Below are 87,893 nucleotides of genomic sequence, written 5' to 3'. Positions count from 1 at the left end.
CGGTCGTACAGCGCGGTCGTACAGCGCGGTCGTACAGCGCGGTCGTACAGCGCGGGCGCCGACTCGGTCACCCAGACGCGCCCGCGGATCGGTCACACAAGAGCCGGAAAACCCGGCGACGGCGGCGGCCGTCGCCGGGATACTGAGCATCCATGGACGAGGTCGAGGTGGTCGTCGCCCACTCGGAGCGTACGACGCTGCGGGTCGGTGACGTGTTCGTGAAGGTGGACGCCGACCAGGCGCGCCTCGAGGTCGAGGTCGAGGCGATGGGCGCCGCCCCCGTCCCGACCCCGGAGGTGCTGTGGCACCACCCGCCCGCGCTCGCGATCGCCGCCGTACCCGGGGAGACGCTCGGAGTGCTCGGCGGTCCGGCGACCGGTTCGCCGGCGGGGTGGGCCGCGGCCGGTGCCGCGATCCGGAAGCTGCACGACGCACCGCTGCCGACCCGTGTCGGGGCGGCCGGCAAGAGTGCTGACACGTTGCGCGCCGACCTGGAGCGCGAGTGCGAGCTGTTGGTGAAGAACGACGTACTGCCGGCCGATCTGGTCGCCCGCAACCGCGAGGTCGCGGAGGCCGCGCTCCGGCCGTGGACGCCGAAGTTCACCCACGGCGACCTGCAGATCGCGCACATCTTCCTGGTGAACGACGAGGTCACCGGCATCATCGACTGGTCCGAGGCGGGTCAGGGCGACCCGATGAACGACCTGGCCGTGTTCACCCTCGGCCACGAGGCCCACCTCGACGAACTCCTGGTCGGCTACGGCACCGACGTCGACGTGGACGCGATCCGCGGCTGGTGGTCGATCCGCAGCCTGCTCGCCACGCGCTGGCTGGCCGAGCACGGCTTCGACCCGTTCGCCCCCGGCTGCGAGGTCGACGTACTCAAGGCGCGGATGTGACCGCCGGGATGATGTCCTTGCCGTACGCCGCCAGCGTCTCCTCCTTGGCGTCGTGCTGCAGGTACAGCGCGAACTGGTCGATGCCGAGCTCCTTCAGCTCGGCCAGCCGGCTCAGGTGGTTCTCCACCGGGCCGAGGATGCAGAAGCGGTCGACCACCTCGTCGGGCACGAAGTCGGTGTGGGTGTTCCCGGCCCGCCCGTGCTCGGCGTAGTCGTACCCCTTCCGGCCCTCGATGTAGTCGGTCAGCGCACGCGGTACGACGCCCGACGTGCCGTATCGCGCGACGATGTCCGCGACATGGTTGCCGACCATCCCGCCGAACCAGCGCGTCTGCTCACGCTGATGCGGTAGGTCGTCACCCACGTACGCCGGGGCGGCCACACAGAACTTGATCGCCATCGGGTCACGGCCGGCCTGCTCGGCGGAACGCCGTACGGCGCCGATCATCCAGGCCGCGATGTCCGGATCGGCCAGCTGCAGGATGTACCCGTCGCCGACCTCGCCGGTCGCGGCCAGCGCCTTCGGGCCGTACGCCGCCACCCACACGTCGAGCGCGCCGTCCTCCACCCACGCGAACTTGAGCTCCCGGCCGCGATACGTCACGGTCTCGCCGCGGGCGAGTGAGCGCACCACCTGGACGCACTGCTTCATCTCGTCGATCGTTCCGGGTCGCGCGCCGAGGGTGCGCAACGCCGAGTCGCCGCGCCCGATCCCGCAGATCGTGCGGTTGCCGAACATCTCGTTCAGCGTGGCGAACTGGGACGCGATCACGGTCCAGTCCCGAGTCCCGGGGTTCGTCACCATCGGCCCGACGACCACCCGCCGCGTCGACGCGAGGATCTGGCTGTAGATCACGAACGGCTCCTGCCAGAGCAGATGCGAGTCGAACGTCCACACGTACCCGAACCCGGCGTCCTCGGCCTTCCGCGCCAGCTCCACGACCGTGGACGCGGGCGGATCACACTGGAACACCACACCGAAGTCCACGCTTCCCCCTTTACATCAGGTACGACGACAGGCCGCGCTTGAGGAACTTCCCGCGACCTTTGCGACCGTGGTAGTTGCCATCGGCCACGACCACTTCGCCGCGCGAGAGCACCGTGGCCACGCGACCCTTGATCTCGACGCCTTCGTACGCCGAGTAGTCCATGTTCATGTGGTGGGTCTCGACACCGATCCGCGTCGTACCGTTCGGGTCGTAGATCACCAGGTCGGCATCCGATCCCGGCTGCACGATGCCCTTCTGCGGGTACAGCCCGAACATCCGGGCCGGCGTCGTCGCGATCGTCTCCACCCAGCGCTCCAGCGAAAGCTTGCCGTCGGCAACACCTTGGTAGATCAGGTCGACGCGGTGTTCGACGCCGCCGATCCCGTTCGGGATCTTGGAGAAGTCGCCGAGGCCGAGCTCCTTCTGATCCTTCAGGCAGAACGGGCAGTGGTCGGTCGACACGATCGCCAGGTCGTTGTTGCGCAAGCCCTTCCACAGGTCACGCTGGTGTGATTCGTGCTTGCTGCGCAGGGGTGTCGAGCAGACCCACTTCGCGCCCTCGAACCCGGGGGCGCCGAGTTGGTCCTCGAGCGTCAGATACAGGTACTGCGGGCAGGTCTCGGCGAACACGTTCCGCCCGTTGTCGCGCGCGGCCGCTACGTGTTCGAGCGCCTGACTTGCCGACAGGTGCACGATGTACAGCGGGCAGTCCTGAGCGACCTCGGCGAGCGCGATCGCGCGGTTGGTCGCCTCCGCCTCGAGCGCGGCCGGGCGGGTGATGCCGTGGTGGATCGGGTCGGTTTCGCCGCGTTCCAGCGCCTGCTGGATCAGCACGTCGATCGCGATCCCGTTCTCGGCGTGCATCATGATCATCGCGCCGTTCTCCCGCGCGGTCTGCATCGCGCGCAGGATCTGCCCGTCGTCGGAGTAGAAGACACCCGGGTAGGCCATGAACAGCTTGAAACTCGTGATCCCCTCGTCGGTGACGAGCTGGTCCATGGCCTTCAGCGCGTCGGCGTCGACCCCGCCGAGGATCATGTGGAACGCGTAGTCGATGTGGCATTCGCCGTCGGCCTTCGCGTGCCACGCCGCGAGCCCGTCCTGCACGACCTCGCCGGTACGCTGCACGGCGAAATCGATGATCGTCGTGGTCCCGCCGTACGCCGCCGCGCGGGTGCCGGTGTCGAACGTGTCGCTGGCCGCCGTTCCGCCGAACGGCAGTTCCATGTGCGTGTGCGCGTCGATCCCGCCCGGGATCACGTACTTGCCCGAGGCATCGACCACCTCGTCGACGGTGATCGTCGGGCTGAACGCCGGATCCAGCACCGCAACGATCTTCTCGCCCTCGACCAGCACGTCCGCGGCCCGGGTCCCGGTCGGTCCGACGACGGTTCCACCTTTGACGAGCATCGACATCCGCGGTCCCCTCTACGGTTTCGTCAGGTCTCCGTACGCATCGGGGCGGCGGTCGCGGTAGAACTGCCAGCGGTCGCGCACCGTGTCCAGCAGGCTCAGGTCCAGATCGCGGACGATCAGTTCCGGATCGTGATCATGCCCGACGTCCCCGACGAACTTCCCCTCCGGGTCGACGAAGTACGACGTCCCGTAGAAGTCGTTGTCGCCGAACTCGGACTCGATCCCGACCCGGTTGATCGCGCCGACGAAGTACTCGTTCGCGACCGCGGACGCGGGCTGCTCCAGCTTCCACAGGTACGCCGACAGGCCACGGCTGGTCGCGGACGGGTTGAAGACGATCTTCGCGCCGGCCAGCCCGAGCGCCCGCCAGCCCTCCGGGAAGTGCCGGTCGTAGCAGATGTACACGCCGATCCGGCCGACCGCGGTGTCGAAGATCGGGTACCCGAGGTTGCCCGGGCGGAAGTAGAACTTCTCCCAGAACCCCTTCACCTGTGGGATGTGCGTCTTCCGGTACTTCCCGAGATAGGTGCCGTCGGCATCGATGACCGCCGCGGTGTTGTACAGCACGCCCGGCTGCTCCTGCTCGTACACCGGCAGCACCATCACCATGCCGAGTTCCTTGGCCAGTGCCGCGAAACGCTCGGTGGTCGGGCCCGGGACGGACTCGGCGTACTCGTAGTACTCGGCGTCCTGTTTCTGGCAGAAGTACGGCCCGTAGAACAGCTCCTGGAAGCAGATCACCTTCGCTCCCTGCCCAGCGGCCTGCCGCGCGTACTCCTCGTGCGCCTTGATCATGGACTCCTTGTCACCCGTCCACGAGGTCTGAACGAGCGCAGCCCTGACAACCTCCGCCACAGCAACCTCCCCAAGTAGCTGAGCCCCCATGCTCCATCCGCCCAGCCCCACCCGTCAACGGATACGAGCCGCCGATCAGATCTCGACGGCGCGTGAAGGCGCAGGAAACACGTACCCGCCAACGGTGGCTTCGGTTGGGGGGTGCCAGGTGGTGTGGAGGTGGGAGCCGGCGCCTTGGACGACCAGGAGGTCGCGGGCGAGTCGCGCCGTCAGTTGGGTGACTGCGGAGCCCGTGGCCTCGTCTTCGGTGATGCCCATGGCGGGGGCGAAGGCTCGGGCTCGGACGATGCCGCGAGGCTCGTCCTGCCAGGACCAGACGAAGGTGTGGCCGGCGGTGTACGACGTGGGGTCCGCGGCCAGGACGTCCGCGGGAGACGGGAGTTCGCGCCACTCCCAGTTGCTGCCCCACGTGGCGTCGGCGCGAACGGCGAAGAGGTCGCCGGCGCGGGTGACGGGGACGGGACCGGCGGGGACGTGCAGGGTGTCGACCGGGTGGCCGTTCGCGTGCAACCAGGCCGCAGCGCCCACGGTGGGGTGGCCGGCGAACGACATCTCGCGCGTCGGGGTGTAGATGCGAAGCGTGCCCGTCGCGGCGTCGTCGACGTACACGGTCTCGCTGTAGCCGAGTTCGGCCGCGATCCGTTGCCGGTCAGCAGGCGGGACGAGCCGCCCGTCGACGATGCCCAGGGGGTTGCCGAACCGGCCGTCCGGGTCGGTGAAGACCGTGACGACCGCGACGGTGAGGTTCAACTCAGAGGACGGCGATCGCCGCGATGATCGCGATCAGCAGGACCGCGCCGCCGACGATCGCGAGCGTGCGGCCGTTGACCTTGGGTTCGGCCGTGGTCTCGGCCCGGCCCTCGTTGACGAAGGCCCGGAACATCTGGGTGTTCGCGCCCGGATCCTGCTCGTTCTCCACGTTCTGTGGGGCGTTGTGGGGAGCGTTCTGGTCAGCCATGGCCCAAGACCCTACCCGCAGGGCGGACCCCCACCACTCACCAAGGGCCGGGTTTTACCGACTGCTCACGCTCAGTCTGCCGGCGATCGACGCTCGGCAAGCCAGTTGGTGAGTGCTGCAGATCCGTGTACCGTTTGGTACATGCGCTTCGATCACTCCAGTACGATCCAGGCTCCCGCCGAGCGGGTCTGGCAGGTTTTCAGCGACGTCGAGCGGTGGCCCGAGTGGACGCCGACCGTCGATTCCGTCGAGCGACTGGACGCCGGCCCGCTCCGCGTCGGTGCCCGCACCCGGATCCGCCAGCCCAAGCTCCCGGTCGCCGTCTGGGAGGTGACCGAGTTCAAGGACGGCGAGTACTTCGAATGGGTGTCGAAGGCCCCCGGCATCAAGACCACCGGCGGCCACCGCGTGGTCAGTACGCCGGAGGGCACGCTGGTGACCGCGACGATCGTCCAGGAAGGCCCGCTCGGCCGGCTGTTCGGCCGCCTGTACGCCAAGCTGACCCGGGACTACATCGCGACCGAGATCGCCAAGTTGAAGGAACTCAGTGAGTCGAGCAAGCCTGCTGGATGACGCGATCGAGCATTTCGCGAAGCACGGGATCGGGGACGCGAGTCTGCGCGGTATCGCGGCCGCGATCGGTACCAGCCACCGGATGCTGATCTACCACTTCGGTTCCCGCGAGGGTCTGCTCGCCGAGGTGGTCCGATCGGTCGAGCAACAGCAACGCGACCTTCTGGCCAGCCTGGTGGACCTCCCGATCGCCGAAGCGGCGGAGGAGTTCTGGCGGCGGGTCACCGAGGCCGCGCTGGTCTACGGCCCGCTGTTCTTCGAGCTCAGCGCCCACGCCATGCAGGACCTGCCGTACACCGAGTCCCTCAAGGCCGACCTGATCAACGTCTGGTTGCCGCCGTTGATCGAGTTGTGCGTGCGCGCCGGCATTCCGCCCGAACAGGCACCGGCGTACGCGCGTCTCGGCCTGGCGGCATCCCGCGGTCTGCTGTTCGACCTGCTGCTGACGGGTGATCGCGCGGGCGTCGACGAGGCGTCCGCGCTGCTCAACCGGCTGTTCACGCTCCCGGTTCGGTAGGCCGCTCGACCCAGCCTGCGACGATCGGCAGCCGCGAGTCCCGCAGTACGGCGACGAACGCGAACGGCCGGTCCAACGTGACCTCGAGTCGGCGCTGCTTCCGGGTGATCATCGCGGCGCGCGTCATCGCCATCGCAGTCACTGCCGCGGCCTCGAACCCGGTCGCGAAGAACCGCGCCAGCACCTTCTGCCTCGCCTGACCGAGCCGCAGCGGCGTCGGACTGAGCGCGCTGAAATGCCCGTGCTCCCCAGGGTCCGACGTGACCGCGGTCAACCCGAACAGCTCCCGGTACGCCAGCAAATCGTGCTCGACCTCGATACTGAACGAGGGCAGCGACACCTTCAGGTCCGGCCGCGCGGACGTGGTCTCCCCGATCGACAACCCGGGCCCGGGGTTGGCCTCGTCGATCAACTGCGACCCCGGTACGCCGTCGTCCGGGTGGGATGCCGCGTCGAGCAGCGCGGGCAGCGCGTCGTCACCGATCCCGAGCAGTACGTCGACATCCGCCGCACCGCGGACCGTGACCACGGTGAGTTCGCCGTGTCGGCGTACCGCGTCGAGGTCGCTGTCCACACGCTCCAGCCAATGCCAGGATCCGGACCAGGGACCGTAGGCGATGCGGCGAACCTGTTCGGTGAACGGTTGGGTCCACGTGGTCCGCAGCAGCAGCGCCGACGCCAGCACGAGCATCACGTCGCTGTCCAGGTCGAGCGGCAGCTCGCGGATCAGGTCGTCGGTGTGTTCCGCGGCCCAGGCATCGAGCTTCGCCTTGTCCACGGCCACGTTGCCGGTCAGCAGCCCGACGAGCGGCGCGGGCAGGACGGAGTCGAACGTCTCGGCGAGCTTGAGTTCCTCGCTGATCCACACTCCGAGCGCGGCCTGCAGATCCGCTGACTGTTCGATGGTCTCGACGAGCCGGATCGCGTCGGTCGCCCCGGTCGCCGGGTCCACCCCCGCGGCCGCAGCCAGTTCGGTACGCCCTGGCTCGTCGGCACCGGTTGCCAGCATCGCCAGCAACGGCCAGAGACCGAGCCCGGCCACGACCGTGTTCTCCCCCGGCTTGTCGGCCGTGAGCGTCCGGGCCCAGCGGGTGGTCAGATCGTTGACTGCGCGCACCACGTCGGCATCCATACCCTCCACAGTGCCACGCCCGGATCCTCAGGCCATCACAATCGCGTGGCGGCGCGGGCGTAGAGCGTGCCGCGGGCGAGTCGGCACGGATTGTGATGGCCTGGAGATGCACTGACATCTGACGGTGATTTTCATTTCCAGTGCAGTTCTGCCACCATGCCGCCATGACCACGGCCGCACGCGACACCAAGCCGCCCGACACGCAGGAGGCAGGTTCTCCAGGGCAAGGGGCGTCGGTGGCGTTCACGGCGACGTTGGTGCTGCTGGTGGGGCTGGCGTTGTTCGGGCGGCGGTTGTTCACCACGTGGTTCACCGGGGACGGAATCCGGACCTGGGCGACGATGTTCGTCGGTGTGACGGTGCAGGCGATGCCGTTCCTGGTGCTCGGCGTACTGCTGTCGGCCGCCCTCACCGCGTTCGTCCCGGCGTCGTTCTTCGCCAAAGCACTCCCGAAGCGGCCCCTCCTCGCCGTACCGGTGGCCAGCGCGTCAGGCGTTGTCCTTCCCGGATGCGAGTGCGCGTCCGTCCCGGTGTCGGCCGCGCTGATGAGCCGAGGCGTGACGCCCGCTGCGGCGCTCGCGTTCCTGTTGTCGGCACCGGCGATCAACCCGGTCGTCCTGGCCTCGACGGCCGTGGCGTTCCCGGGACAGCCGAAGGTGGTGGTCGCCCGCGCGCTGGCTTCGCTCGCCGTGTCGATGATCCTCGGCTGGCTGTGGTTGCTGACCGGCAAGGGCGGGTCGTGGCTGCGAACGCCGACAGATCGGCATGCTCATGACGGCGGCAAGTTCGACGTGTTCCGGTCCGCGATGCTGCACGACTTCCTCCACGCGGGCGGCTTCCTGGTCATCGGCGCCGCGGCAGCTGCCACGTTGAATGTCGTCGTACCGCGCGCCTGGCTCGACCACGTCGCGGGCAACCTCCTGCTCTCGGTCCTGATCCTCGGTCTGCTGGCCGTCGTACTCGCAATCTGCTCCGAGGCGGACGCGTTCGTCGCGGCCGGTCTGACCCAGTTCTCGCTGACGGCGCGGCTCGCGTTCATGGTGGTCGGGCCGATCGTCGACGTGAAGCTGATCGCGTTGCAGGCCGGTACGTTCGGCCCGCGGTTCGCCGTACGGTTCGCGCCGGCCACTTTCGCGGTGGCGATCGGGGCCAGTCTGCTCGTCGGATGGTGGTTGCTGTGAAGCGCAATGTCGCCGGGTTGGTGATCGTGTTCGTCGGGGCCGCGTTGATGCAGCTCGCGATCTCCGGGACGTATCTGCGGTATGTGAAGCCCGGGATGCGGTGGATGCTGCTCGGCGCGGGACTGATCCTGATCGCGCTGGCGGTGGCCGACGTCCTGGTCCGGACGCGCGCCGCCCACGACCACGGTCTGCCGCGCGCCGCCTGGCTGATGCTGGTCCCGGTGTTCGCGCTGCTCGTCGTCGACCCGCCCGCGCTCGGTGCCGACGCGGCACAACGCCAGTCACCGGTCGCCGCGAAGCCGGTCGCTCCGCAAGGCGATTCGTACTGGGACTCCGAGGAATCGGCCGGCCCGCGGCCGATCGCGGTCCGGGACTACGCCGTCTGGGCCGTGTGGGAGAAGGACTCGATGCAGGGCCGGTCCTTCCAGCTGACTGGATTCGTGACTCCGGCGCAGAACGGCGTCTGGTACGTGACCCGCATCGGCATGACCTGCTGCGTCGCGGACGGTACGGCGTTCATGGTCGAGGCCCGCGGCCACGCCGCGCCGCCGAAGAACCAGTGGGTGACCGTGACCGGCGAGTGGGCTGAGCCGACCCGACGGGCCGACGGCGACGTCGCCGCGCTGACCGTCGAGACCGTCGAACCCGTCACCGCCCCGGCCAACCCGTACGAGTAACTCACACATCCTGGCGCCGCCGCGTTCCATCGTCATGAAGCGCACAGTCGAACCCAAGGTGCTGTACTTCGGTACGCCCGTTGTCCTGATCAGCTCGTTCAACGCAGACGGCAGTACGAATCTCGCCCCGATGTCGTCGGCGTGGTGGCTCGGCTACACCGCGATGCTCGGGATGGGGACGAGCTCGCAGACCGCCAAGAACCTGAGCGAACGACCGGAACTCGTCCTGAACCTGGTCGACCCGGCAATGGTGGCCGCGCTCGACCGGATCGCGCTGCTGACCGGATCGGAGGAGATGTCCGACTCCAAGCGCGCCCGCGGGTACCGGTACGAGCCGGACAAGTTCGCGGCCGGCGGGCTGACCCGCGAACCGAGCGAACTGTCCGGCCCGGATTCCGTTCTCGAGAGCCCGATCAACCTAGAAGGTCACATCGCGTCGATCACCGACATCGGCGGACCGGGTTCGCATCTGTGCGCGCTGGAGATGAGGGTCGAGCGGGTACGGATCCGCGAGGACCTGCTGATGAGCAACGACCGTTACATCGACCCGCTGCGCTGGGATCCGCTGATCATGAAGTTCTGCGAGTACTTCGCCGGCGGCGCACCGGCGTACCCGTCGTCACTCGCCAGCGGCTGGCAGATGCCGCCGCTGGCCGTCACCAACTCCTGACTCGACCAGCTCACCGGAGCCTGCCCGTACGGCGGAACGCGCAGGCTCCGGGGTGCGGCGCCGGATGATCGTGCAGGCCATGCCGCCGATGATCAGCAGCGCCGCGATTCCCTGCTGCACGCCGACCGCCTCGCCCCGCAGGATCCACGCCGCGGTCATACCGACCACAGGCACCAGCAGCGAGAACGGCGCGACCGTGCTGGCGTCGTACTGGCGGAGCAGGTAACCCCAGACGCCGAACCCGAAGAGCGTGGCCGCGAAGGCGAGGAACGCGATCGCGCCGACCCCACTCAGGTCGATCGTGCGGAGCGCGTCGAGATCCGTACGCGCGCCTTCGGTGAGCAGCGACAGGACCAGCAGCGGTACGACGGCGAACGCGCTGACCCAGATCATGAAGCGCAGCGTGTCCGGCGGCTTCGCGTACCGGGTGATGGTGTTCGACACGCCCCAGGCCGCGCCCGCGACGATCACCAAGGCGAGCGCGCCGAGCGGGGCGGACAGTGCGCGGTCGAGGACGATCAGGACGATACCGGCGCAGGCGACGACGATGCCGATGACCTGCGCGGGCCGCGGCCGTTCGCGCAGCGCCACGATCGCGAACAGGACCGTGAAGATCACCTGGCACTGCAGGACGAGGGACGCGAGCCCGGCCGGTACGCCGTGATCCATCGCGATGAACAACAACCCGAATTTCGTCACACACAACGCGAGCGCGACGCCGGCGACGTACCGCCAGGCGACCCGTGGCCTGCCGAGCACGAAGATCGCGGGGACGGCGGCGAAGAAGAACCGCAGCGCGGACAGCAGCAGCGGCGGAACGCCTTCCAGGCCGACCTCGATCACCACGAAATTGATGCCCCAGACAACGACAGCGGCGAGGGCGAGGATCAGGTCACGAGGCTTCATGCCGTCCAGTCTCGGTGCGCGTACACTTAAGGACCAGCACTGATTTCTACCGCGATCGATATAGGAGTGCTTCATGATCGATATCGGGCGCCTGCGCGCGCTGCACGCCGTCGCGCTGTACGGCTCGGTGAACCGCGCCGCCGAAGTGCTCGGTTACACACCGTCCGCGGTTTCACAGCAGCTGGCGAAACTGGAGCGCGAGACCAAGACGACCTTGGTGGAGCGCCAAGGTCGCGGCATCGTGCTGACGGATGCGGCGCACCAGTTGGCGTCGACCGCGGCACGCGTCCTCGAGCTGCTCGAGGACGCCGAGCTGACGCTGGAGGAGCAACGCGGTCAGGCGATCGGGACGCTCAGCATCGCCGCCTTTCCGACCGCGACGCGCGGGTTGCTGCCGCCGGTACTCTCCCGGCTGATCGACGACCAGCCGCAGCTGGATGTGCGGGTCCTGGAGACGGATCCGTTCGAGGCGGTGACCGCGGTGAACCGCGGTGAGATCGACATCGCGATCGTCCACGACTGGCACAACACGCCGCTCGCGCTGCCCGAGGGGTTGTCACGGGTCAAGCTCGGCAACGACCCGGCCGACGTCCTGGTGCCGGCGACGCATCGGCTGGCCGGCAAGGAGTTCGTCCGCGCCGAGGACCTGGTCGGTGAGCGGTGGATCTGCCAGCCCGTCGGGTCGATCTGCCACGAATGGCTGATTCGGACGATGCGGCGCGCCGGCGTCGAACCCGAGGTGGCGTACTCGGTCGCGGAGTACCAGACCCAGCTCGCAATCCTCGCCCGCGGGATCGGCATCGGCCTGCTCCCCCGCCTCGGCCGCGGACCGCTGCCCGACGGCGTGGTCGCCGTACCGCTGCAACCGGCGCCGAGCCGCCGCCTGTACGCCGTCTGGCGCACCACGACCTCCCGCCGCCCCGCGATCAGCGTCACGCTGGCCACCCTCAAAACCGCCTGGCCCGACCGCGACACCGCCTGACTCATGGCACTCCGCGCCCCGTGACCAGCCTCGGCGTAGGCCTTGGCGGTTGATCACTTGGTGCAACCAGTTGACAGCGCTTCGCGTCTGCGGCTACCTTCGCGAGACTATTAGGAAACCTTCCTATTCATCCTCCCCGACGCCCCCTCGGAGGACCTCATGCTCCACTCGCTCCTGGCCGGCGCCCTGCTGGCCGCCTCCGCCCTCCTCCCGCTTCAGACGACCCCCGCCTCGACCAGCGATCCAGCCGCTGACACCCCGGTCGGCCGCAACGGCCAACTGCACGTCTGCGGCACCAAGCTGTGCAACGAACGCAACGAGCCCGTTCAGCTCCGCGGCATGAGCACGCACGGCCTGCAGTGGTACGCCCACTGCCTCAAGACCGCCTCCCTCGACGCGCTGGCCAACGACTGGAAGGCCGACATCCTGCGCATCTCGCTGTACGTGCAGGAGGGCGGCTACGAAACCGACCCGGCGCGGTTCACCAACCTGGTGAACAACCTCATCGAAGAGGCGACCAGGCGCGGCCTCTACGCGCTCGTCGACTGGCACCAACTCGACCCCGGCGACCCGAACGCGAACCTTACCCTCGCCAAGCAGTTCTTCACCGAGATCGCCGAGCGGCACCAGAACAAGAACAACATCATCTACGACATCGCCAACGAGCCGAACGGCGTCAGTTGGAGCGGAATCAAGTCCTACGCCGAGCAGATGGTGCCGGTGATCCGCGCCAAGGACCCCGACAGCGTGATCTTCGTCGGCACCCACGGCTGGGCGTCGCTCGGGGTCTCCGACGGACGCAGCGAGGCCGACATCATCAACAACCCGGTGAACGCGTCGAATCTGATGTACACGTTCCACTTCTACGCGGCGTCGCACAAACAGGAGTACTTCGACGCCCTGGCCCGCGCCGCGGACCGGATCCCGTTGTTCGTGACCGAGTTCGGCACGCAGACGTACACCGGTGACGGCGGCAACGACTTCACCTGGTCACAGAAGTACCTGGACTTCCTGGCGAGCAAGCAGATCGGCTGGACGAACTGGAACTTCTCCGACGACTTCCGCTCCGGCGCGGTCTTCAAACAAGGCACCTGCAACGGCAACGACTTCGCCGGTACGGCGATGCTGAAACCGGCCGGCGTCTGGGTGCGCGACCACATCCGCAACCGCTGACGCCCGACCGAAGCTCCCCGGCCGTCCTGCCCGGCGGCCGGGGCCTGCCGGCGAGGAGTCCGTCCGACCGGGGCCCGTCAGGCCTGGGCGGCGACGATCCGCTCGAGTTTGGCCGCGCTCTCCTCGTCGAACGGCGTGTAGACGGTGGCCCGGAACGGCCCGAGCTGCGACAGCCACAGGTTCAACGGCTCGATCTTCAGCAGACCGTACCCGTCGACCTCGATCATCTTCGTCCGGATGCTCGGCTGCGCGACGTCGTACCGCTCCCAGAGCTCGGCGAACTCCGGCGAGCTGCTCAGCAGGCCCCGGATCAGTTCCTGCCAGAGGCTGTCGCCGAGATGGTCGGCCGACGCCGTCCGGAAGGCCGCGACCAACTGGTGTTTGGTCGACTGCCCGTCGAGGAAGTTGCACCGCCACTGGTCGCAGACGAAGTTCAGCCAGAGCATGTTGCGTTCCTCGATCGGCACCTGCTCGAGATCGAGGACCACCCGGCAGTACGCCGCGTTGAACGCGAGGATGTCGTACCGCTCGTTGAGCACCACCGCGGGGTACGGCGTCAGCGCGTCGAGCGTGCGCTGCACCGAAGGCGGCAAGGCCGAGCAGGCACCCTGCGTCGGCCCGACCCGCAGCCCGGCCAGCCGGAACAGGTGACTGCGCTCCAACCGGTCGAACTTCAGCGCGGTCGCGATCGCATCCAGCACCTGCGCGGACACGTTGATGTCGCGGCCCTGCTCGAGCCACGTGTACCAGGTCACGCCGACGCCGGCGAGCAGCGCAACCTCCTCGCGGCGCAGTCCCGGCGTACGGCGGCGGCCGCCCGGCGCGAACCCGACCTCGTCGGGGCGGATCCGCTCCCGGCGGCTGCGCAGGAAGACCCCGAGCTCTCGCCGCCGAGCCACTTCCTGGGTGCCGCCGGTCACATCGGTGGCGGCTGGGGCAGTCGTCATGGTTCCATCATGACCGGGCGCACAACCGGGTGCCAGGTAGTGTCAGTAATAGGATCACCAGGCTCTCACCACCAGGCTCGCAGTTCGGTGAGGCTGGGCGCATGACAGATCAGCTCCAAGCCACCACAACCCCGGTCGCGTCCCCGGTCGCTTCCCCCGCGCAGCTCGGCCTGGGCGCGGTGGCCCTCATCAGCCTGCTCTTCGGCTCGCTGCTGCCGATGCTCTCGTTCTTCATGGTGAACGTGTCCTTGCCCGCGCTCGCCGCCGACCTGCGCGCCGACGCGGGTCAGCTGCAGCTCGTGGTCGGCGCCTACGGCATCGCGCTGGCCACGCTGCTGGTGGTCGGCGGCCGGCTGGGCGACAGCTTCGGCCGCCGGCGCCTGTTCCTGCTCGGGCTCAGCGGCTTCACCGCCGCAGCGCTGATCTGTGCGGTCGCACCGACCATCGGCGTCCTGCTGGCCGCCCGCATCGTGCAGGGCATCTCGGGCGCCGCGATCACCCCGCAGGTCCTGGCGTCGATCACCAGCCTGCTCGCCGGCGAACACCGGGCCCGCGGGATGGCGATGTTCGGCGTCGCCAACGGCATCGCCGCGGCCCTCGGACAGATCCTCGGCGGCATCCTGATCGAGGCGAACGTCTTCGGCCTCGGCTGGCGCGCAGTGTTCCTCATCTTCGTCCCGCTGGGCGTCCTCGCGATCGCCACGGCCGCGAAGGTGCTCCCGGACAGCAGAGCGGAGCAGTCGCACCGCGTCGACCTCGTCGGCGCCGCACTGCTCGCATTGACGCTGGTACTGCTGCTCCTGCCGCTCACCGAAGGTAGGCCGCTCGGCTGGCCACTGTGGACCTGGCTCTGCCTGGCTGCGGTCATTCCGGCGACAGCGCTACTCGGCGCGCACCAACACCGCGCCGAGCGTTCCGGACAGGCCCCACTGATCCCACCGACCGTACTGCGTCTGCGTGCGATGCGGATCGGTCTACTCCTGGCGGTGGGTTTCTTCACCACCTTCGGTGGGTTCATGTTCTGCTTCGCACTGGCAACACAGGGCGAAGCCGACATGTCCCCACTGGAAGGCGGACTGAGCCTGTTGCCGATGGCAATCGGCTTTCTGATCACCTCGATCTACGGACCGCGGCTGCAGCAGCGCTACGGCTCCGGACTCATTCTGCGTGGCTGGATCGTCCAGGCCGTCGGCTACGCCATTCTCGCTGTTGTGGCGCTGACCCTGTGGCCGCACGTCACCCCAGTCACCATCGGTGCACCGCTTCTGGTGACCGGTCTGGGCTCCGGACTCGTAATGGTCCCGCTGATCGGCAGCGTGGTCGGCCAGGTTCCTTCGACGCAAGCAGGCATGGGCAGCGGCATCCTGCTCACCACACAGCAGACCTGTCTGGCACTAGGTGCAGCAACGGTCGGTACGGCGTACCTCACCGCCGCAGGCACCTCGTGGGGACAGGGTGGCGCGCTGACCGCCGTTGCGCTGGCCATCACCGTCATCTCGCTGCTGATGACTCCGGTGACGCACCTGCTGCGGACGAACCAGTCCTGAGCTACCAGTGCGCGGGACGGGTCAGACCCGCCGGGAGCAGCGTCTTGGCGTCGCCGCGAGCGGCGTTGACCTGCGACTGGGTGACGAACAACGCCCCGGTCAGGTCGGCGCCGCGCAGATCGGCGTCCCGCAGGTCGGCACCGATCAGGTCCGCCTGGCGGAGGTTCGCGCCGCGCAGATCGGCGCCGATCAGGTAGGCGCCGCGCAGATTCGCCTTCGCGAGGTCGGCGCCACGGAGGCGGGCTCCGATAAGGTCCGCGCCGCGGCGCTCCTTCGACTTCGGCTGCTTGCCGCGTACCTGCCGGCTGGTCTCCAGCAGCAGCTCGTTGACCACCGCGCGCTCCGAATCGACATCGACGCTGGTGAGATCCGGCGTACGGCTCACCGCCTCTACCCGGTCAATGGCCGCTTGTGCTTGGTCGGAGTACTCCAGCGCCTCGGTGAGGTACCAGAGCAGCTCGTGCAGCTGGCGCAGGATCGGCAGTGCGGCGTACATCTGCGGGCCTGGCGTGCCCAGCCGCTGCGAGATCGCCTGCCCCGCGCCGAAGCAGTCGTAGACGGTGCAGCCCGGGAATCCCTCGTCGCGCAACCTGCTGTGGATCGTGCAGCGGTGGTCGCCGTCCAGGTTCGGGCAGGCCTCACCCGCGGACTTGTCGATCGCGAAGTCCGCGGATCTGCTGAACGTCAGCGCGATACAGCAGAGGCCGAAACAGCTACCGCAGTCGGCGCGCAGGTCAGTTCTGCTCGGCAACCGTCTGGCCGGTGCGGCGCCAGCGGATGCCGGCCTCGATGAAGTCGTCGATCTCACCGTCGAACACACCCGAGGTGTTCCCGGACTCGTACTGCGTCCGCAGGTCCTTCACCATCTGGTACGGGTGCAGGACGTACGAGCGCATCTGGTCGCCCCACGAGCCGGCCACGTCACCGCGCAATGCGTCCAGCTGAGCCCGCTCCTCGGCCTTCTTCAGCGCGAGCAGCTTGGCCTTCAGGATGACCATCGCGCTGGCCTTGTTCTGCAGCTGGGACTTCTCGTTCTGGCAGGAGACCACGGTGCCGGTCGGGATGTGCGTGATCCGGACCGCGGAGTCGGTGGTGTTCACGCTCTGGCCACCCGGGCCGGACGAGCGGTAGACGTCGATCCGCAGCTCTTCCTCCGGGACGTCGATCTCATCGGTCTGCTCGAGCACCGGCACCACCTCGACCGCCGCGAACGACGTCTGCCGACGGCCCTGGTTGTCGAACGGCGAGATCCGCACCAGGCGGTGCGTCCCGGACTCGACACTCAGCGTGCCGTACGCATACGGCGCCTTGACCGCGAACGTGGTCGACTTGATCCCAGCCTCTTCGGCGTACGACGTGTCGTACACCTCGGTGGCGTACCCGTGCCGCTCGGCCCAGCGCAGGTACATCCGCTGCAGCATCTCGGCGAAGTCCGCGGCATCCACACCGCCGGCGCCGGACCGGATCGTGACCAGCGCCTCGCGCTCGTCGTACTCACCGGACAGCAGCGTGCGGACCTCGAGCGACTGGATCGCCTTGGCGACCGACCCAATCTCCTTCTCCGCCTCGGCCAGGCTGTCCGCGTCGTTTTCCTCGCGGCCGAGCTCGATCAGGGCCCCGATGTCGTCGAGCCGGCCGCGCAGCGCGGTCACCCGCTCGACGTCGGCCTGCAAGCTGGACAGTCGCGACGTCACCTTCTGCGCGTTCGCCTGGTCGTCCCAGAGATCGGGCGCAGCGACCTGCTCACCGAGCTCGTCGATCTCCTTGCGCAGCGCAGGGAGATCCATCACCTTCTCGATCGAGGTCATCGTCGCGTCGAGCTGTTTCAGCTCCGCGTCAAAATCCAGTCCAGCCACAACCAAGCAGCTTAGCTCAGCCGAGCCCGCGGCGAAGAACGGCGAAGACTTCGGTGATCGCCCGCTCCAGCTCTGTCTGGGCCTGAGCGAGCTGTTCCGGCGTGGCATTGTCAGGCAGAACGGCCATCAGCCGCTCCTCCAGCACCTTCTGCGCCGCGGCGTACAGAGCGGCAATCAGGCGGTTGCGCAGGTGATCCGGGGCGCGCTCCTCGAGTGCCTCGGTCAGCCGCTGCTCCAGCTGCTCGGCGTTGAAACTCCGGCGTGCCCGCAACGCCGGGCTGCCCTCGATCGTGCGGACGAACTGCTTCCAGGTGGCCAGATGCCCGACCTTGAGCCGTTCCCGCGTACTCGCCCGGTACTGCGCTTCGAGCACCTCGACCGGATCCGCCTCCCGCGGCGCCTCCCGGATCGCCCGCGCCGGTCCCATCCACCACTCGGGCTCGTCGAAGAACAGATCCTCCTTGGCCGGAAAGTGGTTGAACACGGTCTGTACGGCGACATCCGCCGCGCGGGCCACCTCGGCAACCGTCACCGCGTCGAACCCGCGCTCGAGAAACAGCGCGGTCGCCACATCCGAGATCGCCTGGCGGGTCTGCCGCTTCTTCCGCTCGCGCCGCGACAACTCCTCGATCTCCATTGCACGGACTGTAGCGGATCTGTTTTACTGCCTTCATTATTGTAGTCACTACATGTTTGGAGTCTATCTAATGACAATCCTCGTCACCGGCGGCCGCGGCGCGATCGCCCGCGCCGTCACTGCCGGACTCGTCGACGCCGGACAGGACGTCCGCGTCGCCAGCCGCGAACCCTCCGCCCTCCCATCGGCCGTCGCCTACGACCCGGCCGACCCGTCGCCCGCCCTGCGCGGCATCAGCCAGGTCTTCCTGTACTCCGACCCCTCGACGGCCCCCGCCTTTGTCGCCGCGGCCGAGGCAGCCGGCGTGAAACAGGTGGTCCTGCTCTCGTCGCTGTCGGCCCTCGGCGGCCCCACCGACCCGCATGCCCGGACCGAGCAGGTGATCGCGAACGCGTCGTACGCAACGACCCGCCTGCAACCCGGCGCATTCATGAGCAACGCGAAGTACTGGGCGCACCAGGTGCGCGCCACCGGCCAGATCCGCCTGCCGTACCTCGACGCCGAGGAAGCACCCATCCACGAACAAGACATCGCCGACGCCACGATCCGCGTCCTCCTCGACGGCCCCGGCAGCATCCACGACGGCCGCGGCTACCCGATGACCGGCCCCGAGTCGATGACGCGACGGCAGCAGATCAAACTCATCACCGAGGTCACCGGCGTACCCATCGAAGCGGTCGAACTGACCCCCGACGAGGCCCGCGCCGAAATGCCCACGCGCGACGAAGGCCAACGCGAAACCCTCCTCGCCTACTGGGCCTCCCGCGTAGGCACCCCCGCCCCCATCGAACCCGGCGTAGAACTCCTCACCACCCACACCCCCCGCCCCTTCACCACCTGGCTGACCGACCACCCCCACCTCTTCACCTGACCCCACCCGAGCCGCCAACACCAACTGGCGGCCCCAAGGCCACCCACCCACCACCTGCCCACGCCACCACTCGGGGGTGTGAACAAGAACCGGGGCCTCAACACCCGAAATGACCTGTCCACACCCACCGGTACGGGTCCAAACCCACCACCAATGCCGAACCCCACGCGGCCGACGCACCCCAGCCCCACATCCGGCCGCTCACGCCCGGACCCCCACCACCACCCGCGCCACCCGCGCCACCCGCACCACCCAAGGCCACCTACCAACCTCCGCCCCGCGCCCTCGCCGCGCGTGCCCTCGCCGCACGTGCCCCATCCCGCGCCACCACTCGGGGGTGTGAACAAGAACCGGGGCCTCAACACCCGAAATAACCTGTCCACACCCATCGCCGGCTGTTCACACCCACCGCCGGTCATGCACACCCACCACCGGACATGCCCCACCCACCACCGGCTGTTCACACCCACCGCCGGTCGTGCACACCCACCGCCGGTCATGCACACCCACCACCGGACATGCCCCACCCACCACCGGCTGTTCACACCCACCACCGGTTGTCCAAGGTCCCGGCGACCTGCGCGGACTCACTTCTGCATGTCCAAACCCCCGGCTTGTGTCAGGGCGGGGGTCGGCGGCGCTCGATGCTGTCGGCCTCGGCTGGTGGCTCTGGGGTCAGCGGATGGGGACTACGGCTGCGGCTTCGGAGGCTATGTCGGCTGTGCCGGGGAAGCCGGGTGGGCGGAACGGCAGCGTCGCTGTAGTGGTCAGGCGAACCGTGACTGTTGTGCCCTCGACGTCGACAGCCCAGTCGAGGTTGTCGAACCTGTTGCCGGCAGCAACGTCGTCCAGGTACTCCGCGGTGAGCTGACGCGCCTGCTCGGGATCGATCGCGGCGTTGCTGCCCGCTCCGGGTTGCGCATACACCGCGGCCAGACCGTTGGCCGCGGCGAGTACGGCGCCGTCCGCGGTCGCGTCCAGGCCGCGGCGAACCAGGAATACCTTCGAAATGTCGGTGACCACGACAACCATCAACAAAATCACCACGGTGAACCCGACGATGAGCACCGTCATTTGACCCTGCTCGCCCCGCCGGCAGCGCTGGACGAGCCCGCTCATCCGTCGCCCTTCGCCTGGCGGTAGTCGCCGAACGCCTCGGTGTGCGCGGCGCTGATCCGGATCGCGGGCGGCTCACCGCCGAGCGCGTCGGGGATCAGCGGCAACCGCACCTTGGTCTCGAGCGTGACCGTCACCGTCGACGCCGGCTGCAGACAGGCCGGGTTGCAGCTGATCGAGAGTTCGTTCTCGCCGAGTTCCATGCCCTGGTCCTCCATCGCCACCCGCGCCGCCGTGAACGCGCGCGCCCGCGCTTCGTCCTCGGACACCCCGTCCGGCACGATCACGAACGCGCGTCCGGCGGCTCGAGTTGCAGCAGTCGCGCCGTACGACGCCCGCTGTACGTCGAACACGCCGAGCATCATGTACACCAACGGCACCATCAGCAGGATCGCCAGCCAGGAGAACTCCACGACGGCGCTGCCCCGCTCGTCCCGCCGGCGCCTCACTCGCCGGTCTCCTTCACGGCATGTCCTCGGACCGTGAACGCGATCCCCGGACCCCACAACCCGAGCGGCGGCATGTGGGCGTGAACGGTCACCTCGACACCGGGCTGTCCGGCGACGGTGGTCGCGTCCGCGGTGACCGAGTCGACAAGTCCGTCCGCGACGACGCCGTCGATCAGGTCGCGGGTCCGCGCGGCACCGTCGGCCGGTCCGCGGTTGAGGACGGCGGCGTAGTGCGCGCCCTCGGAGGCTGCGGCGGTCACGGTGTTGCGCACGTACAGGAACAGGCCGACCTGCAGGATGCCGAGGAACAGCGGCACGAGGAGCGTCGAGACCAGTACGAAATCGACGACGGCCGACCCGCGCTCGCCGCGAACGCGCATTACTTGTTGGTGACCGAGCTCAGCGCGTCCGAGAGCATCTCGGCCAGCTGCTTGCCGGCGAGCTGCCAGATCGCGACGACCAGACCGGCGGTCATCACGGTGATCAGCACCCAGCCGGGCACGTCGCCGCGCTCCTTGTGCGCCGGACGCGGCTTCAGCAGCAACGCCACGAACAGTCTCGTCAGGTACAGGGACATGACCTCTCCTCAGTTCATCCGGCGATCAGCCGGATTCCGACAGCGCCCGGGTAGAAGGCGAAAGCGATGGTCACCGGCAGGACCAGGAAGATCACCGGGACCATCATGGCGACCTCACGGCGCGCACCGGACTCGATCAGCTCGCGGCGCCCTGCTTCCCGGATGTCGCCGGCCTGCGCCCGCAGTACGTCGGCCAGCGGGGTACCGCGCTCGAGCGCCACCGCCAACCCGTCCGCGAAGCGCGAGAGCGCCAGCAACCCCGTTCGGTCCGCGAGCGCGTCGAGCGCACGGACCAGCGTTTCTCCTGCCCTGGTCTCGGCCAGGACACGTTTCAGTTCCTCGGCGAGCTCGCCGCGGCAGGCGCGCGCGACTCGGTCGAGGGCGGCCGCGGGACCTTCACCCGCAGCGACCGACAGGGCGAGCAGCTCGGCCACAGTCGGCAGTTCGTTGAGCAGGCGGCGTTCGCGGCGGCGTACCTGGCTGGTCAGATAGGTGTCCCGGGCAAGCACTCCGACGACGCCGAGGATCAGGGCGAACACCAGCATGCCGACCGGATTGCCGAGGCCGAACGCGGTCGCCACGATCGAGATCACCAGGCCGCCGCCGAACGCCAGCGTCCCCCAGAGCAACTGCTCGATGCGGAACTCCTCGATCGTCCGCTCCAGCCCGGCGCGTTGCAGGCGGCGCCGGATCGTGCCTGCGCCGCCGAGGATCCGCTCGAGGCGTTGCGCGGCGGATCGCAGCGACGGACCGAACAGCCGCAGGATCGCGTAGATCGGCGACCGCGAGTCCACCACACCGACGAACACGTCGGGAGTGCCGAGATCACGCAGGTACGGCGAGATGCGCTCGTCGACGGAGGGTTTGCGCAGGAACGGCATCCGTACGACGAACAGCAGCACGCCGACCGCGAGCAACGCGCCGAGGAAACCACCGACCAGCATCGGATTCATCGCAGCACCCGCTCGGGCTCGGGCAACCGGCCGATCCGCAGCATCAACCGGTACGCGAGCACGCAGATCACCGCACCGGCGCCGATGATCACCGCGCCCAACGGCGAGTTGTACCGCTGGATGACATCGCCCTGGAACGACAGCATCGCCAGCACGAGCCACGGCGCCGCGACCGCGACCCGTGCGCCGTTCACCGACCACGACTGCCGGGACTCCAGCTCGGACCGGGTGCGCGCGTCGTCGCGCAGGAACGTCGACAGCGACCGCAGCAACCGGCCGAGATCGCCACCGCCGACCTCGCGCGCGATCCGCAGCGCCTCGACGACCCGGTCGCCGACCGGGTCGGCCAGCCGCGCCTTCAACAGATCCAGCGATTCCGCGAACCGGCCCGACGACGCGTAGTCCGCACCGAATCGGCGGAACGGCTCCCGCAATTGGAGCGGACCACGCTCACCGACCTGCGCCAACGCCTCGGACAACGACAGCCCGGCGCGCACGGCCGACGCGATGTTGTCCACGACATCAGGCCACAGCTCCCGGAACTCGGCGATCCGCCGACGCGCACGAGCACGCACCAGCGCGATCGGCAGCCAACCGGCCATCAGCCCGAAGATCAGGCCGACCGGCAACGTCCTGGACACCGCGAGCATCAGCAGGAAAGCCACCACACCCGTGATCACACATGCACCGATGAACGCCCCCGGCGTCACGCCCTCGATGCCGGCGGCGGCGAGCAGATCGCGGCTCTTGCCACGCAGACGACCGTCCGCGCCGGCACCTTGTTCGGCCGGGGCGACGAACGCCGCGATGATCAGCAGCAGCCCGACCCCGAAGAACATTCCGATCAGCAGCCCCATCAGCCCGCCACCCCACGCGGCAACTCGGTGAGCAGCCCGGCCACGTTGTATCCGGCCTGCTGGAACCGCTCCGGATGCGGCAGGTGCCCTTCCGCGCGACGCAGGTACCCGTCGTAGGTCCCGAACAAGGTCTCGGTCTCGATCGCCTGGTCCTCGACCCGCCCGGTGACCGCCACGATCTCCCGCACCCGCCGGTGACCGTCCGCACCGATCCCGAGGTGTACGACGATGTCGACGCAACCGGCGACCGTCGGCAGCACGAACCGGGAGCCGATGTTCTCGCCCGCCAGCAGTGGCAGCGTGCACATCTTGGTGAGTGCTTCGCGCGCGGAGTTCGCGTGGATGGTGCACATGCCGGGCAGGCCGCTGTTCAGCGCGAGCAGCAGGTCGAGGCACTCCTCGCCGCGCACCTCGCCGACGATCACCCGGGACGGCCGCATCCGCAGCGACTCCTTCACCAGGTCGCGCAACCGTACCTCGCCGGTCCCTTCCAGACCGGCCTGGCGGGTCTGCATCGACACCCAGTCGGGAATCGGCAGCTTGATCTCGAAGACTTCTTCGCAGCTGATCACGCGCTCGCTGCCGGGGATCGAACCGGCCAACGCGTTCAGCATCGTGGTCTTTCCGGCCTGCGTGCCCCCGGAAACCAGCACATTGAGGCCGACGGCAACAGACGCCTCGAGCACCGCGGCGGCGTGCGGGGTGAGCGAACCGAGCTGGACCAGGTCGCTCAGCCGCGTCGCCCGCACGGTGAACTTCCGGATGTTGATCGCCGCGTAGCGCTGGGTGATGCCGCCCAACACGATGTGCACGCGGCTGCCGTCGGGCAGCCGCGCGTCGGTGAACGGCTGTGAGACATCGATCCGGCGCCCGGTCGTCTTCAGCATCCGCTCGACCAGATCGCTGACCTCTTCCTCGGTCAGCACGGTCGTGGTCAGCTCGTGCCGGCCCTCGCGGGCGATGAACACCCGGCTGGGCTCGTTGATCCAGATCTCCTCGACCGACGGATCGTCCAGATACCGCTGCAACGGGCCGAAGCCGGCCACACGGTCGTGCACCTCACGACTGACCGCCTCCACGTCACCGATCGGCGGCACCACACCGGTCAGGCTGCGCTCGTCGTACTCCCGGACGACGGTGGCGACGATCGCGTTCACCGCACCCGGGTCGCGCAGCGGGTCGATACCTTCCCGGCGGACCACGTCACGCACCTGCGCATCGATCAGTTCGACGGCGCTGACCCATGGCGAGCGGTGCGCATCGAGCCTGTCCGCAGTCATCGCTCTCCCCGTGTGCGTACCGTTCGGCGACCACGCTCGGTCACCATCCGCGCCCATCCTTTCAACTCCCGCGCACCCGCGCCACTCGCGTGACCTGCGCCTGTGGATAACCGTGACATGCCACAGGCTCACTCACCGTATCGATCAGGTCACGGCCCGGTCCAGAAAATTGCAGCTTGTTGCAATCGCCCGCACCAGGCCCTTTCGGACGGCGCTGGTTGCCTGCGGCATGGAAAGCTATCGAAAGCTACAGCGCCGTTCGAGCGCCGCCCTGGGCGGGGTTCAGCGGTGCACGAGGGTGTGTTCGAACGAGTAGCGGCTGGCCCGGTACAGGTGTGCGCCGTACTCGACCGGCTGGCCGTGGTCGTCGTACGTGATCCGCGTGGTCGCCAGCAGCGGCGAACCAGGCTCCTCCGCCAGCAGCCGCGCATGCTCTGCTGTGGCCGGTACGGCGGAGATCGTCTGGTGCGCCACCTTCAACCGGACCCCCTCGGCGCGCAGCAGTTGGTAGAGGCCCCGCTCCGCCAGTGTCGCCGGGTCGGTCTCCAGCATGTCCGGCGGCAGCCAGTTGCGCATCAGTGCGAGCGGTTCGCCGTCCGCACGGCGCAGGCGCTCCAGACGCAGTACCCGGTCGCCCTCCTCGCACTGCAGTGCGGCGGCGACCTCTGCCGTCGCAGGCGAGACACCGAACCGCAGTACGTCGGTCGCGGGCTTGCGATGCGCCGCGGTGAGGTCGTCGTACAGGCTGGTCAGCTCGAGCGAACGGCGGACCTGGCCGGAATTGCCGACCACCTGGGTGCCTACACCGCGTTTGCGGACCAGCAGACCCTGGTCGACGAGGCGGGCGATCGCCTGGCGCACGGTGGGCCGACTGAGCCCGTACGCCTCGGCCAGGTCCACCTCGTTGCTCAGCCGGGATCCGACGGGCAGTTCACCGCCCTGAATGGCCGCCTCGAGCTGCTGCGCGAGCTGTACGTGCAACGGCGTACGGCTGTTCCGATCGACCTGCACCTGGACGGTGTTCATGGGCACATCCTGAAGGCTGGACCGGAATCCGTCGACCCACTCCGGGGATTTGATCAGACCTGCCCGACCACGGCCTCCGGCGCAGGTCTGGTCCGGTCGCCGGGCGGCCAGTCGGTGAACGGCCGGAGAACCGGGTCCGGATCACGGGCAGCCGGTGGGCGGCGATCCTGACCGTCAGGCAATATGACAGGTTCTCCGCCGATGCCCCGGGACTACCCTTGACCGGCGGAAACCGCCCTGGACGCCCCCGCCGTACCCGATGCGTACGGCCCACCCACGAAGGAGAAGGCATGGAACCGCTGCGGATCGGCATCCTCGGTGCAGCCCGGATCGCCGGCCGAGCCATCGTCGAGCCGGCCAAGCTGACCGGCGCGCGGCTGGTCGCGGTCGCGGCACGCGACACCGACCGGGCCGAGGCCTTCGCCGCCGAACACGGTGTCGAACGGGTCCATGCGTCGTACCAGCAACTGCTGGACGACCCCGAGATCGAAGCGATCTACAACCCGCTGGCCAACGGACTGCACGGCCCGTGGAACCTGCGCGCGCTTGCCGCGGGCAAACATGTCCTGACCGAGAAGCCCTCTGCCAGCAACGCCGCCGAGGCACTGCAGGTACGGGACGCGGTCCGCTCGTCCGGACTGGTGTTCATGGAGGCGTTCCACTACGCCTACCACCCGGTGCTGCGCCGGCTGCAGGATCTGGTCGCCAAGGGCGAGCTGGGAGACCTGCAGCACATCGAAGCGACCATGGTGATGCCCCCGCCCCCGGACGAGGACCCGCGGTGGTCGCTGCCCCTGGCCGGCGGCGCCGTGATGGACGTCGGCTGCTACGCGCTGCATGCGCAGCGCATGTTCGCGGCGTACGGCGGTGGTGCTCCGACGCTGGTCGGTGCGCGGGCCGGCGAACGCAAGCGGATGCCGGGGGTGGACGAGTGGCTGAACGCCGATCTCGAGTTCCCGAGCGGCGCGACCGGCGCGGTGCGCACCAGCATGGCGGCCGAGAGCGTCGAGTTCAGCCTCAAGGTCGTCGGCAGCCGCGGTGAGGCCTTCGCGCCGTTCTTCGTGCTGCCGCAGAACGACGACCGGGTGATCGTGACGACCAAGGAGGACACCTGGGTCGAGCACCTCGGCACCCGGACGTCGTACACGTATCAGCTGGAGGCGTTCGCGTCCGCCGTCCGCAACGGTGCCCCGCTGCTCACCGACGCGGACGACGCGTTGGCCACGATGGAGCTCATCGACGCCTGCTACACACTCGCCGGCATGGAGCCACGGCCGTCCTCGACGATCTGATCGTTGCGGCCGGCAACGGCGTGCGCGAACGCCTGGACGAACGGGTGTGGACGCCCGCTGTTGCCGGCTTCGGCCAACTCCGGCTGGAACAGCGTGGCCAGGTAGAACGGGTGCCCGGGTAGCTCGGCGATGCGTGGTTCGCCGGCGTCGTCGTGGCCGCTGAACACCATCCCGTGGTCCCGCAGCAGATCCAGTCTGCTGCTGTCCAGGCCGTACGAGCAGTGATACCGCTCCATCGAGCGTTCTCCGCCGAGCAATTCGGCGGCCCGGGTGCCCGGTGTCGTTTGTACGACGCCCTCGTGGCCGTCGAGCGAGCACTGCAACGGCACGATCAGCAGGTCGTCCGCCTCGGGGTTCGTCTCTCCGTGCTGGACGCCGGTCGCACCGCCGACACTGCGCGCGTACTCGAGCATCGCGTGCTGGAAGCCGCCGCAGGTCCCCAGGAACGGGATGCCCTGCTCGCGAGCAGTACGGACAGCCGCGAGCGCGCCGGCCTCGCTGCGGTACGGGCTGCCGGGTAGCAACCAGATGCCGTCGAAGCCCGCGATGGCGTCCCCCACGGCGTCGGTCGGAATCCAGTAGATGTCGAGATCCAGGTGGTCGCGTTGCTCGAGTTCTCTGAGCAGGCCGGGAAGCCGGGCGTGCGAGCGAACGTGCGGAGAGCGATCCCCGACCAAGGCGAGGCGTCCGGAGTAGGCATTCACGGGTCCATCCTCGGCCCGACCCGGGTATCAGCGCCAACGATGATCTCTACAAGTCCTATCAGAGATACTGATCAGCGTGGATCCTCATCTGTTGCGCACCTTCGTCGCGGTGGCCGACTGCGGATCGTTCTCCGCGGCCGCCGAGCGGCTCGGCTACACCCAGTCCGCCGTGTCCCAGCACATCGCGGCCCTGGAGAGCGACCTGGGCACGCCGCTCCTGCACCGCCGCCCGGTCAGCCCGACTCCAGCGGGTGAGCGTCTGCTGGAGCACGCGGGCGCGATTCTGCTGCGCCTCGACGCGGCGCGCGCGGACGTACGCCGTACCGTCGCCGAACCACCCAGCCGCCTGGACGTCGCCGCTTCTCCCCTGGCGGCACGCTCGCTGGCGCCGCACTTGGCCGCCGCGCGCCGCACTTACCCCGGCACGCAACTCTCCCTGACCATCTGCCCCCGTGCCGAGGTCGTCGAAGCAGTAGCCACGACGTTCCATACTCTCGGCCTCGTCGACGGTATCAGCGCCCCCAGCGACCCGCTTCCGCTCGCAGTCACTGCTTCCCTCCACACAATCCCCACCACTGAAGAACACCTAGCAGTGGCCATCCCCCGCCCCCATCCCTTAGCCCGCCCAGCGACGCCTGCGGCCCCGGGCGCCCGGGCCGCCCACGGCGGACTGTCGGTGGTGGATCTGGTGGATCTGGTGGATGCGCGGTGGATCGACGCCCCCGACCTCGCCGCACCGCTGGCGACGTTGAGCGCCGCCGTCGGCGCCGACAGGTTCCGGCCGGCCTTCAGCTACACCGGCACCGACCTGCACACCCTCCTGGCGCTGATCGAAGCCGGGCACGGCCTCGCGGTTCTCCCCGCGTCAACGATCACCCCGAATCTCGCCGCCGTCCCGTTGAACACCCCGCGACTGGTACACCGCACCGAACTCGTCCATGCGGGCCTGTCTGTCCCGGTGGCCAAGACCCTCGCCGACCTCCTCACCGCGCGCCAGTAGGCCCCGCGCACACCCGATCTCCCCACCCCGATACACCACGGCAGGGAGATCGACAACCCGCATCAGTCGTGCGTCGGGAAGCCGAGGTTGATGCCCCCGTGCGACGGGTCGAGCCAGCGCGAGGTGACGACCTTGCCGCGGGTGAAGAAGTGCACGCCTTCGGTCCCGTGCGCGTGGGTGTCGCCGAACAGCGAGTTCTTCCAGCCGCCGAAGGAGTAGTACGCCATCGGCACCGGGATCGGGACGTTGATGCCGACCATCCCGACCTCGACCTCGTTCTGGAACCGGCGCGCCGCGCCGCCGTCGTTGGTGAAGATCGCGGTGCCGTTGCCGTACGGGTTGGAGTTCACCAGGTCGAGCGCGTCGTCGTACGACGAGGTGCGCAGCACCGAGAGCACCGGTCCGAAGATCTCGTCGGTGTAGATCGACATGTCCGGCGTGACCTTGTCGAACAGGGTCGGCCCGAGCCAGAAGCCCTCGTCCGCGCCGTCGAAGTCACCCGCGCGCCCGTCGACCACCAGCTCCGCACCGGACTCGACCCCTGCCTCGACGTACCCGGCGACCTTGTCCCGGTGCTGCTTGGTCACCAGCGGTCCCATGTCGCAGCCGCGCGTCCCGTCGCCGGTCTTCAGCCCGCGCATCCGCTCCTTGATCTTGCCGATCAACTCGTCGGCGATCGGCTCGACCGCGACCAGCGCGGAGATCGCCATGCAGCGCTCGCCGGCCGATCCGAAGCCGGCGTTCACGGCCGCGTCCGCCGCGAGGTCGAGGTCCGCGTCCGGCAGCACGATCATGTGGTTCTTCGCGCCGCCGAGCGCCTGCACACGCTTACCGTTGCGGGTCGCGTTCTCGTACACGTACTTGGCGATCGGCGTCGACCCGACGAACGACACCGACTTGATGTCCGGGTGCTCGAGCAGGCGGTCGACAGCCTCCTTGTCACCGTGCACGACGTTGACCACGCCGTCCGGCAGACCGGCCTCCTTCCACAGCTCGGCCATCGCGTTCGCCGCGGACGGGTCCTTCTCGGACGGCTTGATCACCACGCTGTTGCCGCACGCGACCGCGATCGGGACGAACCACATCGGCACCATCGCCGGGAAGTTGAACGGCGAGATCACCGCGCACACGCCGAGCGGCTGCCGAATCGAGTACACGTCGACCTTGGTCGAGACGCCCTCGCTGTAGCCGCCCTTGAGCAGGTGCGGGATCCCGCACGCGAACTCGATCACCTCGAGCCCGCGGGTCACCTCGCCGAGCGCGTCGGACAGCACCTTGCCGTGCTCGGCGGTGATCAGCCGGGCGATCCGCTCCTTGTTGCTGTTGACCAGCTCGCGGTACGCGAACAGGATCTGCGCGCGCTTGGTCAGGGAGGTCTGCGCCCAGGTCTTCGACGCCTCGTGAGCGACCTTGACGACCTCGTCGACCGTGCCGGCCGAGGCCAGGTCGAGCTCGCCGGTGACCTGACCGGTAGCAGGGTTGTAGACCTTGCCGGTCCGCTCGGCCACGCCGGTCCAGGAGCTGCCACCGACGAGGTGGGTGATGCGCTTGATGTCAGTACTCACGATATTTCCTCACTGCCGGGGTCTCTCAGAATGCTGGGTCTGCCGACTCAGCTCAGGACATTGCTGCGGTCGGCAAGGACCACATCGACGGGTTTGCCGGTGCTCAGCGACTCCAGACCGGCTTCACAGACCACCGCCGCGGCGTAGCCGTCCCACGCGGTCGGTCCGTCGAACTCGCCGCGCACGGTGGCGTCCACCCAGCGCTGCACCTCGAGGTCGTACGCCTGCTCGAACCGGACCCGGAAGTCGGCCGGCATCGCACCGCCCCACTTCCCGTCGGCGCGGGTGATCACACCTGATCCCAGTCCGATCGTCGCGCTGCCGCGCTCGGCGACCGCCTCGCAGCGGACCTCGTACCCGACCTGGAAGTTCACGAACACCTCCACGTCGGCCATCGCGCCGTTCGCCAGCTCGAAGACGGCCAGCTGCGGGTCGTGGACACCGTCCGCGACCAGGCTCGTCGACGCCGGGGTGTGCACGGTGATCCGAGTGATCTCCTCGCCGAACAGCCACCGCGTGACGTCGACCTCGTGCACCATCGAGTCGCGCACGATCATCTCGCTGCGGAACGACGGCGTGGACGTCTTGTTCCGGTGGACGTTGTGCAGCAGCAACGTGCGTCCGAGCTCGCCCGAGTCGAGCAGCTGCTTCAGGGCGACGTACTCCGGGTCGAAACGGCGCATGAACCCGACCTGGATCAGCTGCCGCCCGAGCTTGTGCTCCGCCTCGACGACCTGCAGCGCGGACGCGGCGTCCATGGTCAGCGGCTTCTCACACAGCACCGGCTTGTTGTGCTCGAGACAAGCGAACAGCTGCTCCGCATGCACAGCCCCCGGCGAGGCCAGGATCACCGCATCGACGTCCTCCGCCGCAATCAACTCCAGCGGATCGGGAAAGACCCGGACAGCGCCGTACGACGTCCACGCCGCCGCGTCGCCCGCACCCGCGCCGTCCGCAGTACGCTCGCCATGCGCCGCCGTACCGCGTGCTCCTGGTGCTGCTGCTCCAGCTGCTCCAGGTGCTGCTCCCGGTGCTGCTCCAGGTGCTGCTCCCGGTGTTGCTGCTCGTGGTGCTGCGGTGGACTCGGAGAGGCTGCGGGCCAGTGTCTCGGCCCGTTCCTGGTCGGCGTCGGCGACCGCGACCAGGCGCGCACCGGAGGTCTTCCGCGCGATCCGCTCGGCATGGTCGGCACCCATGACGCCGACCCCGACGACGCCGACCCGCAGCTCACTCATGTCTCGTCCCGCCCCTTCGTTTCGGTCGCCGGCGCGTCCACCGGACGCGCAGCCCCGGCCTTCGCCGGATCGACGACAACACCAGCATCGATCCCGCGCAACTCGTGACTCAACGCCTCGAGCTCGGAACCTCCGGCCATCTCGGTCGTCAACTGCTCGAGGGTGATGTTCGCGCGGTGCGTGTCGAGCGCGACCCGGCCGAGCTTCAGCACGACGAAGTGGTTGCCGACCAGGTACGCGTGGTGCGGGTTGTGGGTGATGAAGATGACCCCGATCCCCGCGTCCCGCGCCTTCACGATGTACTTCAGCACCACACCGGACTGGTTCACGCCGAGCGCCGCGGTGGGCTCGTCGAGAATCAGCACCTTGGCGCCGAAGTGGATCGCCCGCGCGATCGCCACGCACTGCCGCTGACCGCCGGACAGCGTTCCGACCGGCTGCTCGAGGTTGGGGATCGAGATCCCCATCTTGGTCAGCTCCTCCTGCGCGATCCGCTTCATCTTCGCCGCGTCGAGCTGCCGGAACGGACCTTTGGTGATCTCGTTGCCGAGGAAGAAGTTCCGCCAGACCGACATCAGCGGAGCCAGCGCGAGATCCTGGTACACGGTCGCGATGCCGCTGTCGAGCGACTCCCGCGGCGAGCTGAAGTGCCGCAGCTCGCCGTTCACCGACATCCGGCCCGAGGTGTAGTCGTGCAGGCCGGCGATGATCTTGATCAGCGTCGACTTGCCGGCGCCGTTGTCGCCGAGCACGCAGGTGATCTCACCCTGGCGGACGGCCAGCGAAACACCGCGCAGTGCCTGCACGTTGCCGTACGCCTTGCCGACATCCTCGAGCAGGACGATCGGTGCGGTCGGGCTGCTGGTCGCCTCGCCCGCGAAGGATTCGGTCGTACTCATCGTGCCTCCGCCCGCTTCTTGACGACCAGGTTGACAATGGTTGCCAGCAGCAACATCGCGCCGAGGAACGCCTTGAACCAGTCCGGGTTCCAGCCCGCGTACACGACACCGAGCTGGACCATGCCGAAGATCAGCGCACCGACGGCCGCACCGACCACCGAGCCGTAGCCGCCGGTGAGCAGGCAGCCGCCGACCACCGCGGCGATGATGTACAGGAACTCCTTGCCGACACCTTCGCCGGACTGCACCACGCCGTTCTGCACGAACAGCAGCTGCATCCCGGCGAACCACGCGAAGAATCCGACCGTCATGAACAGCCCGATCTTCACCTTCTTCACCGGAACACCGACGGCGCGAGCAGCCGCCGCGTCACCGCCGACGGCGAAGATCCAGTTGCCGATCTGGGTCTTCAGCAGTACCCACGCGGCGATCGCGACGAACAGGATCCACCAGACCACAATGATCTTGATCGTCACGCCGCCGATCTTGAACTCCGACGCGAACAGCGCCTTCGCCGCGCCGAACCCGTCCATGTCGCTGATCGAGTTCGAGGCGACAGCGCCGGACGTCGCGCGGGTGACCGCGATGTTCATCCCCTGCAGGATGAAGAAGGTGCCCAGTGTCACCAGGAAGCTGGGCAACCCCGTCCGCATCAGCAGCCAGCCGTTGAACGCGCCGATGGCCAGCGAGAGCACCAACGCGACCCCGACGCCGACCCAGACGTTCAGACTGAACTGGTAGGCGACGATACCGGCGGTCAGGCCCGAGGTCGTCACCGCGACACCGGCCGACAGGTCGAACTCACCGCCGATCATCAGCAGCGACACCGGCACCGCCATCACACCGATCAGCGCGGCCTGGTACAGGATCGTGCCGGTGTTGTTGATGTCGCGGAACGGCGGCGCCGTGATCAGGAAGAACACCAGGATGACGGCCGCGCCGACGAGTGACCCGATCTCCGGCCGGCTGAGCAGCCGGGCTGCGAGGGATCGGGCGGAGACGCGATCGTCCGCCGAAACCGGTGAGGTGATGGTCGATGCCATGGTGGTACCTCAGCGCGTCCCGGCTTCGGCGTACTTCTGGACCGCGGCGATGTTCGACTTGTCGATGAACGCCGGTCCGGTCAGGGTCGCCTCACCACCGCCGATGGTGTTGCCGTTGGTCTTGTAGAGCCAGATCCCGTCGATCGCGAGGTAGCCCTGCAGGTACGGCTGCTGGTCGACCGCGAACTGGACGGTCCCGTCGTTGACGGCCTTGGCCATCTCCTTGCTCATGTCGAAGCTGCCGATCTTCGCCGCCGAGCCCGCGTCTTTGGCCGCCTGGACCGCGGTCAGCGCGATGCCGGCGTTCAGCGCGACGACGTAGTCGGCCGACTTGTCCGCCTGCAGCTTCGAGGTCAGCGTGGCCTGCGTCCCGGGCTGGTCGGTGCCGTTGACGTTGACGTTCTCGACGTTGCCGAACCGGTCCTTGATGCCCTGGCAGCGGGCCTCCAGACTGACGTTGCCCTGCTCGTGAATGACGCAGATGACCTTCTTCGCGCCGAGCTGCTTGAGCTTGTCACCGGTCGCCTGCCCGGCGATCCGCTCGTCCTGGCCGAAGTACCCCAGCGCGCCGGTGGACTTCCACTGGTCGAGGCCGCCGTTCAGCACCGTGACCGGGATACCGGCCGCGATCGCCTTCTTGACGTTCGGAATCACCGCGTCGGGCTTGTTCAGCGTCACGGCGATGCCGTCGACCTTGGAGTCGATCGCGGTCTGCACCAGGTTCGCCTGGGCCGCACCGTCCGGGTCGGCGGAGTACTGCAGCTCGATGTTGTCCTTCTTCGCGGCCGCTTCCGCGCCGCGCCGAACGATGTCCCAGAAGGTGTCGCCAGGGCCCGAGTGGGTGATCAGCGCGACCTTCATCCGCGGCGTGTCGGCGACGTTGCCGCCGCTGCCACCGGAGCTCTGCTCCTCCTGTTTACCGCCGGAGGAACTGCACGCGGCCAGTGCCGCGGCGAGTGCGACTGCGGCGACCCCGGCCGCCGCCTTCTTCTGCCACCGAACCATGACTTGCTACCAGCCTTTCAGGTGTTCCGCGGTTACTCCGCGGACTTGCGTGGGACCCGAGAGTGTCACACCCCCGTGGTCGTCATCTCGATCCGCCACCCCCACATCCGGTGAGATAAGCCAGCGTCCGCCGCGCGATCGGCAGCGGTACGTCGGGTGGGCACGGGTACATGTCCTGCTCGACGATCGCGAACACGTCGGCATCGAGCGCGGCCAGCACGTCGAGCACCGGCGGCAGCTCGGGTACGCCGTTGGGCGGCTCGCACATCACGCCCCGCCGTACCGCTTCGTCGAAGCTCAGACCGTCGACCTCGGCCAGGATCTTCGGGTCCACCTGCTTCAGGTGGACGTAGCCGATCCGGTCCGGATACTTGTCGATCAGGTCGAGGTTGTCGCCGCCGCAGTAGCTGATGTGCCCGGTGTCCAGGCACAGGTTCACGTACGCGCTGTCGGTCTCCTCGAGGAAGCGCTCGACCGTGTCTTGGGTGTCGACGTGGCCGTCGGCATGCGGGTGGTACTGCGTGTTGAGGCCGAACTCTTCCGCGAGCCGCCGCGCCAGCTCGGTCACCGCCCGGCCGTGGCGCGCCTGGCCCGCGCGGTCGAGCCGCTCCTCGACGGCCTCGCCGTTGTCGCCGCGCCACATCGACGGCATCACGACCAGGTGCTGCGCGCCCATCGCGGCCGTCAACTCGGCTGTCTTCACGACGTCCCGCCAGGTCGTCTCCCAGCCGTCCTCGCGATGCAGTTGTTCGAAGGTCGTGCCGGCGGTCATCGTCAGGCCGCGTCGGTCCAACTCGTCCTTCAAACGCACGGGATCCGTCGGCAGGTAGCCGTACGGGCCGAGCTCGATCCACGTGTAGCCGGCCTCGGCGACCTCGTCGAGGAAACGCGTCCACGGGACCTGTTGCGGATCATCGGCATACCAGACTCCCCACGAGTCCGGCGCCGTGCCGATGTCGACTCTGCCCATCAGCGCTCCCCCTCGACCGGAGCCAGGTACGGACGCTGGGCCTTCTTGCTCTCCTCGTACGCCGCGGAGGCGGCCTGAGTGGTCTGCAACTCCGACACCTCGCTCACGGGGACATCCCACCAGGAGTCGCTGTCCGGACCGCCGATCAGCGGGTCCGTGGTGACGTGGATCGCGATCGGCCCGGTCGCCGCCTTCGCGGTTTGGATCGCCTTCTCCAGCTCGGGACGGCTGTGGACCTCGATCACCTCGACACCGAAGCTGCGCACGTTCGCCGCCAGGTCGACCGGCAGGTAGTCGCCGTCGAGCCTGCCGTCGTCGGTGCGCTTGCGGTAGGCCGTGCCGAACCGTTGCGAACCGAGCGACTCCGACAATGCACCGATCGACGCAAAGCCGTGGTTCTGCACGAGAACCACGATGATCTTGACGTTCTCCTGGACCGCGGTGGCCAGCTCGCTCGACATCATCAGGTACGACCCGTCGCCGACCATGACGAACACATCGCGCTCCGGTGCACCGAGGCGCACACCGATGCCACCGGCGATCTCGTAGCCCATGCAGGAGTAGCCATATTCGACGTGGTATCCCTTCGGGTCGCGCGGCCGCCACAGTTTGTGGAGGTCACCCGGCATCGAGCCGGCCGCGCAGACAACCACATCAGACGGCGCCGACAATTCGTTCACGGCACCGATCACCTCGCCCTGGGTGAGCAGTCCTTCGGCGAGTTTCTCCGTCACGTCGGCGGCGGGCCGGAAAACTGCGTCGACAGTTCCGTTCCAGTTCCTGGTGAGTTCCTGGGCCTTCGCGGTGTACTGGGCATCCACGGACCACTCGCCGAGCGCAGATCCCAACGAAACCAGGGCTTCCCGCGCATCGGCCACCATTGGGAGGCCTGCATGTTTACCACCGTCGAAGCGCGCCACGTTGATGTTCAGGAACCTCACCCGCGGGTCCTGGAAGGCCGTCCGCGACGCCGTCGTGAAGTCGCTGTAGCGAGTCCCGATCCCGATCACCAGATCGGCCTCTCGGGCCAGCGCGTTGGCTGCCGTGGTCCCGGTCGCACCGACCGCGCCCACCGCCTGCGGATGGTCGTAGGGCAGCGATCCCTTACCTGCTTGGGTTTCCGACACCGGGATACCGGTCCGCTCGGCGAAGTTCCGCAACGCTTCCTCGGCGCCCGAGTAGTGCACGCCGCCGCCGGCGACGATCAGGGGGCGCTGCGCCGACCGGAGGAGATCTACCGCCTTGTCGACAATTGATGCCTCCGGCAAAGGCCGGGCGACGTACCAGGTGCGCTCGGCGAACAGCTCCTCCGGCCAGTCGTAGGCCTCGGCCTGGACGTCCTGCGGCAGCGCGATCGTCACCGCACCGGTCTCGACCGGGTCGGTCAGCACACGCATCGCGTTCATCAGCGCCGACGGCAGCTGCTCAGGCCGCCAGATCCGGTCGAAGTACTTCGACACTGGGCGGAAGGCGTCGTTGACCGACACATCACCGGCACCGAAGCTCTCCAACTCCTGCAGCACAGGCGTCGCCACCCGCGTCGCGAACACATCAGAAGGGAGGATCAGCACCGGTAACCGATTGATCGTCGCCAGCGCTGCGCCGGTCACCATGTTGGTCGAGCCCGGACCCACGCTCGCCGTGCAGGCGTAGGTCTGGAGCCGATCGCGGGTGCGGGCGAAGGCAGTCGCGGTGTGCACCATGGCCTGCTCGTTGCGGGCCAGGATGTACGGCAACGCCCTCGGGTCCTCGAGCTCGGACTGCAGCAGTGCTTGACCGAGCCCGGCGACGTTGCCGTGACCGAAAATGCCCAGCGACCCGGCAATCAGCCGCTGCCGCAGCCCGTCCCGCTCCGAGTACTGGACGCTCAGGAACCGCACCAGCGCCTGCGCGACCGTGAGACGCACCGTCATGAGTTCTCTCCTGTATGTCCGAAAGGCAGGCGCGAATCGATATGTTGGGAGTTCCACAACTCGCGGACCCACGCGTGCCGGGGGTCGTCGGTGATCAGCCACTGGCGCTCGGCGCCGGGGCCGGCCATCACGTTCAGGTAGTACATGTCGTAGCCCGGTGGGGCCATCGCCGGGCCGTGCCAGCCGTGCGGGACGAGGACGACGTCACCGCTGCGTACCTCGGCCAGCACGTCGATCGGACGTTCCTCGGTGCCGTAGACCCGCTGATACCCGATCGGGTCGTTGCCCCTGACACCTTCCGGGACGTCGTCGGACAGTTGCAGCTCGAAGTAGTAGATCTCCTCGAGCTCACTCTCCTTTCCCGGTTTGTGCTCGTCGTGCTTGTGCGGCGGATAGGACGACCAGTTGCCGGCCGGTGTCAGCACCTCGCAGGCAATGATCGAGTCCGCGTCGAGCACGCCCGGCGTGCCGAAGTTGCGGACCTGCCGGGACGCGACGCCGGCACCACGCAGTTCGGTCTCGACGTCCTCGGCCCCGACCCGGCGGAACGGGTGATCGGCCGCGGCCTTCGCATGCGGGAACGCGATCCGCGCGCCACCCGCGCTGACCACCGCGAAGGTCGTGTTCCGGGGCACGTAGGCCAGGTCCGTCGGTCCGGCGAACACGTCGGCACGGCCACCGAGCGGGACGGTCTCGCCGTCGACGATCACTTCGGCGGAGCCGCTCAACGGCAGGACGATGTATTCGCAGTTCCCGGTGTCGATCTCCACCGATTGCCCGGGATGCAGGGTCCGCACCAGCAGTCCGCTGTGATGCCAGTCCGCCTCACCTGGCCGCACGACGAGGTCGAACCCGTCACGCGCCGCAGTCCCGGCCGGCCGAACCCATTCAGTCATCCCAACCGTCCTTCCTCAGCGCCTTGGTCCAGGTCATGCGGCTCATGGGCGTCGTGGGTCTCCTGTGCTGCGCGCTGCGTTGTCGCCGATCCCGACGGTTCGGCCGCTCTCGCCATGGACGAGCCCTGCGGCGTGGTCGACAGCCGCTGCGACGTCGCCATCCGGTGGGAACAGCAGCGCCCGTCCGACCACGAGTCCACGCACCGAAGGGAGTTCGAGTGCCTTCGCCCACGACGCATAGGTCACCTCCGGCGCCACGGTCGGATCGCCGCCGAGCAGCAGCGTCGGCAGTGTCGTTGCTTCCATGACACGGTCGAGTTCGTCGACGACCGGCAACTTGAGCCAGGTGTACGCGCTGGTCGCACCGAGCGCGGACGCAATCTGGATCGACTTGATGGTCGAGTCCGGGTCGAGCAGGTTGGTGACCCGCCCGTCCTCGCCGCGCGTCGACCAGAACGGTTCGACCATCGCCATCAGCTTGTGCTCGGCGAGCCCGGTCACCGCCGCGGCACTGCTCTCCAGAGTCGCCACGGTCCCCGGATCGTCGAGGTCGATCCGCGTCAGCATCTTCCCGCCGTCGAGCCGGCGCGCCGCGATCTCGTCCGCACTCCGATACGCCGTGAACCGGTCGTCCAGTTCGAACGCGGCACCCTGCAAGCCACCCCGGTTCATCGACCCGATGACAACCTTGCCTTCGAGCGCCCCGAGGAGGAGTAGGTCTTCCAGCACGTCCGGTGTGGCCAGCACGCCGTCCACGCCGGGCCGCTGCAACGCAATCACCAACCGAGCAATCAGATCCGCCCGGCTCCCCATCGCCATCCGGTCCCCCCGAACCCCTAACGCCCCGCGCGCCGGATGATCAGCAGCCACGATCAACAGCCGCCCGTCATCCCCCACCAACGCCCGAGTCCGCCGCTGCAACCACCCCTCAGCCACCCGCTCCGGATGCCGAACCCGAATCTCGGTCAACTCCGCCAACCGAGCCCCGAACTCGTCCCACCCGTCTCCACGAGCATCCCCCGCAACCTCAGCCCCCGCAACAACCGAGCCCTCCGTCCACGCACCATCGACCGTCCCCCCGTCCGCCAACACCGCACCAGCGGCCCCAGCCCATCCGCCGTCATCCGAGGAACCGTCCGCGCCTGCGTCCTCTGGTGAACCGTCCGCACCTGCGTTCTCCGATGAGCCGTCCGCACCTGCGTCCTCTGATGAACCGTTTGCATCTGCGTCGTCCAACGGCACACCTGCCGCCTGCGCACGGGCACCTTCGTCGAACGCTTGATGGCCCGGCTCGCCCACGCGCTCCACGGTCGCACCAGCACCAGTTGCATGCCCGCGCCCATCGAAGTCGTCAGCAGCCTGCCCCTCGGCCCACATCCCGTCGTCCCCGACCGCGGGATAGAGCTGGGTGTGCTCCAACGCATCAACCTCGTCCGCGCTTTCGATACCCCGCCCCGACTGCCTCTCGTCATCGCCCGCACCATCACGCGAGCTGCCACGTGAACCGTCGTGCCAATGATCGTGCGAACCGTCGTGCGGACCGTCGTGCGGACCGTCACTGCTCCGGGCAAGCCCGCCGGCCACACTCCCAGCCGCCCCCACCGCAGCCGCAGCCGCCACAGCGGCAGCACCCGCCGCAGTAGCCGCAGTAGCCGCGCTATCGACGCCGCTCGCACCGGCCCCACCCGCGACCCCGCCGGCACCGGCCGCACCAGCGGCACCGACCGAACCAGCACCAACCGGACTCACGGGACCCGCCGCACCAGGAGCACTCCCCGGACTCGCAGCATCCGCCCGACCCGCAGGACCCGCAGGACCCGCAGGACCCGCCGTGTCCGCAGGACCCGCAGCGTCCGCAGGACCCACGGCGCCCGCCGCACTCCCCGGACCTGCAGTACGCGCCGGACCCGCAGCGTCCGCAGGACGTGTGGCGCTGGCCTGCGATGTCACACCCGCTGCATTCGAGGGACCTGCAGCACTCGCGGGACCTGCCGCGCCTGCATCGGCCACACCTCCAGTGCGCGCCCCGCTGATCCGGCGGGCAGCGCCGGCGGGACTCGTAGGATCCGTGGCACTCACGGGATCTGTGCCGTCTGCAGTACGAGAACCAGCAGCGTGTGCCGCGCTGATCGGACCCAGGCCACCGGTTGTAGCACCTGCTTCGGGTGCAGATTTCTCCGCCGGCTGCGGATGCGCGGCTCTCGCCGCAGGGGCGTCCGGTTCGAAGGCTCCCACTGGCGTACCGGCAGCCGCACCTTGTGCGTCGTCGCCAGTTCCATCGGACGCCAGCGAGTTGTCCGAGGGTGGCAACGCTCCAGACGCCTCACCTGCGCTTGACATCACGCCGGCGCCCGCACCTCGCGCCGGCGTCCCAGACAGCGCTGTGCCCGGACGCTCTGTACCAGAACGCTCCGTGCCAGAACCCTCCGCTCGAGCGGTATCCGTGCCGACGGTCTCCGGAACAGGCGCACCTTCATCAGGTGCCCCCTCGTCGCGCGGCGTGCCAGGTGCGTCCGCCGCACGCGGCTCCGCACCGATGGCGCTGGTAGCCGATGCAACCTCGCCCGCTGCTGTTGCCGCAGTCGCCGCGTGCTGGTCCGAGCCAGTGTGGGGCGCGGGGCGTGGCGGCTCGTCAGGTGGGAGGAGGGTGGCTCGTTGGGGGCCGCGTACGGGGTGCGCCGTGATCTGGTGACCGGCCGAAGGTTGGTCGGCGCGCGGGGCGTCGGTTGACGGATCCGCGTCGGGCGAGTCCGCTGGGAGGTTCAGGTCACCGATGATCGTCGTCTGGCCGTCCGGAGTCGCGGACGGCGCGTCGGCGAAGGAGGTGCCTGCGGAGGACGGCGCGGCGGAGGACGGTGCGGCGGAAGACGAGCCGGCGGAAGACGAGCCAGCGGAAGACGGGCCGGCAGACGGCTCGTCGGTGCGCGGCTCACCGCCAGCTGGATCGATCAGAACAGTCGTGTCCCCTGCTGGGTCTGCGTCGGTACGGCCCGCAGCAGCCGCCGGGTCGACCACGCTCGATTCGCCGTCGTTGACACCCGAGATCACGGTCGGGTCGTCGGGACCCGGGACGCCTGGCGCCGGTGCAATCACCGTGAGGTCGTCGGGACCGGCGTACGCCGATCCGCTCTGGGAGATCTGGCGCGGGGCCGTTGCCCTCGGATCATGCGAGTCGACGGACGCGGGCTGACGCGCCGGCGTCGAGCTGCCCTCGGCTGCCACGGGTTGGCGGGCGGTCGGCTGGTTGCCCGCGGCGGCGGGCGGCGCGGCAGGCGGGGCGCCTTGAGTGGATGCACCGTGGGCTGCGGCGGTGGGGACGTTGGGGGCGGGGTCGTTCGGGGTGGCGAAGCGTACGGTCAGGTTGTCGGCGCCGGGGTTCCACTTGCCTGCACCTGGCGACCACTTGTCGGTGTCGGAGGTCCACCAGGTTGCGCGTTCGTCGGCGTCAGTGGGGACGCGGGCGACCACCGTCGGGTCGTTGGGGCCGGGGGTGGGTGTGGTGGCGTCCGGGTCACCGTGGGGCCGGTGCACGGGGATGGGGCGGGCGTGCTCGGAGTACTGGTCTTCGTCGTGGGGGCTCATGCGTCGGCTCCCAAATGAGACAGGACCTCGTCGGTGGTGGGCATGGCGGTGGAGCATTCGAGGCGGGAGGCCACAATCGCGCCGGCCGTGTTGGCGAAGCGGATGATCTTCTCCAGCGGCCAGCCGGACAACAGACCGTGGCACAGGGCACCGCCGAAGCCGTCGCCGGCGCCGAGGCCGTTGACGACCTCGACCGGGTACGGCGGGACCTCGACGCGCTCGTCGCGGGTCCGGGCGAGGGTGCCGCGCGGGCCTTGTTTAACAACGGCAAGATCGAGTCCGCGATCCAGCAGGGCCTGGGCGGCCTTGTCGGGGTCGGTTTCGCCGACGGCGACCTCGCACTCCTCACGGTTGCCAACCGCAACTGTGCAGTACTCCAGCGCGCGCGACACCTGCGCGTGCGCCTCGCTCGGGTCCTCCCAGAACATCGGCCGGTAGTCGAGGTCGAGAACCGTGATCGGACGCCGGCCGCGGGCCTCCCAGGCAGCGAAGTGGGCGGAGCGGGACGGTTCCGCGGACAGGCCGGTGACCGTGGACCAGTAGATCCGGGCGTCGCGGATCGCGTCCAGGTCGAGTTCCGACGGCTCGATGACCAGGTCCGGCGCTTTCGGGAAGCGGTAGAAGTACAGCGGGAAGTTGTCCGGCGGGAAGATCTCGCAGAATGTGATCGGCGTCGGCAGCCCGTCGACCGGGGTGACGAAGCGGTCGTCGACCCCGAGTTCGCCGAGCGTGCGGTGGATGAACGTGCCGAACGGGTCGTTGCCGGTCCGGCTGATCACCGCCGTCCGGTGCCCGTGCCGTGCCGCCGCCACCGCCACGTTCGTCGCGCTCCCGCCGAGGAACTTGCCGAACGAGGTGACGTCTTCCAGATGCGTCCCGATCTGCAGCGGATACAGGTCGACCCCGATGCGCCCGATCGTCAGTACGTCGTCCACCATCAGACCTTCCCATCCCGCCGGGTCCTGCAGGTACTCGAGCACGTACCCCACCGAGCACTCACACCGGCATTCATGCAACCGCCGCCGCGATCGACCGCAGGTGCTCGATACTCGCGCGGACGTCGGCCAGTGGACCCTCGTCCGCCGGGCGTGCTTGCAGGATCGTGTCCTGTTCCAGCACGTACCAGCCGTCGTAACCGGACTTCTCCAGCGTGCTCACGATCGTGGTGATGTCGATGTCGCCGGCACCGAGCGGGCGATACATCCCGGCACGTACGGCGTCGGTGTAGGTGACCTCACCGGACTGCACCCGCGCAGCCCACGCGGCGTCGACGTCCTTGAGATGCGTGTGCCGGATCCGCGCCGTGTGCTCGACGGCGAGCGCGACCGGATCGACGCCACCGATCAGCAGATGCCCCGTGTCGAGCGTGAGACCGATCGACGAGCCCTCCAGTACGCGAGAAACATCGTCGGCGTTTTCGATCATCGTCCCGACATGCGGATGCACGGTCGCGAGCACACCACGCGACGCCGCCAGCGACGACAGCTTGTCCAGGTTGGCGAGCAGCGTGCTCCACCCGGCGGCGTCAAGCACCGGCCGGTCGTCGTACCCTTCCTGGCCGGTTGCGGCAGCGAGGACCAGCGTCCCCGCGCCGGCGGCGACGAAGCCTTCCAACGCGGCAGCAACCGCGGGTGCTGGGTCCGCAGCCGGGTCGTGCAGCACGACCGGGACGAACCCGCCGACGGCGCGAAGTCCCACGTCGGCCAGGGTTTTCGCCTTTTCCGACGGGTCGTCGGGCAGGAACCCGTCCGGGCCGAACTCGGTGGCCGCCAACCCGACCGCGCGCATCGCGGCGAGCACGGTCGGCGCGTCGTACTGCCAGCCCCAGCCCGGCACCTCGCACACACCCCATGAGATCGGGGCGCCGGCGATCCGGGCGGCAAGTTCAGTCATCTCAGCAGGCCCTTTCAGAGTGTGACGACGCGGTTTTCACGGCGGGACAGTTCACAGGCGTCGGCGATCCGGAACGCCGCGAACGCGTCCCGGACCGTACAGGGCACCTCGCGGGCGCCTGCGACGACCTCGGTGAAAGCGGTCAGCTCGGCGACGTACGCGGGCTGGAACCGGTCCATGAAGGTCATGTGCGCCGGCCCCTCCGGGAACGTGACGCCGGGCTCGGCCGAGCGGAGCGCGGTGTGCGAGTCCAGGCCGACGGCGATCGAGCCGAGGCTGCCGTGCAGTTCCATCCGTACGTCGTGACCGGCGCCGTTGTACCGGGTACCGCTGACCGCGACGAACGTGCCGTCGTCGAGCGTGAGCAGCGCGGCCGCCGAGTCGACGTCGCCGTACTCGCCGAAGAAGGTCTCACCGCGGTTCGCGCCGGTCGCGTAGACGCTGACGACCTCGCGACCGGTGACGTACCGGAGGATGTCGAAGTCGTGCACGGTGCAGTCGCGGAAGAAGCCGCCGCTCTGCGGGATGTACTCGCGGTGCGGCGGGAACGCGTCGTTCGTGTTCGCCCGGATGTGGTGCACGAAGCCGAGCTCGCCGGACTCCACAGCGGCCCGCGCCGCCTGGTACCCGGCGTCGAACCGGCGCTGGAAACCGATGTGCACCGGCACCGGCGACGTTTCGACCAGGGCGAGCACCCGCTCGGTCTCGGCCAGGTCGAGCGCGACCGGCTTCTCGCAGAACGTCGGGACGCCGGCCCGCAGACCGTCCTCGATCAACGCCGCGTGCGCGCCTGTCGCGGCGGCGATCACGAACCCGTCCACGCCGGACCCGAGCAACGCCGGTACGTCGGGCGCGTACCCGACGCCGAGTTCCTTGGCGACCACCTGCGCGCGGTCCGGGTCCGCGTCGGCGACGACCACCTGATCCACCGCCGGCAAAGCCTTCAGGGTCGCGGCGTGGAACGCCCCGATCCGCCCGACTCCGACCAACCCGATCCGCATCCGCGTTGCCTCTCTCGAGAACGGGCGCGCCACACGTCCCCGCGGCGCGCTGGTTGCTCGTCAGCTTTCCGGGCGGGTGGCACGGGTGTCAATACTTTGTTAACACATTCTCACGTCGGTACATATGCGTGTACCATCCGCTCATGGGAGGACCCCTGACCGCGCCGCTGCCGATTCAGCTCGATCGGAGCAGCCCGGTGCCGCTGTACCACCAGCTGGCCGAGCAGTTGACGGCCGCGATCCGGGAGGGACGGCTGCGGCCGGGCGATCCGTTCGAGAACGAGATCGGCATGTCCGACCGGCTGAACCTGTCCCGCCCGACGGTCCGGCGGGCCATCTCCGAGCTGGTCAACCAGGGCCTGCTGGTCCGCCGCCGCGGCATCGGCACCACGGTCGCGAACCAGATGGTGCACCGCAAGGCCGAGCTGACCAGCCTGTACGACGACCTCGCGCGCGAGGGCCGGACGCCGCGGACCGAAGTGCTGTCGCTGGACTGCACCGCGCAGGACGAACGCGCCGCCACTGTCCTCGAGGTGCCGCAGGGAACGCCGCTGGTCGCGATCGTGCGGCTGCGGTACGCCGACGACCTGCCGCTCGCGATCATGCGCAACTGGCTACCGCCGACGCTCAGCGACCTGACCCTCGACGAGCTCACCAACAACGGTCTGTACGCCGTCCTGCGCGCCCGCGGCATCCGCCCGACGGTCGCCCGGCAACGCATCGGCGCCCGCAACGCGACCGCCGAGGAACGCCGTACCCTGCACATGTCCAAGGCCGAGCCGCTCGTCACCATGACCCGCTCCGCCTACGCCGCCGACGGCACCCCCGTCGAATACGGCAGCCACTGCTACCGGGCCGACCAATACTCGGTCGACGTCGTCGTGTCCGAACGCTGACACTGCCCGCACGTGGGGCAGGTCGGAGTTACCCACCTGCCCGCACGGAGTCAGGCCTGCGTTGTGGTGAGGGTTCGGACCAGGCGGAGGCCTACGGACAGGTGGGCCAGTTCGGGGCCTTCGGTTTCGACGATCTCCTCCAGCATCGTGGCGGCGCGGGCCAGGGCGGTCGCGTTCTGGTCCTGCCAGGCGACGACGCGGTCCTCGGGGTCGGCCGTCGGGTCGGTGTTGGCGAGCACCTGGCGGGTCAGCCGGCCGTGTACCGCGTGCAGGTCGTCGCGCAGCGCCGCCCGCGCCATGGTCTGCCACCGGTCGGTGCGCGGCAGGCCGATGATGCGTTCGAGGAAGCGGCCGAGTTGCAGCCGCTCACCAAGGGCGAAATGGACCTTGGCGACCTCGAGGATGTCGATGTCCTCGCGGGACGCGGTCTCCACGATGCCGAGACCGGCATACGCCGGCGGCAGCACCGCGATCCGGGTCGCGAAGTCGTCCGAGACGCCCTTCTGCACAAGGGCTTCGCGGCGCTGCTCGAACAGCGCGAGCTCACGTCCGCGCAGCACGTCGGGCAGCGCGGTGGTCAGCTTCGCGATGCCCGGAGCGAAGAACTCGATCAGTTCCTCGATGTCCACCGGAGGCCGCCGGTTCGACACCAGCCAGCGGGTGGCGCGCTCGACCAGCGTGCGGGTCTCCAGCCGCATGTGCGTCTGCGTCGCCGCGTCGACCACGTTGTCGAGCTCGGAGTTGCGCGCCAGCAACTCCGGCTGCGCGAAGATCCGCGACGCGGCCAGGTTCGCGCGGACCACATCCTCGACGGTTCCGCCGGTCTCGAGCGAGAGCCGGTGGTACGCCGTGATGCCGGACGTGTTGACGAACTCGTTCACCACCTGCGTGGTGATGATCTCGCGCCGCAGCTGGTGGCCCTGGATCTGCTCGGCGAACCGCTCCTGGATCGCCTTCGGGAAGTAGCTGGCCAGCTTGTGCTTCAGGTACGGGTCGTCGGGCAACGAGGTCTTCAGCAGCTCGGCCTCGAGCACGATCTTCGTGTAGGCGACCAGCACCGACAGCTCCGGCGACGTCAGCCCGCGGCCGTCGGCCCGGCGCCGCTTGAACTCGGCCACGCTCGGCAGGAACTCGAGCTCGCGGTCGAGCAGCCCCTCCTTCTCCAGCCTGCGCACCCAGTCCTGGTGGACGTGCATCAGTGCCGGCGCCTGCGCCAACGCGTTGGCGAGCGCGATGTTCTGCCGGTAGTTGCTCTTCAGCACCAGCGCGCTGACCTCGTCGGTCATCGACGCGATGATGTCGTTGCGCTGCTTCTCGGTCAGGTCGCCGTCGGCGACCACCTGGTCCAGCAGGATCTTGATGTTCACCTCGTGGTCGGAGGTGTCCACACCGGCCACGTTGTCGATGAAGTCGGTGTTGATCCGGCCGCCGGACGCGGCGTACTCGATCCGGCCGAGCTGAGTGAAGCCGAGGTTGCCGCCCTCGCCGACCGCGCGGGCGCGCAGGTCGGAACCGTTGATCCGGATCGCGTCGTTCGCCTTGTCGCCGACGTCCGCGTTCGACTCCGACGACGCCTTGACGTACGTCCCGATGCCGCCGTTCCAGAACAGGTCGACCGGCGCCTTGAGGATCGCGCTCATCAGCTCGGCCGGCGTCAGCGTCGGCGCGGTGCCCTCGATCCCGAGCACGGCGCGAACCTCGGCCGAGATCGGGATCGCCTTCTCGGTCCGCGGGTACACGCCGCCGCCGGCCGAGATCAGCGACGGGTCGTAGTCCGCCCACGACGACCGCGGCAGCTCGAACAGCCGCCGCCGCTCGGCGAACGACGTGGCCGCGTCCGGCGACGGGTCGAGGAAGATGTGCCGGTGGTCGAACGCGGCGACCAGCCGGATGTGTTCCGACAGCAGCATCCCGTTGCCGAACACGTCACCGGACATGTCGCCGACGCCGACGACCGTGAAGTCCTCGCGCTGGCAGTCGTGCCCGAGTTCGCGGAAGTGCCGTTTGACCGACTCCCACGCGCCGCGGGCGGTGATGCCCATCGCCTTGTGGTCGTACCCGGCCGAGCCGCCGGAGGCGAACGCGTCGCCGAGCCAGAACCCGTACTCCTTGGCGACCCCGTTCGCGATGTCCGAGAACGTCGCCGTGCCCTTGTCCGCGGCAACCACCAGGTAGGCGTCGTCACCGTCGTACCGGACCACGTCGCGCGGCGGAACGATGTCCCCGGCAACGATGTTGTCGGTGATGTCGAGCAGTCCCGAGATGAAGGTCTGGTACGACGCGATGCCTTCGGCCAGCCAGGCGTCGCGATCCGCGGCCGGGTCGGGCAGCTGCTTGGCGTAGAACCCGCCCTTCGCACCGACCGGAACGATCACGGAGTTCTTCACCATCTGCGCCTTCACGAGGCCGAGCACCTCGGTGCGGAAGTCCTCGCGGCGGTCCGACCAGCGCAGCCCACCGCGGGCGACCGCGCCGAACCGCAGGTGCACACCTTCGACGCGCGGCGAGTACACGAAGATCTCGTACGCCGGTCGCGGCTGCGGCAGGTCCGGGATCGCCTTCGGCTCCAGCTTCAGCGAGATGTACGACCGCGGCTGCCCGTCCGGACCCGGCTGGAAGTAGTTGGTCCGCAGCGTCGCCTTCATGACAGTCAGGAACGAGCGCAGGATGCGGTCCTCGTCCAGGCTCTGCACCGTGTCGAGCGCGGCGAGGATCTCCTTCTCCAGCTGGTCCGTCTGCAGCTGGCGCTCCGGGTCGTCGGCCGGTCCGCGCGCCGGGTCGAAGCTGGTTTCGAACAGCTGCACGAGCAGCCGCGCGACGTCCACGTGGTTGAGGAAGGTGTTCTCGATGTAGTCCTGGCTGAACGGCGTACCGCCCTGCCGGATGTAGCGCTGGTACGCGCGCAGGACCGCCACCTGCCGCCAGCTGAGGTTGCCGCGCAGCACCAGCGCGTTGAGCTTGTCGGACTCGGCCCGGCCGTCCCACACCGCGTGGAAGGTCTCGGAGAACTGGGTCCGCAGCTCCTCGCGCTCGTCGGTACCGCCCGGCACCCGCAGACCGAAGTCGTAGATGTAGGCCATCGTGCCGTCGGCGCGGCGGAGCTCGTACGGGCGCTCGTCGACGACCTCGACGCCCATCGCGCTCAGGTGCGGGAGGACCTGCGACAGCGACAGCGGCGACCCGGTCCGGTACACCTTGAAGCGCCGCTCGTCCTCCCATTGCTCGTCGAGCGGGGTGTAGAGCGACATCGCCAGGCCGTTCTCGGCCGGGAGCTTCTCGAGGACGTTCACGTCCTTGACCGCGACGCGCGCGTCGAAGTCCTCCTTGTACGCCTCCGGGAACGCCTCGGCGTACCGGCGAGCCAGCTTGGTGACCGCCACGTCACCGCCCTGCGCGTGCAGTGCCGCGGTGAAATCGTCGACCCATGCCCGGGTCGCCTCGACGACCTGCTGCTCCAGGCGCTCGGCGTCGTACTCGCCGACCGTCTCGCCCTGCTTCATCCGGACCACGAAGTGCACGCGCGCGAGCACCGATTCGGTGACGTACGCGGCGTACGTGACGGTCTCGGCGCCGATCGCCTCCTGCAGAATCTGTTGCATCTTCAGCCGGACCGCCGTGGTGTAGCGGTCACGCGGCAGGTACACCAAGCAGGACAGGTACCGGTTGTAGACGTCGCGCCGGACGAACAGCTTGACCGCACGCCGCTCCTGCAAGTGCAGGACGGACTGCACGATCGGCAGCAGGTCCTCGACCGGCGCCTGCAGCAACTCGTCACGCGGGTAGGTCTCCAGGACGTCGAGCAGCCCCTTGCCACTGTGACTGTTCGGGTCGAAGCCGGTCAGTCTGAAGAGCTCGAGGGCCTTGCGCCGCAGCACCGGCACCTGCATGACGCTCTCGGTGTACGCCGTGGACGACAGCAGACCGATGAACCGGCATTCGCGCACCGGGTTGCCGTTCGCGTCGAACTGCTTGATGCCGACGTAGTCCAGGTACGCCGACCGGTGCACCGTGGACCGGGAGTTCGCCTTGGTCAGGATCAGCAGCTTGCGCTCCTGCGCCTTCGCGCTCACCTCGGGCGGCAGTTTGCCCGAGCCGGGCTTCGGGTCCGGCCGCAGGATGCCGAGGCCGGTGCCTGGCCGGCCCCGCAGGATCCCCTGCGAACCCTCCATCGTGAAGTCGTACTCGCGGTAGCCGAGGAAGGTGAAGTGCTCGTCGGCGAGCCACTCGAGCAGCTCGCGGGCCTCCTCCACCTCACTCTCGGGCACCGGCAGCTCAGCAGCGTCCAGACCGGCCGCGATGCTGACCGCCTTCTCGTGCATCTTCGGCCAGTCCTCGACCGCCTCGCGGACGTCGTTCAGCACCTTCTGCAGCGCCTGCTCCAGCGCGCGATGCTCGGCGACGTCCGGGATCCGGTCGATCTCCAGGTGCATCCAGCTCTCCCGGACCAGGTCGTGCCCGTCCGCGGTCGCGCTGTCGTCGAGGATCTCCTGCAGCGTGCCGGCCACATCCCGCCGTACGACGAACTGCGGGTGCACCAGCAACTGCAACTCGAGGTTGCGTTCGGTGATCGCCATCGAAGCGCTGTCCACCAGGAACGGCATGTCGTCGATGACGATCTCGACGACCGTGCGGCCGCCCGCGGACCAGCCGTGCTCCTCGACCGTCGGCGTGAACACGTGCACCTTCGCCGTCCCCTGCGGGCGCGACATCGCGGACTTGTAGTGGTGCCGCGCGGCGCCCAGGCAGTCGTTCGGCTGGCGCTCCGCGACGTCCTCGGCCGCGACATGCCGGTAGTACTGCTCGAGGAACGTCTTCAGCTTGCCCGGGTCGGCCGTTTTGTCGTGCCCATGGGATCCCGCGGCCACCGCCTTGGCGAGCACATCGGCCTTCTGGACGTCCAGCTTGCTCTGCATTCCCCACCGTCTCCACACGTGCTCGTCGGCGTCGCTCGCGCCGAACCGCACGACATTGTGCGGTCACTCAGAGATTAGTCCACCACTGTCACTGGTGTGATCTCGGGACGTGCCTGTCATCAGCCGGTAACACTCAGGATCGGTCGACCAGCGAACAGTCGGTGTCGCAGTGTTTCTCGATCGCCGCCACGACCTCGTCGGCGGCCTCCCCGAGGACCGCGAACCGCTCCGGGCCGAACACGTCGACGAAGAACTCCCGGACCCGCGCCGCCTGCGCGGGTGCACTGTCCCGGATCGCCCGCAGCCCCTCGTCGGTGATGACGATCTCCGGGTAGCGCGCGTCACAGGCCTCCTTGCGGATCAGGCCGCGCTTCTCCATCCGGGTCAGGTGGTGGGACAGCCGACTCTTCTCCCACTGGGTCGACCGGCTCAGCTCGAAGGCGCGCATCCGGCCGGACTCCGACTCGGACAGGTTGACCAGGATCTCGAAGTCGGACTTGGACAGGCCGAACTCACGCTGCAGGTGGCGCTCCAGATGCGTCTCCAGCGTCTTCCGCATCAGCAGATAGCTCCGCCACACCTTCTGCTCGTCGCCGTCCAGCCACGGTCCCTTGCTCACGAAGCCCATCCTACCGCGCCGGGTTGACACATCAACCCGACGCGCTACGATCGGTTGAGTTGACACATCAACCTGAATTCTTGGGAGCAGATATGAGCAAGCTGATCGTCGTCGTCGGAGCCACCGGAGCCCAGGGCGGCGGACTGGTCCGCGCGATCCTGGCGGACCGGTCCGGCGAGTTCGCCGTGCGCGCGCTGACCCGCAACCCGTCCTCGGCCGCAGCGCAGGAGCTCGCGACCGCCGGCGCCGAGGTGGTCGCCGCCGATCTCGACAACGAGGCGAGCGTGCGCGCGGCGTTCGACGGTGCGTACGGCGCCTTCGTGGTAACGAACTACTGGGCTCCGCGGACCCCGGAGGAGGAGGCCGCGCGGACCCGCGCCGAAATGGAACTCGACCAGGCCGCGACCGCCGCGCGCGCCGCTCGCGACGCCGGCATCCAGCACCTGATCTGGTCGACGCTCGAGGACACCAGGCCGTTCTTCGCCGGGCGCGACGACGTACCGAGCCTCGACGGCGGCCGCTACCGGGTGCCGCACTTCGACGCCAAGGGCGAAGCGGACGAGATCTTCACCCAGCACGGCCTGCCGACGACGTTCCTCCGCACGACGTTCTACTTCGACGCCTTGGCCGGTCCGATGAAGCCGCAGCGGAACGCCGACGGCACGCTGACCATCACGATCCCGATGGGCGACCGGCGGCTGTCCGGTATCGCGTCCGAGGACATCGGCCGGACCGCGCTCGCCGTCTTCCGGCGCCCCGAGCTGATCGGCGAGACCATCAGCATCGCCGGCGACCACCTCACCGGCGACGAGTACGCCGCCGCGCTGTCCGAGGCTCTCGGCGAGAAGGTCGCGTACTACTCCCCGGCGCTCGAGGAGTACCGCGAGTACCCCTTCCCGATGGCCGTCGAGATGGCCAACATGTTCCAGTTCTACGCGGAGAACGAGGCCGCGTTCACCGGCGACCGCGACCTGGCGAAGGTCCGTGAGCTGAACCCGGAACTGCAGTCCTTCGAAAGCTGGCTCAACCTGCACAAGGACGAGCTCCAGGCCGCAACTGCGTGACCCCGGGCGCCATCGCGAGGGTCCACCTCGCCTGCCTCCGGTATCCCAGCCCCCAGGGGAAACCGACACACCTAGATGATTGATGCACGGTCTGGTCTGGATTCGGTCGTAGCCGGTGATGGAGCCGAGGACGCTCGGGTGTGTGGCGTGTGGCGTGTGGCGTGTGGCGTGTGGCGTGTGACGCGTGTCAGGTCGACAGGACGTCTCCCGTGCCAGGGGTCACAGCTGAGCGTGAATCAGACACCGAACACACCCGCCCCGCACCACACTAACTGTCGAGCGTACACACCTTCGGGCCGTGCATCGATCATCTAGGGGTGCAGACCAAGGCCGAGCACCTGGTGGCCGAACAGGGTTGCGGCCAGGAAGACCAGGCTGGTGAAACGCGAGAGTCTCGAACCAGTCGATGCGCCCCGGCTTCCGCGCCGGCAGGATGATCGGGTTGTAGTACAGGATCGACACCGCGGTCACCGCGACCGAGGGTGATTAAGCTGCCCGCCATGACCGAGTCTCGGGTTCGTGAACTGGTGGCGCTCGGGCTGCCGGGCTACAGCGTTCGGCAGGTCGTACCACTCGGCGCGGGACTGGACAACGTCGCGTACGAGGTGAACGGCGAACTCGTGGTTCGGATCGCTCGGGAGCCGGGTGCGGTACGGCGCGAGGCGGCACTGCTCGAGGTGCTCGGCGAGGTGAGCACGCTTCCTGTCCCGGCACCGGTCTTCGTCCTGCCCGAGCACGACTGCATCGCCTATCGAAAGCTCCTGGGTACGCCGCTCATCGAGGTTCCGCCGAACCGCCGGTCGGCCTGGGCGGCAGCTGTCGGCGCGGAGCTCGGCAGCTTTCTGTCCGCGCTGCACGCGTCCGATCCAGACCTCTGGACCGACGTCGCAGGCGTCGACGACGAACCGTTGGCCGGCTGGCGGGACGAAGCGGCGGAGCTGTACGCAGACGTCGCGGAACGGCTGGCACCCGGTCAGCACCGCGGCGTCGAAGACTTCCTCCGCGCGCCACTGCCCGACCCCGCACAGACGCTGGTCTTCTCCCACAACGATCTCGGCATCGAACACGTTCTCGTTGCCAAGAGCACCGGTTCGGTCTCCGGCATCATCGACTGGTCCGACGCTGCCGTCTGTGACCCGGCCCGCGACCTCGGTCTGATCCTGCGCGACCTCGGCACCACCGGCTTCGAGGCCGCACTCGAACGTTACCCAGCAGGTGACGATCTCCGGGACCGTGCCTGGTTCTACGCGCGCTGTTCCCTGCTGGAGGACCTCCAGTTCGGCCTGAAGACCGGGCGCGCGACGTACCGCGACAAGTCTCTGATCGCCCTGGGGGAACTGTTCGCCCCGGACTGACGACCGCCGAACTGGGTCGCCCCTGTGGTGGGCCAGCACAAGCAGGAGCTTGTCCGGCACGCCATTCAGATCGCGAGCGTGCGCAGTACGGCCGCGGTCGCTTCGTTGGCCGGGAAGAAGGTTTCGATGGCGATCTCGTCGAGCGTGACGTCGCGCGGTGAGCCGAACACGGTGGCCGCGTAGAGGAAGTCGAGATCGCCGTACGGCGTGGCGAGCTGCAGCGGTACGACGAGGTCGTCGGCGGGATGTGCCGGCTGACGGCGCGCGGGGACGTCGTGGCGCTGCAGGTCCTCGAGCAGTTCCTCCAGGCTCAGGTCGGCGGTCCGGTCGAGTTGCCGCCGTACCCGCCGGATCACGTGCGCGCGCCACTGCTCGAGGTTGCGGACCATCGGCGCCAGGCCGTCGGGGTGCAGCGTCGCGCGCAGCATGTTGACGGGCGGACCGGCGCGCTCCGGCGGGAGGTCGGCCAGGAACGGGCGCATGGCCTGGTTCATCGCCAGCAGGTCCCAGCGGACGTTGACGGCGACCGCTGGGTTCGGCTCCATCCCGGTGAGCACCGTCCGGACCGCGTCCCGGGCGGCACCGAGGTCGGTGAGCGGCCGCTCCAGATGGACCGGCGCGAACCCCGCGGCCAGGTACATCCGGTTGCGTTCGCGCAGCGGTACGTCGAGTTCGTCGCAGATCCGCTCGATCATCTGGGGGCTCGGCCGGGACCGCCCGGTCTCGATGTAGCTGAGGTGTTTCGCGGACAGGTCGGCCGCCAGCGACACGTCCAGTTGCGAGCGCCGGCGCCGCTCGCGCCACCGTTTCACCAGTACTCCGACCGTCTCGTTCGAGCCCGTCATGATCGCCGTCACGACCGCAACGACGCCCGCGGTCCGGCGGCGCGGCAATCACCTCGGAGGTTATTGAGCTGCGGCAACGCTGCGTCGACAGTGGTCGGGACATCCACCGAAGGAGTACAGCAGTGACCGACAACACCGATCTCAAAGCCGTCGAGCAGTACGTCGACTTCTGGAACGCCGATGCCGACGCGAACTTCACTGACGACATCACGTACCGCGCGCCGGTCGGCGTACTGCGGGGTGTCGACGCGCTCGTCGACTTCCGCACGCAGTTCGCGCAGCACCAGCCCGGGTACGTGTTCCGGGCACGCAGCGAAGCACAGGCGCACCACGGTCGTGCCCGGCTGCCGTGGGAGCTGGTCGTCGACGGGAAGTCGTTCGCCACCGGCACCGACGTCCTCGAGATCGACGAGGACGGCCGGATCGCCGCCGTCGCCGGCTTCCTCGACCGCGCCCCGGAAGGCTTCGCGCCGCACGACCACTGACACCCGGCCGGGGCACCAGACGCACTGGTGCCCCGGGTCCGTGGTCAGTGGTCAGTGCAGGGTGTAACCGCCGTCGATCACCACGACCGAGCCGGTCATGAAGCTGGACGCGTCCGAGGCGAGGAACACGACGGTCGGCGCGATCTCCTCGGGTACGGCGTAGCGCTGCATCGGCGCGTCGTCGATCCAGCGGGCCTTGAACCGCGGCTCGTCGACCGGCGCCATCTCGGTCTTCACGTAGCCGGGCGCGACCGCGTTCACCCGAATCTTCAGCGGCGCCCACTCGGCGGCCAGCGACTTGGTCAGCTGATGCACCGCGGCCTTGGACGCGTTGTACGCCGGCTGCCACTGCGGGCGGTTCACGATCTGCGCGGAGATCGACCCGATGTTGACGATCGTGCCACCGCCGACCGTCGTGAAATGCCGCGCCGCCTCCTGGCTGAGCTTCCACAGTCCGTCGACGTTGGTCGAGAACACCGCGTCCCATTCGTCGTCGGGCACGTCCAGCGCGGGCCGATGGACGCACGCGCCGGCGTTGTTGACGAGGATGTCGAACCGTCCGGTCCGCTGCACAGCGGTCTCGATCGCGGCCCGGCCCGAGGCCCGGTCGTTCACGTCCAGCTCCACGCCGACGACCTTCCGTCCGGTCGCAGCGGCCACTTCGCTCGCCGCCTGCCGGGTGGCCGCGACATCGCGCGCCCCGATCACCACATCGGCCCCGGCCTCGGCCAGCGCGTCCGCGAAGGCTCGCCCGAGCCCGCGATACCCACCGGTCACGAGCGCCGTTCGCCCGGCCAGCGAGAACTTCTCGAGGACACCCATCAGCCCACCACACCCACGGATTGAACAGTCATCGCACCATTGTCCCGGCAGTGTCCCGGCAGTGTCCCGGCAGTGTCCCGGCAGTGTCCCGGCATCGTCCTGGCGGCGTCGCGCCGCACCCCTTGCAGCTGATTCCGGTGTGCGGGGCTGTTGAAGCCGTGGACCTGTGGAGGTTTTCTGCCTCTGGCGGGAAGGAGTCCTCCACCGTCGTGCCGAAACGCACGAGCAGACAACCCCAACACGAGCGGATGTCCTTCCTGTCCAGAAGTCCGCGGGTACCGCGGACCTCGACGTGATGCAGCCCTTCCCCATCATTCTCCGAAGCGTTCCTCTTCACCCTCCGCGACCTGGACTCCCAACTCGCCGGCCGGTGATCACTCGATCGGCTGGTCGCTGAGTTCGGTGCGGTAGGCGCGAAAGGCGTCGATGGTGGCGGTCAGGTAGCGCTGGACGACGTCGAGTTCGGCCGGTGTGAAGCTCTCGGTGGCCGAGCGGTGGTGGGCGCCCAGAGGGGTGAAGAAGCTCGCGGCGAGCTCGCGGCCGGGTTCGCCGTAGCGCAGGTTGACCCGGCGGCGGTCGGTCGCGTCGCGTTCGCGGCGGACGTGGCCGGCCCGCTCGAGACGGTCGAGCAGCGTCGTCACGGACCCGGTGGTCAGCCCGAGTTCGGTGGCGAGCCGGCCGGCTGTCAGCGGTGCGCCGCGCTGGTCGGCGACGAGGATCCGCACCAGCGCCTCGACATCGGTGCCGTGGATGCCGTGCCGCTGCGCGAAGACGTGCGCGATGCGCTGACCTTCGGCGACCAGCATCTGCACCAGGCCGACGAGTTCATCGTGCGGGTACCGGGACGTGTCCGTCGTCCCCACCTCCCATACATCTTGATAATCAAGATACTTGATGATCGAGCTATCATCGGGGTATCCCGTGAAGAGATGGAGTCACTGTGCCAGGTCTGGCCCGGCTGGTCCGCAGCCGTCGTACCGCTGCTCTCGTGGTCCTCGTCGCCATCGCGCTCTCCGCGGTGGCGTTGTTGCTGCCGAGCCCGACCGAGGCCGAGCCGCGCTCCGCGACCGGGTTGTCGACCTCGGCGGAGTCGGCGCAGGTCGAGCAGCTGCGCGAGCAACTCCCGGAGGCCGACAAGTCGGCGGCGCTGATCGTGTTCAGCCGCGCCGACGGTGGCGCGCTGACCGCGGCGGACCGGGCCGCGGCGCAGGCCAAAGCCGCCGAGGTGGGTGTTCGGGCACCGCTGCAGGTCCCGGACGGCGGACGGGCCGCACTCGCCGTACTCACGCTCGACGAGCAGGACGACGCCGCGGTCGCCACGTCGGTCGATCGGCTGCGCTCGCAGCTCGACGGCCTGCCGGCCGGGCTCGATACCGCGGTCACCGGGCCTGCCGCGTTCACCACCGACCTGTCGAAGGTGTTCGACGGTGCGGACACCAGGCTGATCCTCGTCACCGCGGCCGTCGTCGCCATCCTGCTACTGCTGACCTATCGCAGCCCCGGCCTGGTCCTGCTGCCGCTGATCGTCGTCGCGCTCACCGAGCAGGTCACGACCAGCCTGTCCGACCAGGTGCTGTCACGGCTGGGTATTCCGGGCGGCGGGCAGGTGACGGGCATCGTCAGCGTGCTCGTCTTCGGTGCTGCCACGGACTACGCGTTGCTCCTGATCGCGCGGTACCGAGAGACGCTGCGCCAGGAAGAGCGGGCGGTTGTCGCGATGGGAATCGCCGTACGCCGGGTTGCCGAGCCGATCCTCGCCAGTGGCGGCACCGTGATCGCCGCACTCGCGCTGTTGCTGCTCGCGAGCACGGAAACGCTGCTCGGAATTGCCATCGGCTGCATCATCGGCATCGCGCTGGCGATGGTCTCCGGACTGATCGTGCTGCCCGCGGTGCTCGTGCTGTTCGGACGCCGGGTGTTCTGGCCGTTCGTCCCGCGGTTGGGTGCCGAGGCGACCGAGGGCAAGTTGTGGGGTCGCCTCGGTGCGTTCGTGGCTCGTCGACCCGCCGTCGTACTCGTCCTGTCCACGCTGCTCCTCGCCGGGCTCGCGGTCGGTACGTTCGGCGTCCGCACCGGCCTCGCGCAGAACGAGCAGTTCCGCGTCGAGCCGGAAGCGGTTCGTGGCGCGAAAGTACTGGCCGAGGCCTTTCCTGCCGGCGCCGCCGAGCCGTTGACAGTGATTGGTCCGGCCAAGCAAGCCACCGCCGTCGCGGCCTCGATCAAGGACTCGCCCGGGGTCGCCGAGGTCCGGCCCAGCGACCGCAGCGAGCAACTGGCGTCGTACGACGTGATTCTGCGGGCGGAGCCGGGGAGCACGGAGTCCTTCGACGCGGTGCGCGAACTACGGCAACGTCTTGATCAGGTCGGGAGCGATGTGCTGGTCGGCGGTGGTGCGGCCGAGATCCTCGACAAGAACGCAGCGGACCAGCGCGACCGGTTGCTGATCATTCCGCTGATTCTGGTGCTGGTCGGAGCGGTCCTGATCGCCGTACTGCGCTCCGTGCTGGCGCCGATCCTGTTGCTGGTGACCGTGATCGCCTCGTTCTTCGCCAGCTTCGGCGCCAGCTGGTTGCTGTTCGATCATCTCTTCGGCTTCCCGGCCCTGGACGGGCAGGTCATCCTGCTGTCGTTCCTGTTCCTGGTGGCGCTCGGCGTCGACTACAACATCTTCCTCACCACGCGTGCCCGCGAGGAGACGCAGACCGTCGGCACCCGGGATGGCATGCTGATCGGGCTTCGGGTGACCGGCGGCGTCATCACCAGCGCCGGGCTCCTACTGGCCTCCGTCTTCGCGGTGCTCGGTGTGCTGCCGTTGATCACGTTGACCCAGGTCGGTGTGATCGTCTGCGTCGGCGTGCTACTGGACACCCTGCTCGTGCGGACCGTCGTCGTACCGGCGCTGGCGTTCCTGCTCGGCGACCGGTTCTGGTGGCCCGGACGGCCGCACAAGAAGGTGCCTGCGGCAACGAGTCGTCAGCTCCAGGAAGAGTCCAGCAGCAGGCTCGCGAGCGGGTAGTCGCGCAGCGATCGGGTCAGCTCGGCGCGCAGCGCCCGCGCCGAGTCGGCCGGCAGTCCACGGAACTCCAGCAGCGCGGAGACCCACTCGGCGGTCTCCGTGATCGGGCGCGGATCGGTGGTGAGCAGCGCCGCCCAGATGGCGTGCAGCAGCTGCTCGACGCAATCCTTGACCAGGTCCGGATCCAGGTCGCCGCCGTTGCCTCGCCACCGGGCCGTCACGGTCGCGACGACGGCCGAGTGCTCGAGCTCGAGCGCGGCCTGTTCGGCCGCCGCGGTCTCGGGCAGCGGATCGGCTGGCGGCACCACGGCCGGGATCGACCGCATCACCTCGATCGCGTGCCGGGCGTCGGCCGCCCAGACCGTCGCCCCGAGGCTGCGCGCCCGCAGGTCGTCCGTACCCAGCGCGGGACCGCCGACCAGGACCGGGATACCCGCGGCCCTGGACGCCTCGATGAAGCGACGCGTCGTCGGCAGCGAGCCGAGGACCGAGCAGCTGACAGCCACGGCATCCGGCCCCAGATCCTGCAGGTACTGACTCAATCGCAGCGCCGGCGTGGACGCGCCGAGCAACGTCGTACTCCAGCCGTCCGAACGCAGCGCGCAGTCGATCATCATCGCCGCGAGCGCGTGCCATTCCCGCTCGGCGCAGGCGACGACGACCCGGCCACGTTCGACCGGAGTACGTCGTACCGCACGGGCGATGGCCTCCGTCGCCGCCATGGCGACCGCGGTGGCGGCATGCTCGTCGGCCACCGACCACTCTCCGCGCTGCCACTTGTCGCCGACAACGCGCTGGGCCGGACCGACCACCTCGGTCAGCAACGCAACCGGATCGGCGCCGTCGGCCAGGGCCGTGTCCACCACGTCGAGCGCGCCGTTGATGTCCACGCGTGCCACAGCGTCCTGGAACGCCGTCAAAGTCTCGGCGAGATCGATCGTCTTCATGAGGCCCTCCCCGGGCAACCGACCGACAGGACGGCGATGTCGTCATGGGCACGTCCGGCAAGGTGTTCGACAACGTCCTGCTCGACGGCTGCGCAGACCACATCAGGTGCGGCGCCGGCGAGCTCGGACAGCAACGCGATCAACCGTTCGCTGCCGTAGAACCCGGAGTCGCCGCGCGCCTCGTCGACGCCGTCCGTGGAGAGCACCAGCTGGTCACCGGGCGCCAAACGGACCGTCGTCGTGTCGTACTCCGCGTCGCCGACGACACCAAGCACCGCGCCTTCGACCTCCACGGATGTGACCTCGCCGTCAGCGCGGACCAGCAGCGGCGCGACATGTCCGGCGGAGGCGATCTCGACGATCAGGTCGTCGTTCTCCGCAGTCGTCCGGACACGCAGGCAGAGCAAGGTGATGAAGCGTTCCGAGGTGTCGTCGTGAAAGACGGTGCTCAGCGCCGCCAGCAGGGCACCGGGATCCCGCTCGAAGAGGGCCGCCGTACGGAGGCTCTGCCGAGCCCGCCCGGTCAGAACGGCCGCATGAACGCCCTTCCCGCAGACGTCGCCCAGCGCGACCAGCCAGTCGTCGCCCGCGCGGAAGACGTCGTAGAAGTCTCCCCCGATGTCGAGCTGCTCCGCGGACGGTCGGTAGCGCGCGCCGAGCGCCACACCGGGCACGTCCGGCAGTGGCGGAGGTACCAGGCTGTCCTGCAACGCCGACGCGATCTCGCCGCGCTGCTCGTACAGCCGCGCGGAGTCCAGTGCCAGCGACGCCCGTACGGCGATCCGCTCGGCCTGAGCGATGTCGTCCGGGGTGAATCCGCGCCCCTGTCCGCGCACCAGGATCAGCGCACCGAGCGTCACGCCGCGGGCGGTCAGGCCGATCGCCAGGACGTCGGCCGGGCGCAGGGCGGCTGCCTCCGCGCGCAGATCGGCATGCGGGATCAGCGCAGCGAGGCTGTCCTCGACACCGGCGGCGACGTGCAGCAGTTCGCGGCGGCCGGTCGACAGGACCCGCTCGAGGGCGCTGCGGGCCACTCGGCGCCTGGACACGGACCGTACGGCGGACACGTCGTCGCCGCCGAACAGCTGCAGACCGATGCCGTGCGAGCTGGGAAACGCGACGACCGTCCAGTCCGCGACCTCCGGCCGGACACCGTCGAGCAACTGGAGAACGGAACGCCGCAAGTTCAAGGACCCTGCCATCGCCAGCCCGATCTCCTCGGCCAGCTCCGGCCGCACCGCCGCCTGCTGCGGTTCGGCGTACTGCGGTTCGGTCTGCTGCAGGTCGGCGTACTGGGCGGTGGGCCGGGGGTCGAGGGTGCTGTGGTCAGCTTCGGTCATTGGTCACCGTGCCGGTACTGCGGAGGGCGGCTTCGACGGCGTCCTCCGGGGTGTCGTGGACGCTGAACACCTTGTGCAGCCTGGTGACCTTGAAGATCTTCTGCACCCGCGGGCTCGGCGCCGCCAGGATCAGCGCCCCGCCCCGGTTGCCGGCTTCCTTGTGCGCGCCGACCAGCACGCCGAGACCGCTCGAATCCATGAAGTCGACCCCGCTCAGATCCAGCACGACCGGGCGCGGCCCGAGCCACGACCGCAGCTCGGCGGTCAGCGCCGGCGCGCCTTCCAGGTCGAGATCGCCGACCGCGCGGACGACGACGTACGGGCCGGCATCGGTGACACTGAGAAGCAGTTCGTTGTCTTCGTCGAGCATCAGCAGGCTCGGCTTTCTGCCGGGCGGCTGCTCAACGGTGATCAGGCAGCCCGGCGGCTCATCGCGCGCAAGCGCGGGCCGGTGCTCGGCTGCTGTCTAAACCGATCGACCTCGCTTACAACTATCATCGCCGACTCGCCCGGGCAAGCCGACAGCCGCCGACCGGCGGGTCCTGATCCTCGTCGCGACGGTCCGCTCACGGCCGGGTACGGAGAAGCACGATCAGCCGGTGACCGGCAGGTTCCGGTCCTCGATCACCCGGCGAGCGATTTCGGGCAGCTTGACGTTGTGTTCGAGCGAGATGCCGCTGAGCACGTCGTACGCCTCGCGGGCGTCGATGTTGTACCGCTCCATCAGCATCCCGAGGCTCGAGCTGACCACCCGGTGCGCATCCATCGACCGGTGCAGCTTGTCCTGGTACCGCAGCGACTCCATCGCAACCGCGACGTGAGTCGCGAACGCCCTGCCGTAGGTCAGCTTCGCGCCCGCTCCGTACAGCGACAGGACGCCCACCGCGCGCCCCCGCCCGGGTATCAGCGGCACGTGGGTCACCTGGCCGTCGGGGCTGCCGGGATGTCCCGCGACGGTCGGTTCGTTGCCGGCCAGCGCCTGGTGCCAGGCACTGTCCGGTACGGCGGCCTCGCCGCGAATCAGCTCCGCCGCCGGGCCGGCGACGTCCAGCAGGGTCGACGCCCGGCCGAGCGTGGCGACCCCGGCGAACGGGCACGCGAAGAACGTCTGGGCCAGCTCGGCGCTCACGGTCAGCAGGTCACCGGTGTCCCGCGCGGTCTGCAGGCGCACCGCCACCTCGGCGAGTTCCGCCGCCTCGCGGTGCACGCCCTGCTTGTCGTCTGATCGCACAGAACTCCCGTCGGTGCCTCGGCCCGGCGGTCGCCAGGCTTCGTCGGGATCATAGGCGATCGGTCCCAAGCGGCCGCGGGTTCGCGGGCCGCGAGACCCCTACTGGGCAGGCCGGCGTCGAGGACGCACAATGAGTCGGACCCCGGTCGGCACCGTCGACCGCCGAGCCGAGGAATGCTGCGATGGAACTACCGGAGTTGGCCGACCTGATGACCACGGTCGCCGACACGCTGCGCACGCCGGTCACCGCCGACGAGTCGCTCGAACTGATCACCGCGAGCGCGGCCGCGACGATCCCGGGGATCACCCGCGCGAGCATTTCGGTGACCGATCCGGACGGCACGATCGAGACACTCGCCCCGACCGATCCGCTCGCGGCCGAGGCCGACAAGCTGCAGTACGACCTCGGCGAGGGACCGTGCCTCGACGCCGCGCTCACCGAACCGGTGGTCCAGGTCGACCGGATCGCGACCGACGACCGCTGGCCGCAGTACGGTCCGAAGGCCGCGGCGCTCGGGCTGAGCTCGCAGCTGTCCTACCAGTTCCGGGCGGCGCCGCACGTCCGCGGTGCGCTCAACCTGTACGCCGACACTCCGCAGGTGTTCGACGCCGACGCCCGGTACGTCGCGGGCATGTACGCCGACTGGGCCGCCGTACTGCTCGGCTGGAGCCGCCACGAGTCAACCTTGTCGGAGGCCCTCGAGAGCCGGACCACGATCGGCACCGCGATCGGGATCCTGATGGAGCGGTATGCACTGGACACCAACCGCGCCTTCGCGTTCCTGGTGCGGATGTCGCAAACCGGCAACATCAAGCTGCGCGACGTCGCGGAAGGTGTGGTCGCGGACACCGTGCGCAAGGCGCGCTGACGCTCGACAGTCAGGCCAAGTACGGGTTGCCGGCACTGTTCCACTTGATGATGCCGGTGTAGGCCTGGCGTTTGTTCGAGTCCTTGACGCCGTTGCGGTTCGCGTCGACGTACGCGTGGAAGGCGATCCGGGTGGTGCCGCCGACGGTAATCACGGTGGCACCGCCAGGTCCGCAGAGCTTCGTCGACTTCGTGGTCATCAACGTCTTCACCCGGGTGAACTTCCCGCCCCAGAAGGTGTCCGCTGACCAGACGTCGGTGTTGTACGAGCAGTTGATGTAGTCGCCGCGCGAGGTGAACATCCACACCTTGCCGCCGTGCGCGATCACCGACGGGCCCTCGATCTTGGTCTTGCTGACGATCTTCGCGATGCTCTTGCCGACCACGCGCGTCCCGGTCCGGCTGTCCATCTCGACGGCCCGGATCTGGAAGCCCGACACGTTGCGGTAGTTGCTCTTGTAGATCAGGTATCGCTTGCCGTTCTTGGCCCGGTACGCCGCCGGGTCGATCGCCTCGTAGCCGCGCGAGACCCACGGCGAGCAGACCGCCGCCTTCGCGCCGGGCATGTACGGGCCGGCCGGGTTGCGTGCGGTCGCGACGCCGATGCAGTGCACGTTGCGGGCGGCGGACTGACCGGTGAAATACATGACGTACAAGGCGCCGCGGCTGTCCGAGCTACGGAAGACTTCCGGTGCCCAGAGCAACGGTTTGTCGTGGTCCACCCAAGCCGGGATCTTCGCCATCGACTTGTGCACCGCCGACCACCCGCTGCCCTTCGTCCAGCGCGCGCCGTACCCGGAACCGGTGCGGAAAAGGTAGTACTTCGAGCCGAAGTGCGCGTAGGCGGGGTCCGCGAACTCCTCGGTCCCCACCCGCCGGACACTGCTCGGGCCGGCCGCCTCGGCGACCCCGGACTGCGTCACCAGACCAGTGGTGGCGATGACAGCGGCAACGATTCCTAGCACGAGCGGCGTACGGCGCATGCGAACTCCCGTGGGCGATCGGGTCTTCGAGGTGCTGCACTGTACCCCGCTCGGGGTGTCACTCCCTCGGGCCGAGCCCCGCGCCGACCGATCCGGCGCGGGTCTCGGGGTGGGGCCTATTCGCCGACCAGTTGGTCGTAGTGCGTGGTCAGCGAGACGTGGCTGACGCCGTCGAAGACACCCGGGATCTTGCCGTACGACGTGACCGCGGTCGCCGTGCCGTTCGCGTGGCTGAGGGCGTACTGGTACGCGGACTTGGTGTTGTGGTCGACGCCCACGAGCAGCGTGCCCCCGCGGGTACCGCAGCTCTGCGCGACCAGCGACTCGTACGCCGCGAACCCGGACGAGCGGATCAGCTTCATCACCGGCTTCGCACCGGCCGCAATCGGGATGTGGGCCGTCCACAGCGCACCCGCGGTTGTTGTCATCAGCAACGTGTCGTACGTCGGGGTCTCGGCGATCACGGTCATCGCCTTGAAGCCGCGGAAGCCCGGGATCGGGCCGAGGCTCTTGAACCCGGCGCCGACGATCGCGTACCGGTACAGGCTGTTGTTGGTGTTCAGGCCGTACAGGTAGGCGTGCCGCGGCTGCGCGACGCTGTAGTTCGAGGTGGCGATCGCCTTGAAGTTGGTCCAGCCCGACCCGACCCGCTTGAAGGTCGGCACCGGCGGCTTGGTCTCGTCGGTCGGGATGTACGTCGTGTGCCGGTACAGGCTCGCACCCTGCACCAGCAGGCCGTAGTAGTAGAACTGTGTCTGGTTGGCGTTGGCGGCGAAGTACCAGGTCGCGTCCAAACGGCTGCTGACGAACGGGAACTTCGCGTACGCCGTTGCCCGCGGCGGCTTGGCCGGGGTCGCGTCGATCTCCTGCATGGTGCCCGCCGCGGTGGGCAGCCCGATCGCGCTGATGCACGGATTCGCGGCGATCGCGGCCTTCGTGGACACGGGCCGGTCGCCTTGCTGGGAGAAGTACGACACCGGATCGGCCTGCCCGAGGGCAGCGGCTGGGGCGGATGCGACCGCGGTGGCGAGCAAGCCGGCTCCGGCCAACGCGAACGCAAAACGCTGCAACTTCATGGAGTTCCCCCTCCAGATGTATCCCCGAAGACCTCGGGTCGGCCGACTATAACCTCCCCGGCGGGGCACCGGCGACACTGTTGCACGAAGATGCAATCGTTGGTCGCCCCGACAGGCTCGGGACGCGGACGTCCAGCACTCACCAACCTCGGCGCCAGCCCGTCCGCCACGCTCAGCAGCAACCTCCGGAGGCCGAAACTGCGCGGTTACTGAGTGGTGGCGGTCCGGGGTGGCTTGAGACCGGTGGTCCGCAACTCGAGGCGGGCGAGCTGGGCGATGACCTCGGTGTCGCCGTCGCGCCAGGCGGCGACCGGGTCGTCGGAGATCTTGGCCAGTTTGTGCATCGGCTGGTTCGCCATCGCCCGCAGCGCGAACAGGTCCAGATCGGCTGCGTCGTCGATGAACCTCTGCGCCGCCGACGCCCGCCGGACGAACCGGATCCGCCGCGGCACCCAGATCAGCACCGCGAACAGGACGGGCAAGCCGATCGTGACGGCCGCGAGTACGTAGGCCAGCTGCTCCACAGCCTGTGCCTGATCCCGCCCGGCCTGCGCGAGCTTCCCGGCCGCGCCCGCCGCGCCGTCGATCGGCGACCGCAGCTGGTCCCCGACCGCCGGCACCTTGCCGATCGGTTCGGACAGCCGTCGCAGGTCTCCGGCCAACCCGTCGCCGGCCTCCGCCGCCTTCCGGCCCGGGGCTCCCAGCGCGTCGGTCACCCGGAAGACGAGCTGCCCCAGCTCCACGCAGCCCCAGATCCACAGCACCAGCAGGAGATCACCGAACACCTGCCTGAACCGCTGCGCCCCGATGTCGGAATAGAGCTTCATAGGGCGCCTTCCCGGAGGGCTACAGGTTGCTGCGGAGATTCCAGAGAAGAGGGTAGTAACGGAGATCGAGGCGGCTGCGCAAGTACGCCGCGCCGGACGAGCCGCCGGTGCCCGGTTTCGAACCGATCATGCGCTCGACCATCACCACATGCCGAGCGCGCCACGCGGCCGCCAGCTCGTCGTGCTGGACCAGAGCTTCGGCCAGCTCCCAGACCGCGGCGTAGTGCGACCGGTCACTGGCGATCTTGCGCAGCGCGTCGCGGATCGCGTCGTCGGAGTCGGTCTCGAACCCGGCGGCCCGCAGTACTTCGAGATACGCGTCCCAGAGCGTGGGCTCCTCGAGGCGGCGGCGCAGGCGGTCCTGCTCCGCTTCGGTCAGCCCGCGGAACCGCCGTACGAACGACGGATCTTTCGCGCCGGACAGGAACTCGATCTCCCGGAACTGCACCGACTGGAACCCGGACGCCGGCGACAACCGGTGCCGGAACTCGCCGAAGTCCTGCGGGGTCATCGTCTCCAGGATGTCCACCTGCTGCGTCAGCACCCGCTCGATCGTGTGCACCCGCCGCAGCAGGTGCTCGGCCAGCCACAACTCACCCGCACGCATCGCGTCCCGGGAGGCGGTCAGCTCGTGCAGGATCTGCTTGAACCACAGCTCGTACACCTGGTGAATCGTGATGAACAGCAGCTCGTCGTGCGCGGGCGGGTCGGACTCGAGGTGCTGCGCGTCGAGCAGCTGGGCCAGCCGCAGGTAACTGCCGTACGTCAGCCGGCCGCCGTCCTCACCGAAATTGACGTCGACTCCGCCCCACTGCCCTGCAACCCCGTCACCAGTGCTCATGCACGGAGACTAACCCGGACTTCGTGACTGGTCAGTGATTCGTTCGTTGGTAGTGGGGTACGGAGTCGCGCAGGGGGTGCGGCTGCCGCTGTACGCCCACGTCGAGGAGTTGCATGTCCGCCACGGTCGAGACACCGATCGTCCCGGGACCGGTCCAAGGCCCCACCAGGGAAGAACCGCTGATCGAGGCGCTGCTGCTCGACGACTACCGGTCGCTCGTCCACCTCGCTTACCTGATCCTCCCGCCTTCGATCAGCCGAGCGAGGCGGGTGGCGGCTGCCCACGCCGTCGTCCACCGTGCCCTCCCGCCCGGCCTCGAACTCCCCGGCGAACGCGCCCTCCCGTCCAGCCTCACCGTCCCGCTCGACCTCCGGCTCCCCGCCACGCGGCACCGCGAGTACCTGCGCCGCCGGGTCATCGACGAAGCAACCCGCTGTGCCCGGCACCGCTCGCTGCTCGAGCGCATCACCGGCGTTCTCGCGCCAACAGATCCCCTCGGCTACGACCCCTGCAACATCGCCCCCGATCCCACGACCCCGATCACCCGCGACGCCCGAGCCCGCCGCTTCACCATCACCGTCGCCCTGCTCCTCACTGCAACCCTCATCTCCGCCCTCCTCACCGCGTAGCCGGCTCAGGCGTCCGAGAGCCCTCGTAGCTGCGCCATCAAGGCGTCGACGGCCTGACCGAACCCGGAGCGACTCGGGGCAGCGAACCCGACGATCAGCTCAGGCGGAAGCGCGTGGCTGCGCAGATAGGCATCGAGACTGAGCAGCGCGATGCCGTGATCACGGCCCAGTCTGCGTGCGAGGTCGGCGGCGTCGGTGCTCGCCGGTAGCGGAACGCGGGCGTGCAGGCCGGCCGGAATTCCGGGCGAGTCGATGCCGAGTTCGTCCTCGGCCAGGCAGGCCGCGACATGCACTGTGCTCGCCAGTGCCGGCGCTGCGACGGCCGCCCGTCGCAGCAGGGTCGAGAGCACCGGATTGCGCTTGTGCGGCATGGTTGACGACCGACCGCGTCCGGTCGGCTCGGACAGCTCCGGAACCGTCACCGACAACTTCCACTCAGTGAAAGCCACCACAACAGCGGATCGGAATCAGGTCGATGGCGGCGCGGACGACGTCGACACGACGGACCAAGCGGGGTACGGGATGCTCGCGGTGCTGGGGCGAATGCCTCAGCCTGCTCGGTTGTTACGCTGCCCCACGGCCCGAAGTCCGTGCACGATCACGCCGATGACGAGCCCCACGGCCGCACCGGTGAACAGACTGCTCACGAAGGTCGCGAAACGCAGCGGCACCTCCGCAGTATCGGCATCCAGGACTCCGAGCTCCGGTGGATTGTCGCCGAACACCTGGCCCCACATGAGGTTGTGCACGATGCCGAGTGCCAGTCCGTAGACGACTCCGACGGCCAGCAACGTGACAACGGGAGAGGGGACCTTCGCGCGCAGGACGACGAAGATCCAGACAATTGCGGGCCCGAGCGTCAGCAGGCCCTGGATCGGCGGCGAGGTGATGCCGAGGTCATGGGCAAGGATGCGGGGCACCCCGAGCAGGGCGAGGCCGACGATCGCCCAGGGCGGCAGGCCCAGCCGACGTCGCAACACTGAGGACTGGAAACGCAGATCGTGATCGGACATGGTCACGACAGTAGAAACGAAGAACCGGCGCCCATAGCGTTCCGGAGCGCGTGAGCTGTCGCCCCGAGGCGACATCTCGGACCTCATGCCGCAGGGAACACCCTGATTCTCAGCTGCTGACCAGGGACTCGCTCAGCCGAATGATCACTCGCGATGCTGCCGCGAGTGATCTCTCGATCCCCAGGGCGGCGACCCGCAGCGACGCCAGGACGCGGACCTCGTCGTGCTCCAGGCTGCGGACGACGGCGCCGACCGCTGCGACCACTCGATGGTTCCCGGCCGATCGGATCGGCACGGCCACCGAACTGGCTCCCAGCGACATTTCGTCGGCGGTAGTGGCGTAGCGGTTCCGGCGTACCGCTGCCAATTGCTCACGCAGCCTGTCGGTCGCCACGATCGTCCGGGGTGTTAAGCGCACCGGTTTCGCAAGGACCGCCGCGACAACCTCGTCCGGCGCGTACGCCAGCAGGACCTTGCCGATACCGGTCGAGTACATCGGCAGGCCGGTGCCCACCGTGTTGAGGAGTGGGACGGATCGGTGTCCCACCATCCGTTCCAGGCACAGCACCTCGGTTCCGTCCCGCACCCCGAGTTGGACGGTCGCGCGGGTCGCCGCATGCAAGTCGCTCAGGAAGGGCGCGGCAACCTCCCGCAACCCACTTTCGACCGGGGCAAGCTGCCCCACCCGCCACAGACGCCGCGCTATCACGTAGTCCCCCGTACGGCGCCGAACCAGCGCTCCGCCGGCGACGAGTTGCCCCAACAGGCGGTGCGCGGTGGGGACGGGCAGCCCGGCCCGCTGAGCCAACTCGGTGAGCGACAAGCAGCGATGATCGTCGTCGAACGCGAAGAGCAACGCCAGGGCGCGAGCGGTCACCGCAGGACCGGGCATCACGGTCGTCAGCTCAATCCCGGGTAGAGGGGGGAAGCGCTCGGCAAGTGTCGCGGCCCTTCCAGCCAGTTCCGCGACATCGTGCGGCAAGAGTTCCTTGCTGAGGGTGGCCGCGATGATGTCGCCCACCGCAGCGAACTCCTCCGGCCCGAATCCGCGGGCGGCGAGAGCCGGCGTACCGATCCGCAGGCCTGACGACACCATCGGCGGACGGGGATCGAACGGAACCGCGTTGCGGTTGACGGTGATACCCACGGAGTGCAACCGGTCCTCGGCCTGTTGGCCGTCGAGGTCGGAGTGCCGAAGGTCGACCAGGATCAGGTGCACCTGGGTGCCCGAGAGGTTGTCGGCGCCGGTCGTCAAGGACGCCGGCATCATCCTGCTGGCACCGCTCTACGCCCAGTGGTGGACCACGGACGAGCGTCGTCAGCCCTCCGCTCCGACGAAGTTCCTCCTCGGGCTGATCGGCATCAGCGTCGCGTTCCTGTGCTTCCTCGCACTGACCGGTCAGGAAGGCGCGACGATCTCGCCATTCGCCATCGTGGGGATCCTCTTCGTCTTCACGGTCGCCGAACTTTTCGTCGCGCCGGTCCAGCTGTCCGTGGCGACCAGGCTCGCCCCATCGCACTTCCAGACCCAGACCGTCGGCTTGATGTTCCTGTCGATCGCGCTCGGATCATCCCTCGGCGGCATCGCGGGCAAGTCCTACTCGGCGACGAACGAGTCCTCCTACTTCTCCGCCCTCGGGCTGGTCGCGCTCGTCGGAGCGTTCGTCTTCGCCTTCACCATCCCCTGGATCAAGCGCACCGTCGAGGAGAACGCCGGCAGCTGACCGGCGAGCACGTCTTCAGGCGCTCGCTGCCCGGAGGGTGGCGCGCACATCAATCGACCAGCCCGGCCCGGTGCGCCAGGACGACCAGCTGGGTGCGATCCCGCGCGTTGAGCTTGTTCATCAGCCGGCTCACGTAGGTGCGCGCAGTCTCCGGGCTGAGGTAGAGCGCCTTGCCGATCTCCTCGTTGGTGAGCCCGCGGCCGACGTGCGTGAGGATCTGGATCTCGCGGTCCGTCAGGCCGGCGATCTCGGTCTCCTTGCTGCGCCGGGTCGGAAGTCGCGCGATCCGGTCCATCATCTGACGGACGATGCCCGGCGCAACCTGCGCCTCTCCCGCCACCGCACGTCGTACGGCGCGGCGCAGGTCGTCGGGCTCGATGTCCTTGAGCAGGTAGCCGTTGGCGCCGGCGGCGATAGCCTCGGTGACGTCATCCTGGTCGTCGAACGTGGTGAGGACCAGGACCGGAACCGGCGCGAGCAGGGGATCGGCGCGAATCGCCCGGATGGCCTCGATACCGTCCATGACCGGCATCCGCAGGTCCATCAGGAAAAGGTCGGGCTTGGTCTCCCGGCCGCGCGCGAGCGCCGCACGCCCGTTGGCCGCCTCAGCGACGACCGTGACGTCCTCGGCGTTCTCCAAGATCGCCCGAAGGCCGGCCCGCAGGAGCCCTTGGTCGTCGACGAGAATCACCTGAATCATGACGTCTCTCCTTCCGTCGGGATGTCGGCGCGGACCACCCAGCCGGAGGGCGTCGGGCCGGCGCTGAGCGTGCCGCCGAGGTCGCTGACCCGCTCGGCCAGTCCGCTGAGTCCGTGACCGTCGGGCGCGCCGGCGCCGGCCACCGGTCCGCCGTCGTCAGCGACGACCACGCTGACCCGTTCCGGCCCGTCGCAGGCCACCGACACTTCGATCGTGGTGCCGGTGGAGTGGCGCAGCGTGTTGGTCACCGCCTCCTGGACGATGCGAAACACGGCAGCCTCGATCTCCGGACCCGGCGAGATGTCGGCGACGTCCAGGTTGACTCGGTATCCTGCGGCCGCCGGCCCGGCGGCGAGGTGGGGCAGGTCGGCCAGGCCGGGGCCAGCCCCGTCGAGGGTCCTCGAGGACGCCCGCAGCAGCGCAACAGTACGCCGCAGCTGCGCGAGCGAGTCGGAGATCCCCGTCCGCGCCAGCTCCAAGGCTTGCTGCCGCTCGCCGTCGTCAGCCGCCTCGCGGGCGACACTGGTGTACAACGAGGCCACGGACAGGGAGTGGCCGATCGAGTCATGCAGCTCGCGGGCCAGGAACATGCGGTCCTCGCGGACCCTCGCGTCCGCGTCCAGCGCTCCCTGCCGCTCCAGCAGGCGGGTCACCTGAGCGGTCCGAAGTCGCAGCGCCCGGCCTGTCCGGACGCTGTGGCCCAGCACGATCACCGCGGCCATCAGGGCACCGTGCGACACCAGTTCGTACCCGAGCACGAACGCCATGTCCTGACCGGCGAGCAGGCGATAGGTGGTGGCGAACCCCAAGGTGGCGCCCGCTACCACGGCGGCCGCTCGCACATGCCCCATCTCCGCCGCGGAGTACAGGGCAGCGGCCGTCGGCAGCGCAACTCCGATGGCCGGGAAGCCGGCAGCGTGATAAGTCAGAAAGCCCAGCGCGGTGAGCACGAGGACCAGCACGGGGTGGCGGCGGCGCAGCAGCATCAGCGCGCCCAGCCCGGCTGCCCACAGATAAGCGAGTGGATCGACCGCACCGCCCCGGCCCTGGTCCGAGGTGACCACCACGGACAGTGCGATGACGACCCCCACGGCCAGCAGGATGTCTGATCGTCGTCTGTCCATCACGTTCCTCTGCCAGGTTCGACCGGCGACCGGCACCTGTCCTCTTGGCAGCTCAGACTAGGTCGTCGCGCACGCTCGCGTGAGCCGCAGACACGCGATGACCCGACTTCTCCCGATCGACACGGAGTACGCCGGAGAGCGAGGCGGGTGTATCTCGTCGGCGAGTGTGCACCACGATTCCTGGCGTTACCTTTCCCGACCGCGATCCCTGCCACGACTCCTCCGAGGACCAGACATGCGCATCGGCGACATCACCCGGCTCCCGCTGGGCACCTTCGTACGGTCCGCGGCGGAGACCGGCACCGGCCAGCCGCGCGTCGAGCCGGTTCTCGGGTACGTCGCGCGCACGCCGGCCGGCACGCTCCTCCTCGACACCGGGCTCGGAGACGTCGCCCCGTTGCCTCCGACCAGCCCCTGGATGGCCAGCCTGCTCAGCTTCGATCCGAAGCGGGTGTTCTTCGCTCATGACGCGGCAGTCTGGATTCCGCCACGCTGAGCTGCCGCATCCGCCGGTCCTCCGCCTGAGCGGGCGGGCCGACGGGACCTTGACGTGGTGTGGGGGTGCCCTTACCGTCGGTGAGATCGTGCCCGGCCAGCGCTCATTCCGTCCGTGTTTCTTCCTACCGCCCCAGGGAGAATTGTGATGTATCTTGGAATCGTTTCCAGCCTCGCTCTGCTGGTGCCGCTCGGCGCCCCGCTTCCGTCTCCCGAGACCCCACCGGTGACCATGTCTCCACAGGCAACCTCCCCGCAGGCCGTGATCTGCAACAAGTACTGCGACGCCCGCGACCCCGCGCTCGCGCCGGGCGACCGCACTGCGGTGTCCACCACTCTCTTCGGCCGCACGATCACCTTGCACTTCGACGACGAGGACGCCATGGGCTGGGCCTCGATCGAGAACGGAAGCCCGGGTGACGAGGTCTGGCTGGACCGCTCGATGGACGGCGCCAAGACCTGGTCCGGCCGCCTCGGCACCACCGCGATCCCCGCGGGACAGCGCGGCTGGCGCACCCTGATGTACAACGTCGACGACTGGAACAACCTCGGCGTCGGCGCCCTGCGCGCGTGCGGAAAGGCCGGCGACCGCACTGAGATCGCCTGCACCCCCTGGGCCCGTACGACGTGGAACGCCTGGGACCGGCGTACGGCGGCCGCGACCGCGCTGATGCAGGACTACGACCTCTCGACCGGGCTGTTCACCACCACGGGCTGGTGGAATTCGGCCAACGCGCTCAACGCATTGATCGACAACGCGCGTGTCAGCGGGATGCCGAGCTACCAGTACGCGATCGGCCGGACCTACGACCTGAACCTCGGCAAGTTCGAGGGCCAGTTTCGCAACGACTACATCGACGACACCGGGTGGTGGGGCCTGGCATGGGTCGCGGCGTACGACCTCACCGGCGAGGCGCGGTACCTGCAGACCGCCCGCGCGGACGCCGACCACATGGCGGCGTACTGGGACAACACCTGCGGCGGTGGCGTGTGGTGGAGCGAGGCGAAGACGTACAAGAACGCGATCTCCAACTCGCTCTACATCCAGCTCAACGCGCAACTGCACACGCGGATCCCGGGTGACACGACGTACCTGCAGCGTGCGCAGGCCGGGTGGGCGTGGTTCCAGCAGACCGGGATGATCAACTCCGCCAACCTGGTGAACGACGGCATCGACCTCGCGACCTGCCGCAACAACGGCCAGACTGCATGGACGTACAACCAGGGCGTCCTGATCGGCGCGCTCACCGAGTTGTCGAAGGCAACGAACAACTCAGCGTACCTGACGTCGGCCCGTCAACTCGCGGACACGTCGACCACCGCCGCGTCGCTGCACACCGCCGACGGCATCCTCCGCGAGCCGTGCGAGAACGGCGATTGCGGCGGCGACGGCCCGTCGTTCAAGGGCGCGTACGTCCGCGGCCTCGGCAAGCTGAACGCGGCGCTGCCGGACCACCCGTACACGACGTACCTGCAGCGCCAGGCAGATCGCGCGTACGCGCGCGACCGGACGCCGATGGACCAGTACGGACTGCGCTGGTACGGCCCGGTCGACAAGCTCGACAGCGCGCGTCAGCAGTCCGCCCTGGACCTGCTCAACGCGGCCCCGTGACACTCGTGGTGCCATGATGACCGCATGGAGCTGAAGATGTCCGCGTCGTACGACGCCACCCCCGAGGAAGTGTTCGCGATTGTGTCGGACCAGGCCTTTCGCGAGCAGGCCTGTGTCAAGACCAAGGCGCTGTCGTACGACGTGCGGGTCAGCACGTCCGGTACCGACACCGTGGTCAGGGTGTCGCGGGAGATGCCGTCCACCGACATCCCGGACATGGCGAAGAAGTTCGTCGGCGAGACGCTGACCGTCGTCCAGACCGAGACCTGGCATGCGCCCGGCGCCGACGGGTCGCGGACCGCGGACGTGGCCGGCGAGATCTCGAACACGCCGGTCACGCTGAAGGGCACCGCACGGATCGCGCAGCAGGGCGCGCAGACGGTTCAGTCGATCAACCTCGACGTGAAGGTTGCGATCCCGCTGATCGGCAAGAAGCTGGAGCCGTTCGTCGTCGACGCGATCCGCTCCGGCCTGCAGAAGGAACACGACCTCGGCCACGAGTGGAGCGGCAAGTAGGCCGTGTCGCTGCGCTGACCGCGGCACCTCCGGTGGCAACCTGAAAGGGAGCGTTGCACCGGAGGTGACCGTTGATGCGAAGGACCCTGCGAGCCAGGCGTGACCGCACCCCGCCCGCGACCGACGCCGTCCAGTACTGCGCCTTCTGCGCCACCGAGATGCCCTTCGAACGCGTCGCCCCCGTGGATCACCTCGCCGACGACGCCGACGAGTGGATCTGCATCAAGTGCGGCTACGCCCTCCTCGTCGACCCACCCACCCAGCAGCTCCATCACACCGGCTGACCGCGGCCGCTGGCGGCTTGTGTGCGCGCTGGCCCTCTGCAAGCCGCCAGTGCACACACACCCAGCCATCCGGCGACACGCTCAGCGCTGTGAAACCCCAGGTCGTGGAACCTCTCGGTTACGAGTCAGGTACTCGGGGTAATGTCCCGCGCATGGACCGCACCATACGGGGACTCGACGCCGGGCAACGCCGGGCCGAAGGACGTGAACAGCTGCTGGACGCCGCACTCAAGCTGTTCGCCGCCAACGGCTACCACCGGACGTCGATCGAGCAGATCTGCAGTACGGCGTCCATCGACGTGAAGCGCTTCGACGAGCTGTTCGGGAATCGTGAGGAGTGCTACCTCGCGCTGCTTCGGCGGACGTCCGAGCGGCTGCAGGAGCAGATGGTCGAGGCCGCCGCGCAGGCGGCCGGCAACGAACGGCAGCAGGCGCCGCGGCTGCTCGCGGCGTTCGTCCACGCGCTGGTCGACGACCCGCGGATCACCAGGGTCACCTTCGGGATGGCATCCGGCATCTCGGAGTCGGTCGAGCGTCAGCGACGCGCCAACCGCCGCTGGGCGGCCGGCTTCCTGGTCCAGCAGTGGGACCGGTACGACGGACCACAACCGCAGGAGCAGCGCGCGGTCCGGCACAGTGTCGCGATCGGCCTGATCGGCGGCCTGTTCGACCTGGTCTCGGACTGGTTGCCGGACGCCGACCTGAACTCGTCCGCCCAGGTCGAGGCGCTGATCGACGACCTGACCAGGTTCTACATCACGGTCCGCCGGGGCCTCGCAGGCTGACCCCGGCGGGCGTCCCGGCGCTCAGCCCTGGTGCGGGTAGCGGTAGTCGGTCGGCGGCGCGAAGGTCTCCTTCATCGACCGCGGCGACGCCCAGCGGATCAGGTTCCACATCGAGCCGGCCTTGTCGTTGGTACCGGACGCGCGGGAGCCGCCGAACGGCTGCTGCCCGACGACGGCACCGGTCGGCTTGTCGTTGACGTAGAAGTTCCCCGCCGCGAACCGCAGATAGTCGGCCGCCTCGGCGATCGCCTGCCGGTCCTGCGCAATCACGGCACCGGTCAGCCCGTACGGCGCGGAGCTCTCCATGCCCTTCATCACGTTCTCGTACTGCGCGTCGTCGTACACGTGCACGCCGAGGATCGGGCCGAAGTACTCGGTGCTGAAGATCTCGTCGGTCGGATCGTCGGAGACCAGCAGCGTCGGGCGGACGAAGTACCCCTCGCTGTCGTCGTAGGTGCCACCGGCAACGACCTCGATCGCGTCGGAGGCCTGCGCCCGGTCGATCGCGGCCTTGTGCTTGGCGAACGCCCGGTCGTCGATGACCGCGCCGATGAAGTTCGACAGGTCGGTGACGTCACCCATCGTGATGCCCTCGGTCTCGGCGATCAGGTCGTCACGGATCCGGTCCCACACCGAGCGGGCGACGTACGCCCGCGACGCCGCCGAACACTTCTGCCCCTGGTACTCGAAGGCGCCGCGCACCATCGCGGTCTTCAGCACCGCCGGGTCGGCCGACGGGTGCGCGAGGATGAAGTCCTTGCCGCCGGTCTCGCCGACCAGCCGCGGGTACGTCCGGTACGACGCGATGTTGGCGCCGACCGTGCTCCACAGGGACTGGAACGTCTTCGTCGAGCCGGTGAAGTGGATGCCGGCCAGGTCCGGGTGGGTCAGCGCCGCCTTGCTGACGTCGATGCCGTCACCGGTGACGAGGTTGATCACGCCGGCCGGCAGACCCGCGGCCTCGAACAGCCGCATCGTCCAGTGCGCCGCGAACTGCTGCGTCGGCGACGGCTTCCACACCACGGTGTTGCCCATCAGCGCCGGCGCGGTCGGCAGGTTGCCGGCGATCGCGGTGAAGTTGAACGGCGTGATCGCGTACACGAACCCCTCGAGCGGCCGGTAGTCCACCCGGTTCCACACCCCCGGCGAGGAGATCGGCTGCTCGCTGACGATCTGCCGCGCGAACGCCACGTTGAACCGGAGGAAGTCGATCAGCTCGCAGGCGGCGTCGATCTCGGCCTGCTGGATAGTCTTGGACTGGCCGAGCATGGTCGCTGCGTTCAGCGTGTCCCGCCACGGGCCGGCCAGCAGGTCCGCGGCCTTGAGGAAGATCGCGGCGCGGTCGTCGAACGACAGCGAGCGCCAGGCCGGAGCGGCCGCCAGCGCCGCGTCGACTGCGGCTCGGCCGTCGGCCTCGGTCGCGTTGCCGAGCGTGCCGAGCACGTGCGCGTGCTTGTGCGGCTGGACCACCTGGATCGGCGCGCCGCCGCCGAGCCGCTGCTCGCCGCCGATCGTGCAGGTCAGGTCGATCGGGCCCGCGGCGGTCAGATCCTTGAGCTTCGCCTCCAGGGTCGCGCGCTCGGCCGAACCGGGTGCGTACCCCTTCACGGGCTCGTTGGCAGGCGTCGGGACGGCGGTGACGGCATCCATCGTGCGGAACTCCTCGATCGTGGGGTGGATCGTGCTGGGCACGCCGGGTGCGGATGGCCGGACGTGACACCAGCATGGTGCCACGTCAGGACCGTTACCACGAACGCGACTGGCCCTCGACTGTCGCAGATGCTACAGCCAGCGGCGTATTTCGTCGCAAGTACTACTTCCGCCAGGGCATGTGCTGGAGCGCCCAGGTGTTCCCGTCCGGATCCGCGAACCAGGCGTAGAAGACGCCACCCAGGTCCTCAACCTCGCTGACCTCGACACCGCGGCCGACCAACTCCTGACGAGCGGCCTCGATGTCCTTGACCACCAGGTGCAGCCCGCGCAGCGATCCGGGCTCCATCTCCACCTGCGGCATTCCCTGCAGCAGGCTGATCGAGCAGAACGATCCCGGCGGGGTGAGCTGCACGATCCGGACGCCATCGGCCGGCGCGACGTCCACGTCGACGTGGAACCCGCACTGTTCGGCGTAGAACCGCTTGGCCCGGTCGATGTCGGTGACCGGCATCGGGATCAGCTCCAGCAGGTACGCCCCCGGCAGCACCGGCGGCGCACCCGGGTCGTCCGGGATCGCCGAGGCATCCTGCGGCACCTCGGTCGTGGTCGGCGGCGGCGTCGGCAGGTCAGTCATCGTGTCTCCCCCTCGCAGTCGGTCCCCCGGGCCCGCTCATGCGGACTTCCTCGTGGCCTTCTTGGCTGCCTTCTTCGCGGTGCTCTTCGCGGCCGTCTTCTTGGCTGCGGTCTTCTTCGCGGCGGTCTTCTTCGCGGGCGACTTGGCCGCCGCCTTCTTCGCCGGCGCCTTCGTGGCCGGCTCGGCGCCACCGTCACCACCACCCGCGCGGCGCGCCTTGGCGGCCTCGACCGAGGCACGCAGCGCGGCGACCAGGTCGACGACCTCGGCGCCTTCGGTCTCCTCCTCCTCGGACTCCGGCAGCGGAACACCCTCGGCCTTCGCCTGGACGACCTTCTCCAGCGCCTCGCGGTACTCGTCGTGGTACTGCTCCGGGTCGAACTCACCACGCAGCGTGTCGATGTACGACGACGCCATCGCCTTCTCCTGCGACCGGATCTCCACGTCCTCCGGCGGCGCCGCGAACGACGCGTCGCGGATCTCGTCCGGCCAGAGCATCACCTGCAGCACGAGGACGTCGTCGACGGTCCGCAGCAGCCCGAGGCTCTCCCGGGACCGCAGCGCGACCTTGACCAATGCGTACAGCTCGGAGCCCTCGAGCGCGTCGCGGAGCAGAACGTACGGCTTCGCGCCCGGACCGCCGTCGGCGGCCAGGTAGTACGACTTGCCCAGGTAGAGCGGATCGACCTGGTCGGCCGGGACGAACTCCAGAACGTCGATGACCTTCTTGCTGGACAGCGGCAGGTCGGCGAAGTCGTCGGGCTCCAGCACCACCATCCGGCCGTCGGGCATCTCGTAACCCTTGCCGATGTCGGAGTACGGCACCTCTTCACCGTCGATCGAACAGACCCGCTTGTACCGGATCCGGCCCCCGTCGGCGATGTGCACCTGGCGGAACGAGATGTCTTTCTCCTCGGTGGCGGAGAACACCTTGATCGGGATCGTCACCATCCCGAACGAGATGGCCCCCTTCCAGATCGCCTGCATCGCCATCAACTCCCTGTCGAAGTCACGGTCAGCACCGTCAGCTACGCCGGCCCGCCGCGCGGCCCCTCCGCCGCGAGCAGGTCGGGAATCTCCTGTGTCGCGTACCACATCAGATCTTCAGCCTCGCACGAATCCAGGGCGAACAGAGCGTCGTCGTCACCGTTCTGCGCCGCGTCCCAGAGCTCCGCGGCCTTGCCGATCACGGCCGTCGCCTGCGGCGCGTCCAGGTGTACCGACGCCACCGACCGCCACGGGATCACCACATGCAGCTCCAGCCGGGCGTCACCGAGCTCGACCGAACCGTCCGCGGGCGGCACCGCGCTCACCTCGGCCGCGATCACCACCCGTCGGCGGGCGGTCTCGGGATCCGCGGCGAGCAGTCCCACCGAGGCGCGGGCGGCCTGCGCCATCGCGGCGTACTCCAGCTCCTCGTCGTCGCCCTCGACGTACCACTCGCGCAACGCCGGCGTGACGGCGTACGCCGTGAACGGTGCCGGGCCGATCTCGCCGGCGTTGCACGCCGCCGCCAGTAACCGGAGCGTGGACGGTACGTAGACCCTCATGAGCCCGCCTTCTTGGTGCCGCGGGGAGTCTTCCGGCCGCGGGAGGCGCGGTTCCGGCTGCCCCTGGTCGTTTCCAGTAACTCGTCCAGCGCGTCGGTCACGCACTGGGCGAAAACAGCGAGGTCCGGCATGGCGGTGCGGTCCGCGTTCAAACCGTAGTACACCTGGCCGTCGTACGACGTGACGCCGACCGAGAGTCCTTGACCGGGCATCAACGGGACGACCGGGTACGACGCAAGCATCGGCGCACCCTGCGCATACAGCGGGAACTGCGGACCCGGGACGTTGGTGATCACCACGTCGTCGATCGGCCGGACCGTGGCGGTGGCGACCCGGGCCGCGAGCGCGTGCAGCGTGGTCGGGGCGAAGCCGGCGATGCCGACCAGCGACCGGGCGCTGACCGCGCGGCCGGTGTCCTTGTGCACCTTGGTCTGGTACGAAATCTGGTGCAGCCGCATGACCGGGGAGTTCTCCCCGACGGGGAGGTTGACGGTCGAGGCGATCACCCGGGAGCCGAGCGAGGTCGGCTCCTCGTCCTCGTCGTCGCGGATGCTGACCGGAACCACGGCGCGCACGCTGCGGGTCGGCCCGACGCCTTCACCGCGGGTCATCATCCAGGCCCGGAACGCACCCGCGACCACGGCGAGCACGACGTCGTTGACCGTGCCACCGTGCGCCGCGCGGATGGTCCGGTAGTCCTCCAGGTCGGTCTGCACGGTGGTGAACCGGCGCTGACCGGACGTCTTCACATGCAGCGAGCTCTCCTGCGTACGGCGCTGTGCGACCAGCGAACCGACCACGTCGCCGATCACCTCGCGGACCGACGTGGAACCGGTCAAACTGGCCATCTCGGCGCGGGCGAGCTCCAGCACCCCGGTCGGATGCCGCGCGGCGTCCGCGAACACACCGGCGAGCAGCTCCAGCGCGGACGGCGGGTGCGCCGGCTGCCAGGTATCGGTCGGCGTGTCCCGGGGGTGCGCGGTCGAATCCAGCACGACCTGGCCGATGTCGACCGTGCTGTTGCCGTCGACAAGCGCCTGATGGGACTTCGCGATGATCGCGAACCGGTCGCCCTGCAGACCCTCGACCAGATACATCTCCCACAGCGGGCGGGCGCGGTCGAGGCGCCGGGACATGATCCGCGCGACCAGCTCCAGCAGCTGCGCGTGCGTGCCCGGGCGGGGCAGGGCAGAACGGCGGACATGGAAGGTGATGTCGAACTCTTCGTCGTCGACCCACACCGGCGCAGCGAACCGGCCGGGGACCTGCTGGACGCGCTGCCGGTACCGCGGCACGAACGCGATCCGGTCGCGGATCAGCGCGACCAGGCTCTCGTAGTCGAACCCGTCGTCGCCGTGCACCGGCGGCTCGAAGATGTCGACCGTGCCGACGTGCATCGGGGTGGCCGGCGACTCGGCCTTGAGGAAGGTGAGGTCGAGCGAGGTCAACCTGTCCGGCATCTGGCACCTTCCTCTCGTGATCGGCGAATTCTCACCCTAGCGGCCACCGCCGACAGTGGGCTGCGACACTGCTGGTACGGGAACACTGAGCTATCTGTGTTCGTCAGGCAAGAGGGTGCGTCTTGCACCTCGGAAACTCGATGACCCTTCGAAAGGCTTCTGGACCGATGCGTTCGACGCTCACTCGCGGTGCCGCCGCCGCGCTTCTGCCCACCCTCGGCATGCTGGTGCTGGCCGGCTGCGGCGGGGACGAGACCGGCAGCGGCAGCGCCCCTTCGCCGAGTGCCCCGGCGTCGACCCCGGCATCGACGCCGACGTCGGCCCCGACGTCCGTGCCGACGTCCGTGCCGACCATGACGCCCAGCCCGGGCAAACCGAACACCAGCGCGCCCTCGAACACCGCCGACCCGTCCGGTGAGCAGGCCGACGTGACCGTCGACATCACCGTTGCCAACGGCAAGGTCAACCCGAGCGGCGCGACGATCAAGGTGAAGGCCGGCCAGTCCGTGCTGGTCAAGGCGGTCAGCGACGCCGACGAGGAGCTGCACATCCACGGGTACGACAAGGAGCTGGAGCTGACCCCGGGCAAGCCCGCCTCGGTGAAGTTCACGGCGAACATGAAGGGCACGTTCGAGGTCGAGACCCACCACAGCGGCAAGCTCGTCGCGAAGCTCGTCGTTTCCTGATGATCGCCCTGCACGGCATCGGCGGCCGGCAGGACCTACCGGTCCCGTTCGGCCTCGCGGTCGGCGGCGCGGCGGTCGCGGTCGCGCTGTCCTTCGTCATTCTCGGGCTCGCGTGGCGCAGCCCGAAGTACCGCGGCAACGCGTCCGGCGTACCGTTGCCTGCCGCAATCAGCTCGGTGATCGACGCGGGCTGGTTCCGGTGGGTCGTGCGGCTGTTCGGCCTCGCGACGTTCCTGTACGCAATGTTCGCGCTGCTGTTCGGGGTCGACCGGCTGACCAACCCGATCTTCGGGTTCATCTACATCCTGGTCTGGGTCGGCCTGGTGCCGATCTCACTGCTGTTCGGACCGGTCTGGCGCACTCTGAACCCGCTGCGCACGCTGCACCTGCTGCTCTCGAAGCTGCTGCGTCAGCCGTCCTCGAAGGGGCTGCTCGAGCTCCCGTCCTGGGTGGGGCTGTGGCCGGCCACGCTCGGCATCTTCGCGTTCACCTGGCTGGAGCTGGTCGCCCCGGACCGCGCCACGATCCCGGTGCTGCAGGCGTGGATCGCGCTCTACGTCGTGATCACGATGTTCGGCGCCGTACTGTTCGGTGACCGCTGGTTCGCGCAGGGCGATCCCTTCGAGGCGTACGCGACGCTGATGTCGCGCCTCTCGCCGTGGGGCCGCCGTACGGACGGGAAGCTGGTCGTTCGGCGCCCGCTGGAGAACCTGGACGGCATGCGCCCGCAGCCCGGCCTCGTCGGGTTGGTGGCCGCGCTGCTCGGGTCGACGGCGTACGACGGGTTCTCGAACTCGACCGCCTGGATCGGCTGGGCGCAGAACCAGGACATCTCGATGACCTGGCTCGGCACCGCCGCGCTGATCGTGTTCATCCTGTTCGTGCTGATCACATACTCCGGCGCGACGATCCTGGCGGGGCGGCTGTCGGACAGTTCACGGACGGCGCTACCGGGTCTGTTCGCGCACTCCGTCGTACCGATCGCCTTCGGGTACGTCGTCGCGCACTACCTGACCCTGCTGATCCTGGAGGGCCAGCGGACGCTGATCTACCTGAGCGACCCGCTGAGCAACGGGGCGAACATCTTCGGCACCGGCCTGCTCGCAGTGAACACCGGCATCACCAACCACAGCACCGCGATTGCAGTCATCCAGGTCGTCGCGGTCGTCTTCGGTCACCTGCTCGGCGTCATCTCCGCCCACGACCGCGCCGTCGCCCTGTTCCCCCGCACCAAGGCTCTGATCGGCCAGGTCCCCCTGCTGATCGTCATGGTCGGCTACACCTGCGGCGGCCTGCTACTGCTCTTCTCGGAGTGACGACTTCGTCAGGCCGCGGCTGGTGACGGCCAGGAGGGCGAAGGCGATCAGGCCGACGATCAGGTGCGAGTTGCCGGGGATCGACTGCCAGAAGCTCCAGCTGAGCTCGCGGTCGTCGCGGAACGGCACCCACCAGATCGAACGCAGCACGAACAGGCCGTAGAACAGTACGCCGGTCACAACGGCCGGGTTGAGACCCCAGACCCGGTTGACGCCGCGGATCACGCTGACACCGAGCGGGATGATCCACACCCAGTGGTGACTCCACGAGATCGGTGACGCGTACAGCACCGCGAGCGCCATCACCGAAATCGCGGTCACCCGCTCGTCGGCGAGCCAGTACTGACGCGCCAGCCACAGCACCGCCAGCCCGAAGAGGGCCGACAGCACGAACCAGGTCGGCTGCACCCAGCTCGCCTCGTCGCCGATCCGGTGCAGGAACCCGTTGAACGACTGGTTGCCCGTATACGCCAGCCCGCCGACCCGGTTCGCGTCCAGGATCACCTCGGTCCAGTACCGCCACGACTGCTTGGGCACGATCGCGAACCCGATCGCCATCGTCGCGAGCAGGCCGAGGACGGCGTTGCGCAGCGCCCGCCACTGCTTGGTCACCACCAGCAGCGCGAGGAACGGCAGTGGCGTCAGCTTCACGCCGATCGTCACGCCGAGCCAGAACCCGCGCAGGCGCGCGTCGTTCGGCCGGATCAGGTCCAGCAGGATCATTGCGGTCAGCAACAGGTTGATCTGGCCGAACTGGATCGTCTGCCACACCGGCTCCAGCAGCATCGACAGCGCGGTCAGCGCGATCAGCACCGCCGTCCGCTTCCGCTGCGTGACGAACGACCAGAACGTCTTGGTCAGGCTCGCCCGCCACAACGCGGTGATGCACAGCACCGAGAGCGTCGTCCACGCCACCAGCGCGACCGCCCACGGTACGGCGGCCAGCGGAACCATCGCGATCGCCGAGAACGGCGGGTACGTGAACGGGAGGTTCGACCCGCCCGGCAGCTTCGCGTCGTACAGGGAGTCGCCGTGCAGCAGCACCGAGCCGCCCATCCGGTACACGCGCAGGTCGATCATCCCGGCGTACAGATTCATGATCCACGCGCCGAGCGCGACCAGCGCCGCGCAGGCGAGGACGGCGACGACGAGGCCACGGCGGCCGGTGGGGCGGGTCGGGGAGGTTGGAGGGGTGGTCACGGTCACGTCAGGTCGGCTCCGAACAGAGTTTCCAGCGCTCGCCGAGTCTCGTCGTACTCGGTGTGCAGAATCGCGGTCATCCCGACCGCGCGGGCGCCGTCGACGTTCAGCTGCAGATCGTCGACGAAGACACAGTCGGCCGGTGCCAGGCCGATCCGGTCCGCGGCCAGATGGAAGATCTCCGGCTCGGGTTTGCGCAGCCCGACCTCACCGGAGATCACGATGTCGTCGAACATGCCGTCCCAGGTGTGCCGCGGGTAGGTGTTGCCCCAGGAGTTCGACAGCAGCGCGGTCCGGATGCCGCGCTCCTTCGCGCGCCGGACCAGCGCGGACATCGCGGGCTGGTGCTCGAAGTGCGCGAACATCCGCTCGATCAGTCCCTCGGACGGCACCGGCGTACCGTCGTGGCGGACCAGCATCGAGGCGAGCTTGCGCTCGAAGTCCGGTACGGCGAGCTGGCCGCGTTCGAGCGCGTGCACCGGGTTGAACTCCGCGGCCGCGGCCTCCGAGGGCAGCCATTTCATCACCGCCTCGAGGTAGGAATCGAAATCGAATCCGTCCAGCTCCGCCCAGCGTCGCAGCGCCGGCTCCAGACCCGAGGTCAGCACGCCGCCCCAGTCCACGAGCAGCCCTCGCGGCATCGCCTGCACCTCGACCATGCGCGCAAGCCTACTCAGACCGCGGTCGCCCTCACGCTGCCGACCCTGGCCCTCACGGACCGTGGTCAGCGGTGGTATTCGATGCTGACGTCACCCGAGGACGTCTTCGCGCTGATCGTCCGGGTGGCGCTCGGATCGATCTTCACGTTGGCCGACTCGTCCCCCGACGAGGTGTCGGTGTCGACCTTGTACGACTCCGTACCGGACGGGATCCGGATGTCGACGTCACCGGAACTCGCCTCGGCGTCCACCTTCTGCGGCGCGGCGGAGAAGTCGAGCGACGTGTCGCCGGAGCTGCTGTGCGTCGTCACCGAGGTCGCGGTCAAGCCGTCCGCCTCCTGGTCACCCGAGCTGGACTCGAGCTCCACCGACCCGCCGAGGTCGTGCGCGACGATGTCGCCCGAGTTGGTCTTGAGGTTCGCGCCGCCCTCGATGCCGGTGACGGTCAGGTCGCCGCTGGTGCTCTCGACCGTCAGCTGAAGGTCCCGCGGCACGGTCAGGATGTACTTCGTCTCGCAGTTGAACGACAGGAACCCGCAGCCGCCGCTGTCCAGCTCGAGCCGGTTCTCGCCCGCGTCGTAGTTCTCCTTCGGGTCCGAGCCGAACAGGTTCCGCTCGGACTCGCGGTCGACGCGGACCTCGTTGCCGTCGCCGGGGCGCACCTCGATCGTCGCCGAGGAGTTCTGCACGTGCAGCGAGGTGCCCTGCACCGGGTACCTGTGGTGGCTGGTCTTGGTGCCCTCGGTCAGCCCGGTGAGTGCCCAGTACGCGCCGCCGAGGATCAGCGCCACCGAGATGGCGATCCCGTACCGCCGCTCGATGCTCATCGAGCTCCGCGGCCGGCCTTGGACATCGGACATGACGCTCCTCCGTGCGGGTCGACGTACCTCCAACACTGGCACAGCGGGGCGCCGATCCCGGTGGGGGTTGTCCCCCGAAACGTCACCGATTCTTCCCTGAGACTGCTCCTGCTCGCGGCTACGGTTCGGGCGCTCCGGTTCGGCTTTCGGTGCTCGGTTCCTCGGTCGGCGGCTGCTCGGTCGGCGACTGCTCGGGTCAGACCGGGACGGAGTGCAGGGTGGCGGCGACGCCGTTGGCGAGTTGCTGGAACGCCTTGCGGAGTTTGCTCGACTTGGCGACCTCGGACAGTGCGCGCCCGTGCGCGACGGCCGTGTCCAGGGCGCTCAGGTCGTACGGCAGGAGGACGGCGTGGTCGACCCCGGCGTACTGCCGCAGCGCATCCAGCGCCGCGTCGGCCGGCGAACTGCCGAGCGACCCGGAGCGCAACCGGTTCACCACCACGCGCGTCGTGACGGACGGTACGACGGAACGCACCTCGTGGACCGCCCGGATCAGGCGGGTCAGCCCGACCGGATCCGCCGTACCGACGACGATCACCTCGTCGGCCTCCTCGAGCGTGGTGACGGTCGCCCCGTTGCGCCGCGGCGCCAGCGAGTCGAACGAGATCTCCTCGTCGGTCTCGATACAGAACCCGGCGTCGACCACCGTGAGCGGCGCCAGTGACCGCGCGGTCGACCAGATCGCCTCGACGCCGGCGGGGCGCAGCTCGGTCCACCGGTCGGCGCGGCTGAGGCCGGTCAGCACCAGCAGGTTCGGATTCAGCTCGCGGGCGTGCCGGGCAAGCGTGAGGACGTCGAGCGAACCGTTCGAGGCCGAGCGTGCGGCGGCAGCCAGGCCGGAGGTTTCGTCGAGCATGCCGAGCATCTGCGCGACGGTCCCGCCGTACACGTCGACGTCGGCGAGCAGCGTCGGGATCCGCTTCTGGGCCAGCTCGGCAGCCAGGTTGACCGCGACCGTCGTCCGCCCGGGCGCACCGGTCGGCCCCCAGACCGCGACCAGCCGGCCAGTGCCCTGCGGGAAAGCGGGCGGCGGCGGGTTGGCGGCGGCCTCGGGCGTGAGCGGCACGAAGGCGCCTGCGAAGTGCGACGCCGTGATCGGCGGTCCCGAGTCGACCGCATCCGACACCGCCCGCGCCAGGTCCGTCGGGCTCACATCGGCGGGCAGGATGCGCTCGATCCCCATCCGCGCGAGCCGGTCCTCCGCACCGAACGGGGCGCCGGTGTCACTCGGGTCGACCAGGGCGAGTACGGCGATGCCCCGGGAGTGCAACGCGGCGACCGCATCGGCGGACAACCGCGGCAGCGCGTCGGCAAGCAGTACGGCGCGCGCCTGCCCACTCGCGGCCGCTGCCATCACATCGGCGATGTCGACGCAGCGCCGTACGACCCGGATCCCGGGCGCGCCCTCGGTCCGCCGTACGACCTCGGCCTCCCACGGCGCACCGGTGACAGCCAGCAGGACTGGGATCGACATCAGCTGTCCTTCCGGACCAGAGTCGCCTCGCCGCTACCGAGCGCGGTGAGCGCCGCGGGGATGCGCGGCAGGTCGGTGGACGCGAGCGCGATCGTCACCTGGCGACGCGCGGAACCGCCCGCGACCCCTTTGACCGAGTCGATCTGCAGGATGCGGACGCTGCTCCACACCGGCCGCGCGGGCTTTCCTTCTTCTTTGGGGACGACCCATACGTCGACCACGTCACCGGGCGCAGTGTCCGCGGGCAACCGGCCGGACGCCACGGACAGCGGGAACTCGGTGCGATCCTGGTCCGACTTCGGTACGGCGGCGTCCTTCGGCAGGAACTCCCCCGCACCGACCGTCCGACCGACAACCAGTCCGTCAAGATTGGCATCGGCCGACAGGTACCGCCCGGAGTCGTCGCTGCTGGTGAAACGGACCCGAACCGTGGTCAGGTCGTCGTCGGTGAGCGGCGTACCCGCCTTGAGCTCGTGCTTGGCGGCCCAGATCGTCGTGGTGTCGTCCGCGGACGAAAGCAGCTTCGCACCGGCCAGCGCGGTGATCGCGACCAGCAACACGCCGAGCACCAGGCGGCCGTCCTTCCAGCGCGCCTTCCGGTTGCGCTGAGCCGGGGCCGCCGGTGCCCCGAACCCACTCCGCACTGCTGTCTCGACCACGTCGTCTCCCCGCTGGGTCACTCGGCTTGCTGGTCACTCGGCTTGCTGGTCACTCGTCTTGCTGGTCACTCGTCTTGCTGGGTCACTCGTTTGCTGGACCTCTCGGCGGACATTCTGCCTGGTTCGGGGGCGGACCGTGCACGGTCATCCACAGGCCGTCATGGCGTCGCCCTGTGCTTCGGCCGGTCCGGGCCGGCCTGGGGACAAACTCGATCGTCCGTCCGCGAACCGTGGCAAACTGAAGAAACCAGCCATTATCGGAAGGAGACGACGATGCCGGGTCCCCGGTTCCTGCAACTCGCCGACGTCGCCGAGGTCCTGAACATCTCCGCGAACCAGGTCTACGCCCTGGTCCGCCGCGGCGACATCCCCGCCGTCAAGATCGGCGGCCGCGGCCAGTGGCGCGTCGAGTCCGCCGAGCTGGAGAAGTACATCGAACGTCTCTACACCGAAACCAAGCAGTTCATCGACACCCACCCCTTCGGCGAAGAAGCCGAAACCACCGAAGACGCCCACCTCTAGCCCTCACCCGGCCCCGGCGGCTTTCTCCCCAGCTCCCGCCAGCATCGCCGTCTCGCCCCACCACCCTGGCGGCCTCTGCACTGAAGACCGCGAAGTACGCCTCCGCGCACTACCTCGACACCCTGCCCACCAGCGGCTCGCCGGTCGGGCACGGGTTCCGGGACGTGG

At 68.9% G+C, this 87,893-nt stretch carries 90 protein-coding genes and 1 pseudogene; 29 read left to right on the top strand and 62 right to left on the bottom strand.

Annotation, left to right across the window (positions count from 1 at the left end; genetic code table 11):
• Positions 1–152: 152 nt before the first annotated feature.
• Complete coding sequence (locus AB0B82_RS15670; protein WP_360167694.1) at positions 153–899, top strand: phosphotransferase; 747 nt, start codon at positions 153–155, stop codon at positions 897–899.
• Here AB0B82_RS15670 and AB0B82_RS15665 read toward each other — a convergent pair.
• From AB0B82_RS15665 to AB0B82_RS15645, 5 genes are all read right to left on the bottom strand, one after another.
• Positions 883–1,887, bottom strand: a complete 1,005-nt coding sequence (locus AB0B82_RS15665; RefSeq protein WP_360167691.1) for a TIGR03842 family LLM class F420-dependent oxidoreductase — start codon at positions 1,885–1,887, stop codon at positions 883–885. The two genes, AB0B82_RS15670 and AB0B82_RS15665, sit on opposite strands and share 17 nt — an antisense overlap.
• Positions 1,888–1,897: 10 nt before the next feature.
• The gene (hydA, locus tag AB0B82_RS15660; protein ID WP_360167688.1) at positions 1,898–3,304 is read right to left on the bottom strand and encodes a dihydropyrimidinase; all 1,407 of its coding nucleotides are present in this window, start codon (positions 3,302–3,304) and stop codon (positions 1,898–1,900) included.
• Positions 3,305–3,316: 12 nt separating this feature from the next.
• Positions 3,317–4,159 (bottom strand): nitrilase-related carbon-nitrogen hydrolase, encoded by an 843-nt coding sequence (locus AB0B82_RS15655; protein ID WP_360167685.1) that lies wholly within the window; start codon positions 4,157–4,159, stop codon positions 3,317–3,319.
• A 75-nt stretch (positions 4,160–4,234) separates the two neighbouring features.
• Entirely contained in the window at positions 4,235–4,909 is a 675-nt protein-coding gene (locus tag AB0B82_RS15650; protein ID WP_360167682.1) for a PhzF family phenazine biosynthesis protein, read from the bottom strand.
• Position 4,910: 1 nt separating this feature from the next.
• Positions 4,911–5,117: a hypothetical protein gene (locus AB0B82_RS15645; protein WP_360167679.1), complete on the bottom strand. Its 207-nt coding sequence runs from the start codon at positions 5,115–5,117 to the stop codon at positions 4,911–4,913.
• A 141-nt stretch (positions 5,118–5,258) separates the two neighbouring features.
• Between AB0B82_RS15645 and AB0B82_RS15640 the strand changes: the two genes are divergently transcribed.
• On the top strand, positions 5,259–5,690 hold the full coding sequence (locus AB0B82_RS15640; protein ID WP_360167676.1) for an SRPBCC family protein: 432 nt from the start codon (positions 5,259–5,261) through the stop codon (positions 5,688–5,690).
• Positions 5,665–6,207, top strand: a complete 543-nt coding sequence (locus AB0B82_RS15635; RefSeq protein WP_360167673.1) for a TetR/AcrR family transcriptional regulator — start codon at positions 5,665–5,667, stop codon at positions 6,205–6,207. Before AB0B82_RS15640 ends, AB0B82_RS15635 begins: the two co-directional genes overlap by 26 nt.
• On the opposite strand, the gene AB0B82_RS15630 is transcribed toward AB0B82_RS15635, so the two are convergent.
• Positions 6,188–7,339, bottom strand: coding sequence for a serpin family protein (locus AB0B82_RS15630; protein ID WP_360167670.1), 1,152 nt, complete (start codon positions 7,337–7,339; stop codon positions 6,188–6,190). The two genes, AB0B82_RS15635 and AB0B82_RS15630, sit on opposite strands and share 20 nt — an antisense overlap.
• Positions 7,340–7,503: 164 nt before the next feature.
• Between AB0B82_RS15630 and AB0B82_RS15625 the strand changes: the two genes are divergently transcribed.
• From AB0B82_RS15625 to AB0B82_RS15615, 3 genes are read left to right on the top strand one after another with little or no spacing between them, the layout of a single operon-like run.
• Entirely contained in the window at positions 7,504–8,520 is a 1,017-nt protein-coding gene (locus tag AB0B82_RS15625; protein WP_360167667.1) for a permease, read from the top strand.
• On the top strand, positions 8,517–9,197 hold the full coding sequence (locus AB0B82_RS15620; protein ID WP_360167664.1) for a TIGR03943 family protein: 681 nt from the start codon (positions 8,517–8,519) through the stop codon (positions 9,195–9,197). Before AB0B82_RS15625 ends, AB0B82_RS15620 begins: the two co-directional genes overlap by 4 nt.
• Before the next feature lie 34 nt (positions 9,198–9,231).
• Positions 9,232–9,867, top strand: a complete 636-nt coding sequence (locus AB0B82_RS15615; RefSeq protein ID WP_360167661.1) for a flavin reductase family protein — start codon at positions 9,232–9,234, stop codon at positions 9,865–9,867.
• On the opposite strand, the gene AB0B82_RS15610 is transcribed toward AB0B82_RS15615, so the two are convergent.
• The gene (locus tag AB0B82_RS15610; protein WP_360167658.1) at positions 9,817–10,773 is read right to left on the bottom strand and encodes an EamA family transporter; all 957 of its coding nucleotides are present in this window, start codon (positions 10,771–10,773) and stop codon (positions 9,817–9,819) included. The two genes, AB0B82_RS15615 and AB0B82_RS15610, sit on opposite strands and share 51 nt — an antisense overlap.
• Positions 10,774–10,846: 73 nt before the next feature.
• On the opposite strand from AB0B82_RS15610, the gene AB0B82_RS15605 reads away from it, so the two are divergent.
• Positions 10,847–11,755, top strand: coding sequence for a LysR family transcriptional regulator (locus tag AB0B82_RS15605; RefSeq protein WP_360167655.1), 909 nt, complete (start codon positions 10,847–10,849; stop codon positions 11,753–11,755).
• A 159-nt stretch (positions 11,756–11,914) separates the two neighbouring features.
• Entirely contained in the window at positions 11,915–12,928 is a 1,014-nt protein-coding gene (locus AB0B82_RS15600) for a glycoside hydrolase family 5 protein (RefSeq protein WP_360167652.1), read from the top strand.
• Between the two features lie 77 nt (positions 12,929–13,005).
• On the opposite strand, the gene AB0B82_RS15595 is transcribed toward AB0B82_RS15600, so the two are convergent.
• Positions 13,006–13,875 carry a helix-turn-helix transcriptional regulator gene (locus AB0B82_RS15595; RefSeq protein ID WP_360167649.1) on the bottom strand — a complete coding sequence of 290 codons (870 nt, stop codon included), beginning with the start codon at positions 13,873–13,875 and terminating at the stop codon, positions 13,006–13,008.
• Positions 13,876–13,976: 101 nt separating this feature from the next.
• Between AB0B82_RS15595 and AB0B82_RS15590 the strand changes: the two genes are divergently transcribed.
• Positions 13,977–15,422, top strand: a complete 1,446-nt coding sequence (locus tag AB0B82_RS15590; protein WP_360167646.1) for an MFS transporter — start codon at positions 13,977–13,979, stop codon at positions 15,420–15,422.
• 1 nt (position 15,423) lies between these two features.
• Here AB0B82_RS15590 and AB0B82_RS15585 read toward each other — a convergent pair whose 3' ends face one another.
• The 3 genes from AB0B82_RS15585 to AB0B82_RS15575 are packed head-to-tail and all read right to left on the bottom strand — an operon-like array spanning position 15,424 to position 17,915.
• The gene (locus AB0B82_RS15585) at positions 15,424–16,173 is read right to left on the bottom strand and encodes a pentapeptide repeat-containing protein (RefSeq protein WP_360167643.1); all 750 of its coding nucleotides are present in this window, start codon (positions 16,171–16,173) and stop codon (positions 15,424–15,426) included.
• Positions 16,157–17,278 carry a peptide chain release factor 2 gene (prfB, locus tag AB0B82_RS15580; protein ID WP_360167640.1) on the bottom strand — a complete coding sequence of 374 codons (1,122 nt, stop codon included), beginning with the start codon at positions 17,276–17,278 and terminating at the stop codon, positions 16,157–16,159. Before prfB ends, AB0B82_RS15585 begins: the two co-directional genes overlap by 17 nt.
• A gap of 16 nt (positions 17,279–17,294) precedes the next feature.
• Positions 17,295–17,915: a helix-turn-helix domain-containing protein gene (locus AB0B82_RS15575; RefSeq protein ID WP_360167637.1), complete on the bottom strand. Its 621-nt coding sequence runs from the start codon at positions 17,913–17,915 to the stop codon at positions 17,295–17,297.
• A gap of 70 nt (positions 17,916–17,985) precedes the next feature.
• Between AB0B82_RS15575 and AB0B82_RS15570 the strand changes: the two genes are divergently transcribed.
• Complete coding sequence (locus AB0B82_RS15570; RefSeq protein WP_360167634.1) at positions 17,986–18,786, top strand: NAD(P)H-binding protein; 801 nt, start codon at positions 17,986–17,988, stop codon at positions 18,784–18,786.
• Between the two features lie 675 nt (positions 18,787–19,461).
• Here AB0B82_RS15570 and AB0B82_RS15565 read toward each other — a convergent pair.
• From AB0B82_RS15565 to AB0B82_RS15530, 8 genes are all read right to left on the bottom strand, one after another.
• A complete protein-coding gene (locus AB0B82_RS15565; RefSeq protein ID WP_360167631.1) occupies positions 19,462–19,860 on the bottom strand; it encodes a pilus assembly protein TadG-related protein in 399 nt (132 codons plus the stop codon).
• Between the two features lie 41 nt (positions 19,861–19,901).
• Positions 19,902–20,351, bottom strand: a complete 450-nt coding sequence (locus tag AB0B82_RS15560; RefSeq protein ID WP_360167628.1) for a hypothetical protein — start codon at positions 20,349–20,351, stop codon at positions 19,902–19,904.
• Entirely contained in the window at positions 20,348–20,731 is a 384-nt protein-coding gene (locus tag AB0B82_RS15555; protein WP_360167625.1) for a TadE family protein, read from the bottom strand. Before AB0B82_RS15555 ends, AB0B82_RS15560 begins: the two co-directional genes overlap by 4 nt.
• Positions 20,731–20,928 (bottom strand): hypothetical protein, encoded by a 198-nt coding sequence (locus AB0B82_RS15550; protein WP_360167622.1) that lies wholly within the window; start codon positions 20,926–20,928, stop codon positions 20,731–20,733. The genes AB0B82_RS15555 and AB0B82_RS15550 overlap by 1 nt, the downstream gene beginning before the upstream one ends.
• A gap of 14 nt (positions 20,929–20,942) precedes the next feature.
• Positions 20,943–21,881 (bottom strand): type II secretion system F family protein, encoded by a 939-nt coding sequence (locus AB0B82_RS15545; RefSeq protein WP_360167619.1) that lies wholly within the window; start codon positions 21,879–21,881, stop codon positions 20,943–20,945.
• On the bottom strand, positions 21,878–22,738 hold the full coding sequence (locus AB0B82_RS15540; RefSeq protein WP_360167616.1) for a type II secretion system F family protein: 861 nt from the start codon (positions 22,736–22,738) through the stop codon (positions 21,878–21,880). The genes AB0B82_RS15545 and AB0B82_RS15540 overlap by 4 nt, the downstream gene beginning before the upstream one ends.
• Entirely contained in the window at positions 22,738–24,018 is a 1,281-nt protein-coding gene (locus AB0B82_RS15535) for an ATPase, T2SS/T4P/T4SS family (protein WP_360167613.1), read from the bottom strand. The genes AB0B82_RS15540 and AB0B82_RS15535 overlap by 1 nt, the downstream gene beginning before the upstream one ends.
• 282 nt (positions 24,019–24,300) lie before the next feature.
• Positions 24,301–25,044: a GntR family transcriptional regulator gene (locus AB0B82_RS15530; protein ID WP_360167610.1), complete on the bottom strand. Its 744-nt coding sequence runs from the start codon at positions 25,042–25,044 to the stop codon at positions 24,301–24,303.
• Between the two features lie 290 nt (positions 25,045–25,334).
• On the opposite strand from AB0B82_RS15530, the gene AB0B82_RS15525 reads away from it, so the two are divergent.
• On the top strand, positions 25,335–26,336 hold the full coding sequence (locus tag AB0B82_RS15525; protein WP_360167607.1) for a Gfo/Idh/MocA family oxidoreductase: 1,002 nt from the start codon (positions 25,335–25,337) through the stop codon (positions 26,334–26,336).
• Here AB0B82_RS15525 and AB0B82_RS15520 read toward each other — a convergent pair.
• Entirely contained in the window at positions 26,291–27,040 is a 750-nt protein-coding gene (locus AB0B82_RS15520; protein ID WP_360167604.1) for a hypothetical protein, read from the bottom strand. The two genes, AB0B82_RS15525 and AB0B82_RS15520, sit on opposite strands and share 46 nt — an antisense overlap.
• Before the next feature lie 76 nt (positions 27,041–27,116).
• On the opposite strand from AB0B82_RS15520, the gene AB0B82_RS15515 reads away from it, so the two are divergent.
• The gene (locus AB0B82_RS15515; protein WP_360167601.1) at positions 27,117–28,040 is read left to right on the top strand and encodes a LysR family transcriptional regulator; all 924 of its coding nucleotides are present in this window, start codon (positions 27,117–27,119) and stop codon (positions 28,038–28,040) included.
• 62 nt (positions 28,041–28,102) lie between these two features.
• Here AB0B82_RS15515 and AB0B82_RS15510 read toward each other — a convergent pair whose 3' ends face one another.
• The 10 genes from AB0B82_RS15510 to AB0B82_RS15465 form a co-directional block, all read right to left on the bottom strand.
• Positions 28,103–29,605, bottom strand: a complete 1,503-nt coding sequence (locus tag AB0B82_RS15510) for a CoA-acylating methylmalonate-semialdehyde dehydrogenase (protein ID WP_360167598.1) — start codon at positions 29,603–29,605, stop codon at positions 28,103–28,105.
• A gap of 47 nt (positions 29,606–29,652) precedes the next feature.
• A complete protein-coding gene (locus AB0B82_RS15505) occupies positions 29,653–30,840 on the bottom strand; it encodes a Gfo/Idh/MocA family oxidoreductase (RefSeq protein WP_360167595.1) in 1,188 nt (395 codons plus the stop codon).
• On the bottom strand, positions 30,837–31,739 hold the full coding sequence (locus AB0B82_RS15500) for an ATP-binding cassette domain-containing protein (protein ID WP_360167592.1): 903 nt from the start codon (positions 31,737–31,739) through the stop codon (positions 30,837–30,839). The genes AB0B82_RS15505 and AB0B82_RS15500 overlap by 4 nt, the downstream gene beginning before the upstream one ends.
• Positions 31,736–32,782 carry an ABC transporter permease gene (locus AB0B82_RS15495; RefSeq protein ID WP_360167589.1) on the bottom strand — a complete coding sequence of 349 codons (1,047 nt, stop codon included), beginning with the start codon at positions 32,780–32,782 and terminating at the stop codon, positions 31,736–31,738. The genes AB0B82_RS15500 and AB0B82_RS15495 overlap by 4 nt, the downstream gene beginning before the upstream one ends.
• Before the next feature lie 9 nt (positions 32,783–32,791).
• On the bottom strand, positions 32,792–33,787 hold the full coding sequence (locus AB0B82_RS15490) for a sugar ABC transporter substrate-binding protein (RefSeq protein ID WP_360167586.1): 996 nt from the start codon (positions 33,785–33,787) through the stop codon (positions 32,792–32,794).
• A gap of 82 nt (positions 33,788–33,869) precedes the next feature.
• Complete coding sequence (locus AB0B82_RS15485) at positions 33,870–34,757, bottom strand: TIM barrel protein (RefSeq protein WP_360167583.1); 888 nt, start codon at positions 34,755–34,757, stop codon at positions 33,870–33,872.
• On the bottom strand, positions 34,757–36,670 hold the full coding sequence (gene iolD, locus AB0B82_RS15480; protein WP_360167580.1) for a 3D-(3,5/4)-trihydroxycyclohexane-1,2-dione acylhydrolase (decyclizing): 1,914 nt from the start codon (positions 36,668–36,670) through the stop codon (positions 34,757–34,759). Before iolD ends, AB0B82_RS15485 begins: the two co-directional genes overlap by 1 nt.
• Complete coding sequence (gene iolB / locus AB0B82_RS15475; protein WP_360167577.1) at positions 36,667–37,566, bottom strand: 5-deoxy-glucuronate isomerase; 900 nt, start codon at positions 37,564–37,566, stop codon at positions 36,667–36,669. The genes iolD and iolB overlap by 4 nt, the downstream gene beginning before the upstream one ends.
• Before the next feature lie 42 nt (positions 37,567–37,608).
• The gene (locus tag AB0B82_RS15470) at positions 37,609–38,544 is read right to left on the bottom strand and encodes a deoxyribose-phosphate aldolase (protein ID WP_360167574.1); all 936 of its coding nucleotides are present in this window, start codon (positions 38,542–38,544) and stop codon (positions 37,609–37,611) included.
• 1,097 nt (positions 38,545–39,641) lie between these two features.
• Positions 39,642–39,845, bottom strand: coding sequence for a hypothetical protein (locus AB0B82_RS15465; RefSeq protein WP_360167571.1), 204 nt, complete (start codon positions 39,843–39,845; stop codon positions 39,642–39,644).
• A gap of 494 nt (positions 39,846–40,339) precedes the next feature.
• Between AB0B82_RS15465 and AB0B82_RS15460 the strand changes: the two genes are divergently transcribed.
• Positions 40,340–40,756, top strand: a complete 417-nt coding sequence (locus AB0B82_RS15460) for a hypothetical protein (RefSeq protein ID WP_360167568.1) — start codon at positions 40,340–40,342, stop codon at positions 40,754–40,756.
• 388 nt (positions 40,757–41,144) lie between these two features.
• Here the strand turns inward: AB0B82_RS15460 and iolC are convergent, their stop codons facing one another.
• The 3 genes from iolC to AB0B82_RS15445 form a co-directional block, all read right to left on the bottom strand.
• Positions 41,145–42,086: a 5-dehydro-2-deoxygluconokinase gene (gene iolC, locus AB0B82_RS15455; RefSeq protein WP_360167700.1), complete on the bottom strand. Its 942-nt coding sequence runs from the start codon at positions 42,084–42,086 to the stop codon at positions 41,145–41,147.
• A 70-nt stretch (positions 42,087–42,156) separates the two neighbouring features.
• On the bottom strand, positions 42,157–43,041 hold the full coding sequence (locus tag AB0B82_RS15450; protein WP_360167565.1) for a sugar phosphate isomerase/epimerase: 885 nt from the start codon (positions 43,039–43,041) through the stop codon (positions 42,157–42,159).
• A gap of 14 nt (positions 43,042–43,055) precedes the next feature.
• Positions 43,056–44,042, bottom strand: a complete 987-nt coding sequence (locus AB0B82_RS15445; protein WP_360167562.1) for a Gfo/Idh/MocA family oxidoreductase — start codon at positions 44,040–44,042, stop codon at positions 43,056–43,058.
• A 143-nt stretch (positions 44,043–44,185) separates the two neighbouring features.
• Here AB0B82_RS15445 and AB0B82_RS15440 point away from each other — a divergent pair, with 143 nt between their 5' ends.
• Entirely contained in the window at positions 44,186–44,938 is a 753-nt protein-coding gene (locus AB0B82_RS15440) for a GntR family transcriptional regulator (RefSeq protein ID WP_360167559.1), read from the top strand.
• Between the two features lie 50 nt (positions 44,939–44,988).
• Here AB0B82_RS15440 and AB0B82_RS15435 read toward each other — a convergent pair whose 3' ends face one another.
• Positions 44,989–49,851, bottom strand: a complete 4,863-nt coding sequence (locus tag AB0B82_RS15435; RefSeq protein WP_360167556.1) for an NAD-glutamate dehydrogenase — start codon at positions 49,849–49,851, stop codon at positions 44,989–44,991.
• 133 nt (positions 49,852–49,984) lie between these two features.
• The gene (locus AB0B82_RS15430; RefSeq protein ID WP_360167553.1) at positions 49,985–50,470 is read right to left on the bottom strand and encodes a MarR family winged helix-turn-helix transcriptional regulator; all 486 of its coding nucleotides are present in this window, start codon (positions 50,468–50,470) and stop codon (positions 49,985–49,987) included.
• Between the two features lie 92 nt (positions 50,471–50,562).
• On the opposite strand from AB0B82_RS15430, the gene AB0B82_RS15425 reads away from it, so the two are divergent.
• The gene (locus tag AB0B82_RS15425) at positions 50,563–51,534 is read left to right on the top strand and encodes an NmrA/HSCARG family protein (protein ID WP_360167550.1); all 972 of its coding nucleotides are present in this window, start codon (positions 50,563–50,565) and stop codon (positions 51,532–51,534) included.
• A gap of 500 nt (positions 51,535–52,034) precedes the next feature.
• Positions 52,035–52,889, top strand: coding sequence for an aminoglycoside phosphotransferase family protein (locus tag AB0B82_RS15420; RefSeq protein ID WP_360167547.1), 855 nt, complete (start codon positions 52,035–52,037; stop codon positions 52,887–52,889).
• A 65-nt stretch (positions 52,890–52,954) separates the two neighbouring features.
• Here the strand turns inward: AB0B82_RS15420 and AB0B82_RS15415 are convergent, their stop codons facing one another.
• Complete coding sequence (locus AB0B82_RS15415; protein WP_360167544.1) at positions 52,955–53,782, bottom strand: helix-turn-helix transcriptional regulator; 828 nt, start codon at positions 53,780–53,782, stop codon at positions 52,955–52,957.
• A 74-nt stretch (positions 53,783–53,856) separates the two neighbouring features.
• Here AB0B82_RS15415 and AB0B82_RS15410 point away from each other — a divergent pair, with 74 nt between their 5' ends.
• Positions 53,857–54,219 (top strand): nuclear transport factor 2 family protein, encoded by a 363-nt coding sequence (locus tag AB0B82_RS15410; protein WP_360167541.1) that lies wholly within the window; start codon positions 53,857–53,859, stop codon positions 54,217–54,219.
• A gap of 51 nt (positions 54,220–54,270) precedes the next feature.
• Here the strand turns inward: AB0B82_RS15410 and AB0B82_RS15405 are convergent, their stop codons facing one another.
• Positions 54,271–55,041, bottom strand: coding sequence for a glucose 1-dehydrogenase (locus AB0B82_RS15405; protein ID WP_360167538.1), 771 nt, complete (start codon positions 55,039–55,041; stop codon positions 54,271–54,273).
• 374 nt (positions 55,042–55,415) lie between these two features.
• The gene (locus tag AB0B82_RS15400; protein ID WP_360167535.1) at positions 55,416–55,904 is read right to left on the bottom strand and encodes a MarR family transcriptional regulator; all 489 of its coding nucleotides are present in this window, start codon (positions 55,902–55,904) and stop codon (positions 55,416–55,418) included.
• Between the two features lie 77 nt (positions 55,905–55,981).
• On the opposite strand from AB0B82_RS15400, the gene AB0B82_RS15395 reads away from it, so the two are divergent.
• Positions 55,982–58,057: an MMPL family transporter gene (locus tag AB0B82_RS15395; RefSeq protein ID WP_360167532.1), complete on the top strand. Its 2,076-nt coding sequence runs from the start codon at positions 55,982–55,984 to the stop codon at positions 58,055–58,057.
• Here AB0B82_RS15395 and AB0B82_RS15390 read toward each other — a convergent pair.
• The 4 genes from AB0B82_RS15390 to AB0B82_RS15375 all read right to left on the bottom strand — a co-directional run bounded on the left by AB0B82_RS15390 (position 58,015) and on the right by AB0B82_RS15375 (position 61,575).
• Positions 58,015–59,004, bottom strand: coding sequence for a cobalamin-dependent protein (locus AB0B82_RS15390; RefSeq protein WP_360167529.1), 990 nt, complete (start codon positions 59,002–59,004; stop codon positions 58,015–58,017). The two genes, AB0B82_RS15395 and AB0B82_RS15390, sit on opposite strands and share 43 nt — an antisense overlap.
• Positions 59,001–60,344 carry a SpoIIE family protein phosphatase gene (locus AB0B82_RS15385; protein WP_360167526.1) on the bottom strand — a complete coding sequence of 448 codons (1,344 nt, stop codon included), beginning with the start codon at positions 60,342–60,344 and terminating at the stop codon, positions 59,001–59,003. The genes AB0B82_RS15390 and AB0B82_RS15385 overlap by 4 nt, the downstream gene beginning before the upstream one ends.
• Positions 60,331–60,714: an STAS domain-containing protein gene (locus AB0B82_RS15380; RefSeq protein WP_360167523.1), complete on the bottom strand. Its 384-nt coding sequence runs from the start codon at positions 60,712–60,714 to the stop codon at positions 60,331–60,333. Before AB0B82_RS15380 ends, AB0B82_RS15385 begins: the two co-directional genes overlap by 14 nt.
• 222 nt (positions 60,715–60,936) lie before the next feature.
• On the bottom strand, positions 60,937–61,575 hold the full coding sequence (locus tag AB0B82_RS15375) for an ANTAR domain-containing protein (protein WP_360167520.1): 639 nt from the start codon (positions 61,573–61,575) through the stop codon (positions 60,937–60,939).
• A 182-nt stretch (positions 61,576–61,757) separates the two neighbouring features.
• Between AB0B82_RS15375 and AB0B82_RS15370 the strand changes: the two genes are divergently transcribed.
• Complete coding sequence (locus AB0B82_RS15370; RefSeq protein ID WP_360167517.1) at positions 61,758–62,444, top strand: GAF and ANTAR domain-containing protein; 687 nt, start codon at positions 61,758–61,760, stop codon at positions 62,442–62,444.
• A 10-nt stretch (positions 62,445–62,454) separates the two neighbouring features.
• Here AB0B82_RS15370 and AB0B82_RS15365 read toward each other — a convergent pair whose 3' ends face one another.
• The 4 genes from AB0B82_RS15365 to AB0B82_RS15350 form a co-directional block, all read right to left on the bottom strand.
• Positions 62,455–63,426 carry a family 43 glycosylhydrolase gene (locus AB0B82_RS15365; RefSeq protein ID WP_360167514.1) on the bottom strand — a complete coding sequence of 324 codons (972 nt, stop codon included), beginning with the start codon at positions 63,424–63,426 and terminating at the stop codon, positions 62,455–62,457.
• A 116-nt stretch (positions 63,427–63,542) separates the two neighbouring features.
• On the bottom strand, positions 63,543–64,502 hold the full coding sequence (locus tag AB0B82_RS15360) for a hypothetical protein (protein WP_360167511.1): 960 nt from the start codon (positions 64,500–64,502) through the stop codon (positions 63,543–63,545).
• Positions 64,503–64,708: 206 nt separating this feature from the next.
• Positions 64,709–65,329, bottom strand: coding sequence for a hypothetical protein (locus AB0B82_RS15355; protein WP_360167508.1), 621 nt, complete (start codon positions 65,327–65,329; stop codon positions 64,709–64,711).
• A gap of 19 nt (positions 65,330–65,348) precedes the next feature.
• Entirely contained in the window at positions 65,349–66,170 is an 822-nt protein-coding gene (locus AB0B82_RS15350) for a tryptophan 2,3-dioxygenase family protein (RefSeq protein WP_360167505.1), read from the bottom strand.
• Between the two features lie 113 nt (positions 66,171–66,283).
• Here AB0B82_RS15350 and AB0B82_RS15345 point away from each other — a divergent pair, with 113 nt between their 5' ends.
• Positions 66,284–66,799, top strand: a complete 516-nt coding sequence (locus tag AB0B82_RS15345) for a hypothetical protein (RefSeq protein ID WP_360167502.1) — start codon at positions 66,284–66,286, stop codon at positions 66,797–66,799.
• 5 nt (positions 66,800–66,804) lie between these two features.
• Here the strand turns inward: AB0B82_RS15345 and AB0B82_RS15340 are convergent, their stop codons facing one another.
• The 4 genes and pseudogenes from AB0B82_RS15340 to AB0B82_RS15325 all read right to left on the bottom strand — a co-directional run.
• Positions 66,805–67,248 carry a hypothetical protein gene (locus AB0B82_RS15340; RefSeq protein WP_360167499.1) on the bottom strand — a complete coding sequence of 148 codons (444 nt, stop codon included), beginning with the start codon at positions 67,246–67,248 and terminating at the stop codon, positions 66,805–66,807.
• A 99-nt stretch (positions 67,249–67,347) separates the two neighbouring features.
• Positions 67,348–67,812 (bottom strand): hypothetical protein, encoded by a 465-nt coding sequence (locus tag AB0B82_RS15335; protein WP_360167496.1) that lies wholly within the window; start codon positions 67,810–67,812, stop codon positions 67,348–67,350.
• 109 nt (positions 67,813–67,921) lie between these two features.
• Positions 67,922–68,704: an IclR family transcriptional regulator gene (locus AB0B82_RS15330; RefSeq protein WP_360167697.1), complete on the bottom strand. Its 783-nt coding sequence runs from the start codon at positions 68,702–68,704 to the stop codon at positions 67,922–67,924.
• A gap of 99 nt (positions 68,705–68,803) precedes the next feature.
• Positions 68,804–69,040 (bottom strand): annotated as a pseudogene (locus AB0B82_RS15325) (serine hydroxymethyltransferase); the annotation flags it as partial.
• Between AB0B82_RS15325 and AB0B82_RS15320 the strand changes: the two are divergent.
• Positions 68,949–69,536, top strand: coding sequence for a hypothetical protein (locus tag AB0B82_RS15320; protein ID WP_360167493.1), 588 nt, complete (start codon positions 68,949–68,951; stop codon positions 69,534–69,536). The pseudogene AB0B82_RS15325 and the gene AB0B82_RS15320 sit on opposite strands and share 92 nt — an antisense overlap.
• A gap of 49 nt (positions 69,537–69,585) precedes the next feature.
• Here the strand turns inward: AB0B82_RS15320 and AB0B82_RS15315 are convergent, their stop codons facing one another.
• On the bottom strand, positions 69,586–70,236 hold the full coding sequence (locus AB0B82_RS15315; protein ID WP_360167490.1) for a response regulator transcription factor: 651 nt from the start codon (positions 70,234–70,236) through the stop codon (positions 69,586–69,588).
• Positions 70,233–71,360, bottom strand: coding sequence for a histidine kinase (locus tag AB0B82_RS15310; protein WP_360167487.1), 1,128 nt, complete (start codon positions 71,358–71,360; stop codon positions 70,233–70,235). The genes AB0B82_RS15315 and AB0B82_RS15310 overlap by 4 nt, the downstream gene beginning before the upstream one ends.
• 235 nt (positions 71,361–71,595) lie before the next feature.
• Between AB0B82_RS15310 and AB0B82_RS15305 the strand changes: the two genes are divergently transcribed.
• The 5 genes from AB0B82_RS15305 (at position 71,596) to AB0B82_RS15285 (ending at position 75,052) form a co-directional block, all read left to right on the top strand.
• Positions 71,596–71,856: a hypothetical protein gene (locus AB0B82_RS15305; protein ID WP_360167484.1), complete on the top strand. Its 261-nt coding sequence runs from the start codon at positions 71,596–71,598 to the stop codon at positions 71,854–71,856.
• 147 nt (positions 71,857–72,003) lie between these two features.
• Positions 72,004–73,467 (top strand): glycoside hydrolase family 76 protein, encoded by a 1,464-nt coding sequence (locus AB0B82_RS15300; RefSeq protein ID WP_360167481.1) that lies wholly within the window; start codon positions 72,004–72,006, stop codon positions 73,465–73,467.
• A 24-nt stretch (positions 73,468–73,491) separates the two neighbouring features.
• The gene (locus AB0B82_RS15295; RefSeq protein WP_360167478.1) at positions 73,492–73,983 is read left to right on the top strand and encodes a DUF2505 domain-containing protein; all 492 of its coding nucleotides are present in this window, start codon (positions 73,492–73,494) and stop codon (positions 73,981–73,983) included.
• Between the two features lie 74 nt (positions 73,984–74,057).
• Complete coding sequence (locus AB0B82_RS15290; protein WP_360167475.1) at positions 74,058–74,267, top strand: hypothetical protein; 210 nt, start codon at positions 74,058–74,060, stop codon at positions 74,265–74,267.
• Between the two features lie 152 nt (positions 74,268–74,419).
• Positions 74,420–75,052 carry a TetR/AcrR family transcriptional regulator gene (locus AB0B82_RS15285; RefSeq protein WP_360167472.1) on the top strand — a complete coding sequence of 211 codons (633 nt, stop codon included), beginning with the start codon at positions 74,420–74,422 and terminating at the stop codon, positions 75,050–75,052.
• Between the two features lie 21 nt (positions 75,053–75,073).
• Here AB0B82_RS15285 and pruA read toward each other — a convergent pair whose 3' ends face one another.
• The 5 genes from pruA to AB0B82_RS15260 form a co-directional block, all read right to left on the bottom strand.
• A complete protein-coding gene (pruA, locus tag AB0B82_RS15280; protein WP_360167469.1) occupies positions 75,074–76,744 on the bottom strand; it encodes an L-glutamate gamma-semialdehyde dehydrogenase in 1,671 nt (556 codons plus the stop codon).
• 121 nt (positions 76,745–76,865) lie between these two features.
• Entirely contained in the window at positions 76,866–77,339 is a 474-nt protein-coding gene (locus tag AB0B82_RS15275) for a VOC family protein (protein WP_360167466.1), read from the bottom strand.
• 36 nt (positions 77,340–77,375) lie between these two features.
• Positions 77,376–78,332: a Ku protein gene (locus tag AB0B82_RS15270; RefSeq protein WP_360167463.1), complete on the bottom strand. Its 957-nt coding sequence runs from the start codon at positions 78,330–78,332 to the stop codon at positions 77,376–77,378.
• Positions 78,333–78,367: 35 nt separating this feature from the next.
• Entirely contained in the window at positions 78,368–78,889 is a 522-nt protein-coding gene (locus AB0B82_RS15265) for a hypothetical protein (protein WP_360167460.1), read from the bottom strand.
• Positions 78,886–80,349, bottom strand: a complete 1,464-nt coding sequence (locus tag AB0B82_RS15260; RefSeq protein ID WP_360167457.1) for a wax ester/triacylglycerol synthase family O-acyltransferase — start codon at positions 80,347–80,349, stop codon at positions 78,886–78,888. Before AB0B82_RS15260 ends, AB0B82_RS15265 begins: the two co-directional genes overlap by 4 nt.
• A gap of 167 nt (positions 80,350–80,516) precedes the next feature.
• Between AB0B82_RS15260 and AB0B82_RS15255 the strand changes: the two genes are divergently transcribed.
• Positions 80,517–81,035, top strand: coding sequence for a cupredoxin domain-containing protein (locus AB0B82_RS15255; RefSeq protein WP_360167454.1), 519 nt, complete (start codon positions 80,517–80,519; stop codon positions 81,033–81,035).
• Complete coding sequence (locus tag AB0B82_RS15250) at positions 81,035–82,351, top strand: hypothetical protein (RefSeq protein WP_360167451.1); 1,317 nt, start codon at positions 81,035–81,037, stop codon at positions 82,349–82,351. The genes AB0B82_RS15255 and AB0B82_RS15250 overlap by 1 nt, the downstream gene beginning before the upstream one ends.
• Here AB0B82_RS15250 and AB0B82_RS15245 read toward each other — a convergent pair.
• From AB0B82_RS15245 to AB0B82_RS15225, 5 genes are all read right to left on the bottom strand, one after another.
• Positions 82,331–83,551 carry a glycosyltransferase 87 family protein gene (locus AB0B82_RS15245; RefSeq protein ID WP_360167448.1) on the bottom strand — a complete coding sequence of 407 codons (1,221 nt, stop codon included), beginning with the start codon at positions 83,549–83,551 and terminating at the stop codon, positions 82,331–82,333. The two genes, AB0B82_RS15250 and AB0B82_RS15245, sit on opposite strands and share 21 nt — an antisense overlap.
• A gap of 2 nt (positions 83,552–83,553) precedes the next feature.
• Entirely contained in the window at positions 83,554–84,210 is a 657-nt protein-coding gene (locus AB0B82_RS15240) for an HAD family phosphatase (RefSeq protein ID WP_360167445.1), read from the bottom strand.
• Positions 84,211–84,275: 65 nt separating this feature from the next.
• Positions 84,276–85,070 carry a DUF4097 family beta strand repeat-containing protein gene (locus AB0B82_RS15235; protein WP_360167442.1) on the bottom strand — a complete coding sequence of 265 codons (795 nt, stop codon included), beginning with the start codon at positions 85,068–85,070 and terminating at the stop codon, positions 84,276–84,278.
• 196 nt (positions 85,071–85,266) lie between these two features.
• The gene (locus AB0B82_RS15230; protein ID WP_360167439.1) at positions 85,267–86,544 is read right to left on the bottom strand and encodes a P-loop NTPase; all 1,278 of its coding nucleotides are present in this window, start codon (positions 86,542–86,544) and stop codon (positions 85,267–85,269) included.
• Positions 86,544–87,203, bottom strand: coding sequence for an SAF domain-containing protein (locus AB0B82_RS15225; RefSeq protein ID WP_360167436.1), 660 nt, complete (start codon positions 87,201–87,203; stop codon positions 86,544–86,546). The genes AB0B82_RS15230 and AB0B82_RS15225 overlap by 1 nt, the downstream gene beginning before the upstream one ends.
• Before the next feature lie 273 nt (positions 87,204–87,476).
• On the opposite strand from AB0B82_RS15225, the gene AB0B82_RS15220 reads away from it, so the two are divergent.
• Positions 87,477–87,725: a helix-turn-helix domain-containing protein gene (locus AB0B82_RS15220; protein WP_360167433.1), complete on the top strand. Its 249-nt coding sequence runs from the start codon at positions 87,477–87,479 to the stop codon at positions 87,723–87,725.
• The last annotated feature ends 168 nt before the right edge of the window (positions 87,726–87,893 follow it).

It is taken from the genome of Kribbella sp. NPDC048915 (assembly GCF_040649595.1).
GTDB lineage: Bacteria > Actinomycetota > Actinomycetes > Propionibacteriales > Kribbellaceae > Kribbella.
Note: the sequence above shows the minus strand (reverse complement) of the source record. Positions and strands in the feature narration are given on the sequence as shown.

Coding starts and splice junctions, on each gene's coding strand:
- AB0B82_RS15670 (WP_360167694.1), top strand. CDS start 153: ATGGACGAGGTCGAGGTGGTCGTCGCCCACTCGGAGCGTACGACGCTG.
- hydA (WP_360167688.1), bottom strand. CDS start 3,304: ATGTCGATGCTCGTCAAAGGTGGAACCGTCGTCGGACCGACCGGGACC.
- AB0B82_RS15645 (WP_360167679.1), bottom strand. CDS start 5,117: ATGGCTGACCAGAACGCTCCCCACAACGCCCCACAGAACGTGGAGAAC.
- AB0B82_RS15640 (WP_360167676.1), top strand. CDS start 5,259: ATGCGCTTCGATCACTCCAGTACGATCCAGGCTCCCGCCGAGCGGGTC.
- AB0B82_RS15630 (WP_360167670.1), bottom strand. CDS start 7,339: ATGGATGCCGACGTGGTGCGCGCAGTCAACGATCTGACCACCCGCTGG.
- AB0B82_RS15625 (WP_360167667.1), top strand. CDS start 7,504: ATGACCACGGCCGCACGCGACACCAAGCCGCCCGACACGCAGGAGGCA.
- AB0B82_RS15615 (WP_360167661.1), top strand. CDS start 9,232: ATGAAGCGCACAGTCGAACCCAAGGTGCTGTACTTCGGTACGCCCGTT.
- AB0B82_RS15610 (WP_360167658.1), bottom strand. CDS start 10,773: ATGAAGCCTCGTGACCTGATCCTCGCCCTCGCCGCTGTCGTTGTCTGG.
- AB0B82_RS15605 (WP_360167655.1), top strand. CDS start 10,847: ATGATCGATATCGGGCGCCTGCGCGCGCTGCACGCCGTCGCGCTGTAC.
- AB0B82_RS15600 (WP_360167652.1), top strand. CDS start 11,915: ATGCTCCACTCGCTCCTGGCCGGCGCCCTGCTGGCCGCCTCCGCCCTC.
- AB0B82_RS15595 (WP_360167649.1), bottom strand. CDS start 13,875: ATGACGACTGCCCCAGCCGCCACCGATGTGACCGGCGGCACCCAGGAA.
- AB0B82_RS15590 (WP_360167646.1), top strand. CDS start 13,977: ATGACAGATCAGCTCCAAGCCACCACAACCCCGGTCGCGTCCCCGGTC.
- AB0B82_RS15575 (WP_360167637.1), bottom strand. CDS start 17,915: ATGGAGATCGAGGAGTTGTCGCGGCGCGAGCGGAAGAAGCGGCAGACC.
- AB0B82_RS15570 (WP_360167634.1), top strand. CDS start 17,986: ATGACAATCCTCGTCACCGGCGGCCGCGGCGCGATCGCCCGCGCCGTC.
- AB0B82_RS15565 (WP_360167631.1), bottom strand. CDS start 19,860: ATGACGGTGCTCATCGTCGGGTTCACCGTGGTGATTTTGTTGATGGTT.
- AB0B82_RS15555 (WP_360167625.1), bottom strand. CDS start 20,731: ATGCGCGTTCGCGGCGAGCGCGGGTCGGCCGTCGTCGATTTCGTACTG.
- AB0B82_RS15550 (WP_360167622.1), bottom strand. CDS start 20,928: ATGTCCCTGTACCTGACGAGACTGTTCGTGGCGTTGCTGCTGAAGCCG.
- AB0B82_RS15545 (WP_360167619.1), bottom strand. CDS start 21,881: ATGAATCCGATGCTGGTCGGTGGTTTCCTCGGCGCGTTGCTCGCGGTC.
- AB0B82_RS15540 (WP_360167616.1), bottom strand. CDS start 22,738: ATGGGGCTGCTGATCGGAATGTTCTTCGGGGTCGGGCTGCTGCTGATC.
- AB0B82_RS15535 (WP_360167613.1), bottom strand. CDS start 24,018: ATGACTGCGGACAGGCTCGATGCGCACCGCTCGCCATGGGTCAGCGCC.
- AB0B82_RS15530 (WP_360167610.1), bottom strand. CDS start 25,044: ATGAACACCGTCCAGGTGCAGGTCGATCGGAACAGCCGTACGCCGTTG.
- AB0B82_RS15525 (WP_360167607.1), top strand. CDS start 25,335: ATGGAACCGCTGCGGATCGGCATCCTCGGTGCAGCCCGGATCGCCGGC.
- AB0B82_RS15505 (WP_360167595.1), bottom strand. CDS start 30,840: ATGAGTGAGCTGCGGGTCGGCGTCGTCGGGGTCGGCGTCATGGGTGCC.
- AB0B82_RS15500 (WP_360167592.1), bottom strand. CDS start 31,739: ATGAGTACGACCGAATCCTTCGCGGGCGAGGCGACCAGCAGCCCGACC.
- AB0B82_RS15495 (WP_360167589.1), bottom strand. CDS start 32,782: ATGGCATCGACCATCACCTCACCGGTTTCGGCGGACGATCGCGTCTCC.
- AB0B82_RS15490 (WP_360167586.1), bottom strand. CDS start 33,787: ATGGTTCGGTGGCAGAAGAAGGCGGCGGCCGGGGTCGCCGCAGTCGCA.
- AB0B82_RS15485 (WP_360167583.1), bottom strand. CDS start 34,757: ATGGGCAGAGTCGACATCGGCACGGCGCCGGACTCGTGGGGAGTCTGG.
- iolD (WP_360167580.1), bottom strand. CDS start 36,670: ATGACGGTGCGTCTCACGGTCGCGCAGGCGCTGGTGCGGTTCCTGAGC.
- iolB (WP_360167577.1), bottom strand. CDS start 37,566: ATGACTGAATGGGTTCGGCCGGCCGGGACTGCGGCGCGTGACGGGTTC.
- AB0B82_RS15465 (WP_360167571.1), bottom strand. CDS start 39,845: ATGGAACTGGCGACGACGCACAAGGTGCGGCTGCCGGTACGCCAGTGG.
- AB0B82_RS15460 (WP_360167568.1), top strand. CDS start 40,340: ATGATCGTCGTCTGGCCGTCCGGAGTCGCGGACGGCGCGTCGGCGAAG.
- iolC (WP_360167700.1), bottom strand. CDS start 42,086: ATGGTGGACGACGTACTGACGATCGGGCGCATCGGGGTCGACCTGTAT.
- AB0B82_RS15450 (WP_360167565.1), bottom strand. CDS start 43,041: ATGACTGAACTTGCCGCCCGGATCGCCGGCGCCCCGATCTCATGGGGT.
- AB0B82_RS15445 (WP_360167562.1), bottom strand. CDS start 44,042: ATGCGGATCGGGTTGGTCGGAGTCGGGCGGATCGGGGCGTTCCACGCC.
- AB0B82_RS15440 (WP_360167559.1), top strand. CDS start 44,186: ATGGGAGGACCCCTGACCGCGCCGCTGCCGATTCAGCTCGATCGGAGC.
- AB0B82_RS15435 (WP_360167556.1), bottom strand. CDS start 49,851: ATGCAGAGCAAGCTGGACGTCCAGAAGGCCGATGTGCTCGCCAAGGCG.
- AB0B82_RS15425 (WP_360167550.1), top strand. CDS start 50,563: ATGAGCAAGCTGATCGTCGTCGTCGGAGCCACCGGAGCCCAGGGCGGC.
- AB0B82_RS15420 (WP_360167547.1), top strand. CDS start 52,035: ATGACCGAGTCTCGGGTTCGTGAACTGGTGGCGCTCGGGCTGCCGGGC.
- AB0B82_RS15405 (WP_360167538.1), bottom strand. CDS start 55,041: ATGGGTGTCCTCGAGAAGTTCTCGCTGGCCGGGCGAACGGCGCTCGTG.
- AB0B82_RS15390 (WP_360167529.1), bottom strand. CDS start 59,004: ATGAAGACGATCGATCTCGCCGAGACTTTGACGGCGTTCCAGGACGCT.
- AB0B82_RS15385 (WP_360167526.1), bottom strand. CDS start 60,344: ATGACCGAAGCTGACCACAGCACCCTCGACCCCCGGCCCACCGCCCAG.
- AB0B82_RS15380 (WP_360167523.1), bottom strand. CDS start 60,714: ATGCTCGACGAAGACAACGAACTGCTTCTCAGTGTCACCGATGCCGGC.
- AB0B82_RS15370 (WP_360167517.1), top strand. CDS start 61,758: ATGGAACTACCGGAGTTGGCCGACCTGATGACCACGGTCGCCGACACG.
- AB0B82_RS15365 (WP_360167514.1), bottom strand. CDS start 63,426: ATGCGCCGTACGCCGCTCGTGCTAGGAATCGTTGCCGCTGTCATCGCC.
- AB0B82_RS15360 (WP_360167511.1), bottom strand. CDS start 64,502: ATGAAGTTGCAGCGTTTTGCGTTCGCGTTGGCCGGAGCCGGCTTGCTC.
- AB0B82_RS15355 (WP_360167508.1), bottom strand. CDS start 65,329: ATGAAGCTCTATTCCGACATCGGGGCGCAGCGGTTCAGGCAGGTGTTC.
- AB0B82_RS15350 (WP_360167505.1), bottom strand. CDS start 66,170: ATGAGCACTGGTGACGGGGTTGCAGGGCAGTGGGGCGGAGTCGACGTC.
- AB0B82_RS15345 (WP_360167502.1), top strand. CDS start 66,284: ATGTCCGCCACGGTCGAGACACCGATCGTCCCGGGACCGGTCCAAGGC.
- AB0B82_RS15335 (WP_360167496.1), bottom strand. CDS start 67,812: ATGTCCGATCACGATCTGCGTTTCCAGTCCTCAGTGTTGCGACGTCGG.
- AB0B82_RS15330 (WP_360167697.1), bottom strand. CDS start 68,704: ATGCCCGGTCCTGCGGTGACCGCTCGCGCCCTGGCGTTGCTCTTCGCG.
- AB0B82_RS15315 (WP_360167490.1), bottom strand. CDS start 70,236: ATGATTCAGGTGATTCTCGTCGACGACCAAGGGCTCCTGCGGGCCGGC.
- AB0B82_RS15310 (WP_360167487.1), bottom strand. CDS start 71,360: ATGGACAGACGACGATCAGACATCCTGCTGGCCGTGGGGGTCGTCATC.
- AB0B82_RS15305 (WP_360167484.1), top strand. CDS start 71,596: ATGCGCATCGGCGACATCACCCGGCTCCCGCTGGGCACCTTCGTACGG.
- AB0B82_RS15300 (WP_360167481.1), top strand. CDS start 72,004: ATGTATCTTGGAATCGTTTCCAGCCTCGCTCTGCTGGTGCCGCTCGGC.
- AB0B82_RS15295 (WP_360167478.1), top strand. CDS start 73,492: ATGGAGCTGAAGATGTCCGCGTCGTACGACGCCACCCCCGAGGAAGTG.
- AB0B82_RS15290 (WP_360167475.1), top strand. CDS start 74,058: ATGCGAAGGACCCTGCGAGCCAGGCGTGACCGCACCCCGCCCGCGACC.
- AB0B82_RS15285 (WP_360167472.1), top strand. CDS start 74,420: ATGGACCGCACCATACGGGGACTCGACGCCGGGCAACGCCGGGCCGAA.
- AB0B82_RS15275 (WP_360167466.1), bottom strand. CDS start 77,339: ATGACTGACCTGCCGACGCCGCCGCCGACCACGACCGAGGTGCCGCAG.
- AB0B82_RS15270 (WP_360167463.1), bottom strand. CDS start 78,332: ATGGCGATGCAGGCGATCTGGAAGGGGGCCATCTCGTTCGGGATGGTG.
- AB0B82_RS15265 (WP_360167460.1), bottom strand. CDS start 78,889: ATGAGGGTCTACGTACCGTCCACGCTCCGGTTACTGGCGGCGGCGTGC.
- AB0B82_RS15260 (WP_360167457.1), bottom strand. CDS start 80,349: ATGCCGGACAGGTTGACCTCGCTCGACCTCACCTTCCTCAAGGCCGAG.
- AB0B82_RS15255 (WP_360167454.1), top strand. CDS start 80,517: ATGCGTTCGACGCTCACTCGCGGTGCCGCCGCCGCGCTTCTGCCCACC.
- AB0B82_RS15250 (WP_360167451.1), top strand. CDS start 81,035: ATGATCGCCCTGCACGGCATCGGCGGCCGGCAGGACCTACCGGTCCCG.
- AB0B82_RS15240 (WP_360167445.1), bottom strand. CDS start 84,210: ATGGTCGAGGTGCAGGCGATGCCGCGAGGGCTGCTCGTGGACTGGGGC.
- AB0B82_RS15235 (WP_360167442.1), bottom strand. CDS start 85,070: ATGTCCGATGTCCAAGGCCGGCCGCGGAGCTCGATGAGCATCGAGCGG.
- AB0B82_RS15230 (WP_360167439.1), bottom strand. CDS start 86,544: ATGTCGATCCCAGTCCTGCTGGCTGTCACCGGTGCGCCGTGGGAGGCC.
- AB0B82_RS15220 (WP_360167433.1), top strand. CDS start 87,477: ATGCCGGGTCCCCGGTTCCTGCAACTCGCCGACGTCGCCGAGGTCCTG.